The sequence below is a fragment of the Streptomyces sp. NPDC002577 genome (assembly GCF_053594815.1).
Genome location: NZ_JBSFWK010000011.1, coordinates 1 through 113527 on the forward strand (window position 1 = coordinate 1; position 113527 = coordinate 113527).

At 70.6% G+C, this 113527-nt stretch carries 99 protein-coding genes and 6 pseudogenes (1 of these 105 cut by a window edge); 47 read left to right on the forward strand and 58 right to left on the reverse strand.

The genetic code is table 11. The features are described from left to right. Window positions 1-170: 170 nt before the first annotated feature. Window positions 171-545, reverse strand: coding sequence for a hypothetical protein (locus ACWD4J_RS17130; protein ID WP_451396198.1), 375 nt, complete (start codon window positions 543-545; stop codon window positions 171-173). Between the two features lie 639 nt (window positions 546-1184). On the opposite strand from ACWD4J_RS17130, the gene ACWD4J_RS17135 reads away from it, so the two are divergent. The 4 genes and pseudogenes from ACWD4J_RS17135 (at window position 1185) to ACWD4J_RS17150 (ending at window position 3246) form a co-directional block, all read left to right on the forward strand. Beyond that, a complete protein-coding gene (locus ACWD4J_RS17135; protein WP_067004705.1) occupies window positions 1185-1535 on the forward strand; it encodes a MerR family transcriptional regulator in 351 nt (116 codons plus the stop codon). Window positions 1536-2219: 684 nt separating this feature from the next. Continuing rightward, window positions 2220-2678 (forward strand): helix-turn-helix domain-containing protein, encoded by a 459-nt coding sequence (locus ACWD4J_RS17140; RefSeq protein WP_451396199.1) that lies wholly within the window; start codon window positions 2220-2222, stop codon window positions 2676-2678. A gap of 3 nt (window positions 2679-2681) precedes the next feature. After that, a pseudogene (locus ACWD4J_RS17145) lies at window positions 2682-2954 on the forward strand (PIN domain-containing protein); the annotation flags it as partial. Window positions 2955-3030: 76 nt separating this feature from the next. Beyond that, complete coding sequence (locus ACWD4J_RS17150; protein ID WP_451396381.1) at window positions 3031-3246, forward strand: hypothetical protein; 216 nt, start codon at window positions 3031-3033, stop codon at window positions 3244-3246. A gap of 206 nt (window positions 3247-3452) precedes the next feature. On the opposite strand, the gene ACWD4J_RS17155 is transcribed toward ACWD4J_RS17150, so the two are convergent. From ACWD4J_RS17155 to sigJ, 7 genes are all read right to left on the reverse strand, one after another. Further along, the gene (locus tag ACWD4J_RS17155) at window positions 3453-3575 is read right to left on the reverse strand and encodes a hypothetical protein (RefSeq protein ID WP_451396382.1); all 123 of its coding nucleotides are present in this window, start codon (window positions 3573-3575) and stop codon (window positions 3453-3455) included. Continuing rightward, on the reverse strand, window positions 3572-4504 hold the full coding sequence (locus ACWD4J_RS17160; protein WP_451396364.1) for an SGNH/GDSL hydrolase family protein: 933 nt from the start codon (window positions 4502-4504) through the stop codon (window positions 3572-3574). Before ACWD4J_RS17160 ends, ACWD4J_RS17155 begins: the two co-directional genes overlap by 4 nt. Before the next feature lie 194 nt (window positions 4505-4698). After that, window positions 4699-4833, reverse strand: coding sequence for a hypothetical protein (locus tag ACWD4J_RS17165; protein WP_451396200.1), 135 nt, complete (start codon window positions 4831-4833; stop codon window positions 4699-4701). Window positions 4834-4892: 59 nt separating this feature from the next. Beyond that, window positions 4893-5627 (reverse strand): DUF4232 domain-containing protein, encoded by a 735-nt coding sequence (locus ACWD4J_RS17170; RefSeq protein WP_451396201.1) that lies wholly within the window; start codon window positions 5625-5627, stop codon window positions 4893-4895. Between the two features lie 190 nt (window positions 5628-5817). Then, window positions 5818-6006, reverse strand: coding sequence for a hypothetical protein (locus ACWD4J_RS17175; RefSeq protein ID WP_451396202.1), 189 nt, complete (start codon window positions 6004-6006; stop codon window positions 5818-5820). Between the two features lie 540 nt (window positions 6007-6546). Further along, the gene (locus ACWD4J_RS17180; protein ID WP_451396203.1) at window positions 6547-7743 is read right to left on the reverse strand and encodes an NAD(P)/FAD-dependent oxidoreductase; all 1197 of its coding nucleotides are present in this window, start codon (window positions 7741-7743) and stop codon (window positions 6547-6549) included. Window positions 7744-7836: 93 nt separating this feature from the next. After that, complete coding sequence (gene sigJ / locus ACWD4J_RS17185) at window positions 7837-8781, reverse strand: RNA polymerase sigma factor SigJ (protein WP_451396204.1); 945 nt, start codon at window positions 8779-8781, stop codon at window positions 7837-7839. Here sigJ and ACWD4J_RS17190 point away from each other — a divergent pair. Continuing rightward, the gene (locus ACWD4J_RS17190; protein WP_451396205.1) at window positions 8780-8956 is read left to right on the forward strand and encodes a hypothetical protein; all 177 of its coding nucleotides are present in this window, start codon (window positions 8780-8782) and stop codon (window positions 8954-8956) included. The two genes, sigJ and ACWD4J_RS17190, sit on opposite strands and share 2 nt — an antisense overlap. A gap of 52 nt (window positions 8957-9008) precedes the next feature. On the opposite strand, the gene ACWD4J_RS17195 is transcribed toward ACWD4J_RS17190, so the two are convergent. Both ACWD4J_RS17195 and ACWD4J_RS17200 read right to left on the reverse strand, forming a co-directional pair. Next, window positions 9009-10376: a cryptochrome/photolyase family protein gene (locus ACWD4J_RS17195; protein WP_451396206.1), complete on the reverse strand. Its 1368-nt coding sequence runs from the start codon at window positions 10374-10376 to the stop codon at window positions 9009-9011. 16 nt (window positions 10377-10392) lie between these two features. Then, window positions 10393-11904 carry an SDR family oxidoreductase gene (locus ACWD4J_RS17200; protein ID WP_451396207.1) on the reverse strand — a complete coding sequence of 504 codons (1512 nt, stop codon included), beginning with the start codon at window positions 11902-11904 and terminating at the stop codon, window positions 10393-10395. 210 nt (window positions 11905-12114) lie between these two features. On the opposite strand from ACWD4J_RS17200, the pseudogene ACWD4J_RS17205 reads away from it, so the two are divergent. Continuing rightward, window positions 12115-12686 (forward strand): annotated as a pseudogene (locus ACWD4J_RS17205) (hypothetical protein); the annotation flags it as partial. Between the two features lie 373 nt (window positions 12687-13059). Next, a complete protein-coding gene (locus ACWD4J_RS17210) occupies window positions 13060-13833 on the forward strand; it encodes a polysaccharide deacetylase family protein (RefSeq protein ID WP_451396208.1) in 774 nt (257 codons plus the stop codon). A gap of 66 nt (window positions 13834-13899) precedes the next feature. On the opposite strand, the gene ACWD4J_RS17215 is transcribed toward ACWD4J_RS17210, so the two are convergent. Continuing rightward, window positions 13900-15300 carry a phosphatase PAP2 family protein gene (locus ACWD4J_RS17215; RefSeq protein ID WP_451396209.1) on the reverse strand — a complete coding sequence of 467 codons (1401 nt, stop codon included), beginning with the start codon at window positions 15298-15300 and terminating at the stop codon, window positions 13900-13902. Between the two features lie 226 nt (window positions 15301-15526). Continuing rightward, entirely contained in the window at window positions 15527-16234 is a 708-nt protein-coding gene (locus ACWD4J_RS17220; RefSeq protein ID WP_451396210.1) for a DUF4232 domain-containing protein, read from the reverse strand. 174 nt (window positions 16235-16408) lie between these two features. Here ACWD4J_RS17220 and ACWD4J_RS17225 point away from each other — a divergent pair, with 174 nt between their 5' ends. Next, complete coding sequence (locus ACWD4J_RS17225) at window positions 16409-17794, forward strand: helix-turn-helix domain-containing protein (protein ID WP_451396211.1); 1386 nt, start codon at window positions 16409-16411, stop codon at window positions 17792-17794. A 154-nt stretch (window positions 17795-17948) separates the two neighbouring features. On the opposite strand, the gene ACWD4J_RS17230 is transcribed toward ACWD4J_RS17225, so the two are convergent. After that, complete coding sequence (locus ACWD4J_RS17230; protein ID WP_451396212.1) at window positions 17949-19376, reverse strand: FAD-binding oxidoreductase; 1428 nt, start codon at window positions 19374-19376, stop codon at window positions 17949-17951. Window positions 19377-19462: 86 nt separating this feature from the next. Here ACWD4J_RS17230 and ACWD4J_RS17235 point away from each other — a divergent pair, with 86 nt between their 5' ends. Further along, on the forward strand, window positions 19463-20128 hold the full coding sequence (locus tag ACWD4J_RS17235; RefSeq protein WP_451396213.1) for a TetR/AcrR family transcriptional regulator: 666 nt from the start codon (window positions 19463-19465) through the stop codon (window positions 20126-20128). A gap of 73 nt (window positions 20129-20201) precedes the next feature. Here ACWD4J_RS17235 and ACWD4J_RS17240 read toward each other — a convergent pair whose 3' ends face one another. Then, the gene (locus ACWD4J_RS17240) at window positions 20202-20663 is read right to left on the reverse strand and encodes a MarR family winged helix-turn-helix transcriptional regulator (protein WP_451396214.1); all 462 of its coding nucleotides are present in this window, start codon (window positions 20661-20663) and stop codon (window positions 20202-20204) included. Between the two features lie 81 nt (window positions 20664-20744). On the opposite strand from ACWD4J_RS17240, the gene ACWD4J_RS17245 reads away from it, so the two are divergent. Next, on the forward strand, window positions 20745-21116 hold the full coding sequence (locus ACWD4J_RS17245; protein ID WP_451396215.1) for a VOC family protein: 372 nt from the start codon (window positions 20745-20747) through the stop codon (window positions 21114-21116). 244 nt (window positions 21117-21360) lie between these two features. Here the strand turns inward: ACWD4J_RS17245 and ACWD4J_RS17250 are convergent. Continuing rightward, window positions 21361-22416: pseudogene (locus ACWD4J_RS17250) on the reverse strand (chitinase); the annotation flags it as partial. Between the two features lie 585 nt (window positions 22417-23001). Here ACWD4J_RS17250 and ACWD4J_RS17255 point away from each other — a divergent pair. Together ACWD4J_RS17255 and ACWD4J_RS17260 are read left to right on the forward strand one after the other, a co-directional pair. Continuing rightward, the gene (locus ACWD4J_RS17255) at window positions 23002-25131 is read left to right on the forward strand and encodes an RICIN domain-containing protein (RefSeq protein WP_451396216.1); all 2130 of its coding nucleotides are present in this window, start codon (window positions 23002-23004) and stop codon (window positions 25129-25131) included. Between the two features lie 119 nt (window positions 25132-25250). Next, the gene (locus ACWD4J_RS17260; protein ID WP_451396217.1) at window positions 25251-26285 is read left to right on the forward strand and encodes a LacI family DNA-binding transcriptional regulator; all 1035 of its coding nucleotides are present in this window, start codon (window positions 25251-25253) and stop codon (window positions 26283-26285) included. A gap of 61 nt (window positions 26286-26346) precedes the next feature. Here the strand turns inward: ACWD4J_RS17260 and ACWD4J_RS17265 are convergent, their stop codons facing one another. From ACWD4J_RS17265 to ACWD4J_RS17280, 4 genes are all read right to left on the reverse strand, one after another. Next, window positions 26347-28701: a glycoside hydrolase family 3 N-terminal domain-containing protein gene (locus ACWD4J_RS17265; protein WP_451396218.1), complete on the reverse strand. Its 2355-nt coding sequence runs from the start codon at window positions 28699-28701 to the stop codon at window positions 26347-26349. An 86-nt stretch (window positions 28702-28787) separates the two neighbouring features. Continuing rightward, window positions 28788-29702 carry a carbohydrate ABC transporter permease gene (locus ACWD4J_RS17270; protein WP_451396219.1) on the reverse strand — a complete coding sequence of 305 codons (915 nt, stop codon included), beginning with the start codon at window positions 29700-29702 and terminating at the stop codon, window positions 28788-28790. Continuing rightward, window positions 29699-30550: a carbohydrate ABC transporter permease gene (locus ACWD4J_RS17275; RefSeq protein ID WP_451396365.1), complete on the reverse strand. Its 852-nt coding sequence runs from the start codon at window positions 30548-30550 to the stop codon at window positions 29699-29701. Before ACWD4J_RS17275 ends, ACWD4J_RS17270 begins: the two co-directional genes overlap by 4 nt. 95 nt (window positions 30551-30645) lie before the next feature. After that, the gene (locus ACWD4J_RS17280) at window positions 30646-31902 is read right to left on the reverse strand and encodes an extracellular solute-binding protein (protein WP_451396220.1); all 1257 of its coding nucleotides are present in this window, start codon (window positions 31900-31902) and stop codon (window positions 30646-30648) included. A 512-nt stretch (window positions 31903-32414) separates the two neighbouring features. Between ACWD4J_RS17280 and ACWD4J_RS17285 the strand changes: the two genes are divergently transcribed. Continuing rightward, window positions 32415-33626, forward strand: coding sequence for an SLC13 family permease (locus ACWD4J_RS17285; protein WP_451396221.1), 1212 nt, complete (start codon window positions 32415-32417; stop codon window positions 33624-33626). A gap of 37 nt (window positions 33627-33663) precedes the next feature. Continuing rightward, window positions 33664-34176 (forward strand): universal stress protein, encoded by a 513-nt coding sequence (locus ACWD4J_RS17290; RefSeq protein ID WP_451396222.1) that lies wholly within the window; start codon window positions 33664-33666, stop codon window positions 34174-34176. Between the two features lie 31 nt (window positions 34177-34207). Here ACWD4J_RS17290 and ACWD4J_RS17295 read toward each other — a convergent pair whose 3' ends face one another. Beyond that, window positions 34208-35881: a glycoside hydrolase family 13 protein gene (locus ACWD4J_RS17295; RefSeq protein ID WP_451396223.1), complete on the reverse strand. Its 1674-nt coding sequence runs from the start codon at window positions 35879-35881 to the stop codon at window positions 34208-34210. Between the two features lie 196 nt (window positions 35882-36077). On the opposite strand from ACWD4J_RS17295, the gene ACWD4J_RS17300 reads away from it, so the two are divergent. Next, window positions 36078-37199: a substrate-binding domain-containing protein gene (locus ACWD4J_RS17300; RefSeq protein WP_451396224.1), complete on the forward strand. Its 1122-nt coding sequence runs from the start codon at window positions 36078-36080 to the stop codon at window positions 37197-37199. Here ACWD4J_RS17300 and ACWD4J_RS17305 read toward each other — a convergent pair. Then, window positions 37156-37632: a MarR family winged helix-turn-helix transcriptional regulator gene (locus ACWD4J_RS17305; protein WP_451396225.1), complete on the reverse strand. Its 477-nt coding sequence runs from the start codon at window positions 37630-37632 to the stop codon at window positions 37156-37158. The two genes, ACWD4J_RS17300 and ACWD4J_RS17305, sit on opposite strands and share 44 nt — an antisense overlap. A 416-nt stretch (window positions 37633-38048) precedes the next feature. Between ACWD4J_RS17305 and urtA the strand changes: the two genes are divergently transcribed. From urtA to ACWD4J_RS17380, 15 genes are all read left to right on the forward strand, one after another. Continuing rightward, window positions 38049-39305, forward strand: coding sequence for an urea ABC transporter substrate-binding protein (urtA, locus tag ACWD4J_RS17310; RefSeq protein ID WP_451396226.1), 1257 nt, complete (start codon window positions 38049-38051; stop codon window positions 39303-39305). A 124-nt stretch (window positions 39306-39429) separates the two neighbouring features. Next, window positions 39430-40317, forward strand: a complete 888-nt coding sequence (urtB, locus tag ACWD4J_RS17315) for an urea ABC transporter permease subunit UrtB (RefSeq protein ID WP_451396227.1) — start codon at window positions 39430-39432, stop codon at window positions 40315-40317. After that, complete coding sequence (gene urtC, locus ACWD4J_RS17320) at window positions 40314-41438, forward strand: urea ABC transporter permease subunit UrtC (RefSeq protein WP_451396228.1); 1125 nt, start codon at window positions 40314-40316, stop codon at window positions 41436-41438. The genes urtB and urtC overlap by 4 nt, the downstream gene beginning before the upstream one ends. Beyond that, window positions 41435-42262, forward strand: a complete 828-nt coding sequence (urtD, locus tag ACWD4J_RS17325) for an urea ABC transporter ATP-binding protein UrtD (protein WP_451396229.1) — start codon at window positions 41435-41437, stop codon at window positions 42260-42262. Before urtC ends, urtD begins: the two co-directional genes overlap by 4 nt. After that, window positions 42262-42954, forward strand: coding sequence for an urea ABC transporter ATP-binding subunit UrtE (urtE, locus tag ACWD4J_RS17330; protein ID WP_451396230.1), 693 nt, complete (start codon window positions 42262-42264; stop codon window positions 42952-42954). The genes urtD and urtE overlap by 1 nt, the downstream gene beginning before the upstream one ends. A gap of 34 nt (window positions 42955-42988) precedes the next feature. Continuing rightward, window positions 42989-43783 carry an SDR family NAD(P)-dependent oxidoreductase gene (locus ACWD4J_RS17335; RefSeq protein WP_451396231.1) on the forward strand — a complete coding sequence of 265 codons (795 nt, stop codon included), beginning with the start codon at window positions 42989-42991 and terminating at the stop codon, window positions 43781-43783. 44 nt (window positions 43784-43827) lie between these two features. Further along, window positions 43828-44547, forward strand: a complete 720-nt coding sequence (locus ACWD4J_RS17340; protein WP_451396232.1) for an IclR family transcriptional regulator — start codon at window positions 43828-43830, stop codon at window positions 44545-44547. Between the two features lie 303 nt (window positions 44548-44850). Continuing rightward, a complete protein-coding gene (locus ACWD4J_RS17345; protein ID WP_451396233.1) occupies window positions 44851-46557 on the forward strand; it encodes a bifunctional 3-(3-hydroxy-phenyl)propionate/3-hydroxycinnamic acid hydroxylase in 1707 nt (568 codons plus the stop codon). Next, complete coding sequence (locus tag ACWD4J_RS17350; protein ID WP_451396234.1) at window positions 46493-47440, forward strand: 3-carboxyethylcatechol 2,3-dioxygenase; 948 nt, start codon at window positions 46493-46495, stop codon at window positions 47438-47440. Before ACWD4J_RS17345 ends, ACWD4J_RS17350 begins: the two co-directional genes overlap by 65 nt. A gap of 32 nt (window positions 47441-47472) precedes the next feature. Continuing rightward, window positions 47473-48345, forward strand: a complete 873-nt coding sequence (locus ACWD4J_RS17355) for an alpha/beta fold hydrolase (RefSeq protein WP_451396235.1) — start codon at window positions 47473-47475, stop codon at window positions 48343-48345. A 508-nt stretch (window positions 48346-48853) separates the two neighbouring features. Then, the gene (locus ACWD4J_RS17360) at window positions 48854-50233 is read left to right on the forward strand and encodes an MFS transporter (RefSeq protein WP_451396236.1); all 1380 of its coding nucleotides are present in this window, start codon (window positions 48854-48856) and stop codon (window positions 50231-50233) included. Window positions 50234-50481: 248 nt separating this feature from the next. Next, a complete protein-coding gene (locus tag ACWD4J_RS17365) occupies window positions 50482-50913 on the forward strand; it encodes an SRPBCC family protein (protein WP_451396237.1) in 432 nt (143 codons plus the stop codon). A 549-nt stretch (window positions 50914-51462) separates the two neighbouring features. Beyond that, window positions 51463-52044, forward strand: a complete 582-nt coding sequence (locus ACWD4J_RS17370; protein ID WP_451396238.1) for a chaplin — start codon at window positions 51463-51465, stop codon at window positions 52042-52044. Next, window positions 52031-52654 carry a chaplin gene (locus tag ACWD4J_RS17375; RefSeq protein WP_451396239.1) on the forward strand — a complete coding sequence of 208 codons (624 nt, stop codon included), beginning with the start codon at window positions 52031-52033 and terminating at the stop codon, window positions 52652-52654. The genes ACWD4J_RS17370 and ACWD4J_RS17375 overlap by 14 nt, the downstream gene beginning before the upstream one ends. Before the next feature lie 353 nt (window positions 52655-53007). Then, complete coding sequence (locus tag ACWD4J_RS17380; RefSeq protein ID WP_451396240.1) at window positions 53008-53247, forward strand: chaplin; 240 nt, start codon at window positions 53008-53010, stop codon at window positions 53245-53247. Between the two features lie 243 nt (window positions 53248-53490). On the opposite strand, the gene ACWD4J_RS17385 is transcribed toward ACWD4J_RS17380, so the two are convergent. The 5 genes from ACWD4J_RS17385 to ACWD4J_RS17405 form a co-directional block, all read right to left on the reverse strand. Continuing rightward, window positions 53491-54801 (reverse strand): SpoIIE family protein phosphatase, encoded by a 1311-nt coding sequence (locus tag ACWD4J_RS17385; protein ID WP_451396241.1) that lies wholly within the window; start codon window positions 54799-54801, stop codon window positions 53491-53493. A 24-nt stretch (window positions 54802-54825) separates the two neighbouring features. After that, on the reverse strand, window positions 54826-55461 hold the full coding sequence (locus ACWD4J_RS17390) for an NAD(P)-dependent oxidoreductase (protein ID WP_451396242.1): 636 nt from the start codon (window positions 55459-55461) through the stop codon (window positions 54826-54828). Between the two features lie 114 nt (window positions 55462-55575). Continuing rightward, the gene (gene crcB, locus ACWD4J_RS17395) at window positions 55576-55938 is read right to left on the reverse strand and encodes a fluoride efflux transporter CrcB (protein WP_451396243.1); all 363 of its coding nucleotides are present in this window, start codon (window positions 55936-55938) and stop codon (window positions 55576-55578) included. Next, window positions 55935-56294, reverse strand: a complete 360-nt coding sequence (locus ACWD4J_RS17400; RefSeq protein ID WP_451396244.1) for a DUF190 domain-containing protein — start codon at window positions 56292-56294, stop codon at window positions 55935-55937. The genes crcB and ACWD4J_RS17400 overlap by 4 nt, the downstream gene beginning before the upstream one ends. Beyond that, window positions 56291-56782 carry a fluoride efflux transporter FluC gene (locus ACWD4J_RS17405; protein WP_451396245.1) on the reverse strand — a complete coding sequence of 164 codons (492 nt, stop codon included), beginning with the start codon at window positions 56780-56782 and terminating at the stop codon, window positions 56291-56293. Before ACWD4J_RS17405 ends, ACWD4J_RS17400 begins: the two co-directional genes overlap by 4 nt. A 189-nt stretch (window positions 56783-56971) precedes the next feature. Here ACWD4J_RS17405 and ACWD4J_RS17410 point away from each other — a divergent pair, with 189 nt between their 5' ends. Beyond that, window positions 56972-57484, forward strand: coding sequence for a hypothetical protein (locus ACWD4J_RS17410; RefSeq protein WP_451396246.1), 513 nt, complete (start codon window positions 56972-56974; stop codon window positions 57482-57484). A 140-nt stretch (window positions 57485-57624) separates the two neighbouring features. On the opposite strand, the gene ACWD4J_RS17415 is transcribed toward ACWD4J_RS17410, so the two are convergent. Continuing rightward, window positions 57625-58092, reverse strand: coding sequence for an SH3 domain-containing protein (locus ACWD4J_RS17415; protein ID WP_451396247.1), 468 nt, complete (start codon window positions 58090-58092; stop codon window positions 57625-57627). 206 nt (window positions 58093-58298) lie between these two features. Here ACWD4J_RS17415 and ACWD4J_RS17420 point away from each other — a divergent pair, with 206 nt between their 5' ends. Both ACWD4J_RS17420 and ACWD4J_RS17425 read left to right on the forward strand, forming a co-directional pair. After that, entirely contained in the window at window positions 58299-59348 is a 1050-nt protein-coding gene (locus tag ACWD4J_RS17420) for a hypothetical protein (protein ID WP_451396248.1), read from the forward strand. A gap of 280 nt (window positions 59349-59628) precedes the next feature. After that, a complete protein-coding gene (locus ACWD4J_RS17425; RefSeq protein ID WP_451396366.1) occupies window positions 59629-60612 on the forward strand; it encodes an endonuclease/exonuclease/phosphatase family protein in 984 nt (327 codons plus the stop codon). A gap of 82 nt (window positions 60613-60694) precedes the next feature. On the opposite strand, the gene ACWD4J_RS17430 is transcribed toward ACWD4J_RS17425, so the two are convergent. Next, window positions 60695-62773: a PhoX family protein gene (locus tag ACWD4J_RS17430; RefSeq protein ID WP_451396249.1), complete on the reverse strand. Its 2079-nt coding sequence runs from the start codon at window positions 62771-62773 to the stop codon at window positions 60695-60697. Window positions 62774-63162: 389 nt separating this feature from the next. Here ACWD4J_RS17430 and ACWD4J_RS17435 point away from each other — a divergent pair, with 389 nt between their 5' ends. Both ACWD4J_RS17435 and metG read left to right on the forward strand, forming a co-directional pair. Continuing rightward, window positions 63163-64872 carry a VWA domain-containing protein gene (locus ACWD4J_RS17435; RefSeq protein ID WP_451396250.1) on the forward strand — a complete coding sequence of 570 codons (1710 nt, stop codon included), beginning with the start codon at window positions 63163-63165 and terminating at the stop codon, window positions 64870-64872. A gap of 130 nt (window positions 64873-65002) precedes the next feature. Beyond that, complete coding sequence (metG, locus tag ACWD4J_RS17440; RefSeq protein WP_451396251.1) at window positions 65003-66619, forward strand: methionine--tRNA ligase; 1617 nt, start codon at window positions 65003-65005, stop codon at window positions 66617-66619. Window positions 66620-66684: 65 nt separating this feature from the next. On the opposite strand, the gene ACWD4J_RS17445 is transcribed toward metG, so the two are convergent. The 5 genes and pseudogenes from ACWD4J_RS17445 to ACWD4J_RS17465 form a co-directional block, all read right to left on the reverse strand. Further along, a complete protein-coding gene (locus ACWD4J_RS17445; protein WP_451396252.1) occupies window positions 66685-67077 on the reverse strand; it encodes a type II toxin-antitoxin system VapC family toxin in 393 nt (130 codons plus the stop codon). Further along, a complete protein-coding gene (locus ACWD4J_RS17450; protein ID WP_451396253.1) occupies window positions 67064-67300 on the reverse strand; it encodes a FitA-like ribbon-helix-helix domain-containing protein in 237 nt (78 codons plus the stop codon). Before ACWD4J_RS17450 ends, ACWD4J_RS17445 begins: the two co-directional genes overlap by 14 nt. An 87-nt stretch (window positions 67301-67387) precedes the next feature. After that, a complete protein-coding gene (locus ACWD4J_RS17455) occupies window positions 67388-67783 on the reverse strand; it encodes a nitroreductase/quinone reductase family protein (protein ID WP_451396367.1) in 396 nt (131 codons plus the stop codon). 98 nt (window positions 67784-67881) lie between these two features. After that, window positions 67882-68070, reverse strand: a complete 189-nt coding sequence (locus tag ACWD4J_RS17460; protein WP_451396254.1) for a DUF397 domain-containing protein — start codon at window positions 68068-68070, stop codon at window positions 67882-67884. Between the two features lie 3 nt (window positions 68071-68073). Continuing rightward, a pseudogene (locus ACWD4J_RS17465) lies at window positions 68074-68163 on the reverse strand (transcriptional regulator); the annotation flags it as partial. 14 nt (window positions 68164-68177) lie between these two features. Between ACWD4J_RS17465 and ACWD4J_RS17470 the strand changes: the two are divergent. Further along, window positions 68178-68477, forward strand: a pseudogene (locus ACWD4J_RS17470) (cytochrome P450); the annotation flags it as partial. Window positions 68478-68510: 33 nt separating this feature from the next. On the opposite strand, the gene ACWD4J_RS17475 reads toward ACWD4J_RS17470, so the two are convergent. Together ACWD4J_RS17475 and ACWD4J_RS17480 are read right to left on the reverse strand one after the other, a co-directional pair. Beyond that, a complete protein-coding gene (locus ACWD4J_RS17475) occupies window positions 68511-69203 on the reverse strand; it encodes a hypothetical protein (RefSeq protein ID WP_451396255.1) in 693 nt (230 codons plus the stop codon). A gap of 184 nt (window positions 69204-69387) precedes the next feature. Then, window positions 69388-70110 (reverse strand): transketolase, encoded by a 723-nt coding sequence (locus tag ACWD4J_RS17480; RefSeq protein WP_451396256.1) that lies wholly within the window; start codon window positions 70108-70110, stop codon window positions 69388-69390. A gap of 771 nt (window positions 70111-70881) precedes the next feature. Between ACWD4J_RS17480 and ACWD4J_RS17485 the strand changes: the two are divergent. Then, window positions 70882-71046, forward strand: a pseudogene (locus tag ACWD4J_RS17485) (FAD-binding protein); the annotation flags it as partial. Window positions 71047-71317: 271 nt separating this feature from the next. Further along, entirely contained in the window at window positions 71318-72208 is an 891-nt protein-coding gene (locus tag ACWD4J_RS17490) for a hypothetical protein (RefSeq protein ID WP_451396257.1), read from the forward strand. 81 nt (window positions 72209-72289) lie between these two features. On the opposite strand, the gene ACWD4J_RS17495 is transcribed toward ACWD4J_RS17490, so the two are convergent. Then, window positions 72290-73255, reverse strand: coding sequence for an intradiol ring-cleavage dioxygenase (locus tag ACWD4J_RS17495; RefSeq protein ID WP_451396258.1), 966 nt, complete (start codon window positions 73253-73255; stop codon window positions 72290-72292). A gap of 131 nt (window positions 73256-73386) precedes the next feature. Continuing rightward, window positions 73387-75156: an aspartate--tRNA ligase gene (aspS, locus tag ACWD4J_RS17500; protein WP_451396259.1), complete on the reverse strand. Its 1770-nt coding sequence runs from the start codon at window positions 75154-75156 to the stop codon at window positions 73387-73389. A 258-nt stretch (window positions 75157-75414) separates the two neighbouring features. Between aspS and ACWD4J_RS17505 the strand changes: the two genes are divergently transcribed. Further along, window positions 75415-77625 carry a SpoIIE family protein phosphatase gene (locus ACWD4J_RS17505; RefSeq protein ID WP_451396260.1) on the forward strand — a complete coding sequence of 737 codons (2211 nt, stop codon included), beginning with the start codon at window positions 75415-75417 and terminating at the stop codon, window positions 77623-77625. Here ACWD4J_RS17505 and ACWD4J_RS17510 read toward each other — a convergent pair. The 5 genes from ACWD4J_RS17510 to ACWD4J_RS17530 form a co-directional block, all read right to left on the reverse strand. Further along, entirely contained in the window at window positions 77547-78662 is a 1116-nt protein-coding gene (locus tag ACWD4J_RS17510) for an AI-2E family transporter (protein ID WP_451396261.1), read from the reverse strand. The genes ACWD4J_RS17505 and ACWD4J_RS17510 overlap by 79 nt on opposite strands. Window positions 78663-78754: 92 nt before the next feature. Next, window positions 78755-80995 carry a serine/threonine-protein kinase gene (locus tag ACWD4J_RS17515; protein ID WP_451396262.1) on the reverse strand — a complete coding sequence of 747 codons (2241 nt, stop codon included), beginning with the start codon at window positions 80993-80995 and terminating at the stop codon, window positions 78755-78757. 184 nt (window positions 80996-81179) lie between these two features. Beyond that, a complete protein-coding gene (locus ACWD4J_RS17520; protein ID WP_451396263.1) occupies window positions 81180-82151 on the reverse strand; it encodes a pirin family protein in 972 nt (323 codons plus the stop codon). Between the two features lie 105 nt (window positions 82152-82256). Further along, window positions 82257-84953, reverse strand: coding sequence for a SpoIIE family protein phosphatase (locus ACWD4J_RS17525; RefSeq protein WP_451396264.1), 2697 nt, complete (start codon window positions 84951-84953; stop codon window positions 82257-82259). Window positions 84954-85046: 93 nt separating this feature from the next. Next, a complete protein-coding gene (locus tag ACWD4J_RS17530; RefSeq protein WP_067274313.1) occupies window positions 85047-85502 on the reverse strand; it encodes an SseB family protein in 456 nt (151 codons plus the stop codon). A gap of 206 nt (window positions 85503-85708) precedes the next feature. Here ACWD4J_RS17530 and ACWD4J_RS17535 point away from each other — a divergent pair, with 206 nt between their 5' ends. The 4 genes from ACWD4J_RS17535 (at window position 85709) to ACWD4J_RS17550 (ending at window position 91021) form a co-directional block, all read left to right on the forward strand. Continuing rightward, window positions 85709-87535, forward strand: coding sequence for an acyl-CoA dehydrogenase (locus ACWD4J_RS17535; protein ID WP_451396265.1), 1827 nt, complete (start codon window positions 85709-85711; stop codon window positions 87533-87535). Between the two features lie 85 nt (window positions 87536-87620). Continuing rightward, window positions 87621-88925, forward strand: coding sequence for a M18 family aminopeptidase (locus ACWD4J_RS17540; protein WP_451396266.1), 1305 nt, complete (start codon window positions 87621-87623; stop codon window positions 88923-88925). Window positions 88926-89070: 145 nt separating this feature from the next. Beyond that, window positions 89071-90696, forward strand: coding sequence for a hypothetical protein (locus ACWD4J_RS17545; protein WP_451396267.1), 1626 nt, complete (start codon window positions 89071-89073; stop codon window positions 90694-90696). Between the two features lie 103 nt (window positions 90697-90799). Next, entirely contained in the window at window positions 90800-91021 is a 222-nt protein-coding gene (locus ACWD4J_RS17550) for a DUF6458 family protein (protein WP_451396268.1), read from the forward strand. 136 nt (window positions 91022-91157) lie between these two features. On the opposite strand, the gene ACWD4J_RS17555 is transcribed toward ACWD4J_RS17550, so the two are convergent. Then, entirely contained in the window at window positions 91158-93002 is a 1845-nt protein-coding gene (locus ACWD4J_RS17555) for a thioredoxin-like domain-containing protein (protein ID WP_451396269.1), read from the reverse strand. A 121-nt stretch (window positions 93003-93123) separates the two neighbouring features. On the opposite strand from ACWD4J_RS17555, the gene ACWD4J_RS17560 reads away from it, so the two are divergent. Then, window positions 93124-93618 (forward strand): LURP-one-related/scramblase family protein, encoded by a 495-nt coding sequence (locus tag ACWD4J_RS17560; RefSeq protein ID WP_451396270.1) that lies wholly within the window; start codon window positions 93124-93126, stop codon window positions 93616-93618. A 45-nt stretch (window positions 93619-93663) separates the two neighbouring features. On the opposite strand, the gene ACWD4J_RS17565 is transcribed toward ACWD4J_RS17560, so the two are convergent. Continuing rightward, on the reverse strand, window positions 93664-94458 hold the full coding sequence (locus ACWD4J_RS17565; RefSeq protein ID WP_451396271.1) for a carbon-nitrogen family hydrolase: 795 nt from the start codon (window positions 94456-94458) through the stop codon (window positions 93664-93666). A 150-nt stretch (window positions 94459-94608) separates the two neighbouring features. Between ACWD4J_RS17565 and ACWD4J_RS17570 the strand changes: the two genes are divergently transcribed. Next, complete coding sequence (locus ACWD4J_RS17570; protein WP_451396272.1) at window positions 94609-95433, forward strand: maleylpyruvate isomerase family mycothiol-dependent enzyme; 825 nt, start codon at window positions 94609-94611, stop codon at window positions 95431-95433. A 35-nt stretch (window positions 95434-95468) separates the two neighbouring features. On the opposite strand, the gene ACWD4J_RS17575 is transcribed toward ACWD4J_RS17570, so the two are convergent. Then, window positions 95469-96794, reverse strand: a complete 1326-nt coding sequence (locus ACWD4J_RS17575; protein WP_451396273.1) for an MFS transporter — start codon at window positions 96792-96794, stop codon at window positions 95469-95471. After that, window positions 96791-97480 (reverse strand): GntR family transcriptional regulator, encoded by a 690-nt coding sequence (locus ACWD4J_RS17580; RefSeq protein ID WP_451396274.1) that lies wholly within the window; start codon window positions 97478-97480, stop codon window positions 96791-96793. The genes ACWD4J_RS17575 and ACWD4J_RS17580 overlap by 4 nt, the downstream gene beginning before the upstream one ends. A gap of 206 nt (window positions 97481-97686) precedes the next feature. On the opposite strand from ACWD4J_RS17580, the gene ACWD4J_RS17585 reads away from it, so the two are divergent. Then, window positions 97687-98625 carry a D-alanyl-D-alanine carboxypeptidase family protein gene (locus ACWD4J_RS17585; RefSeq protein ID WP_451396275.1) on the forward strand — a complete coding sequence of 313 codons (939 nt, stop codon included), beginning with the start codon at window positions 97687-97689 and terminating at the stop codon, window positions 98623-98625. A gap of 73 nt (window positions 98626-98698) precedes the next feature. On the opposite strand, the gene ACWD4J_RS17590 is transcribed toward ACWD4J_RS17585, so the two are convergent. Genes ACWD4J_RS17590 through pdhA form a run of 3 tightly spaced genes read right to left on the reverse strand, consistent with a single transcriptional unit; the run spans window position 98699 to window position 102394 of the window. Next, window positions 98699-100225, reverse strand: a complete 1527-nt coding sequence (locus ACWD4J_RS17590) for a dihydrolipoamide acetyltransferase family protein (RefSeq protein ID WP_451396276.1) — start codon at window positions 100223-100225, stop codon at window positions 98699-98701. Window positions 100226-100235: 10 nt separating this feature from the next. After that, window positions 100236-101216: an alpha-ketoacid dehydrogenase subunit beta gene (locus ACWD4J_RS17595; RefSeq protein WP_451396277.1), complete on the reverse strand. Its 981-nt coding sequence runs from the start codon at window positions 101214-101216 to the stop codon at window positions 100236-100238. A gap of 2 nt (window positions 101217-101218) precedes the next feature. Then, a complete protein-coding gene (gene pdhA / locus ACWD4J_RS17600) occupies window positions 101219-102394 on the reverse strand; it encodes a pyruvate dehydrogenase (acetyl-transferring) E1 component subunit alpha (RefSeq protein ID WP_451396278.1) in 1176 nt (391 codons plus the stop codon). 365 nt (window positions 102395-102759) lie between these two features. On the opposite strand from pdhA, the gene ACWD4J_RS17605 reads away from it, so the two are divergent. After that, the gene (locus tag ACWD4J_RS17605) at window positions 102760-103440 is read left to right on the forward strand and encodes a response regulator (RefSeq protein WP_451396368.1); all 681 of its coding nucleotides are present in this window, start codon (window positions 102760-102762) and stop codon (window positions 103438-103440) included. Window positions 103441-103491: 51 nt separating this feature from the next. Here ACWD4J_RS17605 and ACWD4J_RS17610 read toward each other — a convergent pair whose 3' ends face one another. From ACWD4J_RS17610 to ACWD4J_RS17650, 9 genes are all read right to left on the reverse strand, one after another. Beyond that, complete coding sequence (locus ACWD4J_RS17610; RefSeq protein ID WP_451396279.1) at window positions 103492-105054, reverse strand: protein kinase domain-containing protein; 1563 nt, start codon at window positions 105052-105054, stop codon at window positions 103492-103494. Window positions 105055-105553: 499 nt separating this feature from the next. Further along, the gene (locus ACWD4J_RS17615; protein ID WP_451396280.1) at window positions 105554-106096 is read right to left on the reverse strand and encodes a bacterial proteasome activator family protein; all 543 of its coding nucleotides are present in this window, start codon (window positions 106094-106096) and stop codon (window positions 105554-105556) included. Window positions 106097-106326: 230 nt separating this feature from the next. Further along, complete coding sequence (locus ACWD4J_RS17620; protein WP_451396281.1) at window positions 106327-106899, reverse strand: hypothetical protein; 573 nt, start codon at window positions 106897-106899, stop codon at window positions 106327-106329. Window positions 106900-107065: 166 nt separating this feature from the next. Next, complete coding sequence (locus ACWD4J_RS17625) at window positions 107066-108043, reverse strand: NAD(P)H-quinone oxidoreductase (RefSeq protein ID WP_451396282.1); 978 nt, start codon at window positions 108041-108043, stop codon at window positions 107066-107068. A gap of 82 nt (window positions 108044-108125) precedes the next feature. Beyond that, complete coding sequence (locus ACWD4J_RS17630; RefSeq protein WP_451396283.1) at window positions 108126-109223, reverse strand: potassium channel family protein; 1098 nt, start codon at window positions 109221-109223, stop codon at window positions 108126-108128. Continuing rightward, entirely contained in the window at window positions 109220-110614 is a 1395-nt protein-coding gene (locus ACWD4J_RS17635; RefSeq protein ID WP_451396284.1) for a molybdopterin molybdotransferase MoeA, read from the reverse strand. The genes ACWD4J_RS17630 and ACWD4J_RS17635 overlap by 4 nt, the downstream gene beginning before the upstream one ends. Window positions 110615-110784: 170 nt before the next feature. After that, window positions 110785-111711 (reverse strand): NTP transferase domain-containing protein, encoded by a 927-nt coding sequence (locus ACWD4J_RS17640; protein WP_451396285.1) that lies wholly within the window; start codon window positions 111709-111711, stop codon window positions 110785-110787. A 91-nt stretch (window positions 111712-111802) separates the two neighbouring features. Next, complete coding sequence (locus ACWD4J_RS17645; protein ID WP_451396286.1) at window positions 111803-113368, reverse strand: dihydrolipoamide acetyltransferase family protein; 1566 nt, start codon at window positions 113366-113368, stop codon at window positions 111803-111805. Beyond that, a protein-coding gene (locus tag ACWD4J_RS17650) for an alpha-ketoacid dehydrogenase subunit beta (RefSeq protein WP_451396287.1) crosses the window boundary here: on the reverse strand, window positions 113368-113527 show its end. The gene runs 866 nt beyond the window's last position; 160 of the gene's 1026 nt are visible here — the last part of the coding sequence; its start codon lies beyond the right edge, outside the window — the gene reads right to left on this strand; its stop codon occupies window positions 113368-113370. Before ACWD4J_RS17650 ends, ACWD4J_RS17645 begins: the two co-directional genes overlap by 1 nt.

The following is a 113527-nucleotide window of genomic DNA, read 5'->3' on the forward strand; positions in this document are numbered from 1 at the left end:
ACCCTCCCCCCCACACACAGAGTCTAGGTTTTGTACTTGGCGGTCTGATTATGGTTCGAGCTGCTTGGGGGCGCCTTCTGGGCCCTGCCGACGCGCGTCGGCAGGGCCCCCACCGCTGTGTCGCCGACCGCTCGGAAAGCGCCGGCCAGGCAACGGGCGGAGGCAGCGTCTCACCGGTCGAAGCGGATGAGATCTCCTACGGTCCATGCGCTGACGTCCTTGATCGCGACTCGGTACATGCCGCCCGTCTCCGGGATGCCGAGGCTGCCCTGCAGGATCCGAGCGAGATGAAAGTGCAGATGCGTGGGCGCCTCGCCGCGACCGGGCCGGTTCCCTCGCGGACCGCGCGCAAAGACGTCCGAGAACGGGCCGAGACGGTCCGAGTCCTTCAGGACCTCCGCCACCCGCTCCCTCCACACGGCCTCCGGAGCCAGCCGGCCGGTGATGACGGCGCCGCCGACGACCACGGTCAGCGACATCTGATTGCTTCGCTCGGACTCCACCGCGGCGGAGATGGCGACGAGCAGCTCATCAGGGTTCGACATGACAGCACAGCTTATTCGGCCCACCTGTATCAGGAACCGCCCGTGGGGCCGCAGCAGTTGCGCGCTCGGCAGGAGGCGGCTTCCGCCAACCGGTGAGGCCCGATCGCGGCAGGCTTCTTCCTTCACCAGAAGGGTGAAATCTGCTTTTGCATGAGTAGATTTTCGTTCCTGACATGGGTATGCTTCTTCTCGTAGACACGGTCGACGAGACCCGCCAGACACGAACTGGCGGGTGGCTGAGTACGAAGTACGCAGGTCAGTGCGGCTCTCGAGCCTCGAAGCCAGAGCGTTCTCAGAACGGGTGACGGGACTGGGAGCCGCACTGGGCGGCTCGCACGTCGAGGAGCTGCCAACAGCAGTACCGGTTCACTCAGTGGTTGATTCAGAGAGGAACGGAGGAGCAGACGCCATCAGGATCGCCCGGCCCGAGAAGCACTCGGCCCGGGTACCGCAAGACCCCGGAATGGATGGTGGTCCCCGGTCAAGCAGCTGCGATCCCCCCGCACCCCCCTCTACGGGTCGGCTAGCGGAAACAGAAGGTCGGCACAGCAGTAGGGCCGACAGATGGTGTTCAATTTCCTCCGGGGCCCTGGTGCCGTACGCACCAGGGCCCCTCGACGCGTTGCACAACGAGGTGACATGACATCGGACAACCCCCTGAATGATCGTCTGGACGACGACGACTACCCCGCGTACACGATGGGCCGGGCAGCCGAGATGCTCGGCGCCACCCCGGCCTTCCTCCGGGCCATCGGTGAGGCTCGTCTGATCACTCCGCTCCGCTCGGAGGGAGGACATCGCCGGTACTCCCGCTACCAACTGCGGATCGCCGCGCGCGCCCGGGAGCTCGTCGACAAGGGGACTCCGATCGAGGCCGCGTGCCGCATCGTCATCCTCGAGGACCAGCTCGAAGAAGCGCAGCGGATCAACGCCGAGTACCGTCGTGCCGCCAGCGAATCGGCGGGCCGTGCCGGCTCCGACTCCGCCTGAACACGCGGGCGCGTGCCGTATCCGGAACGCCGTCTTGCGGCCGGAGGAGAGCACGGCTCGGAAAGTCGCCGGTCCGCTGCTGCCGGACCGACGCCGCCCTCGCCTCCGGGAGGAGCACCCCGCCGGAAGGGCTGTGCACTCGCCAAGGGTCCCCGGGCATGTCGACGGAGACAGCGGCGCCAAGCGCAGAACCCGTTCGCGCAAGCGCTTCGGCTGGCGTCCTTCGACGCCGTGCCCACCGCGTGCCCATAAGAGCGGACGACCAGGGTCACCAGCGGTACCAACCGGCCCGTGCAACGGCGCAGGCGTATCCCATCCCCGCAGGTCAGCCGCCATGCGACTGTCCAAGCGCCGTCGCTTCCCAAGCTGAGAGCGCGAGTTCGATTCTCGTCACCCGCTCTTCTTGAAGCCCCAGGCCAGCGGCCTGGGGCTTACTTGTTGTCCAGACCTTTTGTCGCCCCTAGCGCCCCCGACACGGCTTGAGAGTAGGGCACGCAGAGGGCGCGGGGTCCCCCTCGGCACATTGGGCCACCGCCTTCCCCCTCCTCAACTGCGTGGCCCGGCACGCCTCTTGGCGCACCGGGCCACGTCCCATGTTTCACTTGTTGCGTTTATTTCGATTATTTCGAATAATGGGGCACAGGCAGACTCGACGCCTGCCTCCCGCACCGACAGGGGCGCACCATGACCAAGACAGACATCCGACCCGTGAAGCTGCCACCTGAGAAGACCGCGGCCGCAGCTCACGCGCTCGCACAGGTCCGCAGCTACCTGGCGGCACACCAGGACCTCGCAGAGATCACCGTGACGGTCGAGGACGGAGAGCGCGAGCCCCTCGCCCTACCCCGCGAGGCCGTGGAACTGCTCGCCGGCATGCTGGCCCACCTGGGGGCCGGCCGCGCCGTCTCGGTCGTCCCGTCCGACGCCGAGCTCACCACACAGCAGGCAGCGGACATGCTCAACGTGTCGCGGCCATTCCTGATCGGCCTGCTCGAGGCCGGAGAGATCGAATACCGAACCGTCGGCACGCATCGGCGGATCACCGCGTCATCGCTCCTTCAGTACAAGCGCATGGACGACCAGCGTCGCCGCGAAGCCGCCGACGAGCTCACCCAGCTCGGCCAGGAAATGGGAATGATCTAGCACATGGCCTTCGTCGCCATCTACGACGCCAACGTCCTCTACCCCAGTACCCTGCGCGACGTCCTCATCCGAATCGCGCAGGGCGGCCTCGTCCAAGCCAAGTGGACCGATCAGATCCTCGACGAGACATTCCGCAACATCCTCAAGAACCGGCCGGACATCCCGCCCGAGAAGCTCGACCGTGTCCGCGCCTTGATGAACGCTGCCATCCGGGACTGCCTGGTCAAGGGACACGAACCACTGATCGATGCCGTGGAGCTACCGGACCCGGACGACCGGCATGTCCTGGCCGCGGCAATCCGGGCCAAGGCACAGGTCGTCGTCACCTTCAATCTGAAGGACTTCCCTACCGATGCCCTGGCCCCCTGGGACGTCGAAGCTGTATCCGGACGCCTTCCTGGAGGCACAGATCGATCTGGCCCCGCAGGTCGTCTACGGCGCGGTGCAGAGGATCGCGGACAGCTGGCGAAAGCCGCCAGGCACAGTGGACGACGTGATCGCAAGGCTGGAGCGGCAGGGCCTGGTGGCTTCGGCGGCAGCCCTGCGAACGCTTGCGGTCACTCCTTGACGGGCCCTTCCCGTGCGTGCCTCGGCTACGCCGCTCACCCGCCGGAGGCGGCTGGTCGGGCGTGCGCCCAGGCCAGAGGCCAGATTGTGACTCTGAGCTGCGACGTTGCAACGAGCGGGCTTGGTCTTCCCAAGCTGAGAGCGCGAGTTCGATTCTCGTCACCCGCTCCATTTGAAACCCCAGGTCAGCGGCCTGGGGTTTGCGTTTTAGGTGTACGATCCGGCGCCGTAGGCCACCGCGCGGGTGCCGGTGAAGGTGCAGGTGCCGCCCTCGCTCGCGCACCGGGTGAAGCCCGGGCGCAGGGTGTCGGTCCCCGGCGCGAACTTCACCCCAGCGCGGACTCCACCAGGGAGGCCGCGGTCTTCATGCCGGCCTCGTTCGGGTGGTATGTGGTCCGTCCCGAGGCCGGCTTGTACTTCTCCACCCACGGGTCGGCCGCGCAGGCGTCGTGGCCGTGGCTGGCGGTGGCGAAGCGGACCAGGGTCGCCCCGGTGTCGTTCGCCGCGTCGATGTACGCCTGCGCCAGGCGGACGGCTACGGTGCGCTCGAACACCCGCTGGTCGGCGGTGAGCGGTACACCGGTGCAACCACCGGTGTCGGGCAGGAGGGTGGAGTAGCTCACCAGGAGGACGCGGGCCTGCGGGGCCCTGGCGTGGACGGAGTTCACGACGTTCTCGATCCGCCGGCCCACCACGCCGAGGGCGGTGTTGATCGCGGCCTGGTCCACGGTGCCGCAGTTCGTGCCGCCGCTGTTCTGGCAGGAGTACGTGACCATGCTCCCCAGGTAGTTGACGTCGTTGCCGCCGATGGTGATCGTGACCAGGTCGGTCCCGCTGTTCACGGCGTTGATCTGCGGCGGCTGCGAACCCTGGTTGGTGGTGAGGATGTTCGCCGTCGTGGCGCCACTGCAGGTGACGTCCGTCAGGTTCGCCCCGATGTCGCGGGCCACGATGCTCGCGTAGTTGTTGCCCGACCGCGCGCACGCCGCCGCCCCACTGCTCGTCTGCAGCGGCGGGATGCTCGGTCCGGCGGCGAACGAACTGCCCATCGCGACGTAGTCGAGACCGGCCGCCGTGGTCGAGGCGGTCCCCGCCTGAGCGGTCTTCGTGGTGACCGAGTCGGCGGTCAGGGTCAGTTGGGCCTTCGACTGCCGGCTGGAGCCGTCCGCTGTGGCGCCGCCGCCGCAGGCCGTGAGGGTGAGCGCACCGATGACCAGGGCCGCACAGGCCATCAGGGCGTTTCGTCGGGGTGTGTCCATTGCCACGAGGTGCTCCTGTCTGATGGTTCATGGGGTGTGGTCCGCTCCGGTGCTGTCAGAGGAGAGCACGCAGTGCCGCATGTGGTTACTGGTGAGACCACGTGATGGCTGTCGCGTGACAGAACCAGGACATCCGGAGGGCCGGCGGTCGCCCGCTGTGACGCGTGCGCAACTCACCGTCGGCGATGGAGAGTTCAGACCGCGTGGCCGCGGCGGAGGACCCCCGCCTCCGCCGCCGCGTGGCCCGTGGTGCCCAGGACGATGACCTGGAAGGCCGCACCGAAGTAGGCGGTTACGAAGCGGGAGATCCTGCGGATGCTGCTGCGCATGGTGGGTTGCCTGCCTTCCGGGTCCGTGAGGTGCTGTTCGTCGAACGGGCGGTCAGGCGTCACCAGTTGGTGGCGTCGCTCATCGACTGCTGCCAGTACGTGACCTTGATCGAGTCGTCGATGTAGGCGCCCTTGGCGGGCAGCGACGGGTGGGCGGCGGCGCCGACGCTCCCGCTCATGGAGCGACCGTAGAAGTAGACGGTCAGGGACTTCGCGGTGCGGCCGTTCGTGCCACTGCCGTCGGCGGCGGACAGGCTGATGGCCGCGTATCCGGACTGGCCCGGCTCGAGCGTGACGACTGCCTGCGGCTGCGAGTCCTCGATGACCGGAGGCTCGGACTGGGCGTCGGTGAACTGGACGCTCGGGTAGCCGTAGAGGAAGCAGGCTTTGCTGCCGGTGTTGGTCACCGTGAGCAGCATGTGGTTCACGGGGCGGTTCAGCGGGGCCGCCACTGTCTTGGTGTTGGACCCCTCACAGGTGACCGGCTTGCCTGACGAGCCGGGCGCCTTCGGCGCGGAGGCACCGGCGGCGGGCTTCGAACCGGCGGTGGTGGACCCGGCGGTGGACTTGCCGCCGGAGGAGCCCGTCGAGCCCGTGGAGCCGGTCGAAGCCGTGGAGTTGGAGTCCGCGTCCGACGAGGCCGCACCGGACGAAGGGCTCGTGGAGGTGGTCGCCGCTGCGCCCCCGTCGTGGGCGCCCGTTCCGTCGTTGCAGGCGGTCAGGGAGAGCGCGGCGAGAACGGCGGTCACGGCGGCGGCTGCGAGACGGGTGCGGGAGGTACGGAGATCGGACATGTTGCTGTGCCCCTTCGGTGCTCGGGTGGCGGTGGTGATCGGATGACCGAAGCTTGTGAGGTGATCCGTCCCAACCGCCACGCACAACGGGGTATTGGGGACGCTGGAACGCCGAAATGCACTCTGACCAGCGAGAACACAGTCACCCTGGAACGGGCGAATGGGATGCAGGGACTGCGGGGAACGGGTGTCAGAGGCAACAGGTCTCGTCATCGCCTTCGGTCTCGGGGAAGGCGAAGAGCAGCAGTCGGCCGTCGGGAGGCAGGGGCAGGTCCGTTGCGTCGGCGGGCAGGGCCGCGAGGTCGATGGAGGCGACGAAGGGGTGGGCGGGGTCCGGGGTATCGGCCGGAAGCAGGAGCCGACCACCGAATCGGCCCACGACCGGCCCGTCCCCGCCCCGCGTCAGCGTCGCACAGGGGCGGGCGGTGGCCAGCCATCGCTCTACGTCGTCGGCCGGATGTCCCGCGCAATCGCCGTGTCACGGAAGGGACCTAACCGGTCCCACATCTCAGGAGTCATGCGCACACCGTAGGGGGAGGCACTGACACAGCCACTTCGAAGCCGCGGCGGGCAGCCGAGGAGCCGCCTGGTTCCCTGTCCTGGCGAACCCGGCGTGGCGTGAACCACGCTCAACAACGGTGCGATCCTGCGCTCCCGGGCGCCACACCAGAGCACGTACGCCCAGGTCAGAAGGCATCCGCCCCTGCAAGCGCCGTCGCTTCCCAAGCTGAGAGCGCGAGTTCGATTCTCGTCACCCGCTCCATGGAGAAGGCCCAGGTCAGAGACCGGGGCCTTTTTGCTGTTCATGGTGATCAGTCGCCGCGTACGTGGTGAACACGTCGGCCCGGCGGTCGTCGCCGCGAAGACCCACAGCGGAGCGGGCGCCCTCTCATCGAGGGCGCCCGCTCCGGTGTGCGAGTCAGGCCGATGCCTTGACCGCCGAGCCCGCCTGGGCCGGCTCCCGCACCACGCGGCGGCGCCGGGTCGGCATCCCGGCCGTCGGGTTGGCGACGCCCCAGGCCGCGCTCTTGCAGATCAGCTCCTTGTAGACGGCGGCGAGCCGTCCTGTCAGGGCCGCCCGGACGGCGCGGTCGTCGGCGGTGACGAACTGGATCAGGCCTTCCCTGCGTCCCAGCGAGATGCACTGCTGGAAGTAGCGGAGCGGCGCGTTCGGGAGCTTCCCGCCGGTCAGGCGCGCAGCGATGGCGTCGGCGGCCTGCCACGCGGTGGGCACGCCCGAGGCGCACGACATGCGCAACGGCTTGTCGCCGGGGCCCATCACCATGGCCGCGTCGCCGATGGCGTACACGTCCGGGTGCGAGACCGAGCGCATGGTCCCGTCGACCACGATCTGGCCGGTGTCGGTGACCTCCAGGGTGGTGGCGTTCGCGATCGGGTGGACGGCGAAGCCGGTGGTCCACACAGTGACCGCGGCCGGGATGGACGTGCCGTCGGCGGTGGCGATGCGGTCGGCCTCGACGCCGGTGACGGCGGCGTGCTCGTGGACAGTGATGCCGAGCTTGTCGAAGACCTCCCGCAGGTGCCGGCGGCCCTTGGGCGAGAGCCAGTCGCCGAGACCGCCGCGGGCGGCGAGGGCGACGTCGAGGTCCGGGCGGGCCTCGGCGATCTCGGTCGCGGCCTCCAGGCCGGTGAGGCCGCCGCCGACCACGACCACGGGCTGTCCGGCGTCCAGGCGGGCCAGGCGCTCGCTCAGCCGGAGCGCTCCGGGGCGACTGGCGATCTCGTGGGCATGCTCGGCGGTGCCGGGGACGCCCTGGTCGTTCCAACCGCTGCCGAGGGCGTACACGAGGGTGTCGTACTCCAGCTCCTCGGCGCCGTTCGCGTCGATGACGGCGACGGTCTTGCGGTCGACGTCGACACCGGTGGCCTTCGCGAGCTTCAGTTCGACGCCGGTGCCCGCGAACATCTCACTGAAGGGACGGGGCTTGAGGTCCTGGCCGACCGCGAGCTGGTGCATCCGGACGCGCTCGACGAAGTCGGACTCGGCGTTGACGAGGGTGATGGCGACGTCTTCCCGGTGCAGCCGCTTGGCGAGGCGCCCGGCGGCGATGGCTCCGGTGTAGCCGGCTCCGAGGACGATGATGCGGTGCTGCATTTCTCGCTCCTGTCTTCAGCGGATTCCGGCCCTTGAACCGGGCAGCCCGCCGTTTCCTGACAGGAACGCACTGTGAAGCACGTCACATCAGAGTCAGAAGGCGTTGAGCAGGGGTTCGTCGTGGTCGGTGGCCGCCCATCGCCGGGTCGCGCGTTCGAGCTTGTCGGGGTTGACCTGGTTGCGGAACGCAGCGATGCCCTCGGCGGTGACCTCCAGGCACATGACGCCGACGACCCGGCCGTCGACGACCGCCACGATGGCGAGGTCGCCGTTGGCGGTCGTGACGTAGACCTCGGGCGAGCCGCCGACCAGGTCGCGCTTGGCCTTGCTGGGCTTGAACAGGCCCCGCATGAACTTCGCGACGGCGAGGGCGCCTTCGAACGCCTTGGCGCGGGCCGGGACCTTCCCGCCTCCGTCGCCGATCGAGATGGCGTCCTGGGTGAGCAGCCGCACGAGTGGCTCGGTCCGGCCGCTGGTGGCGGCCGCGAGGAACTCGTCGACGATCCGCCGGGCGGCGGCCTCGTCGATCTCGGTGCGGGCCTTGCCGTCCGCGACGTGCTTCTTGGCGCGGTGGAAGATCTGCTGGCTGGCGGCCTCGGTGATGTCGAGGATCTCGGCGATCTCCCGGTGCGGGTAGTCGAAGGCCTCCCGCAGCACGTACGCCGCCCGCTCGTTCGGGGAGAGGCGCTCCAGTAGGGCGAGTACCGCGTACGAGACCGATTCGCGCTGTTCGGCGGTGTCGGCCGGGCCGAGCATCGGGTCCCCGGCGAGCAGCGGCTCGGGCAGCCACTGGCCCACATAGGTCTCGCGCCGCGCGCGGGCCGAAGTGAGCTGGTTGAGGCACAGGTTGGTGAGAACCTTCGTCAGCCAGGCCTCGGGGACCTCGATGTGGTCGACGTCGGCGGCCTGCCAGCGCAGGAACGTCTCCTGCGCGGCGTCCTCGGCCTCGCTCGCGGAGCCGAGAAGGCGGTAGGCGATGGCCTCCAGGCGGGGCCTTGATGCCTCGAACCGGTCCACGTCGCTCATGGTCATGGCCATGGCCCGGATCCTAGCTCTCGCGGCGCGCGGCGGGAGGGGAGTCGGTACAGACCCCGGTACGGACCTGACGGCCCGGCCCAACGGCGGCCGCGTCCAGTCCGAGGACGGACTTCTGCAGACCACTCTGGCCATCCCGAAGGAGCTGGGCGGCGCCGGCAACGCCACCGCTGTTTGATGGGATCTGCCGGCTCGTGGAGTTCAGCGACCCAGGGTCGGTTCTCGTCCGGTCAGTCGGCCCCCCGCCCCTTCTTGAAGCGGGCTGCGGCCTCCGTGAGATCCACGATCGGGGCGGGGTAGTCCAGGCCCGCACGGGTGGCTTCGTCGAGGTGTGGGACACGGTGGATCGTCCTGGCGTCGAGGTTCCGGAGCTCGGGGAGCCAGCGGCGTACGTACTCCCCGTCGGGATCGAACCGGCGTGCCTGGACGAGGGGGTTGAGGATCCGGTTCGGGCGGGTGTCGGTGCCGGTCCCGGCCACCCACTGCCAGTTGAGCTGGTTGTTCGCTATGTCACCGTCCACGAGGAGGTCCAGGAAGTGGCGGGCTCCCACCCGCCAGTCCACGTACAGCGTCTTGGCGAGAAAGCTTGCCGCGAGCAGGCGCGCCCGGCCCGGCATCCAGCCCTCGTGGCGGAGCTGCCGCAGGGCCGCGTCGACGATGGGGTAGCCCGTGCGGCCGTCCTGCCAGGCTTCGATCTCCTTCGTGGCGCGGCGCCAGCGGTCGCGCCGGGGGCGGTAGTCGTGGTCGGCCGCGTCGGGGCGGGCCGCCAGGACCTGGTGGTGGAAGTCCCGCCAGGCGAGTTGGCGGACGAAGGCATGCGCCCCGGGGTTGTCCTGTGCACGGGCCCGGTGCAGCAGTTCGGTGGGTGAGAGACAGCCGAAGTGCAGGTAGGGGGAGAGCCGGGAGGTCGCGTCGGCGGCCAGGTCGTCGTGCTGGTCGTCGTATGCGGACAGCGGGCCGGACAGCCATGACCGCAGCCTGCGGCGGGCCTCGGATTCACCGCCGGCGGGCAGGCCCGGCGACGTGGGGCCCGACGCGAGGGACTCCGTGCGAGGAAGGCCGGCCGAGCCTACGTCCGGTACCTGTACGGCGTCCGGTGCCGGCAGGACGCCGCGTACGGAGAAGCTCTCCCATCGGCGGAAGTACGGGGTGAAGACCGCGAAGTGGTCCTTGTCCGCCGGTGTCAGCGCCCCCGGCGGTACGGCCGTCAACGAGGCGCCGTGGACGCGTAGTTCGCGTCGGCCGCCGGCCAGCTCCGCGCGCAGCCGGTCCTCGCGCCGTGCCGCGTAGCGGCTCACCCCGCCCGCGATGTGCACCGCAGCAGCCCCGGTCTCCGCCGCCACCCGGCAGGTCTCCTCGACCACGTCGCCGACGCGCACCACCAGTCGGCCGCCCCGAGCCCGCAGGGCCGCATCGAGGTCGGCCAGGCTGTCGGCGAGGAACGCCGCGCGGTTGGGTACGACGAAGCCGGTGCGGCGGATGCCGGTGTCGACGACGAAGAGCGGGACCACGCGTTCCGCGTCTCCCAGGGCGGCCTGCAGGACCGGGTTGTCGTGCACCCGCAGGTCCGCGGTGAACAGGGCGACGGAGACGCGCACGGATCCTTGAGCCCCCTCAGTGGGTACGGGCTGGTTCCTGGGCGGCCGATTCAGCCGTGGTGGCGATGTTGCGGGCCATGCCGCCGAAGACCGCGGCGTGGAAGGGGGCCACGCCCCACCAGTAGGCGTGCCCGGCCAGGCCGTGCGGATGGAACAGGGCCCGCTGCCGGTACACCGTGCGCCCCTGTGGATCCCGGTCGACGGCCATCTCCAGCCACGCCAGGCCCGGCAGCCGCATCTCCGCCCGCAGACGGAGCAGCCGGCCCGGCTCGATCTCCTCCACGCGCCAGAAGTCCAGGCTGTCGCCGACCCTCAGCCGGGTCGCGTCCCGGCGGCCCCGGCGCAGACCGACACCGCCCACCAGGGTGTCCAGCCAGCCCCGCAGGGACCAGGCCAGCGGCGAGGAGTACCAGCCGTTCTCGCCGCCGATCGCCTCCACCACCCGCCACAGTGCCTGCGGCGATGCCGCGACCGTGCGCTCGCGGTGATCCGTGTAGAGGCTTCCGCCCGCCCAGTCGGGGTCGGTCGGCAGCGGGTCGCTGGGGGCGCGGGGAGTCGACGCCGAGGACCACCTGGTGGCCACGTCCGCGTCCTGTACGCGCCTCAGAGCCAGCCGGATCGCCCGGTCGAGGGTGACCGGTCCCTCCGGCGGGTCCGGCACGTAGCGGACGATGTCCCGCTCGGCGCAGACCACCTCGTGCTTCAGCGACTCGACCAGCGGGCGCGCGAGAGCGCCCGGCACGGGGGTGACCAGACCGACCCAGAGGCTGGACAACCGGGGGGTGAGCAGCGGAACGGGCAGGATGACCCGCTTCGGCAGCTCCGCGATGGCTGCGTACCGCCGCATCATCTCCTGGTACGTGACGACATCCGGCCCGCCGATGTCGAAGGCTCGGTTCACGTCGTACGGCAGCCGCGCGCACCCCACGAGGAGGCGGAGCACGTCACGGACGGCGATCGGCTGGATGCGGGTGCGCACCCAGCTCGGAGTCACCATGACGGGCAGTCGCTCGGTCAGATACCGCAGCATCTCGAACGAGGCCGAACCCGAACCGATGATCACCGCTGCCCGCAGTACGGCGGTCGGCACCCCCGAGGCCAGGAGGATGCGGCCCACTTCGGTGCGGGACCGCAGGTGGGGCGACAGCTCGTACTCGGGCACTCCGGACGGGGTCAGCCCGCCGAGGTAGACGATCCGCCGGACCCCGGCGGCGCGCGCCTGCTCGGCGAAGATCCTGGCCGCGCGCCGGTCTCTCTCTTCGAAACCCCGCCCCGTGCCCAGCGCGTGCACCAGGTAGTACGCGACGTCCATTCCCTCCATCGCCGAGCGCACGGACACCTCGTCCGTCACGTCCCCGCGCACGGCCTCCGCCTGCCCGGCCCACGGATGGTCCCGCAGCTTGCCGGGCGAGCGGGCCAGACAACGCACGGAATGCCCGGAGGCCAGCAACTCCGGCACCAGCCTGCCGCCCAGGTAACCGGTGGCACCGGTGACCAGACAGCGCAGCGGCCTGTCCTCGTCGGTCATGTCGATCGCACGTACGCCGGTCGCGTGCGCCTGGTCCGGCGACGGGCGGCGGACCTGACCGCAAGAAACGTCATGGCTCTCATGTCTCCCCGGGACGTGCCCCTCCCAAGGGCTCTGTCGCGCTCCACCTGAGCCCATGGTTGGATCCGGGGACGATTACCGCAACCTCACCTGTTCCGGCCGGGGGCGGACACCGGCGTCGACCCGCGGGCCGGGCGGCTCACCACGCGCAACGAGTACCTGACGGTCGTCGGCCGCTTCCACGACATCCCGGCCACCCTGCGCGACTTCACCCACCACATCCTCAGCGGCGCCCCCGACAACTGGCCCGCCCACATCGCCGGTCACCCCCGGCCGCCACCCTCACCTTCGTCCTCCTGAACCGGGCCGGGCTGCGGGGCGGCGGCTGGGCGGGCGCCTGGTGCATCACCGTCGGCGCGACGGCCTGCGTGGCTGCACTGGTCGCGGTGCGGGCGCTGGCCGACGAGAGCCTGGCGCGGCGGGCGGCACCCTTTCTGGCGCTTGCCCCCGCCGCCGTGTGGATGGGTACCTCCGCCGACGGGTACTTCACGGCGGTCGCCGCCTGGTCCGTGGCACTGCCGGCGCTCGCGGTGACCGGACGGTCTGTGTGGTGGGCGGCGCTTTCCGGACTGCTGTACGGCCTGACCTGCTACCTCTCGTACGGCCTGACGCTCTTCGCGCTGATCGGGGCGGCGGTGCTGGTGCTGGGACGGCACGGGGTCCGCGAGCGCCCGGTGGTCCTCGTCCTGCTGGCCGCTGGGGACGACCGCCGCCCCGCCCGAGCGCGTGGCGGCGTACGCCCCCGGCCTGGCGCCACGACGCTGAATTGATCCAGAACTCAGGGCATCCGTACGGCCGAGCCGGCCGGCGAGGCGCCCGGCACGGGCTTCGGAGTCGAGGCTGAGGGGCGTCACTCCGGCGGGCCACCGCGGTGGGCACGCGCCGGTGCCGGTGAGACGCGGGATCGGGCCAACCGGCCCGGTTCCGGCCGCTGCTCGCCGAGTTGTCCGCGAACTCCCCCGAGATTGTCCGTGATCGGTAACGGACGCATCCCGGGGCCGCCGTCCCTCGTCCTGCCAGGTGGTCACAAGGTGATCGAGGATCAGCGAGGAACTGCGCGAAAGCGGGGCGGACATGGCACGGCACAACGGCGGGCGGGGCTGGTACGGCAAGGTGCTCGGGGCGGCGCTCGGGGTGACGCTGCTCGCGGCCGGTGCCTCGATGTGGACGGCGCAGGCCGGTGCCGTGGGCGGCTCGTCGCCGAAGGCGACCGCGTCGGCCACGCCGGGCAGTGACGTCAAGCCGGTCGCGGTGACCATCGCGCACGCCTCGGACAAGGGGGCGCGCGGCGTCAACATCACCATCGACGACGGCCCCGACCCCGTGTGGACGCCTCAAGTGCTCGACGTGCTGCGGGAGTACGGGGTGAAGGCCACGTTCTGCATGGTGGGAACGCAGGCGCAGGCCCACCCGGACCTCGTGAAGCAGGTGGTCGCGGCCGGGCACCGACTGTGCGACCACTCGGTGTCGCACGACACCACCATGGACAAGAAGTCCGAGGCCTACCAGTCGCAGGAGATACTCGGCGCCGAACGCATGATCACCGAGGCGTCCGGGGGCGTACGGCCGATGTACTACCGGGCGCCCGGCGGGGCCTTCACCCCCTACAGCCGCAAGCTCGCCGCCTCCCGGGGCATGCGCCCGCTGGGCTGGAACGTGGACTCCAAAGACTTCGAGCGGCCGGGCACGGACGCCATCGTCGCCACCGTCGAGCGGGAGCTGTCCAACGGGCCGACGCTCCTCTTCCACGACGCGGGAGGCGACCGCTCCCAGACCGTCGAGGCCCTGCGCCGGATCCTCCCCTGGCTCAAGGAGCAGGGCTACTCCTTCGGCTTCCCGGTGCGCTGAGCCCCGGCCCTGGCCGGTCCGGGCGTTCGAGGTCCCGGCCTCGGCGCGCCGGGTACACCAGCAGCTTCAGATCAGTTCGGGTCGCGGTTCCGGTTGCAGTGCTGGTGCGGCCTTCGGTTCCCACAGCGCGGTGGTCCGCACGTAGCCGTAGACCACTGAGGCCGTCGCCAGTAGCAGAAGTGGTCCGGACACATACGGATGCTTGGCCATCTCCAACGGCAGATAGCGATAGGACACCAAGAACGCGGCGAAGACCGTTGCGCCATAAGCGACCAGCTGGATCCCCGAACGATCCCAGCCTCGGTCGAACGAGCGCAGAGCTGCCTCGATCGTGAGCGTGAACACCACGCCGGCAATGAGATCCGCGCCGTAGTGGTAGCCGAATCCCAGCGTCGCGGCGAGCGTGGCAATCAGCCAGAACGTGCCTGCCCAGCGCAGAATCCGTGGGCCCTTCCGGGAATGGATGAAGATCGCGGTGGCCCACGCCGTGTGCAGGCTGGGCATGCAGTTCCGTGGGGTGATGTCGTCGAACGGCATGGGGTGCGGGATGGCGATCGGTGGCGGTGTGTCCGGCCACAGGTCGGCCACCGCCCAGTGCCCGCTGGGCGGCGTTTCCGCCGACCACAGGCTGACCGCCGCCCAGTGGTCGGTGCCGGTGCCGTAGGCGAAGACCGGTCCGACCACCGGGAAGATCATGTAGACGGCCGGCCCGAGGAGGCCTATCACCAGAAAGGTGCGCACCAGGTGGTGGCGCGGGAAGCGGCGCTCTGCCGCCACATTGCGCAGTTGGTACAGCGCGACGACGACCGCGGCCACCGCGAGCTGACCGTAGACGATGTCGAGAAAATTGAAGCCGATCCGGCCGGTGGCCGTGACAATCCGGCCTACCAGCCACGACGGGTCGCCCAGCGCGTGATCGGCGGTTGCCACGTACTGGTCGAGCACCGTTGGGCGGGTCGTCGAGGTGATGAGGAGCCAGATGTCGCCGGTCTTGCGGCCGGCCACCAGCAGCAGGCCCAGTCCGACGCCCTTCAGCAGCAGGACACGTTCCCGGCCGGTACGACGAGTGACGGCGATGACCGCATGGCCCAGAATCACCCACAACGCGCCGTTGCCGAAGGGGTGGCCGTCGTTCACCTCGGCGTCGAACGCCCACCGGACCACAAAGAAGGCGACGTCGATACCGATCGCGGCGCCAAGCGCGATGAACCGTTGCCGCCAGGTGAGCACCACCATCATCAACGCCATACCGGCGTACAGCAGGAATCCAGATTTGGGAGGGAATACCACCTCTCGCACCTGGTTGGTGATCGGCCCTGGCAGGCCGTAGCGACGCGCGGCGAACTCCAGCGCAATGAGGAGTCCGAGGGCCGCGACACCCGCTACGGCCCAGAGTCTCGCCCGTGGTTGACGCCATACGGAGAACGTGACTCTGCTGGTTATTCGCGAAAAAAACCGCGATGGCATATGTCTCAATTTTTAGTCGATTTTCTAGATGTCGGTCAAAGGTCGGGGTGGGTTTCGCTCGTCACCTTCCAGTCGCACCGCTTTCTCCCTCACGAAAGCCACGCGACCAAGTTTGGCCGTAAGCGCTGTCTCTACGACGCGCACCCCCAGGGGAGCAGACGGAGGAGCGACGGCGCCGGGTCGCCGCGGCGTCGATGCCGCGGCGACCCGGCCGCGCGCTCAGGCGTCACCAGCTGACGGCGTCGTCCATCGACTGCTGCCAGTACGTGACCTTGAGCGAGTCGTCGACGTAGACGCCCTCCGCGGGCAGCGCCGGCTGAGCGCCCGTGCCGACGCTCTCGTTGCCGGAGCGGCCGTGGAAGTAGACGGTCAGGGACTTCACGGTGTGGCCGTTCGCGCCGCTGCCGTCGGCGGCGGCCAGGTTCACGGAGGCGTAGCCGGACTCGCCCGGCTTGAGCGTGACGACCGCCTGCGGCTGCGAATCCTCGATGACCGGAGGCACGGCCTGGGCCTCGCCGAAGCGGACGGCCGGGTAGCCGTAGAGGTAGCAGCTCCTGCTCCCCGTGTTGGTCACCGTGAGCAGCATGTGGTTCACGGGACGGTTCAGCGGGGCCGCGACCGTCTTGGTGTTGGACCCCTCGCAGGTGACCGGCTTGCCGGAGGAGACGGGCGCCTTCGACGTGGAGGCGCCGGTGGCGGGCTCCGTGGTGGCGGTGCCGGACTTGGCGCCCGAGGAGGAGCCGGAGCCGGAAGAAGCAGCGCCGGAAGAGGAAGCGCCGGCGGAAGAGGGGGGCGTGGTCCGGGTGGTGGCCGTCGAGGCACCCTCGTCGTCGATGCCTGTTCCGTCCTTGCACGCGGTCAGGGAGAGCGCGGCGAGAACGACGGTCGCGGCGGCGCCGACGAGACGGGTGCGGGAGGCGCGGAGGTTGGACATGTGGCTGTGCCCCTTCGGTGTTCGGGTGACGCTGGTGCTTGGATGACCGAAGCTTGTGAGGTGATCCGTCCCAACCGCCACGCACAGCGGGCAGTTGGGGACGCTGGAACACCGAAACGCGTCTGACCAGGCAGAACGCAGTAACCCTGGAATGCGCGGCTGGAACACGGAGGGATGGGGGAACGGGTGTCAGGGGCGACGGAAGCCGGGCGGGCGGAGGCGTTCGCGCAGCTGCTGCGGGAGCTCAAGGACCGCTCGGGACTGAGTTACGGGGCGCTTGCCAAGCGGCTGCACATGAGTACGTCGACGCTGCACCGCTACTGCAACGGCACCGCGGTGCCGGTCGAGTACGCACCGGTGGAGCGCCTCGCAAGGGTCTGCCGGGCAACGCCACAGGAGCTGGTGGAGTTGCACCGGCGCTGGATCCTGGCGGACGCGGCACGGGGAAGCAGGGCGGATCAGGTCGCGGCGACAGGGGCGGCCCAGGAAGCCGGTTCGGCGAGTCCGGCCGGTCCGGCTGATGCGCCGGAAGCGGAAGCGGTGGGGTCGGTGGATCCCGGCTCAGCGGCACCGCCCGGACAGGGCGCGGGTGAAGGCGAGAACGGTGAGCCGGTCGTCGTCGACGTGCCGCGCGAGCTCACACCGCAACATCGCCCCCTTCGTCCCCTTCGCCGCCGTACCGTGCTGATCGCCTCCGTCGCGGTGGCGGCCGTGCTGGGGGGCGTCGTGCTCGCCGTGCGCCCGTTCGGCGGCGGGAACGACACCGGCGACCAGCAGGCGGTCGGCGCCCCCGCCACCATCGGCCGCACGGCAGGCACCGGGAAGCCGTCCGATTCCCCGTCCCCGAGCGCGAAGGGACACGAGCCGTCCCCATCGGTCTCTGCCACCACCGAGTCCGAGGGGGCCAAGGCCGGTGCCTCGACGGGCGGCGAGCAGGGCGGGGCCCGGCGCACCGATGGCAACACCGTCCCGCTCACTGTCGGCACCCGCCCCTACGTCTACGACAACCCGTGCAGCCAGCACTTCCTCGTCGACAGCGAACCGGCACAGGTGGGCCCGCCCGCCAGCGAGCAGGACGCGCCGCGCTGGGCCGCCGCGTACGGGGCGGTGTCCTCGGGCTCACAGGAGATCGCCCTCACCGTCCAGGGCACCGGCGAGGACACCGTCGTCCTGGAGGCACTGCACGTGCGCGTCCTCACCAAGGGCGCGCCACTCGCCTGGAACGACTACGCCATGGGAGTCGGCTGCGGCGGCGGCGTCGAGACCAAGTCCTTCGACATCGCTCTCGACAACGGCAGCCCCACGGTCACCGTCAAGGGCGGCCAGCGCGACTTCCCGTACAAGGTCAGCGAGTCCGACCCGGAGGTCTTCTACGTCACGGCCCACACCACGGCGCACGACGTCCGCTGGGACCTCGCCCTGGACTGGTCCAGCGGCAGCCGCCACGGCACCGTCCGCATCGACAACGACGGCACCCCGTTCCGCACCAGCGCCGATGTGGGTCGTCCCGGCTACGACTACCCGCTGGGCGGCAGCGAGTGGATCGAACGGGACAGCTGACGGATCCCGGCGGGCGCGCCGTACATGTCCCGGCCTCCGTCCCTCCGCAGGCGGGGAGCCGGCATGCGCCGCTGCAGCCGTCCCCCCTCCCGTCGGAGAAGGGGGGACGGCGGGAAGCTTCCTCTCGCATCATGAACTCGCCGATGCGGTCGGCTCATTCGGCGGTCGAAGACTCCGGTTCCGCGGGAGCGATGTTCTTGTTGAAGCGCAGCAGGTTGTCCGGGTCCCAGGCGGCCTTGACCGCCCGCAGCCGCCGGTGCTTGGCCTCGCCGCCGTGCACTCCGCGGCACCACGCCTCGCCCAGGTCGTCGGTGAGGTTCGTGTAGCCGCTGGTCAGCGAGTGAGGCCGCATCGCTTCGGTGAGGGTCGTCGCCCACTGTGCGTACTGCGTGTCGTGCTCGGGGGTGTCCCACATGCTGACGGCCTCCCACAGCCAGGCGGCGCCCGCGCGGGAGAAGGCCATGGCGTCCTCGGCGGTGTCCTCTGAGATCGCGCCGCCCATGCACCAGAGGTTGATCGTGCTGGCGGCGCCGGGGGTGCGCGGCGCGGCGGCGGCGTTCGCCAGGAGGGCGCCGACGGCGTCGGCGGACAGGGCCGGCAGGTAGCCGCCGCGCAGGTTCATGCGCTTGCCGTAGGGGGCTACGGCGTCCAGCATGCTGTTGGCCTGCAGCCACGGCATCTTCGTGACCAGGTCGGCCAGGGGCCGGCCGAGCGCGGTGAGCGGCTCTACGACCTCATCGGCACCTGCCGGCTCGCCGCTGTAGACCGGGACGAGGACCAGCACCGGCTTGCCGTGCGCCTCCTCGGGCAGCGTGGGCAGCGCGGGGGCGGGGGCGACGGCGGCCAGTAGGCCCAGCTCGCGCGGGGCTGTGGCCATGTACGCCGGGAGCCTTCCGAGGACGTCGGCGGCCTGGTCGAACGGGAAGATCAGCTGCCCGGCCACGACGTCCGGGCCGACCGGGTGCGCGCGGTACTCGAAGGCGGTGACGACCCCGAAGTTGCCGCCACCGCCGCGCAGCGCCCAGAACAGCTCGGGGTTCTCGGCCTCGTCGGCGCGGACCTTGCGGCCGTCCACGGTGACCATCTCGCAGGCCAGCAGGTTGTCGACGGTCGCGCCGAAGCGGCGCATCAGGTGGCCGATGCCCCCGCCCAGGGTCAGGCCGGCGACCCCGGTGCTGCTGACCGTGCCGGCGGGTACGGCCAGGCCGTGCCGCTGGGCGGCGGCGTCCAACTCGCCCAGCAGGACGCCCGGCTGGGCCCGTACCACCCGGGTCTCCGGGTCGACGGTGATCGCCTTCATCGCCGAGAGGTCGACGACCAGCGCGCCGCCGGGCATCGCGTACCCGTCGGAGCCATGTCCACCGCCGCGCACGGCGACCGGGACAGCGCGGGCGGAGGCATAGCGCAGGACGGTCGCGACGTCGTGCTCGTCGGTGCACTGCGCGATCAGCGCGGGGCCTTCGTCGGCGGCGCGGCCCTGGTAGAGGGCGCGTGCGGCGTCGTACCGGGCGTCGCCGGGGCGCAGCACCCGGCCGCGGAAGCCGGCGGGGAAATCGGTGTGGGGGTCTGCCGGGACGGTCATTTGGGGCCTCCTCGAGGGTGCGGCACAGCTTCGCTAACCGGAAATTGAATTTCCGGTTACCTCGTCGGAGGTTAGCATCGGGGCTGATGAGCCCGACCACGCCCCCAGCAGACCGGCCCCTTCGCGCCGACGCCCGCCAGAACGTCGAGCAGATCCTCGACGTCGCCCAGGAGGTCTTCGCCGACCTCGGCTACCAGGCGTCGATCGCGGAGGTCGCCAAGCGCTCCGGCCTGGGCATGGGCACGATCTACCGGCACTTCCCGAACAAGGCCGTCCTGGTCGAGCACATCGCGATCAAGGTGATGCGGGAGAGCCTGGCCGAGGTGCGGCACGCGCTCGCCGAGGAACCGGTCACCTGGGCCGCCTTCACCCGGGTCGTACGCCATATGACCGGCCTGCGCAGCAGCCAGCTCTTCCCGGTGTCGCGCAGGCGGGCCACCGAGGCCGGGCCCGAACTGGCCGCCGTCCGCACCCAGCTCCTCGCCGCCCTGGACGATCTGGTGACCCGGACCCAGCAGGCGGGAGTTCTGCGCGACGACGTCAACGCCTACGACATCGTCCTGATGCTCAACTCCATCCCGCCGCGGCACACGGCCGACGCGGCGGACGACGAACCCGTCTCCGACCTGGCCGACCGGTACACGGGCGTCCTCCTGGACGGGCTGCGAGCCCCCGGCTCCGAGCCGCTGTCCCAACCCGCTCCCGGCCGCCGGGAGATCGACCGGTTCTTCCGCACCACGCACGGCTTGTGAGGCGGATCCGTCACCGTGGCGGGACGCCCCGCAGCGGTACGGTGCGCGCCGGGTTCGGCGGCGGGCAGGCGGGTCATCCGCCGAGGGCCGCCGACATACGGTCGAGGTCGGCGAGGAGAGCGGCCAGGCGCCGCTGCGGGATCGCGTCGATCATCTGCCGTTCGATGGCGTAGACGACGGACCGGGCCGCGTCGAGACGGCGGCGGCCGTCCGCTGTGAGGTGGGCGGGAAGGGCGCGGCCGTGGTCGGTGGTGGCGGGCCGTGAGATCAGGTCCGCGTCCTGGAGACCGCGGAGTACGACGTTCATGGACTGCCGTGTGACGAACGCGCCACGGGCGAGTTCGGCGTTGGACAGGCCCGGCTGCTGGTCGAGGAGTTCGAGGCATGCGTACTGCGGCACCGTGAGGCCGTGCTCGCGCAGCGCTCTGTCCATGGCGCCGCGCAGCGCCGCGGCGGAGCGTTTGAGGCGGTATCCCACGTGCTCGGTGACGTCCTGAGCGGGATGGGGCGGTTCCACGAGCTTCCGGTCTTCCATGTCAGGATTTTGACATATCCAGCGGCCGTGCATACGGTCACGCATGTCAAAGTCCTGACATCAAGGAATCGAGGACCAGCTATGACTGCCACCGTGGACGGCCCTGACTTCATCGCTCTGCAGGTACGTGACGTCGAGGCGGCCGCCGCCTTCTGCGAGAAGCACCTCGGACTGCGCCGGGCACCGGCGTCGCCTCCCGGAGCGGTGGTGTTCGCCACCGAACCGATCCCGTTCGCCGTCCGCGAGCCGCTGCCCGGCGTGGACCTCGACGCCGCCGCCCGGCCCGGTCTCGGGGTGGCCCTGTGGTTCCGCACCACCGACGCCCAGGAGCTGCACGATCAGCTCGTCGCCGCCGGAGTGCCCGTCATCAGCCCGCTCAAGGACAGTCCCTTCGGGCGCACGTTCACCTTCGCCGGTCCCGAGGGCTACGCCATCACGGCGCACGGGGGCTGACGGCCGTACCGTCGAGGCCTCCCCGCCTGGAAAGGGCGGGGAGGCCGTGGGCGCTGGTGCCGGCAGGCGGACGGCGGACGCGGGGCTGACCAACGGCGCCTTCTACGCGCACTTCGGATCCAAGAAGGAGCTCGTCGCGACCGCGGTCGCCGACCAGCTGGGCGCACAGAACGCGACCTTCGACGCCCTGGAACCCGGCCGCGCCGGAGTCCAGCAGTTCGCGTCAGCGGGCGGCGATGCTCTGCGTAAAGGGCTCGAAGGTGTGGCTGAAGTACCAGGTGTCCTGGGCGATCCCGGAACAGGAGTCGGAGCCCCCGGTGCCGACGCAGCCGCCGTTGTCGCGCTGGAGCGCCCAGAAGGAGAGGGTGTCGATCCCCTTGGCGGCCGCCCACTTCTCGACCGTAATCGCGTCCTGCGTGGTGAAGGTCTCCTCGGGGCCGTAGTCGTCGATGCCCGGCATCTCGATGATGCCGATCGTGCCCCACAGCTTCGCCGGGCTCTTCTTCGGGTAGAGGGCGGCCAGTTGGCCGTACAGGCCGGTGGCGGCGGTCTTGGTGTCGGCCGCCATGTCGTGGGTGGCGCCGTCGTAGTAGTCGAAGGTCATGAGGTTGACGACGTCCACCCGGGCGCCGTTGTCGACGGCGTTCTGCAGCACCGCCAGACCGTTGGCCTCCAGACCGGTGGTGCTGGTCGGCAGGGTGTAGGAGAACTGCAGGCTGTGGCCCGTGCGTTCGGCCCAGCGCTCGGCCTTGGCGATGGCCTTGTTGCGGCGGTCGATCCCGGCGGTGTTGTTGATGGAGTCGCCCTCCACGTCGAGGTCGATGCGCGTGATGCCGTAGGTCTTGACGAGGCTTTCGTACACCGAGGCGATGGCGTCGACGTCGGTGCAGCTGTCGGCCAGCTCGGTGCCCGTGGTGTCGGCGCTCCAACCCCCGAAGGACGGGATGACGTTGCCGCCGCGGGCCTGGATCGCGGCGATGTCGCTGCCGAAGCTCGCCTTGGCGATCGGCTGGGTCGAGTCGCCGTTCCAGTACGTGGCGCACGAGCCCGCCTCGGGCGTCTGCAGAAAGGCCATCGTGAGGTACTTGTTGCCCGACTCGGCGGCGAGCGCGGCCGGGCTCTCCCCGGTCCACGCCTCGAAGTACGGCGCCGCCACGTGTGCGGGCATCGGCTTGGCTTCGTACGAGGGCAGCTGCGACGAGGCGTGCGCGCCGCCTCCCCCGAGGGCAATCAGTGCGGCTGACACGGCGGTTACGGTCACGCCGGACAGCAGTGTGTGCAGGGATCCAGTTCGTCTCATTGACGCTCCCGTGGCGAAATGAGCAGGTGGGAACAGCGGGCAGAGCGAAAAGACAGACGTGCGCGAGGTTCGCCGGGGCCCGGTCGGCAGCGGTGCGTCCGCCGCCGACCGGAGGCGAACAGCGACCATATTTGGACTAGACCAATTATCTGTCAAGTTTCTTTACAATTAACTGACCAGAAGTTACGCGGCGCCGAACGGAGCGACCGCGCGCTCGCGTTGCAGACCCTGCCGGGTTGCCTCGGCACCGGGGTGCCACCGGGGGGGGCACCACCCTCGTCCGGAGCACCGTCCACTTCTCGGGCCACTCTCGACGGCTGCAGCCGCGTCAACACTCGATGGCGGTCGGCCTACGAAACTCTTTCGGAAACGCGCCGGTGACATAGCGGTGCCGCGTCCTAATACTGTCCTCCATCCGGATCACGTCCCATTGAGCGGAATTCACATCCCTGAGTAACCGGGGCGCCGCCGGTCTCGTATTTCGTCCCACGGCAATTCGCGCTGACGAACTCAGAGGAACCCGCGTTGAAAAGACAGACATTGATACGGAAGGCTCTCGCGGCAGCGACAGCCACAGGCATCGCCATGGCATTCACCATCGCGGCTGCGGCGAGTGCGTCGGCGTATCAGCCGAGCCCGGCCAACCTCTACGTGGCGCAGAATTCCGCCGCGTGCAACAAGAGCCCCTGCGTGCTCTACCCGAAATCGGCCCAGCTGCCGAGCGGCCGGATCGTGGCAGCGTTCGAGGACAGTGAGAGCGCTCCGGTGGGGCAGACGATGCCCCTGTACAAGAGCGACGACGACGGAACGACCTGGGCGAAGCTCGCCGATGTCAAAGCTCCCGCCTATCTGTCCAGTGACTCCGCGTACGCGAAGTACACGAGCAACTGGACGAACCCGTATCTCTACGTGCTCCCGCAGGCCGTCGGAAACCTGAGCGCCGGCACGCTGCTGCTCGCGAGCATCGTCTCGGGCGACGACTACTACTACGAGGAGCAGAAAGCCGCGAACTCCTCCTGGACGCCGACGAGTGACGGCGACCGCAAGGACGTGGCGCTCGCCCTGTACGCCAGCACGGACGACGGCGCGACCTGGAGCTTCGAGAACATCATCGCCGCCGGCAGCTGGCAGGGCGGCAGCGCGGGCAGCATCGGCCGCACCTCGACCGCCAACACCAACAAGCAGGTCGATCCCGTCTGGGAACCGCACCTGCTCGCCCACGACGGGCAGCTCATCGCGTACTACTCCGACGAGAACGACTACACCGGCTACACCACCACCACCGGCGCCCCGACCCTCGACCCGGACAACGACACCGCGACCGACTCCGGCGGCCAGGTCCTGATGCACCGGACCTGGGACGGCACCAGCGCGTCCTGGAGCAGCCCGGTCGTCGACGTCCCCGGCTCCACGGTGAACATGGGCAACGGCAAGACGGAGATCGGCGGCGGCCGCCCCGGCATGACGACGGTCGCCCCGACGACCGACGGCAAGTGGATGATGACGTACGAGTACTGGGGCGGCGGCACCAACGTCCGGTACCGCATCGCCGACGACCCGCTGAAGTTCTTCTCCGGCACGGACGCGGCGATCACCTCGCTGCCCGTGCCCTCGGGCGGGAACACGCTGTCCACGGGCGGCAGCCCGGTGCTCCTGCCGATGCCGGACGGGCGGATCGTGTACAACGCGTCCGGCAGCGGTGACGTCTGGGTCAACGAGTCCGGGCTGAGCACCGGCACCTGGAAGCAGTACAAGACGCCGGTCGCCGCCGGCTACAGCCGCGACCTCCAGTACGTCGACGGCACCGGACGCGTCCTCATCCTCCAGGCCTCCTGGAGCGGCGGCAGCGTCGGACCGGTGAAGTACGGCGAGGTCGACCTCGGGCACTCCGACGCCGCCTACTACAAGCTCGTCAACCGGCTGACCGGCCAGGTCCTCAGTACCGCGGCCGGGAAGACGCAGGACGCGAGCCTCACCGGCGACACCCCCGACGTCGTCCTCGGCGCGGACTCCACCGCCGGCACCCAGCGCTGGCACCTGACGGCCAAGGGCTCCGACGTGACCCTGCTGGGCAAGGCCGGCGGCCGCGCGGTCGCCATCTGGACCGGCAGCGCGACGGCCGGGCAGAAGCTGGCCCAGTGGGTCGACGACGACGCCACCGACAAGCGGTGGACCCTGGTCTCCTCCTCGACCAGCGGGTACTACAACCTCCGCTCGGTCCGGAACACCAGCCTCTACATGACGGGCGCGACCGCGGGCGGCGCCGTCACCCTGGCGGCATCGGCCACCGACGGCTCGCAGGACTGGCAGCTGGTCCAGGACCCGCTCCCGACGGACTCGGCCTTCAGCCTGAAAGGCAGCTACTCCGGCCGCTGCCTCGACGTGCCGAACGGCCAGACAGGTGTGCAGGTGCAGATCTGGGACTGCGTCGGGAACGCGAACCAGACCATCACGCAGACCAGCGCGGGCGAGCTCCGGGTCTCCGGAAAGTGCCTCGCCGCGGACGGTGACGGCACCACCGCCGGGACCAGGCTCATCCTCTGGGCCTGCAACGGGAAGTCCAGCCAGAAGTGGTCGTTCCGCGTGGACGGAACGATCGTCAACCGCTCCAACGGCCTCGTCATCGACGTGACGAACTGGGGCACTTCCAACGGTTCGAAGGTCCAGCTGTGGACGGGCCTCGGCAACGCCACCCAGCAGTGGAGCAGGGTGTAGGAGGCACACCAGCGGGCGCCGGACTCTTGTCTGCCGGCGCCCGCTGCTGTTGGCTTGCGACGGTATGTCCGGTGGCTTACGGCGGAGGTCCGGTCGAGGACCGGCGAGAAGGCAAGGCAGTGACCGTTCAGGACAAGGGACAGCTGGACGCGCAGTACGGCCTGCTGACGAGCATCGCCCAGGAGGCGGGTGTGTCGCTCAGTACCGTGTCCAAGGTGGTGCACCGGCGCCGCGACGTGGGCGCTACGACCCGGGCCCGGGTCGAGGAGCTGCTGGCGCGGCACGGGTACGTCCGCCCGTGGGACCGGGAGGCGCCGGTGCCGCGGCAGATCATCGCGGTGTTCCGGGACCTGTCGGGCCCGTACACGCTGGAGGTCGTCCGCGGGATCGTGGACGCGGCGGGCGAACTCGGCGTCGACGTGGTGACCGGGACGACCAGCAGGCGTTCGATCTCCCAGTGGCTTCAGGAGTGCGCGGCGCTCGGCGCCGCCGGGCTGATCATCGTGATCTCGATGCTGTCGGAGGACGACCAGCGACGCATCGTCGAGGAGCAGCTGCCGGTGGTGCTGGTGGATCCGCTGAGCGCGCCGTCGTCGGACATACCGAGCATCGGGGTGACGAACTGGAGCGGGGCCAGGGACGCGGTGCAGCACCTCCTCGGCCTCGGCCACACCCGGATCGGCATGGTCGCGGGCCGCTCACACTCGCTGGCCGGCTCGGCGCGCCTGCATGGTTACCGGGCCGCGCTGGAGGAGGCGGGCGTCGGCTACGACCCGGCGATCGTGCGCTCGACCGACTTCGACTACGACGAGGCGCTCGCCGCCAGCCTGCAGATCCTGCGTACCGAGCAGCCGCCCACGGCGCTCTTCGCGGCCAGCGACGCGCAGGCGCTCGGCGTTCTGGAGGCCGCCCGGCAGCTGGGGCTGCGCGTTCCGGACGATCTGGCGGTCATGTCCTTCGACGACACCCTGGTGGCGGCCATGGCCAGCCCGCCGCTGAGCGCGGTGCGCCAGCCGTTCGAGGAGCTGGGGCGCGAGGCCACGCGGGTGCTGCTGCAGGTCGCCGAGGGCCGCCCGCCCGCCTCCCCGCGCATGGAACTGGCCACGGAACTCGTACTGCGGACCTCGACGTCCGCGCCCCGCACCCGAGTCTGAGCAGCACGACAGGGCGGACGATCCCCTGGAAGGGGGCCGCCCGCCCTGTCCGCTACGCCGCTCAGCCCCTGACGACGCTCACCGGCACACCGTGCTGCCGTACGACCTCCAGGTCCCGCTGCTCACCCACCAGTTGCACCTTCGTCTCGGCCGGTGTGTCACCGCTGGAGGAACCGGCGTACAGCAGGATCTCGCCGGGCTCGACGATCCGGTGGCCGTCCAGACCGGTGAAGGCCAGGCGGTCGGTGTGGACGTCGAAGCGGACCGTCGCCTCCTCACCGGGTTCAAGGCCGACCTTGGCGAACGCCAGCAGCGCCCGCACCGGCCGGGTGACCTGGGCGACCGGGTCGGTGAAGTACAGCTGGACCGTCTCGGCGCCGGCTACGGACCCGGTATTCCGCACGCGCGCCGAGACCGTGAACTGTCCCTCGGTCGGCACCGGTTGGTGGCCGACCGTCAGTCCGTCGATCGCGAACGTCGTGTACGACAGCCCGTGCCCGAAGCGGAACGCGGGCGTGGGATCCAGGTTGGACAGCCAGTTCTGCCGGTCGCCCAGCGGCGGGTGGAGGTACGTGTACGGCTGCCCGGCGGGCGCGTTCGGGATCTGTACCGGCAGCTTGCCGCTGAAGTTCGCCCTACCTGAGAGGAGTTCGGCGACCGCGCGGCCGCCCTCCTCCCCCGGCAGGAAGACCTGCACCATGGCCGCCGCGGCGGACGCGAACCGCCCCACGGCGTACGGGCGCCCGCTGTTGACGACGATCACGACCGGCTTGCCGGTCGCGAGCACCGCCTCGATCAGCTCCTCCTGCACGCCCGGCAGGCGCAGGTCCTCGACGTCGCAGCCCTCGCCGGACGTGCCGATGCCGAACATGCCGGCCTTGTCGCCGACGACCAGGACGGTGAGGTCGGCTGCGGCGCTCGCCTCCACGGCGGCCGGAATGCCGTCGCGCTCCTCGTCCCGGATCGGGCAGCCCTTCACGTACTCCCACTCCACGCCCGGGAGTTCGGCCTCCAGCGCGGCACGCAGCGACACGGCCTCGACCCCGTTGCCGAGGTCGTCGCGCTCGGAGAGGACGTGGTTGGGGAAGCTGTAGCAGCCGAACATCGTGCGCACGTCGTCGGCGCACGGGCCGATCAGGGCGATCCGGGCGGCGGACGGGAGGGGCAGGCCCCCGTCGTTCGACAGCAGGACGGCGCTCGACTGCGCCACCGCGTGGGCGAGTTCGCGGTTCCCGGGCTTGTCCAGGTCGAGTCCGCCCGCGCGCAGGGCGGGCGGCTCCGGGTCCCAGTCGGGGTCGAGAAGCCCGAGCTCGGCCTTCTGCCGCAGCACCCGGCGCACCGCCCGGTCGACGTCGGCCTCGGTCGCGTCTCCGCGTCGTACGGCGTCGACCAGCGCCTCGCCGAAGCCGCGCTGGTCCGGCAGTTCGACGTCCAGGCCCGCCTTGAGGGCGAGCGCCCCGGCGCCGGGCAGATCGGCCGCCACCCGGTGGGCGTTCACCAGGAACGGCAGCGACCAGTAGTCGGAGACGACGGTGCCCTCGAAGCCCCACTGCTCGCGCAGTACGCCGGTCAGCAGCCACCAGCTCGCGGCGGGGGCCTCGCCGTCGATCTCGGCGTACGAGTTCATGACGGACCCCACTCCGGCGGCTACCGCCCGTTCGAAGGGCGGCAGGATCACGTCGAAGAGCTCGCGGCGGCCGATGCGGGCCGGGGCGTGGTTGCGGCCGCCCATGGAGACGGAGTAGCCGGCGAAGTGCTTGAGCGTGGCGTACACCCCGGCGCTCTGCACGCCCAGGACGTACGCCTCGCCCATCTCGCCGACCAGGTACGGGTCCTCGCCGTAGGTCTCCTCGCAGCGGCCCCAGCGGTAGTCGCGGATGACGTCGACGACCGGGGCGAGGCCCTGGTGGACCCCGGCCGCGGCCATGTCGGCGCCGATGGCCGCGCCGACCCGGCGGATCAGGGCCGGGTCGAAGGTGGCCGCCATGCCGAGGGATGTGGGGTAGATCGTGGCCCCGTAGGCGGTGAAGCCGGTCAGGCACTCGTCGTGCGCCATGGCCGGGATGCCGAACCTGCTCTGCGCCGTGATCTGCCGCTGGCGCTCGGCCAGCAGGCCGGCGTGCTCGAGGGCGGGCCGGGGCACGGTGCCGTAGGGGCGGGTGAGCTGGCCGAGGCCGTACCGCGCGACCTGGTCCAGATCGCCGACCCTGCCGAAGTGGTTGCTACCCGGAGCCACCTCGGGGCCGTCGGGCTCGATGTCGTCCCAGGTGCTGCTCAGCTGCGCGACCTTCTCTTCCAGGGTGAGCCTGGCGAGCAGCGCCTCGGCACGCTCGGCGGCCGGAAGGGCCGGGTCGGCCCAGGGGCGGTCGTCGTCCGCCGGGGAGAGATCGGAGTGGTCCGGCGTGGTGGTCGTCATTCACGACTCCTCGTGGGGTGTGCTCGGGCATGCCGAGGGAGGCCGGCGCCCCCGTGGCGCGTCGGCCGACTCCCTTGCGGCGTGTACTACTTGGAGAATCCGGCGGTCAGTCCGGCGACCAACTGCCGCCTGGCCAGGACGAACACCACCAGCATCGGAAGGGTGGAGAGCACCACCGCGGCCATCGTCGCGGGGACGTCGATGCCGAACTGGCCGCGGTAGAGCGTCAGGGCGAGGGGCAGTACGGCCTTGTCGCCGCTCTGGGTGAGGATCAGGGGGAAGAGGAAACCGTTCCAGACCTGGAGGCCGTCGTACACCGCGACCGTCACCAGGGCGGGGCGGGCCATCGGCGCGGCCAGCGAGAACAGCATGCGCCAGTCGCCGGCGCCGTCGACGACCATCGCCTCGAACAGCGAACGGGGTACGTCGCGCAGGAAGCTGACCAGGATCATCACCGTGACCGGCAGCGCGAACGCCGCCGAGGGCAGCACGATCGCGAGCAGGCTGTCGTACATGTGCATGCGGATGATCAGCAGGTACACCGGGATGATCACCGCCTGCAGCGGGATGGCGAGGCCCAGCAGGTACAGCCGGAAGGACAGGCGGGACCAGGGATTGCTGTACCGGACGATCGAGAACGCGGCCATCAGGGCGGCGACCACGGTGAGCGCGACCGCCACCACGGTGACCGCGGCGCTGTTGAGCAGGTAGGTCGCGAAGCCGCCGTCCAGGACGGTCTTGTAGTTGTCCAGGGTCGGGTGGCCGGGCGGCACCAGCGGGCTGGCGGTGGTGAAGTCCGTACGGCCGCGGAGGCTGGTCACGACCAGCCAGTACACGGGTACGACGACGAGCGCGGTCCACACGATCGCGGCGCCGCCGGTGACGGCGCGGCGCAGGGCCCTGGCGGCCGCGCGCGGCCAGGCGGGCGGCACCGGCGCCGGTGCCCGCACGGCGGCTTCCGGTCCGGGATCCGTCCGTACCTCGGTCACGACGGTGCTCACATGCCCTCCTGCTGGCTGTCCATCCGGGTGAAGCCGGACAGGCGGGTGGTGATCAGCGACAGCCCGAGGCCGAACACCACAAGGAGCGTGGCGATCGCGCTGGCCCGGCCCATGTCGTGGGCCTGGAAACCCGTGATGTACATGGCGAGCGGCAGCACGCGGGTCGCGGTGCCGGGACCGCCCGTGCCGCCCGACAGGACGAAGATCAGGTCGAAGTAGGTCAGCGAGCCCACCAGCATGAGCGTGCTCGACGTGACGAACGTGTACTTCAGCTGCGGCAGGGTGATCCGCAGGAAGCGGGTCACGGGCCCGGCGCCGTCGATGGCGGCGGCCTCGTACAGCGATACGGGGATCTGCCGCATCCCGGCCTGGTAGAGCAGCGCATGGAACGGCACGAACTGCCAGGCGATCACGGAGATCACCGTGTAGAGGGCGAGCTCGGGCGAGCCGAGCAGCGGCCGGGCCAGCCAGTGCAGTCCGGGCGTCGCGCCGATACCGAAGGACGGGTCGAGCAGGGCCTGCCAGGTCAGGCCGATCGCCACGGCGGAGAGCAGCAGGGGCAGGAACCACAGCACGGCGAAGAACGCGCGCAGGCGTCCCCGCGGAGCCTGGAAGACACCGAGCGCCAGGGCGAGGGGGGTCTGGACCAGCCAGCTGACCACCATCACCTTGAGGGTGAGCCACAGCGCCTGCCAGGTGGCGCCGTCGGTCAGGACGCCGCTCCAGTTGGCGAACCCGGCCCAGCCGAGGGAGCCCAGGCCGTCCCAGCGCGCGAGGCTGAGCACCACCACGCCGACCAGGGGAACGAGGCCGAACAGGCCGAACAGGACCAGCGCGGGCGCGGCCATGAGCAGGCCGCTGTAGCGGCGGCGGCCCCGGCGCGCCGCGCCCGGCCGCGCCTTGCGGGGCGCGACCGGACCCGGCGTAGGAACCAGGGCGGTCATTACTGCGCCGCCTCGCTCATGTTCGTGCCGAACTGCTCGGGCTTGATCTCCCGCAGGAACGATTTGTCAACGTTCGTCAGCAGCGGATCGGCCTGGTCCGACGGCAGGGCCTGGTCCCAGGAGAGCTGGAAGCCCGGGGAGTTCTGCACCAGGCCGTAGACGAACGTCAGCCACTCCTTGTCGGACGACTTGGTCGCCGCCAGCTTCGCGTCGAGGCCGTTGACCGGCGGCACGCTGCCGGCCGCGAGATAGGCGTCGACCTGCGAGTCGTTCAGGACGTAGTCCTTCAGGTACGTGAGCGCCGCGGACTTGTGCGAGCTCGCCGCGTTCAGCGACAGGAAGTTCGAGGGGTTGCCGACGATGCTCTTCGCGTCGCCCTTCCCGTCGGGCAGTGCCGGGAAGGCCACGTAGCCCAGGTCCTTCTTCACGAAGTCCGGCGCGGCCTTGACCAGGTTCGCGTACTCCCAGGTGCCCATCAGCTCCATGCCCGCCTTGCCGGTGTAGAGCAGGGCCGTGGAGGCGCCCTGGTCGTAGTTCACCGACGAGGCGTTGTCGCCGAAGGCACCGGCCTTGGCGAGGTCCTGGAGGTCCTGGTCGGCCTTGGTGACGGCCGGGTCCTTCCACGCCGAGGCGTCACCGGCGGCGATCTTGGTGAACACCTGCGAACCGCCCTCGCGGTCGAGCAGGTACTCCAAGTACATCAGCGTCGGCCACTTCGAGTTCGCCGCGAGGGAGAGCGGGGTGACGCCGTCGCCCTTCAGCTTCTTCACGGCCGTCAGCAGCTCGTCGTACGTCTTCGGCGGCTTGACGCCCGCGTCCTTCAGGACCTTCTTGTTGTAGTAGAGGACGACCGGGGCGAGGCCGTTGGCGGGGACGCCGTAGACCTTGCCGTCGAAGGTGGCGCTCTGCATCACGCTGGGCGTGAACCGGTCCGTCTTCACCTGGGCGTCGGTGAGGGCGTCGACCTTGCCCGCCTTGACGTAGTCGTTCAGTGCGCCGCCGCCCCAGCTGAAGAAGAGGTCCGGGGCCTGGTTCGCGCCGAACGCCACGCGCAGCTTCTGCTTGTAGTCGTCGTTGGCGAACAGCCGCAGGGTGATCTTCTCGTCCGGGTGGTCCTTGTTGTAGGCGTCCACGGACTCCTTGAGGATCGTCTGGTCCGTCAGCGCCCACATCGTCAGGCCCTTCGACGACGAGCCCGCGGACGATCCGGACGGCCCCGAAGTCCCGCACGCGGCGAGGCTCAGGGCCGCCGCCACGGTGACCGCGGACGCTATCCCGCGTCGAATTCTCGGAGTTGGGCCGCTGTGATTTCCGAGTACCGGGAATCCGTGCATGCTCTGCCTCTCTTCTCTTCGGCATGCCGTATTCATGCGCCAGGCAGATGGGTGGTTCGCACGAAAGGCTTTCGGATGCCTTCACCGCGGACGAGCTGCCTGCTGGACCGGGACACTGACACGGGATTCACAGCCGGGACAAGGAGGTGAAATTCCTCGGTTACGAAACACTTTCGCACGCCCGTCAGCAGAGCGGGCCGGAATGCGATCCAGGTCACGGTGCTGCCCGAGCCAGCTCGTCATGTTCGGGACAAAGTCACGCGCCGCTTCTCCCGGCGCTGCGGTCTCGCCGGCCCCGCGAGCCGGACCCCGGGGCCGGTGAGACCCTTGAGCGTTGCTGCTCGCAGGGTGCCGGCCGGGTTCCCCGCCGCTGGAGGGATGTTCTGAGTACCGCGGTCGTCTCCGAGATCGTCTCGGTCGCTCTGCTGCTGGGTGTGCTGGCCTTCGCCGTCGTACGTCCGCGGGGCTGGCCGGAGGCCGCGGCCGCCGTGCCCGCGGCCGGGCTGGCCGTGGCCGTGGGGGCGGTGTCGCCGCACGGGGCCTGGGAGCAGACGCGGAGCCTGCTCCCGGTCGTCGGGTTCCTCGCCCTGGTGCTCGTGCTGGCACAGCTGTGCGCGGACGAAGGACTGTTCGATGCCGCCGGGGCCGCGGTCGCCCGGTGGTGCGGGGACAGTTCCGGAAAGCTGCTGGGCGGGGTCTTCGTGCTGGCCTCGGCGATCACGGCGGTGCTCAGCCTCGACGCGACCGTGGTGCTGCTCACGCCCGTCGTCTTCGCCACCGCGGCCCGCGCGGGCGCCCGGGCCCGGCCGCACGTGTACGCCACCGCGCACCTGGCGAACTCCGCGTCGCTGCTGCTGCCGGTCTCGAATCTGACCAACCTGCTGGCGTTCACCGCGAGCGGCCTGACCTTCACCCGGTTCGCGGCGCTGATGGCGCTGCCCTGGCTGGCCGCGATCGCCGTGGAGTACGCGGCCTTCCGCCGGTTCTTCCGCGCCGATCTGGGCGCGGGCATCACCGCATCCGGCACGCCTCAGCAGGGGCCGGGGGTTCCCCTCTTCACGCTCGTGGTGCTGGCGCTGACGCTGGGCGGCTTCGTCGTGACCTCCTTCGCCGGTCTCGAACCCGCGTGGGCGGCGCTCGGCGGGGTGCTCGTGCTGGCCGGGCGGGCGCTGAGCCGGCGCCGTATGGGTGTACGGGATCTCGTCGGCGCGGCGTCCCCGCTGTTCTGCCTGTTCGTACTGGCCCTGGGCGTCGTGGTGAAGGCCGTCGTGGACAACGGCCTGGGCGCCGGACTCGGACGTCTGCTGCCGGACGGGGACTCGCTGCCGGTGCTGCTGGTCCTGGCCACCGTGGCCGCGGTGCTCGCCAACGTGATCAACAACCTGCCCGCGGTCCTGGCCCTGCTGCCGCTGGTCGCGCCGGGCGGTCCGGGGCCGGTGCTGGCCGTGCTGATCGGCGTGAACCTCGGCCCCAACCTCACCTACGTGGGCTCGCTTGCCACGCTGCTGTGGCGGCGCATCCTGCACGAACACGACACCCAGGCGGACCTCGGCCACTTCACACGGCTCGGCCTGGTGACCGTACCGGCCACGCTTCTTGCCTCGACCGTGGCGTTGTGGGGAATGCTGCACACCATCGGCACCTGACCGAGCAGGGACCTCAGCCGGACCCAGGAGGCGTCCCATGAGCGTCATCGTCTGGATCACCGAGGGCACGTGGCCCGCCTGTGTCGGCGCCGCGCTCGCCCGGGCGGCCGCGGACGAGGAGATCGTGCTGCTCCACGTCCGCGACGACGCGGTCGCCGAGACGGCCCACGGCGCGTTCGCCGGACTTCTCGGCCGCGGCCACCTCCGGGGACACCACCCGGCCGAGGGCTGGGGCAGCGACCCCGGGGAGCGGATCGAGGAGCTCTCCGAGTCCGCCGCGCGACAGCTCCTCGACGCGGCCGAGGAGTCGCTCGGCCGCCCCGCCCGCCGGCTCCTCGTCCACGGCCGCACCGAGCGGGAGGTCGTCCGCGCCGCCACGGGCGCGGGCCTGCTGATCTGCGCGCGCGACGGCGACCGCACCCGGCTCGGCCCGCACAGCCTCGGGCCCACCACCCGCTTCGTGGTGGACCACGCGCCCTGCCCGGTCCTGCTCGTCTGGCCCGGCGAGGCCCCGGCGACGGAACTGCCGCCGCCGCCCCCAGCCCATTAGGCCGAGGGCTGCCGGCTGTCGATCGTTCCCGTCAGAGCTTCGAGCCGAGCCAGGCCGTGGTGTCCGGCCCGAGGCGCCCGTCCTCGAGCGGCGCGCTGGTCAGGAGCAGCTCTCCCGGGGGCAGGGCGACCGGCTCGCCGGACAGGTTGGTGACGCAGCCCCAGCCGCCGGAGCGGGCGAAGTGCAGCACGCCGGGGGCGCTCTCAGCCCAGGTCAGCGACTCGTCGCCGGGCACAAGCAGCTTGCGGCGCAGGCGCAGGGCCGCGCGGTAAAGCTCCAGCGTGGAGCCCTCGGCCTCGTCCTGGGTCTCGACGGAGTACGCGGCGAAGCTCTCCGGCTGCGGCAGCCAGGCCCCAGCCGGGCCGAAGCCGTACGACGGACCGGTGCGGGTCCACGGGAGCGGGACGCGGCAGCCGTCGCGGCCCTTGCGGACGTGGCCGGTCTGCTCCCAGATCGGGTCCTGGAGGACTTCGGCGGGCAGATCCGCGACCTCCGGCAGGCCCAGTTCCTCACCCTGGTAGACGTACGAGGAGCCGGGCAGGGCCAGCATCAGCAGGGTCGCCGCGCGGGCCCGGCGCAGTCCTCGGACGTGGTCGATCGCTGGGGCGCGGCCGCCGGAGAGCAGCCAGGCGTCCGGGTCGGTGCCCTCGGGGAGTACGAGCCGCGAGGCGTGGCGCACCACGTCGTGGTTGGACAGCACCCAGGTGGCGGAGGCACCCGCGGCGCGTGCGGTGTCGAGCGAGACGGTGATGACCTCGCGCAGTTCGCCCGCCGACCAGCCCGTCTTCAGGTACTCGAAGTTGAACGCCTGCCCGAGTTCGTCCGGGCGTGCGTACAGCACCCGCCGGTGGTTGGGCACCCAGGCCTCGGCCACCGCCATCCGCGGCGGTGTGTAGGCGTCGAGGACCTTGCGCCAGTCGCGGTAGATCTCGTGGACCTCGTCGCGGTCGTAGAACGGATGGGTGCCGTCCGCTATCGTGACCAGGGCTTCCTCGCCCGGCAGACGGTGGCCGAGGTCCCGCAGCGGCTCGGTGAGGTCCTTGGCCAGACCGTGCGCGACGTCGATGCGGAATCCGTCGACACCCCGGTCGGACCAGAAACGCAGTGTGGTGCGGAAGTCGGCGCGGACCTCTTCGTTGTCCCAGTTGAGGTCGGGCTGCTCGGGGGCGAACAGGTGCAGATACCACTGCCCGTCCGGTACCCGCCGCCACGCGCTGCCACCGAAGACCGACTGCCAGTCGGAGGGCGGGAGTTCGCCGTGCGCGCCGCGGCCGTCGCGGAACACGTAGCGGTCGCGGGCGGCCGAGCCGCGCCCGGAGCGCAGCGCCTCGCGGAACCAGACGTGCTGGTCGGAGGTGTGGTTCGGGACGATGTCGACCAGCACTTTCAGGCCCAGGCGGTGGGCCTCGGCGACCATCGCGCCGAAGTCGTCGAGCGTGCCGAGGCGCGGGTCGACGTCCCGGGGGTCGGCGACGTCGTAACCGCCGTCGGCCAGTTCGGACGGATAGAAGGGGCTGAGCCACAGGGCGTCGACACCCAGAGTGCTCAGATGCGTCAGCCGCTGCGTGATGCCCCGGATGTCGCCCAGGCCGTCACCGTCGGCATCGGCGAAGCTGCGCGGATAGATCTGGTAGATGACGGCCTGGCGCCACCAGTCGGGGTCCTTGGGCGACAGGTCGGGCGCGGACGGGGAGAGTTCGGTCACGCGGTCTCCTTGCGAGTGCGGGTGCGGGTGCGCTCAGATGCCTTCCCTCCGCGGCACGCAATCAAGGGCGCCGCCCGCCGCACACGGCCGAGTTCACCCGTACGCACGGGTGTCGATCCCGTACGCATCCCCTACGAACAGGTCTCGATCCCGGCCGTCTCTTGGACGGCGGCGGCCGCCCGGCAATCATGTGGCCATGCACCGGCCGCCGCCCCGCCTCGAGACCCCTGAGTGGTTCACGGGCGACGACTCGACCCTGAATGTCGCGCTCGTGTACCCCATGCAGGGGCCCGCAGGGATCTTCGGCCCCACCTGTGTCTCGTGCGCGCGGCTCGCCGCCGAGGAGGTCAACAGGGCGGGCGGGGTCCTCGGCAGGGAGCTGCGGCTCCTCGAGGTGGACGGCGGCGCGGAACCGCGGCGGGTCGCGCGGGACGTGGAGGCCCTGGTGGCGACGGGCGCGGTGCAGGGCGTCACGGGCTGGCACATCTCGTCGGTCCGGCGGGCGGTGGCGCCGCGGGTCGCGCACCGGGTCCCGTACGTCTACACGGCCCTGTACGAGGGCGGCGAGCGCACCGAGGGCGTCTTCATGACCAGTGAGACGCCGGCATGGCAGCTGCTGCCCGCCATGCGGCTGATGGCCGAGGCCCGGGGCGTCCGGAGCTGGTTCGTCGTCGGCAACAACTATGTGTGGCCGCGGCACACGGCGCGGGCCGCACGGCGGTATGCGCGCCGGTGCCATGACGGTGCGGTCTGCGGCGAGGCGTATCTTCCGCTGGGCACCGAGGACTTCGGGGCCGTGCTGCGGCGGATCGAGCGGGCCGACGCCGACGCCGTGCTGATGCTCCTGGTCGGCAGTGACGCGGTGCGCTTCAACCGGGCCTTCGCCGCGTCCGGGCTCGACCAGCGGTGTCTGCGGCTGAGCACGCTGATGGACGAGAACATGCTGATGGCGAGCGGTCCTGAGGCCACCGCGGATCTGTTCAGCACGGCGGGCTTCTTCGCGTCACTGGCGAACCAGGACACCCTGGACTTCCACGGCCGGTACGCCGGCCGGTTCGGCATCGAGGCCCCGGCCCCGGGGAGCCTCGGCGAGTCCTGCTACGAGGGCGTCCTGCTCCTTGCGGCGCTCGTCGAACGGGCCCGGAGCCTGGACGTCCTGGCGATCGGGGCGGCCGCGGACACGGTCTCGTACGAGGGCCCGCGCGGGCTGCTGGGGCTGCGCGACCGGCATGTGCGCCAGCGCATCTATCTGGCGGAGGCGGACGGCCTGGACTTCAACGTGCTCGCCCAGCTGTCCGCTCCGTACGACCTTTCGTGACCGCGGCGTCGGTGTCGTCGAGCGCGTCGACGAGCCGCTCCAAGAGGGTGCCAAGCTGTTCCCCGCCGTCTTCGGCCAGCGGTTCCACATCCCCGAGCGCGCCCCGTATCCGACGGTCCATCTGCTGTCTGCGCTGCAGTCCGCGCGGGGTGAGCTGAGCCAGTACGCGGCGCCGGTCGGCGGGGTCGATCCGGCGGTACACCAGGTTCTGGTCGACGAGTTGGTCGACGGTCTTGGTGAGGCTGGACATCGGCAGGAAGACGCATTCGGCGATGGCGGACATGCTGTGGCCGCGACCGTCCGAGAGCAGGTCCAGCACCCTCCAGGCCTCGATGGAGCAGTCGAACTCGTCCAGTACGGACTGCACTCGGCGCACCGAGAGGCGTTCGGCCCGGGTCAGCAGTCGGAGCAGTTCGTGGAGCCGGCCGGCCATCGGCACTCCTCAACTCGGTTCCTCAGCCCGCCAGTCCGCGGGAGCGCAGCTCAGCCTACCTCCGGCAACCACACTCTTGACAGCATTCAATCGAAACCCAATACTTCCCACAGGAAGCATTAATTGCCGTTACTGAAGCCGTTACCGAGATGCCGATGAACCACGCATCTCCGGTGGCGGCATTTCTTTTTTCACTCCACGGTTCTCCGCGTCAGGCGATACGGCTCCTTAAGTCCGCGGAAACGTAACCGAAACAGCATCACCCCAGGCTGTGGACCGGACTTCAGTGGATCCAGCCCGGACACCACCATCGGACGGCTGGGAATTCGCGCGCCAACACCGCCGCTTCTGAAGCGCCTTGCCGCTCTGTTTTCACTCGCTTTCCACACCGCCCTTCTCGGGCAAGGAGGTATTGCATGTCCGGGCTCAGCTTCAGCAGACGGGGTCTGCTCACGGCCGCTTCGGCCGTCGGCGCGTCCGCCGCCCTCAGCGCCTGCGGCGCAAAGACCGGCAGCGGCCCGTCATCGGACGCGGCCGGGGCCACGGCGGACACCTCCGGCAGCACGGTGAAGATCGGCCTGCTCAACTCGCTGTCGGGCACCATGGCCATCAGCGAGGTGACGGTGCACAACTCGCTGCTGCTGGCCGTGAAGGAGATCAACGCCGCCGGCGGCGTGCTCGGCAAGAAGCTCAAGGCCGTCAGCCAGGACGGCGCGTCCGACTGGCCGACCTTCGCGGAGAAGGCGGAGAGCCTGATCAAGGAGGACAAGGTCGCGGCCACCTTCGGCTGCTGGACCTCGGCCAGCCGCAAGGCCGTCAAGCCGGTCTTCGAGAAGTACAAGTCGCTGCTGTTCTACCCCGTGCAGTACGAGGGCCTTGAGCAGTCGCCATACATCTTCTACATCGGCGCCACGACGAACCAGCAGATCGTGCCCGCCCTCGACTACCTCAAGAAGCAGGGCCTGACCCGCCTCTACCTCGTCGGCAGCGACTACGTCTTCCCGCGCACCGCCAACAAGATCATCAAGGCGTACGCGAAGGCCAACGGCATGAAGGTGGTCGGCGAGGACTACGCGCCCCTGGGCTCCACGGAGTTCAGCACGATCGTCAACGAGGTCAAGGGCTCCGGCGCGGACGCCGTGTTCAACACCCTCAACGGCGACAGCAACGTGGCCTTCTTCAAGGAGTACAAGTCCGCGGGGCTCACCGCGAAGAGCATGCCGGTGCTGTCGGTCTCCATCGCCGAGGAGGAGGTCAAGTCCATCGGCACCCAGTACCTCGAGGGCCAGTTGACCGCCTGGAACTACTACGAGACCACGCCCGGCGCGGCGAACGAGAAGTTCGTCAAGGCGTACCAGGCCGAGTACGGGGCGACGAAGCCGACCAGCGACCCCATGGAGGCCGCCTACATCTCGGTCTATCTGTGGAAGGCGATGGTCGAGAAGGCAGGCTCGTTCGACGTGGCCAAGGTGAAGGCGGCCGCCGACGGCATCACGTTCGACGCCCCCGAGGGCAAGGTCACGGTCGACGGCGCCACGCAGCACGTCTACAAGACGGCCCGGATCGGCAAGGTCGGCTCCGACGGACTGATCACCGAGGTGTGGAACTCGGGCAAGCCGATCAAGCCGGACCCGTATCTGAAGGGCTACGACTGGGCCTCGGGCCTCTCCTGAGTCCGGCTCCTGTCCCGACTCCTGTCCCGATTCCAGTCGCTGTCACGCGGACCCGGCCCGCATCTGCATCGCAGGGCCGGGTCCCGCCCCGCGCCCGCACCCCGTCCCGACCCGGAGCCGCTCCATGACGGTCGTCCTCAACCAGTCCTTCACCGGCATCAGCATCGGTGCCGTCCTGCTGCTCATCGCGCTCGGTCTGACCCTGACCTTCGGGCAGATGGGCGTGATCAACATGGCACACGGCGAGTTCATCATGGCCGGCGCCTACACCACGTACGTCCTGCAGAAGTCCATCAGCAGCGCAGGAGTCTCGCTGCTCGTGGCCCTGCCCGTGGCCTTCCTCGTGGCCGGCGCGATGGGGGCGCTGCTCGAGTGGCTGCTCATCCGGCGGCTCTACACGCGGCCGCTTGACACCCTCCTCGTCACCTGGGGCGTCTCGCTGATGCTCCAGCAGCTCGCGCGTGACATCTTCGGCGCCCCCAATGTGCAGACCCGCGCCCCCGACATCCTCACCGGCAACATCGCGGTGACGAACGGCATCAGCCTCGCCAACAGCAGGCTGTTCATCCTCGGGCTCGCCCTGCTCTCCGTGCTCGCCCTGACCCTCGTACTGCGGTTCACCCCGCTCGGCCGTCGCATCAGGGCCGTCGTGCAGAACCGGGACCTCGCCGAGGTGTCCGGCATCGCGACCGGCACGGTCGACCGGGTGACCTTCTTCATCGGCTCGGGTCTCGCGGGCGTGGCGGGCGTCGCGATCACCCTGGTCGGCCCGATCGGCCCGACGACCGGCACCAACTACATCGTCGACGCCTTCCTCGTGGTGGTCGTCGGCGGCATCGGGCAGCTCAAGGGCAGCGTGATCACGGCCTTCGTCCTCGGTGTCCTGCAGGCGGTCCTCGAATACTCGACCACGGTCAGCGTCGCCAAGGTGATCGTGCTGGTGGCGATCGTCGCCTTCCTCCAGTGGCGTCCCCAGGGCCTGTACACACTGCGCACCCGGAGCCTGGCATGACGACGACATCCGCACCCACGGCGACACCGGCACCCGAGAAGGCCCCGGAACGCCCGTTCACCCGGTTCCGCGTGCCCGGCGGCTTCGCACTCGGCGCGGTCCTGCTCCTCGCCGTCGCACCCCTCGCACTCTCCGACTTCCGCCTCGCGCTGCTCGCCAAGTACCTGTGCTGGGCGATGGTGGCCGTCGGCGTGAGCCTCGCCTGGGGCCGGGGCGGGCTGATGGTCCTCGGCCAGGGCGTCTTCTTCGGCCTCGGCGGCTACGCCATGGCCATGCATCTCAAGCTCGCCGACGCCGCCGACACCGGAGGGCCGGGCGCGCTGCCGGACTTCATGCAGCTGTACGGCAGCGGAGGGGACCTGCCCTGGTGGTGGCAGCCCTTCGCCAACCCGGTCTTCGCCCTGGCCGCGACCGTCCTGCTGCCGATGGCGGTCGCCGCCGTGCTCGGCTTCTTCGTCTTCCGGCGCCGGGTGCGCGGGGCGTACTTCGCGATCCTCAGCCAGGCGCTCGCCGCGGCCCTCGCGATCTGGCTGGTAGGCCAGCAGGCCACCACCGGCGGCACCAACGGGCTCACCGACTTCCAGGGCTTCTTCGGATACGACCTCGACGACCCGGCCAACCAGCGGACGGTCTACTTCATCATCGCCGTCAGCCTGCTCCTGCTGATGGCCGCCGCCCGCCAGCTGTTCGTCAGCCGCTACGGCGAACTCCTCGTCGCCGTACGGGACTCCGAGGAACGCGTCCGCTTCCTCGGCTACGACCCGGCCAACGTCAAGCTCGTGGCGTACGTCGTGGCAGCGGGCATGGCAGGGCTGGCCGGGGCGCTGTTCGTGCCGGCGGTCGGGATCATCTCGCCCGCGCTGATCGGTGTCGTGCCGTCCATCGGCTTCGTCATCGGCGCGGCGGTCGGCGGACGGGCGTCCCTGGTGGGCGCGGTGCTCGGCGCGATCGCGGTGGCCTGGGCGCAGAGCACGCTCTCCGACGCCTTCCCCGCCGCGTGGACGTACCTCCAGGGGCTGCTGTTCGTCCTCGCGGTCGGCTTCCTCCCCGGGGGACTGGCGTCCCTGGGGGCGGTCGTCCGGCGCAACCGTACTCGTACTCGTTCGGGAGAGGCAGCATGAGCGGCGAGGGGCTGACCATCCGCGGGCTGCGGGTGTCGTTCGACGGCTACACGGCGGTCGACGGCGTCGATCTCGACGTGCACCCCGGCGACCTGCGGTTCCTCATCGGCCCGAACGGGGCGGGGAAGACCACGCTGGTCGACGCGGTCACCGGCCTGGTGAAGGCCACCGGATCGGTGCGCTTCGGCACGGACGAGGACGCGACGGAGCTCGTCGGCCGGCCCGTGCACAAGATCGCGCGGCTCGGCATCGGCCGTACGTTCCAGACGGCCACGGTGTTCGAGGAGCTGACCGTGCTGCAGAACCTCGACATCGCCGCCGGGGCCGGCCGCGGACCGCTGACGATGCTGCGCCGCCGCAAGGGCGTACCGGACGCGGTGGCGAAGGCCCTGGAGACCACCGGCCTGACCGAGCTGCGCGACAAGCCCGCCGGCGTGCTCGCGCACGGCCAGAAGCAGTGGCTGGAGATCGGCATGCTGCTGGTCCAGGACGTACGGCTGCTGCTGCTCGACGAGCCGGTCGCGGGCATGAGCCACGAGGAGCGCGAGGCGACGGGTGAGCTGCTCCAGCGGGTGAGCGGGGACCGTACGGTCGTCGTGATCGAGCACGACATGGACTTCATGCGCGCCTTCGCCCGCAGCGTCACGGTGCTGCACGCGGGCAAGGTGCTCAGCGAGGGCACGGTGGCCGAGGTCCAGGCGGACCCGAAGGTGCAGGAGGTGTACCTGGGGCGCGCCCGTGACGAGGAGCCCCCGGCACCGGTGGTCGACCCGCCGGGCGAAACGCCCACCCCCACCCCGACGGCCTCGGCGCAGGAGGCGTGATGCTCGAGATCGACGACATCCGGGTCGGCTACGACCGCAGCCCGGTCCTGCACGGCGTCACCGTCGCCGTCCCGAAGGACGGTGTGGCGGCGGTACTCGGCCACAACGGCGCGGGGAAGAGCACGCTGCTGCGCGCCGCCATGGGGCTGCTGAGGCCCGGCACAGGCATCGTGCGCCTCGACGGCGAGGACATCACCCGCCTCGCCCCGCACCAGCGGGTGGCCCGTGGCATGGCGTACGTACCGCAGGGCCAGCAGTCCTTCCCGCACCTGACCACGGCCGAGAACCTCCAACTCGTCGCGGACGGCAGGCCGGACGGCAAGGAGGCGATCGCGGAGGCCCTCGACCTCTTCCCGGCCCTGCGCGACCTCTCCGGCCGCCGCGCCGGACTGCTCTCCGGCGGCCAGCGCCAGCAACTGGCCATCGCCCGCGCGCTGATCACCCGCCCGAGGCTGCTTCTGCTCGACGAGCCGACCGAGGGCATCCAGCCCTCCGTCGTCGCCGAGATCGAGGAGACGATCCTCGCCCTGACCCGCCGCGGCGGCCTCTCCGTGCTCCTGGTCGAGCAGCACGTCGGCTTCGCCATGCGCGCCGCCCAGCGGTACTACGTACTTCAGGCGGGCCGTGTGACGTCCTCGGGCGAGGGCGGGACGGAGGCCGAGCAGACGGTACGGGCGGCGCTCAGCGTCTGAAACGCGACGCCACCACCGCGCCGCCGGCGGCACGATGGGACCGAGCGGTTCGACGCTCGTACCCACCACTCGCGGGAGGCAGCGCGTGTCACATCGTCCGGTCACCATCGTCACGGGAGGCAGCAGGGGCATCGGGGCGGCGACCTGCGTCCGGCTTGCGGACGAAGGGCACGACCTGGTCCTCGGCTACGTCAGGAACGAGGCGGCCGCCGAGAAGACCGCGGCCGCGGTCCGGGCTGCGGGAGCGCGCTGCCTCGTCGTACGTGTCGACACCTCCGACGAGGCCGACGTCGAGCGACTGTTCGACATTGCGGCGGAGGAACTCGGCCCGGTCACCGGGCTGGTGAACAACGCCGGGGTGACCGGGCCGCTCGGCAGGTTCACCGACGTGCGCACGGACGTCCTGCGGCAGGTCGTGGAGGTCAACCTGCTCGGCTATCTGCTCTGTTGCAGAAGGGCGGCCCGTGACATGGCGGCGCTCGGCTCCGGATCCATCGTGAACGTCTCGTCGGCGGCGGCCACCCTCGGCAGCCCCGGCGAGTACGTCCACTACGCGGCGACCAAGGCGGCCACCGACGCCCTGACCGTCGGCCTCGCCAAGGAGCTCGGCCCGGACGGCATCAGGGTCAACGCGGTCGCCCCCGGCACGATCAACACGGAGATGCACGCCGCCATGGGCGACCCCGGCCGCCCGGCGCGGATCGCCGCCGACACTCCGCTGCGCCGTCCCGGCGAGCCCGAGGAGATCGCGGCCGCCATCGCCTGGCTCCTCTCGCCGGACGCCTCCTACACCACCGGCACGGTCCTGAGGGTCGCCGGCGGCCGGTGATACAAGCCGCGTCCAGGGACCGGTCACCGGCATAGGATGCACGGATGAGCGAGAAGGCCACACAGCAGAACGGCGCCGCGACGAGCTCCAGGGTCACCGGATCCCAGACGCTCGCGCGCGGACTGTCGGCGCTGGAGCTCATCGCCGCTCATCCCCAGGGCCTCGCCATCCAGGAGGTGGCCGAGCGGCTCGGGGTGCACCGGACCATCGCGTACCGGATCCTGGCCACGCTCTCCGACTTCCACCTCGCCGTCCGCGGCCCGGACGGGCGCTACCGGGCGGGCTCCGGGACGGTGACCCTTGCGCGCGGCTACGCGGCCGGGGTGCGCGAGGCGGCACTGCCGGTGCTGCGGCGCGCCGCCGACGACCTGGGCGCGACCGTCGCCCTGATCTCGGCCGAGGGCGACGAGGCGGTGGCCGTGGCGGTCGTGGAGCCGCGCTCCGTCGACTACCACATCTCGTACCGGGTGGGCAGCCGCCACCCGATCGGCGCGGGCGCGGCCGGGCTCGCGCTGGCGGCCATGCGGTCGCCGTCGCCCGGCGAGCCGGATGAGGTGCGCGCGGTGCGCTCGGCGGGGTACGCGCGCACGTTCGGGCAGGTCGAGCCGGGGGCGTACGGGGTGGCTGTGCCGCTTCGTACCGCGGATCCGGCGCTGCACATGTGTGTCAACGTGATCACGTCCCGGGAGGACGTGGCGCGGGACGCGGTGCCGGTGATCCGGGCCGTGGCCGACGAGATCGCGGGGCTCGCCGCGGGGGGCTGAGCCCCGTCGCCTGAGGGCCCTCAGACCCGGTACAGGTACGACGCGACGCACCGTACGTCGTGGGTTGTGCCCACCCTCCCCATTGCCACCACCGGCCGTAGGCGCACAAGCCGACGACGCGCCCCGCAGACGCGCACCCAAAAGCACCCCACACCACCCAAAGCGCGGTGTGGGTCACGTCTCCGCTTCCCCGTCACCCCTTGACAGCGCTGCACGTGCGCCACACGATGCATATATCGCACTGTTGTGAGCGATAAATGAACAGCCTGCGTCAGCCTCGTTACCTCGACGGAGAGTCCGCGAATGACTGAGAACCCATCGCCAGCGGCCCTGGCTCCCGTAGACGTCGTGATCGTGGGCGCCGGCCCCACGGGGCTGACGCTGGCCAACCTGCTGGGGATGTACGGCGTCCGGACGCTGCTCGTCGAGGCGGGCGAGAAGCTCATCGACTACCCGCGCGGCGTCGGCATGGACGACGAGAGCCTGCGCGCGTTCCAGCAGATCGGCCTCGTCGACGAGATCCGCAACCACACGACGCCGCACCAGATCATGCGGTTCGTCAACGGCAAGGGCGCGCTGCTCGCGGAACTCGACCCGCAGACGGACGAGTTCGGCTGGCCCCGCCGCAACGCGTTCATCCAGCCCTTGGTCGACGCGGAGCTGCACCGCGGCACCGACCGCTTCGACCATGTCGAGGTCGTGTTCGGCCACCAGATGACGTCCTTCGCCGAGACCCGCGACGGCGTCACCGTGGACCTGATCGGCCCGGACGGCGCCCCGCTGACCGTCACCGCGCAGTACATGGTCGGCGCCGACGGCGGCCGCAGCTCGACACGCAAGGCCCTCGGCCTGACCTTCGAAGGCAGGACCGAGCCGTCCAGCTGGCTGGTCGTGGACCTCCGCAACGACCCGCTGGGCACCCCCAACGCGTACATGGGCTGCGACCCGGCCCGCCCGTATGTCTCCATCGGCCTGCCGCACGGCATCCGCCGCTTCGAGTTCATGCTGATGCCCGGCGAGGACCAGGCGTTCGCCGACGACGACGCGAACCTGAACAGGCTGCTCGGCCAGCTCATCCCCGACCCGGACCGCGCCGACATCATCCGCCGCCGCGTCTACACCCACCACTCGCGCGTCGCGGGCTCCTTCCGCAAGGGCCGCGTCATGGTGGCGGGCGACGCCGCGCACCTGATGCCCGTATGGCAGGGACAGGGCTTCAACAGCGGCATCCGCGACGCCGTGAACCTCGGCTGGAAGCTGGCCTGTGTCGTGCGCGGCACGGCGAGCGAGCGGCTGCTCGACTCGTACGACAGCGAGCGGCGCCCGCACGCGGCCGCGATGGTCGACCTGTCCGACAAGGTCGGCAAGGTCATCTCACCGACCAGCCGGGTGCTGGCCTCGGCCCGTGACCTGGTCTTCCGCGGCCTGGGCGTGGTGCCCGCCGCCAAGGACTACGTCGCGCAGATGAAGTTCAAACCGATGCCGTTCTACGAGCAGGGCGCCGTCGTCCACCGCGAGGCGGAGACGACCGGTACCCCCTGCGCCGGACGCCTGTTCATCCAGCCGCGGGTCTCGACCCGCGAGACCCGCGACCAGCCGGACGTGCTGTTCGACGAGGTCACCGGCCCCTGGTTCACGGTCGTCGCCTGGAACAACAACCCTCTGGCGCTGCTCGACGACAAGGCCCGCGCCGTCTGGGAGCAGCTCGGCGCCCGCTTCGTCGAGGTCCGGCCCGCGTCCGGGCTCCACTACGGCGAGCAGCCCGACGGAGTGACCCTCGTCGGCGACCCGACCGGCCGCCTGAAGTCCTGGTTCGACCAGCGCCCGGAGTCGTTCGTCGTGGTCCGCCCCGACCGTTTCGTCGCCGGTGCCTGCCTGGCCCAGAACGCCTCGTCCCTCACCCACCGCATCGCCGAGTCCCTGCACCTGATCCCCGGAGGCAACGATGCCCCTCGCCCTGTGCTGCCTGTCGCACTCCCCGCTGATGGAGTACGTGCAGCCGCAAGCTGACGTCCGCGGCCGGGTGGACGAGGCGCTCGCCTCAGCCCGGGCGTTCGTGGCGGACTTCGACCCCGAGCTGGTCGTGATCTTCGCCCCGGACCACTACAACGGCTTCTTCTACGACATGATGCCGCCGTTCTGCATCGGCGGCCGCGCCCAGGCCATCGGCGACTTCAGGACGCCCGAGGGCCCGCTGTCCGTCGACCACGACGCGGCGCTCGCGATCACCCGGAGCGTGCTCGAGGCCGGGATCGACACCGCGCTGTCCGAGGACATGGTCGTCGACCACGGCTTCTCGCAGCCGCTGGACATCCTGCTCGGCGGCATCGACGTCAAGCCCGTCGTGCCGGTGTTCATCAACTCCGTGGCCGAGCCGCTCGCGCCCGTGTCGCGCATCCGGCAGCTCGGCGAGGCGGTCGGCCGGGCCGCCGCGGCCCTGGACAGGCGCGTCCTGATGATCGGCTCCGGCGGCCTCTCCCACGACCCGCCGGTGCCGCGCATGGCCCAGGCGGACACCGAGGAGAAGGTCCGCAAGCTGATCAACAACCGGAACCCCTCGGACGAGGCGCGCGCCGCCCGCCAGGCCCGCACCATCGCCGCCGCCGAGGCGTTCGCCAAGGGCGAGTCGGACATGCACCCCCTCAACCCCGAGTGGGACAACCTCGTCCTGGACACCCTGGGCGACCCGACGCACCGCGGCGACGTGGACGGCTGGACCACGGACTGGTTCGCCGAGCAGGCCGGCAACTCCGCGCACGAGGTGCGCACCTGGATCGCCGCCTACTCCGCACTGGCCGCAGCCGGGGACTACCAGGTCACCAGCCGCTTCTACGAGGCCATCGAGGCGTGGATCGCGGGCTTCGCGGTCACCACCGCCGTCACCACAGCCTGACAACCGCCCGCCCCCTACGGCAGGAGACACACATGTCCGCCATCTACCCGTCCGTCTGGCTCGGCTTCTCCCAGACGTCGTTCACCCTGGAGCAGGTCCAGGTCGGCAAGTGGAGCACCCGCGTGCTGACCGCGGGCCCCGCCGACGGCGAGGCACTGGTGCTGATGCACGGCACCGGCGGCCACCTGGAGACGTACGCGCACAACGTGAAGGCGCTCACCGACGCCGGCTACCGCGTGATCGCGTACGACTTCCCGGGCCACGCGGGCACCACGCACGCCGCCGAGGACCTGGAGCTCCCGCACTACATCGAGCACCTGCGCGAGCTCCTCGACGCCCTCGGCATCGAGAAGGCGCACCTGAGCGGTGAGTCGCTGGGCGGCTGGGTCGCGATCAAGTTCGCCGCCCAGTACCCGGACCGCACCCTGAAGATCATCCCGAACACCCCGGGCGGCACCATGGCGCGCCCCGAGGTGATGCACAAGATCCAGTCGCTGAGCCAGGCCGCCGCCGACGACCCGTCGTACGAGCGTGTGAAGGCCCGTCTGGAGTGGCTGATGGCCGACCCGGCCACGGTCACCGAGGAGCTCATCGCGACCCGCCGTGCGCACTACTCCCGCCCCGGATACGCCGACTCGGCCCGCCACATCCTGTGCCTGCAGGTCCCGGAGATCCGCAGCCGCAACCTGATCAGCGACGAGGAGCTGGCCGCCGTGCAGGCCCCGGCCCTGGTGATCTGGTCGTCGGACGACCCGTCGGGGCCGGCCAAGGCGGGCCTGGACATGGCCGAGAAGATGCCGCAGGGCCGCTTCGCGCTGGTCGAGAACGCGGGCCACTGGCCGCAGTGGGAGCAGGCCGAGTTCTTCAACAAGCTCGTCATCGACTTCCTGACCGAGGCCAACTGACACCCCCTGGACAGCTGACGACCCCCGTACAGCTGACGCCCTCAGACAGCTGACCACCCCCGGACAGCTGACGCCCCCTGGTGCGCCCGCCCTCACCCGGGCCGGGCTCACCGAACCGCTGGGCACGCCGTAACCGTTCGGCGCGCCTGAGCAGCCGGGCCGGTGCACCGTCACCGCGGAGCCGTGCCCGGCGGCCTGAGTCTGCGGTCGCTCGCTTCTGCCCTGACCGAGCGGCCGCCTGCGCAGAGGCGGTGTGGATCTTTCCCCCGGGATCCGCACCGCCTCTTCGGCATGCCCGGAAGCCCGGTGGCCCCGCACCAGCCGACCGGACACCCCACCGCCACCGCCCTCTCACCCCGGTGATCGATCATCCCGACAACCCTTGACACGGCAGAACAGGGCCCGCACTGTGTTCGCTATCTACACGCGATCGTGCGGAGTATGCACAGGCGCCCAGAGGGGTCCCGGCAGCACGCACCCGCGCGTCCCACCCCATCCGGAGCCGCAGATGCCCACCAACGACGCTGCCCGTCGCCGCCAGTCGCGACGGATCGCCATGTCCAGCTTTGTCGGCAGCGCCATCGAGTTCTACGACTTCCTGCTCTACGGAGCCGCCGCCTCGCTCGTCTTCAACGAGCTCTTCTTCACCAGCCTCAACCCGCTCACCGGCACCATCGCCGCGTTCGGCACCCTCGCCGTCGGCTATGTGGCCCGGCCGCTCGGCGGCATCGTCTTCGGCCACTTCGGCGACCGGGTCGGCCGCAAGTCGATGCTGGTGCTGACCATGACGCTGATGGCGCTGGCCAGCTTCGCCATCGGCCTGCTGCCCACGTACGACCAGATCGGGGTCTGGGCGCCGGTCCTGCTCATCGTGGCCCGGCTGGTCCAGGGCATCGCGGTCGGCGGCGAGTGGGGCGGCGCGGCCCTGATGGCCATGGAGCACGCATCGACGGAGCGACGCGGCCTCGCGGCCAGCTTCGCGAACATGGGCGGCCCCGCGGGCGCCGTGATCGCCACCGCCGTGTTCGCCGGCTTCTCGTCCCTGCCCGAGGACCAGTTCCTGTCCTGGGGCTGGCGGATGCCGTTCCTGCTCAGCGTGGTGCTGCTGGCGATCGGCCTGTTCATCCGGCTGCGGGTCACCGAGAGCCCGCTGTTCACCGAGGCCCAGCGCCGGGCCCAGGAGTCGGCGGTCAAGCAGGAGGCTCCGCTGCTCACGGTGTTCCGCCGGTACCGGAAGAACATCGTGCTGTCGTGCCTCGGCGGCTGCGGCGCCCTGGTCCTGCAGTCCCTGCTGGCCACGTTCATGCTCACGTACGCGACCGGGCTCGGCTACGAGCGCTCCACCGTGCTGCTCGCGCAGACCGTGTCGTCGGCGCTGCACATCTTCACGATCCCCGCGTTCGCGGCGCTGTCCGACCGCGTGGGCCGCAAGCCCGTCATGATCACCGGCGCGCTCGCCGCCGCTGTGGCCGCGTTCCCGCTGTTCTGGCTGGTCAACAGCGGCTCTGTGGCACTGCTGTTCGCGGCGTACATCCTGGGCAACCCGATCCTGCAGGCGTCGATGTACGGGCCGATGGCGGCGTTCGTGAGCGAGATGTTCGGCACCCGCGCCCGCTACACCGGTGCGTCGCTCGGCTACCAGCTCGCCACCACCCTGGGCGCGGGCACCGCCCCGCTGATCGCCAGCAGCCTGCTGTCCCGCGCGGGCGGCGGCTCGCACTCGGCGACGGTGAGCCTCTTCATCGCCGTCGTCTGCCTGATCAGCGCGGCGGCCATCGCCCTGACCCACGAGTCCCACCGCACCGCTCTGAGCGACACCGAAGGGACCGGCACGGCACTGAACACGGCGGACCGCACGGCAGCGGCCACCGCCGCCGCCACTCGCTGACGCGACCGCCACGCCACGCGCTGACGCCGGCTCCGACGACGGCGGACGGCGGGCCCCGCCCGGACGAACCGGCGGCCCGCCGTCCGCCGCGTCCCGTTCCAGAGCCCGTCGCACCGTGCGTCCTCGGCGCCGGCTGCGGCAGGCCCGGAACCCGGCCGCGGCACGCCCGACGCAGGGGCGCCCCGTCCAGCGGAGGGCCACACTGGAGGCATGACCCCGTAAACCGCGAGCCGAGCTGGGGTGATCCGATGAGCACTCTCGAAGAACATGTCGACATCGGTGTTCCGGCCGATGTGGCCTGGGACTCCCTCCACCGCGTGGAGACCTACCCGCGGTTCCTCCAAGGAGTACGCGAAGCCCGTACGGAGGGAGCGGACAGAGCGCACCTCGACGTCGAAGCGGGCGGCCGGGCTCAGGCGTTCGACACCCAGATAACCGACCGTGCCGACCAGCGCACGATGGAGTGGAAGACCACCAGCGGCCCCGACCTGTCCGGATCCTTCTCGTTGCTGTCCATCGACCAGCAGCACACCCGGGTCCAGGCCCGGATCGAGTACGACCCGGGCGCGGTCAGGGAGGCATTCGGCGGACCCAAGGGCTTCGCCCAGGCCACCGCGATCGAGCGGCTGGTACGGAGCGACCTCGAGCAGTTCAAGGGCCTGGTCGAGCAGGGGCGCTGAGCCCACGGTGGGGGTACCTCCCGGGCCCTCAAGGCACTGGGGGAGCCTTCCGAGGGGCGGCCATGCGGCCGCCCCTCGGGGTCTGTCCGGATGAACCGGCGGATGAACCGGATAGGCCGGTTGCCGGGTCGCCGAGGCCGCGACCCGATGCGCCCCGCCCCGCCGGCCGTGAGCCGCCGCGGGGCGCTGAACTGCCCTGACCCGCCAACAATTCCGGTTTCCCGGGCGAGGGGAAAAGCCGAGGGACGGGCCCGGGAATTTCTCTTTTGCGTGAACCCCGAAGCGGACGTCCGCGCGTCGGGTTAACGCCCCGCGCCGTCGTGCCACTCTGACGTACGCAATTTCTGTTCGCAGAAATATGCAGAAACGACCGCCCCGCTCATGCCGGTACGGCAAACGAGTGAATCCGACTTCGACTTGACTAGGCGAAACGTTTCCTCACCCCGCATCGCATCGTTCACGGGTTGCAGGTCATGGTGCGAGTCGAGTCGTTCAAGGTCCGGCTCACTCGATCCGTGACATTGGCATGACCGCAGAAAGGGAAAATCCGTGCAGTTCAAGAAGACCGGGACACTGGTCGCGGGAGTGCTCATGGCCGTGGGCATGGCCTCGCCAGCCCTCGCCGACTCCAACGCCGGAGGCTTCACCGCCGGCTCCGGTGGCATCCTCTCCGGCAACGTCGTTCAGGCACCCATCGATGTGCCGATCAACGTGTGCGGGAACACCATCAACGTCATCGGGCTGTTCAACCCGGCGGTCGGCAACCGCTGCGTGAACGGGTCGGACGACGACGGGCCGTCCTTCTTCAACGACGACAGGCCGCCCTACTACGCGGGATACCACAACGGCCGCCACCACTACCGCGACACCTACGGCCGCTACCCGTACGGCGGTAACTGTCACAGCTGCCGCTGCGACGACGACTGCGACTACCCGCGGCCGTGCACGACCAGCTGCAACTCGTGCGAGGACAACTGCCACCACCCGCAGCCGTGCCCGACCAACTGCAACACGTGCGAGGACAACTGCCACCACCCGCGGCCGTGCACGACCAGCTGCACGCCGTGCGACGACGACTGCAAGCCCTGCCACACCCCCTGCAACCCCTGCGAGGACGATGACGACGACTGAGTTGCGTCAGGTAATCGGTAAGGGAATCCTCGCGGCCGCGGCCGCGACGGGCTTCCTGGCACTGCCTGGCACATACGCCCTGGCGGACGCGGGCGCGTCCGGCGCGGCGTCGGATTCACCCGGCGTGCTGTCGGGGAACGACATCCAGGCACCGGTCGACGTACCGGTCAACGTCTGCGGCATCGCCGTGGACGTGGTGGCCGCCGCCAACCCCACCGTCGGCAACACCTGCGACAGCGATGACGCTGGCGCGAGCCGTTGCTGCAGTAACGATCCTGCTGGGTCGGGCCACTGCTGCGGCAGCAGGCCGAACGGTTCGGGGAACGGCGACGGTTCACCAACGGCTCCGCACGCCCAAGCGGAGCCGGGCACGGGCCAAGGTCCCCGTGCCAACCCGGCTGGCCCCCTCGAGGGACAGGATCAAGGAACCGAGCTCGGCGCCTCCCCGCGGAGCGGCTCCCCGATCCCTGCCCAACGGGTGTACAGCCACGGCGAGCTGGCCACGACGGGCACACCCGCCGATGCGATCGGCGTTGCCGCTACCGGAGCGGGGCTGCTTACCGGTGGCGCGATGCTGTATCGGCGCGTCGGAGCCACAGCTCGCCTCTGACGGTCGCTGCAGGCGGTCCGCTGGCGTTCCGCCGCCGGCAGCACCGACAGGCCCGTTCCCGTTCCGGAGCCCAGATCCGGAACGGGAACGGGGCCTTTTCATGAGCGAAATAATTCGCCCCGGCCACCATAACAACGGAATTACCGCCACCGAATTGGCGGAGCGAATAGGAGGCATCTGTGCGCTGCTTCCGGATAACGCCACCGAGCCGCCCCCTGAACCGGCCCCATTTCCGGTTCGCACACAGACCCATCACCCATTCGGCGGCACAACCCGGGTGAAAGGGAACCGTTGTGCATAGGGTCGGGCACCCGTTCCGGCCACGCAACCGAATCACCAAGGAGCATTTCGCCATGTGGCGTACCGCGAAGGTTCTTGTTCTGTCCAGTGTTGCCGCCGCGAGCGTGGCAGCCACCGCGGGCGTTGCCGCCGCCGACGCTGACGCGACGGGCGGCACCGTCAACTCCGGGGGTATCGGCTCGGGCAACGTCGTCCAGGTCCCTGTGCACATCCCGGTGAACGTCTGCGGCAACACCATCAGCGTCATCGGCGTGCTGAACCCGGCGTTCAACAACACCTGCATCAACAGCTGAACAACCGGGTCGGCTCCTCATCCACGGCCGGTCCCCTTCCGTGGCCGCTCTCCGTATCAAGGGGGGCGGCCACTTCTGTCACTACGGGGCCCTTCACACGGGGCGCAGCACCTGTGGCGAAGCAGCCGCTGCCGCCTCCACGTCGTGCCGGTCCCCCCGGGGCCGGCACGACGCATGCCCGGCGCCCCCGTCATCTCGCTGCTGCCGGACGGGCCGCCGCCCCGTCCCGCAGCGGCCCGTGGCTCAGCCTGTTGCCGATGGAGTGGTGAGGCGCACCGCGAACACCGTGGTGTCGTCGGTGACATGACCGCCGCTGTGCCGCAGAGCCGCGTCGCGTACCAGCAGGACCAGCCGTGCCGGCTCGGCCACGCTCGGGTCCTCGGCGAGCATGGCGGCGACCGCCTCGCGCAGCGGGAAGAAGGTGCCGTTCGCGTCCCGTGCCTCCGTCACCCCGTCGGTGACCAGCAGCAGGGTCTCGTCCTGCGCGAAGGGGACTCGCTGCAGGGACGGCTGCCCGCCTGCCAGATCGCCGAGTCCGATGGGCAGCCCGTCACCGGCCGGCAGTTCGCGTACGCCGCCGGGGCCGACGACGAGCGGCGGTTCGTGCCCGAAGTTGACGATCTCGATGTGCCGGCCACCCTGCTTGTCCCGGTCCCGGTCCTGGTCCTGGTCCTGGTCCTGGTCCGGTGGTCGGAAGCCGATCAGGACCGCGGTCGCGAAACGCTCGCTGTCGAGTGCGGCGCCGAACTCGTCCGCCGAGCCGCCCGTGAACGCGCTTCCGTACGTGCCGTCGTACGCGGTGTCGTACGCGCGGCCGAGTGTGCGGTGGTGCCCGTCGCCAGGTGCGCGCGCCGGGCCGCGGACAGCCTCTATCAGGGCCATGTGGCCGCGATGGCGGCGCATACGGATCTCCAGCCGCTCGGCGACGGTCGTGAGCTCCGGCTCGTGGTAGCCGGACTCGCGGAAGCTGCCGAGCAGCGCCGCCGCCACCGCCACCGCGCCGAGGCCCTTGCCCTGCACGTCGCCGACCAGGATGCGTGGACCGTACGGACTGGGCTGGATGTCGTAGAAGTCGCCGCCGACCCGGGCCTCGCTGTCCGCCGTGAGGTAGACGGCGGCGTGGTCGAGGCCGACCCAGCGCGCCGGCAGGGGCCGCAGCACGGTGCGCCGGGTCGTCTCGACGACGTCCAGCATGTGGCGCATGCGCCGCTCCTCGCCGACCCGGACCCAGCAAGCGGCGACGCTGAGCACGCCGCCCATCGCGACGAGGATGAAGTCCGGCAGACCGGCGCGGTACTCGCGTACCTCGACGTTGTCGAGCAGGAAGTACGTGACCGTGGCGATGACGACGAAGGCCCCGGTCGTCCACACCCCGCACACCGCCGCGGCCGTGCCCGGCACGACGACGAGCCAGGAGATGGTCCGGAACTCACCGGAGGTCTCCACATCGACGAGGACGACCCCGAGGAGCACGACGAGCGGCAGGAGCCAGGCGATGCTGTGGCCGCGGATACGCAGGAAGGCCGCAGGGTGCCGGAATTCCAACCTGTCCATCGCCTCGCTCGCCTGCCCGCCGGTTCAGTACGCGACCGAGATCCGGGTACGCGGATGGGCGTTGCTCTCGAGTTCCTCGACGAAGGCGGCCGCGTAGTCCTCGGCGCTGATGCGGCTGTGGCCCTCGGCGTCGGTGAGCAGCAGGTCGCCGCCGACGCGGAAGGTGCCGGTGCGCTCGCCCGGGCCGATCTCCGCGGCCGGGGAGACGTACGTCCAGTCGAGGTCGCCGACCGTGCGGTAGAAGTCGAGGACGTCGCGGTGCGCGAGCGCCTCGTCGAGGACGTCGGCGGGGAAGCCGGGCTGGTCGACCAGCGCCGCACCGGGCGTGACCTCCAGGCTGCCCGCGCCGCCCACGACGACCAGCCGGGAGACGCCGGCCGCCCGTACGGCATCGACCAGGGCCCGGTTCAGGGCGAGGAAGGGCTCCCGCGGCTCGCTGCCGTCGCGCGGCGGCACGAGCGCGGAGGCGACCGCGTCGTGGTCGGCGGCGAGTGCAGCGATACGAGGGGTGTCGGCGGCGTCCGCAGCGGTCGAGGCCACGCCCGGTACGGGGGCCTGTCCGGAGCGGCTGACGCAGGTGACGTGGTGGCCTCGGGCGTGGGCCTCGGCGGCGATGCGGCTGCCGACCATGCCGGTGGCGCCCAGCAACACGATCTTCATGTACGGCTCCTGTGTGTGCGCCGCCGCGGACTGCGTCCAGCCAAGCATGGTGGGGTGTGGGACGCATCCGGACGGTTCAGGGCGCCGTGCGGCGTGGGTTGTGCCCACCCACGGTCATGACCACATGGCCGTGCCCGCGTACGCCGCGGCCAGGCCCGCCGTGATGCTTCCCACGACGTTGGCCGCGGCCAGGAGGCCGGTGCCTGTTTCGGCCAGGCGCAGGGTTTCGTACGAGAACGTCGAGTATGTCGTCAGCGCGCCGCACAGGCCCGTGCCGAGCAGGAGTTGGAGGTGTGACGACGCGGCGCCGGCCGCGACCGCGCCGGTCAGCAGGCCGAGGATCAGGGAACCGGCGATGTTGACCGTGAAGGTGCCCCAGGGGAAGACGGTGCCGTGCCGGGACTGGACGGCGCGGTCGGTGAGGTAGCGCAGGGGGGCGCCCACGGCGGCGCCGATGAGGACGAGCAGCCAGTTCACGCGTTCGGCTCCCGCCCGGTGTATGTGACGACCTCGCAGTCGTCGAGCATGACCAGCCCCTCGGCGACGAGCTCGTCGAGCTCGGGCAGGAACGCGCGTACCCGCTCCTCGGTGTCGACGATGACGACCGCGACGGGCAGGTCCTCGCTGAGCGACAGCAGCCGCTGGGTGTGGACGAGCGAGGACGCGCCGAACCCCTCGATGCCCTTGAACACGCTTGCGCCCGCGAGTCCCGCCCGGTGCGCGCGGTGCACGATCTCGGTGTACAGCGGCCTGTGGTGGTGCTGGTCGCTCTCACCGACGAAGACGGTCAGGCGCAGTGCGCGTCCCGTGAGCCGCCGACTGGACTTCGTCATCGTCTCCTCCTGAAGGCTGCCAGGGCCGCCGGCGCACGGCGGGTGGCCGCGGATCCGGCCCAGACCGCGGCCAGCGCGACCACCGGGGTCAGTGCGAGATACCCGAGGGCGGTGCCTGCCTCGCGCAGATCGGTCAGGCGCGCGATGTCCACGGTGTACGTGGAGAAGGTGGTGAAGCCGCCGAGGACACCGGTGCCGAGGAAGGGCCGCACCAGGCGGTGCGTCTGCCTGCCCTCCGTGATCACCACCATGAGTACCCCCATGAGCGCGCAGCCCACGGCGTTCACCGCGAAGATCGTCCACGGGAACGCACCGGGTGCGGTCGGCCAGAGCAGCGTGGCGCCGTAGCGGGCGGCGGCGCCCGCCGCGCCGCCCAGCGCGACGACGGCGACCACCGGGCCCTGCCCGCGCAGCAGCACCGGTACTCGCGTGCCCCCCGCGCCGCCACCCGCCGTGCTCTCGGCCGCCCCGGCCCGACGCGCTTCCATGAGAAGTCAGGCTACGGCGCGCCTCGAACCGCGCTCGAACCCGCCTCGAAAATCCGTCGCGGACCGCGCCTCGAAAATCTGTCGCCGGTCCCGCGAATCCGCTGTGCGTACGACTTGCCACCGGCCGCTCCCAGGTGTGCCCTGGAAGTCGGGGCGAAGACGGAGGCCAGGAGAGAGAGGAGCCTCGTCATGGCTCACGTGGCACGCGCATCCGGCAGCACCGGCACCTCGGGCATACAACGACTTTTCGACAAGCTGCCTCCCGGCATACGGCCGGCCAGCACCGCGGCATGGGCGGTACCCGTCGTACTCGGTCTCGTGTACGGCGTCTGGGCCTCCGGCATCCAGCGCGACGCCGGCCCCTTCACCGTGGGCAACGTGTTCTTCGGCATCCTGACCGGAGTCCTCGTCGCGGCGATCACGTATGCCCTGCACCTCGCCGGGCCCCGGATGCGGCGCGATACACGTGCGCTCGCCTGGACGGTCTTCGCGGGCATCGCGATCGGCTATCTGTTCAGTCTGACCGGGGCCAGCGTGCTGTGGTCCACGATCCTCGCGCTGTGCGTGGCGGCCGGTGTCTTCGCGGCGGCCTTCTACCACTACTACTCGACCGAGGGTGAGACGGACATCCACCAGATGAGGCGGACGCCCGCAGGGCCCGCACAGCCCCCCGCGGCAGGCGACCGAACCCACCCGGCCTGAGACCCAAGCGGGGATCGCGCAGACGCGCCAGACCCGCCAGACCCGCCAGACCCGCCAGACCCGCGACGACGGTCCGGCCGGATTCCGCTCCGGCCGGACCGTCGTCGTTCAGCACCGCTTCAGCGAGGTGTTCCGGCGCCCTATACGCGTCCGGACCTCAGCGTCGTGTCGGGCGTCCGCACCGTCAGCAGCGGCCTGCGCAGCAACGGCTGGTCCGTTCCGCCGTACGACAGCGGGTCCGTGCACCTCATGTACGGGCACGGATCCGTGCAGTCGGGCACGGACCGGCCGTGGGTGTCCATGTACACGGCGTTCGCCCAGCCGTGGGCGCCTTCGAGCCAGTACCAGTACGAGTTCCCGGCGACGGCCGGGCCCGTCGTGCGGCACTCGACGCGGTCATGGGTGCCCGGGGCCAGTACCGCCGCGACATCCGCCGCGTTGCCCGGGTCCTTGCGGACGTTCAGGTTGAAGGGGGACACCACGGTGCCCTGGATGTCCTGCTCCACTGCCGGGTCGTCCGCGGACGCGGGAGCCGTGGCGGTGAAGGTGAGGGCGCCGCCCGCGAACAGTGCGGCGGCAAGGGTTCGGACAGCCCTGGAACTGCGCATGATCGCCTCCTTTGCCCCTCGTCCAGGAAACACCCGTTCAGGTGAACGCTCCACCCGAGCTATCACGCTGCGTGACCGTAACCGCGTCCCGTCCCACCTGCCGGATCCTCCGGATGGGCGTCTTCGCGCGGCCGGATGCAGTCGCACCGGTCGTGGAGCGGGCGGCCGGGGTGGGTCATGGAAGGGTGCGGAGAGTCCTTTCAGCGGTGCTGATCATCCTTGCGTCCGCCCTTGTCGTACCGGGCACGCTGTCCGCCTGGGCGAAATACGAGATCGGGGACGCGGACGCGTATGTCGCCGCGCTGGCACCGCTCGCCAACGACGCCGACGTGCACACCGCCGTCGCCGACGCGGTCGCCGCCGCGGTGGCGAGGCAGACCGACACGGGCGAGTTCGGCTCCCCCGACGCCGTCGAGACCTTCGTGCACGAGGCGGTGCAGTCCTTCGCCGGCACCAGCGCGTTCAGAACCGCGTGGAACGCGGCGAACCGGGCCGCCCACGGCCCGGCGATGCAGGCGCTGGGCTACGGCGGCCGCGGCACCGGCGACGACGACAGCCGCACGGGCACCCGCGGCAGCGGCGTCGGCGTGACGATCGACCTCGCGCCCATCACCGAACAGGTCAAACGCCAGCTGATGGCCGACCACGTGCCCTACGCCGACCGCATCCCGGTGCGGCACACCGAGGTCACCGTGCTCGATTCGACGTCGACAGGGGCCCTGCCCCAGCTGCGTAAGGGGTTCCGGATGCTTCAGATCACCGGCTTCTGGCTGCCCGCCGCGGTGCTGGTGCTCGCGGTGACAGGGATCGGCCTGGCCGCCCGCAGGCGCCGCGCGGTCATGGCGACGGCGCTCGGCATGGCGCTGGGCGCGGCGCTCCTGCACGCCGGCATCGCCGTGGGCCGACGCCTCACCCTGGACGATCTGCCGCCGGACGTGTCCCGCGCGGCCGCGGGTGCGGTGTACGACGCGCTGACCGGATCGCTGCGCACGGTGGCCTGGATCATCCTCGCGGGGGGTGTGGCGGTGACGCTGGTGGGCTGGGTGGGCGGGCGGTTCGGGGGGATCGAGCCCGTCCGGCGGCTTCGCGAGCTGCGGATGATCCGGTCGCCCCTGCTCAACCGGTTCGTGCGAGCCCGGCGGGTGTCCGCGGAACCGGCGCAGCCGGAGCCTGTCGGAGACCAGACGCAGGTCGGGGACCAGACGCAGGTCGGGGACCAGACGCAGGTCGGGGACGAGACACAGGTCGGGGCCTGAGGGGGCGGCACCGCGGTATCCGGAGCGGCGGCACCGACGTGTCCGCAGCGGCGCAACCGTGCTCCCCACAGACCCGTCTATGAGGGAGGATTCGGGCATCGCACGGGAACCTCTACGGATCGCACCGGAACCCCTACGGATCGCGCGAGAACCTCTACGGAAGGCGGGCCTTGGACGCCTGGGAGAGCACGACGGCCACGGGGGTGCCCCGGTGCCCTTGACGCAGTGGGCGAGAGCCGGGGACGAGCCGGGTGCCGGAGCGGACGAAGCCGACGAACCGCTGTCCGAACGGAGCGGCGGCCGCGGCGGGCGGCGACTCGGCGCGTGGCTGTCCGGGCTGCTGCTGCTCGGCGTGAGCGTGGTCGTCGGGTGCCGGGCCGCCGGCATCGACGGCATGACGCCCGTGCCGCAACTGCTGGCCTTCCTGCCCTGGCTGCTCGCCCCCACCGGCGCCGCACTGCTGTTCGCGGCGCTCGGGCGCTGGCGCACCGGACTGGTGTGGGGCGTCGTCGTGCTCGGCGCGCTCGCCTGGTTCATCGAGCCGTACGGCAAGGCCACGCAGGCCCGCGGCACACCCGTCGCGGAGCTGCGCGTCATGGCGTCGAACGTCGAGTTCGGCCGGGCGACGCCGTCGCTGATCGCGGCGGTGAAGCGCGAACGCCCGGACGTCCTCTTCGTCGAGGAGTGCGAGGTCCACTGCGCGGCCGCTCTCACCGAGGAGTTCGGCGACGGCCCCTACCCGTACCGCCAGGCCGTCGACGGATACGGGTCCGACGGGTCGGTCATCCTCAGCCGGTACCCGCTCCGGTCCGCCGAGGGCGTCACCGGCACCATGGGCATGCCCGGCGCGGTCGCCGACGTGAAGGGCCACCCGGTACGGCTGCAGCTCGCGCACCCGATGCCGCCGCTGCCCCGCCAGGTGGACCTGTGGCGCCGCGAACTCGGCGCCCTGCGCGACTTCGCCGCCCGCTCCAGCGGCCAGGCGACCATCCTGGCCGGCGACTTCAACGCCTCCCAGGACCACGCCGCCTTCCGCCGCATCCTCGACACCGGCCTCCACGACAGCGCCCGTCTCGCCGGCGCCGCCCGCACCCCGACCTGGCCCGCCCGGACGTCACCGCGCTTCGGCGCGCAGATCGACCACGTGCTCGTATCGCAGGACTTCTCCGCGCGCTCCGTACGGTTCCTGGACCTCGCCGACACCGATCACCGGGCCGTGCTGGCGGATCTCACGCTGCACGACCGGGAGGGAACGCAGGACTGACGGCGCCCCCGTCTGCAGGACTGCGGGCGGAACGCGGAAGGGGCGTCCCCGGCCGGGGACGCCCCATGGGACTGCTCGGTCGTCAGACGCCGATGTCGCAGCCGTCCTCGCGCCAGACCGACACCACCGACGGGCGGACGATCTTGCCCGGGCCGTCGGGCCAGACACTCGCGGGCTTCTCGACGGAGGCGCCGTCGATCTCGCCCGGGTGCTGGACCGCGACCAGGACCCGGCGGTCCTGGACGATCGGGCCGCAGGTCTCCGCGCCCGTCGGCATCGTCAGGAACTGCTTGAGCTCACCGCGCCGCTCGCCGCGCGTCGCGACGCCGAACAGGCCGTCGTGCGAGCCGAGCGCGTTGCCGTCGGTGGAGATCCACAGGTTGCCGTACGGGTCGAAGGCCACGTTGTCCGGGCACGAGATCGGCGACACCTGGTCCTTCGGGAAGCCCGCGAAGTACGTAGCCGGGTCGTTCGGGTCGCCCGCGACGAGGAACAGCGACCAGCCGAACGCCGTCGACTCGGCGCGGCCCTCGGACTCGGTGAGCTCCAGGATCTGACCGTGCTTGTTGAGGTTGCGCGGGTTGGCCTCGTCGGCCGGGGCCTTGCCGGTCTTGCCGCGGTCGGAGTTGTTCGTGAGCACGACGTACACCTTGCCGCTGTACGCGGACGGCTCGATGTCCTCCGGGCGGTCCATCTTGGTGGCGCCCACCTTGTCGGCGGCGAACCGCGTGAAGACGTACACCTCCTCGGCGGTCATACCCTCGACGTGCGAGACGGCACCGTCAGGACCGGCCGTGGCCAGCGGAATCCACACACCGCTGCCGTCGAACTCGCCGTCGGACGGCAGCTTGCCCGTGCCGTCGATCTCGGCCGCCGGGGAGTCGCCGGTGAGCTTGGCGACGTACAGCGTGCCCTCGTCGAGCAGGGTCAGGTTGTGCTCGTGCGCGGCGCGCGAGCCGCCCTTCTTCATCCGCTTGCTGGAGACGAACTTGTAGAAGTAGTCGAACCGCTCGTCGTCGCCCATGTAGACGACCGGGCGGCCGTCGTCGGTCAGGCGCGGCTGCGCGGCCTCGTGCTTGAAGCGGCCAAGCGCGGTGCGCTTGCGCGGGGTCGACTCCGGGTCGTACGGGTCGAGTTCGACGACCCAGCCGAAGCGGTTGACCTCGTTCGGCTCCTTGGCGAGGTCGAAACGGTCATCGAACCGCTCCCACTTGCGCTCGGACGCGGAACTCGTGACGCCGTACCGCTTGAGGCGGGCCGCCGTCGTCGGGTCGGTCACCTTGTCGGCGTTGCCGAAGTACTGGTTGAAGTTCTCCTCGCCGTGCAGCGTCGTGCCCCACGGGGTCGTGCCGCCCGAGCAGTTGTTGAGCGTGCCGAGGACGGTGGTGCCCTTGGGGTCGGCCGTCGTACGGACGAGGGCGCTGCCGGCCACCGGCCCGGCGAGACGGAACTCGCTGGTGGCGGTGAGGCGGCGGTTGAGGCGGTGGCGCGTGACGGCCGTCAGCTCGCCGTTGCCGCGCTCCTCCTGCACGACCACGACGGACAGGCCGTGCGCGGCCCACGCCACCTCGACCTGCTCGCGGGTCGGGTTGGCGGCGTCGTAACCCTTGAACATCAGGATCTCGTCCGTGTACTCGTGGTTGGCGACGAGTACCTGACGGCCGGACTCGCCGCGCAGCGGGAGCAGGCTGAGGAAGTCGTTGTTGTAGCCGAACTGGGCCGCCTGGGCCGCGGCGGTCTGCTTGTCCGGGTCGAAGGCGGGGGCACCGCGCAGGATGGGCTCGCCCCAGCGGATCACGACATTCTGCCCGTAGCCGTCCGGGACGGTGACGGCGTCGGTGGTGTTGGGCGCGACCGGCGTGAAGCGCAGGCCCCGGGCCCCCCTCGCGGTCGTGCCGTTCGTGCCTGCGGTTGTCGCCGCCGCGGCCTGCGGGGCACCCGCGCCGACGACCGCTCCCCCGGCGGCCGCGGCGACGGTGACGACGGCGGCGGCCCGCATCATGGACCTCCGGCTGAGCGCACCGGCTATCACGTCGCCGACGTACTCGTTCCCGCTGGTGTTGGGCACCTCGTGAAAACAGGCGTCACCACAGCGGAAGCGGCAGGTCATCGCGGAACGCCCACCCGCGTGCGAAGCGATGATCGGCAGCAGTTTGCGCACTTTCCCCTCCGTATGTGCACATGAACATGCGCCGGCGCTCCCTGCGCCGACGTAGGCCGGAGCCCCCCGGGGCCGGCGTTGCTGCAAGCGGCGGACGTCCGCCGACGCTACGCGCGCCCATCTGGCTGATTCCGGCTGGTTCGCGCGAGACGTTAGGGGCGGAGGCCAGCAGGGTGACGGATTCCGAATGAACACGGGGTGAACCCACGGCACACGCACGGGAGTTGAGGAATTGCAGGTTGCCCGCCGTCCGCCTCCCGGAAGCCGCCGGTCCGGGGGGCGGTGCGCGGAAGCCGCCCCTCCCCAAGATCGTCGAATACGGCGGCTACCCTTACGTGTCTTTCCTGGCCAGGAATTACGGGTACCAACTCATGCGAAGGGTTGCGCACATGGGCATTCTGAGTCTCCTGCGGAACGCGTTCGGACGGTCGCGCAAGGGGCGTGACGGGGACGCCGTCGGGGAGCAGGGGCCCTCGTCGGCGGCCGCCTCGGCCTCCTCGACGTCTCCGTCGGCCGCCGAGTCCTCCACCGCGACGGAGGTGAAGGTCCCCGCACCGGCGACGGAGCCCGAGCCGTCGGTCGTGGACGAGTTGGTGTCGCAGGCGTTCGACCATGTGACGGTGCCGGGGGCGCGGAGCGCTTCCTCGGCGACGTCCGGCTCTGGGGCGGCCGGATCGCCCGCGGCCGCATCGCCGGCCGCCGAGCCCGAGACCGCCGCGGAGCCCGAGGCCCCGGCTGCCGAGCGGGCGCCGGAGCCCGAGCCTGTCGTTGCCGAGTCGGACCCGGAGGCCGAGCCGGTTGCAGTGGCTGTGACTCCGGAGCCGGAGCCGGAGCCGGAGGCCGAGCCGGTGGCTGTTGCTGCTGAGCCGGAGCCGGAGCCGGAGGCCGAGCCGGTGGCTGTTGCTGCTGAGCCGGAGCCGGAGCCGGAGGTCGTATCGGCGGCTGTGGCTTCTGAGCCGGTGGCCGAGCCGGTTGCAGAGACTGTGACTGCCGAGCCGGAGCCGAAGGCCGAGGTTTCGGCCCCCGAGGCCGAGCCTGTGGCTGCCGAGCCGGCGGCCGTGGCCGCGACTCCGGAGCCCGAGGCCGCGACTGCCGAGCCCGAGGCTGAGCCGGTGGCCGCTGCTCCCACCGTTGCCGAGGCGCCCACTCCGGAACCGGAGCCCGTGGCCGCCGAGCCCGAGCAGCCCGTTGTCGCCCAGCCGGGGGCCGTGACCGGGGCTCCCGAGGCGGAGCCCGTGGTCGAGGTTCCGGCCCCCGCGGAGGCCGTGGCCGACGAGCCCGAGGCCGTTGCCGAGGCGCCCGAGGTCGCCCCCCAGGCGGTGCCCGCCACCCCGGCCCCCGAGCCGGAGGCTCCGGCCGAGCCGAAGGCCGCGGCCGACACGGAGACCACCACCGACGCGGCCGAGGTCGCCCCCGAAGCCGCTCCCGCAACCCCCGCCGCCAAGCCCGCCCTCTCCCTCGCCCGCCTCAAGGCGCAGGCCCCCGGGCTCGTACCCGCGTACAAGGCCGCGGGTGCCGAGCTCAAGCAGCGGGGCCTGGCCGGCAGCCGGGCCCGCGTGTACCTCGTCCTTGACCGGTCGGGATCCATGCGCGGGTACTACAAGGACGGCTCGGCGCAGAGCCTCGGCGAGCAGGTGCTGGCCCTGGCCGCGCACCTGGACGCGGACGCCACCGTGCACGTCGTCTTCTTCTCGACGGAGATCGACGGAACGGGCGAGCTCACGCCGGCCGCGTACGAGGGCCGCGTCGACGAGCTGCACGAATCCCTCGCGCGGATGGGCCGCACCAGCTACCACCGCGCCGTGGAAGAGGTGATCGCGGACTACGAGAAGGCGGGCGCCGAGGGCCCGGCCCTGGTGATCTTCCAGACGGACGGCGCTCCCGACGCCAAGGGAGTGGCCACCCAGGCGCTCACGGACGCGGCGAAGCACCCGGTCTTCTTCCAGTTCGTCGCCTTCGGTGAGCACGACAACAAGGCGTTCGACTACCTGCGCAAGCTGAAGGCCGACAACGCCGCGTTCTTCCACGCGGGCCCCACGCCCCGCGAGCTCACGGACGAGGAGCTGTACGAGGGCCTGCTGGCGTCCTGGCGCCCGTAGCCCGGCGAAGGTTCGCAGAACGCTCGTGGACACCCGACGGGGCCCGGCTTTACCCCGGGCCCCGTCCCCGTAATCCCACCGCCCGTAATGGGTGTGAGTAGATCTTCACGGGACCAGTAGGATTTCGACCATGGCGGCCACTGGATCAGAGAAGCAGGGGGAGAAGGCGTTCTACGTCTCGACTCCCATCTACTACGTCAACGACGCTCCTCACCTGGGCCACGCCTACACGACCGTCGCAGGCGACGTGCTCTCCCGCTGGCACCGTCAGCGCGGCGAGAAGGTGTGGTACCTCACCGGCACGGACGAGCACGGTCAGAAGATCATGCGCACCGCGGACGCGAACGGCGTCAGCCCGCAGGAGTGGTGCGACAAGCTCGTCGAGGAGGCTTGGAAGCCCCTCTGGGAGCACCTGGACATCGCGAACGACGACTTCATCCGCACGACGGAGAAGCGCCACACCGATCGCGTCCAGGAATTCGTCCAGGATCTCTACGACAAGGGCGAGATCTACAAGGGCGGGTACGAAGGCCCGTACTGCGTGGGCTGCGAGGAGTACAAGCTCCCCGGCGAGCTGCTCGACGGCGAGGGCGACTTCGCAGGTCAGAAGCTCTGCCCGGTCCACAAGAAGCCGGTGGAGATCCTCAAGGAGGAGAACTACTTCTTCAAGCTGAGCGAGTACGGCGACAAGCTGCTCGCCCACTACGAGGCCAACCCGGACTTCATCCAGCCGGAGTCCGCACGCAACGAGGTCCTGAACTTCGTGCGTCAGGGCCTGCAGGACCTGTCCATCTCCCGGTCCACCTTCGACTGGGGCATCCCGATCCCCTGGGACGAGAAGCACGTCATCTACGTGTGGGTCGACGCCCTGCTGAACTACGCCTCGGCGGTCGGCTACAACGAGAACCCGGCGAAGTTCGAGTCGACCTTCCCGGCGAACGTGCACATGGTGGGCAAGGACATCCTCCGCTTCCACGCGGTCATCTGGCCCGCGATGCTGATGGCGCAGGGCCTGCCGCTGCCGGGCAAGGTCGCGGCCAACGGCTGGCTGATGGTCGGCGGCGAGAAGATGTCGAAGTCGAACCTGACCGGCATCAAGCCGCAGGACCTGACCTCGCACTTCGGCGTGGACGCGTACCGCTGGTACTTCCTGCGTGCGATCGCCTTCGGTCAGGACGGCTCGTTCTCCTGGGAGGACTTCTCCGCCCGCTACACGAGCGAGCTGGCCAACGACTACGGCAACCTGGCGTCGCGCGTGGCCGCGATGGTCGGCAAGTACTTCGGCGGTGAGCTGCCGGCCTCGACGGCCGACGGCGAGGCCGAGCAGGCCGTCCACGAGGGTCTGGCCAAGGCCGTCGCCGAGGCGGACCGCAAGATCGGCGAGGAGCTGGACTTCCAGGGCGGCATCCTGGCGGTCTTCGACTTCGTGAAGCAGGTCAACGGCTACATCACGGAGCAGGAGCCGTGGAAGGTCGCCAAGGACCAGTCCGAGGAGGGCCAGGCCCGCCTCGCGACGATCCTCTACACGGCTGCGGAGTCCCTCCGCGCGGTGGCGGTGCTCCTCAACCCGATCATGCCGGACACCTCCCAGAAGCTCTGGGACTCCCTCGGCGCGGAGGCATCCCTCGGCGCGCTCGCCGACCAGCGGGTCCAGGACGCGGGCACGTGGGGCCGCCTCCCGGCGGGCACGACGGTGACGAAGGGCGCGGTGCTGTTCCCGCGCCTGGAGGAGAAGCCGACGGCGTAGCGCGTACGCATGTCGAAGGGCCCGGAACCTCAGCAGGTTCCGGGCCCTTGTCGCGTGAGCTTCGCTCAGCTGATGACTTCGACGACACAGCGCGTCTTGGGCACGCCCTTCAGCTTGCTGTCGGCCGTCACCAGAGGGACGTCGAGCGCTTCGGCCAGCGCGATGTACGAAGCGTCATAAGGCGTGCAGTTGTCGCGTAGTTCCCAGGCGCGTACTAGCAACGCCGTGAGCGGCGCGCGCCGTATCGGCATACGAGCGACAGCCCGTACCGCCCTGTCCGCCTCCGCCTCCGTGATCTTCCTGCCGCGCAACAGGCCCCTGATCGCGCTGATCGCTTCGAGCCCGATGACATCCGGAGCCGCGAGAGTCTCCACCCGCAACCGGTCGGCACACGCCTTGCCCCCCGGACCGGCATCCGTCAGAGCCGCGACCAGGAAGGAGCTATCAATGACGATCAAGATCGCGGTCCTCCCGAACGAGGGCGACGATCGTGTCGAGGGGTACTTCGCTGGTCAGCTCGGAACGGACCTCGGCCAGCACCTCGTCGACGGTCGGCTCAGCGGCGTCTGCTTCCAGCCGGACACGCAGGTACTCCTGGAGAGAGCGGCCCGATTCGGCCGCGCGCCGACGCAGTATCGCGTACGCGTCGTCGTTCAGATTCCTGATCTGCACGGTAGCCATGCATTCAAATTAGCGCTACTTTCGCGCTACTGCAATGCGCGGGTGAGGCGAGGGCGCGCCGTGCGCTCGCGCTCACGGTCAGGCAGCTCAGTCGGCGAGGTCGACCCGCACCGTCAGCAGGTTCGTCCCGACCGCCCGGACCGCGGCGCTGTTCATCCGCGGCAGGCTCTTGAGCCGCGCCCGCGCGTCGTCCTCGGGGACCAGGTGCGCGGTGCCCGCGTGCCACTTGCCCCTGATCCGGACCCGGACCCTCGGGTCGGCCTGGATGTTCCGCACATACTGCGACTTCTCGCCGTACTCCGACACGAGCCAGAACTCAACGCCGATACGACGCCCGCCGAGCGGTGTCCGCCGGGGCAGACCGGACTTCCGCCCCGTGGTCTCCAGGACCGTCTGGAACGGCAGCCGCCTGGTCAGCGGGTTGGCGATGTGCCTCTGGACCCATGTGACGGCACGGAACTTGCTCTCGTCGAAGCGCGACACCGGTGGCTCTCCCGTTCGTCCGAAGTCCTGTGGTTCGGTCTCTTCCACGCCAGTGTCCGCGATGCTGCGGACCGCCCGCCGACTGGGCTAATCGTCCGTCATCGGCACGTGCCGATACCGAAGCGGATCTGGCGCAGCAGGGCGGCCAGTCCGCCACGGGTGACGGGGAGTATTCGAGTGGGGTCGTCGCTCTCGCGGAGCAGCAACCCGTCCTCTCCGAGGGCGAGTTCCACGCACGACGCCCCGTCCGAGCCGCTGGAGAAGGACGACTTCTGCCAGTGGGTCACGTCTCACAACTCCTTCGAGAGGCGATGGATAAAGTCCCGCGACTGAGCGGGCTCGAGCGATGCCGACTCCACCTTACGGAAAAGTGTTCGCACTGCTCGGCGGGACCGTCGTCCCCAAGGGCGCCTCGCTGTGGCTGGTCCTCGCGTCCGGCAACCGGGATCCGCAGCGCTTCCCCGACGCCGACCGGTTCATCCCCACCCGGCACGACAACCAGCACCTGGGCTTCGGCAGCGGCACCCACAACTGTTTCGGCGCCCCTCTCGCCCGGCTCGAGGCACAACTCGCCCAGACCGAGCTCGCTCGCCGGCTCGACAAGCCCCGTCTGCTGCAGGACCCGCCCGAGTACCGCCAGAACGCGGTCCTCAGGGGGCCACGGCATCTGAAGGTCGCCTTCGACGGAATCAAGCAGCCGTTACGGACTCACGTCGCCGTGAGGGACTCAAGTAGCCGTTGCGGTGCGGGAGGTGCGGCGGGGGGTGCGGCGCGTGGACGACCAGAGCACGTAACCGCTCAGGGCCAGCACCCAGGCGGGGAAGACGAGTTCCGACCAGGGGATGTTGCTGACGAGGAACATCATGACCAGCCCGGCGGCGGCCCCCAGCCAGTTGAGCCAGCGCGGGAAGGCTCGGAGATGGCTCCCGATCACCGTGGTGCACACGGTGAACACCGCCGCCATCCGCATCGCGTAGTCCGCCAGCAGGCTGAGGCTCAGGTAACGCCCCAGCTCCCACGACTGCTGCCCGTCCGCCGGAGGGGAGATCCCGCCCCCTCCGGTGAGGCCGTCGACGCCGACGCCGAATGCGAACAGCATGGCCGCGAACAGCAACCCGCTGCCCAGGAAGAGCGTGTCGAAGAACCTGTCCTCCCCGCCGTGCGCGACGTAGTCCCGTACCGCGCCCATGAACCACAGGAAGAAGACCCCGGCGAAGGGCACCAGGCCGAGTGCGGTTTTCAGCGCGTCACGGTGGCCGGAATCGGCGAGCCAGGCGGCCGCGGTGTCCGGATCCTCGGGGATCGCGATACGGATCAGCACCAGAGCGGCGGCCAGCATCAGCGCGAACAGGACACCTGCGATGCCCGCTGCGCGCGGCGTCCGCAGCGCTTTCGCCGGATCCGTGCTCGCGCTCTGCATAGGCTCTCCTCCGGGGCGGCGACGGGGACGGCCCGCCGCGCGACCACAGCGCGGCCGACAGAGCGCGGCCACCGCGAGTGCGCCGCCGGGTCCCATCGTGCCGACCGGCGACGGGATCGGCGGACCGGGCACACTCGCTCCCGGGACGATCACCCCCATGGCCGAGCGCGCGGCCGACCGGCCGTCACCGCATGAAGTCCCGCACGGCCGCCGCGATGCTCTCTTCGTCCAGGCCGTCTCCTGGGTCGTCCCTGTCCCGGCCGTCGATGTTCAGGCCGTCCCCGTCCGGGCCGCCGCCGACCGGCCCGTCATCCCTGCTGGTGCCGAGCGCGAGCAAGCGGTGCGGCACGTGAATCAACGTTTCTGCAACGTGGTGGGCGGAGGTGCCGCGCGCGCAGGGCTCGACCAGGATCACGTCCGGGTGGTCGGCGGCCAGGACCGCCGCACGCATGCCGACCGAGTCGAAGGGGCGGATGGTGGCCGTATAGAGAACGGCCAGGTCGAGGCCGGCCGTGGCGCGCAGGACCGGATCGAGGAGAGGGCCGACCGCGACCACCACGCCGGAGCGGCCCTCACGGACCGTCTCGAAGCCGTTGCCGCCGCCGACGTCGCGCGGCTCCGCGTTGGACTGCGGTGACACATGGATGTAGGCGCGGTCGCCGCGGGCGACGGAGTCCATGACGACGCGGCGCACCTCCTCCGGGTGCCCGGGGACGTGAACGGTCCAGCCGGGCCGGGAGCCGAACAGCGTCAGGACGCTCGAATCTCCGTAGCCGAAGAGAACGGTGCCCTCGCCGGTGTCCTCCGTGTCCTGGCCCGTACGGGCGGCGGCCACGGCAGACGCGGCGGCGGCGTCCATCAGATCCGGGACCGTTCCGGTTAAGGCGAGCAGCATGTCGGAGTGCACGGGGCATCCTCCTCGGAAGTGGGGGGGTTGGGAGTGAAGGTTCGGCGGGGTTCCATTCGACGCGTCAAGAATGCGTTAAGGAATGGGCACGTAAGAATGGCGTTTTCGATTCCGGCGCGGCGCCTTCGGCACCCGCTCACCCAATCTGCCCCGTAGCCATGACCCCGGCCAGGCTCCCCTCGCACCAAGAGTTGAAACTTTTACGAAGCGAAAGAATGGTTGACGGATCTTTACCCTGTCAAGGCATTCCGGAGGTGTTTCCCGTATGCCGGTCACGAGTACGTTGTGGTCGTTTCGTCAACGGCACCCACCAGCGGTACTCGCTGCTTGCCACGTGGGCCCCGGAGCCCGGTGGCGGCTGACCGCGCACCTGCTCCCGGCCCCCGCCCGCTGCGAGTACGTCGCCGCGCTGACGCGCCGTGCGTTTCGAAGCGTTCTCGAATACTGCGCCAAGTATTCACTCGACGTGGCGACCGTCCACAAGCAGGAACTCCCGGAGTGCTTCCTGGCCGGCATGGCGTCGCTCATCGCCGAGCGCCGTGCCGAGCGCAGAATTCTCCGGCACCAAGTCTGCTCTGAAATTTTCGAATGGCATATTCAAGCCGATTCGACTTCGAAGTCCTGGAGCGCGTGGCGCGAACAGGGCCGTCGCGCTCCTCCCCTGGTTCCGCGGAAATCTGAACACGGACGGCAAGGAATTGGCCCGGGCACGCGAATGATTTCGGCCATATCATCGCCGCCTGCCCGTTGGGCGTCCTCAACCCTCGTTCCGTGGCCGACATCCGGGACGCCGTCGTCTTCGCCGGGCCGCGCAGGCGGCCGGTGGCCGCCTGCTGTGGCGGATACTCCGGCTACGGGCAGGGGCAGGTGCCCGGCGGACTCGTCATCGGCATGGGCACGCCCAACCGGGTGCGGTCCGCACCGGGCGAGCGGACGCTGGTGGCCGAAGCAGGCGTCTTGTGGACCGACGTCGTACGGGCCGCCCCTCGCCGAGGGCCTCGCACCACCCGACAGTGCACGAGTCCGGCGCCCTGTCGTAGAGCCCGGGCGCGCGGAGTCGCGGCGGACGCCCTCGGGGATGCGACGGCGGCATGCTGGTACCGGGCCGGCAACTCACCGGTCGGCCTGAACCTTTCTTCCCTTCCCGAAAGAGTGACCGCGTTCCGTCCCCCGGAGAGCAGACCCTTGATCCACCTAGCGTGGACACATGGTCACATCAGCTCACGAGGGCCTGCACCGCATCTTCCAGGAGCGGCCGGAGATCCTTGCCCCGGTCTTCGCGGTGCTGGGTATCGCGTTACCCGAGAAGGCGACCGTGCACGCGATCACCGTCGACGTGACAGAAACCCGGCCGATGGAGCGCCGCATCGACACCCTGCTGCGCGTCGGCCCGTCCGACGGGGAGGACTTCCTGCTCGCAGTCGAAGCCCAGGAGCGGCGAGACGCGAAGAAGGCGTCGAGTTGGGCGTACTACGTCGCGTACCTCCAGGCGAGGTACGACCTGCCGGTACTGCTGCTCGTGGTCTGCCGCGACCGGGCCACGGCCAAGTGGGCGACGGGCCCCTTCGACTGCGGAACCCGCGGCTGGACCGCCCAACGGACGTACCCCCTCGTCGTAGGGCCGGACAACCTGCCGGTGATCACCGACGAGCGAACCGCGGCAGAGAAGCCCGCGATGGCCGCGTTCTCTGCCCTCGCGCACACCCACAGTCCTGACATCGACGCCATACTGGACGCACTGGGCCGAGCTCTTCAGGGCATGAACTGGGAGGCCTCCAGCTACGTCTATCAGTTCCTGGACGTCACCCTGGGGAAGACCCCCGCCGGAGACAAATGGAGGGAAATCTTGAGTTTCGTCAACTACTTCCCCGGCCGTGGCACGGTTCTCGAGAAGGCCTTCCTCGAAGGCGAGGCGAAGGGTGAGGCGAAGGGCATCCTTCGCGTCCTGGAGGTCCGCGGCCTTTCCATCTCCGACGAAGTCCGCGAGCGCATCACCACCTGCACCGATCTCGACCACCTGAGCGACTGGCTGGACCGGGCCGGCACGGTCACACACGCAGAAGACCTGTTCACCGAAGCACCAGGCAGCGGTGGGTAGACGCAGGCAACGCAGGGCGGGGCGCCCGGGCCGTCAGGTCCCGGGCGCCCCGCCTTCGTGCGTCAGAGGTGCGACGTCACGTCATGAGGCCGAAGCCGAAGCCCCCGGCTGGACCGAGTCGTCCGTGCCGTCGTGCGTCGCGTCCGCGTCGACGCCCATCGTGATGGAGGCGACGACGCCGCTCGCGATGTCGTTCTTCTTGTACTTCAGCTTGAGCAGGCCGCCCGTGGTGCCGCTCTGGTCGTAGATGGTGTCCTCGGTGAGCGTGGTGCGCTCGGTCGTGCTGGTGGAGTACGGCGCGACCTCGGCGGAGGCGAGGACGGCCTCCTCTTCGAAGAAGAACTGGCCGGTGTGGCAGGTGTGGCCACCCTCGTAGCCGGCGTCGGTCCACTCGCCGTCCACGTGGACCTTGGTGTGGATGTGGACGCAGCGGCCCCGGTACCAGCCGGGGAAGATCGTCGTGAACTCGACCTTGCCGGCGTTGTCCGTCTTCCACGTGCCGCGCAGGTAGCGCTTGTCGTCGGTGGGCTCCTCGTGGATACCGCCACCCGTGCCGCCGCCGGGGGCGCCGGACGGCGGCTCACCCGTGGGCATGTCGGACGGGGTGCCCGAGGGGGCGTCGGTCGGGGCGCCGCTCGGCGGGGTGCCGCCGCCACCGCCGCCGGTGGAGAGGCTCTCGTAGCCGGAGTAGATGCCGAGCGCGTCGCAGTGCCAGATGTCGACGGCCGCGTTCTTCAGCGGCTTGCAGGTCTCGGAGTCGACCACCTTGAGGCGGAGGGTCAGCGGGATGCCCTCCTTGTCCTCGGTGATGTCCGTGCGGAGCTTGTCCGCGTCGATGTAGTACGGACCCTCAGTGGTCTCCGAGGTCAGCTTGTAGCACGCCTCCGCGCTCTCCGTGCTGTCCGTGCTGTCCGTGGTCTCGTCCGCGAAGGCGTTGAAGGCGAGTCCGCCGCCGACACCGACCGCCGCCACAGCGGCTCCACCTGCAATGACGACCTTACGGCGCGTCATGTCCCTTTTGTGCGCTGGTCCCTGGGGTTCAGTCATGGCGGGGACGCTAGGGCTCAGCCCTGTCAGGGACATGGGAACAACCTGTGGACGCACACAGGAATCTCAGAAATGCGCAGAGGGCGCCGCGCAGCCAGCCTCCACCGCGCGGCGCCCCCAGCAGCTACCGCCTACTTCTTCTCGCCCGCCGGCTTGCGCAGCGAGATGTTCAGCTCCCGCAGGCGCGCCTCGTCCAGCTCCGTCGGGGCGCCCATCATCAGGTCCTGTGCGTTGCCGTTCAGCGGGAACGCGATCGTCTCACGGATGTTCGGCTCGTCCGCGAGGAGCATGACCATGCGGTCGACGCCCGGGGCGATGCCGCCGTGCGGCGGGGCGCCGAAGCGGAACGCGCGCAGCATGCCGGCGAACTCGCGCTCGACCGTCTCCTCGTCGTAGCCCGCGATACCGAAGGCCTTCAGCATGATGTCCGGCTCGTGGTTACGGATGGCGCCGGAGGACAGCTCGACGCCGTTGCACACGATGTCGTACTGCCAGGCCAGGATGTCCAGCGGGTCCTGGTTCTCCAGGGCCTCCATGCCGCCCTGCGGCATGGAGAACGGGTTGTGCGAGAAGTCGATCTTGCCGGTGTCCTCGTCCTTCTCGAACATCGGGAAGTCGACGATCCAGCAGAAGCGGAAGACGCCCTCCTCGAAGTGGCCCGCGCGCTTGGCGGCCTCGACGCGGACCGCGCCCATGATCTTCGAGACCTCGTCGAACTCGCCCGCGCCGAAGAACACGGCGTGGCCGGCCTCCAGGCCGAGGCGCTCGGTGAGGACCTTGACGTTCTCCTCGGTGAGGAACTTGGCGATCGGGCCGGTCAGCGAGCCGTCCTCGGCGACGCGCACCCAGGCCAGGCCCTTGGCGCCCTGCTCGACCGCGTAGTCACCGAGCTGGTCGAAGAACTTGCGGGGCTGCGACGCCGTGTCCGGCACCGGCAGGGCGCGCACGTGCTTGCCCGCGAACGCCTTGAACTCCGAGCCCTCGAAGACGTCGGTGATGTCGACGAGCTCCAGCTGGGCGCGCAGGTCCGGCTTGTCCGAGCCGTACTTGAGCATCGCCTCGCGGAACGGGATCCGCGGGAACGGCGAGGTGACGTGCCGGCCGCCGCCGAACTCCTCGAAGATCTCCGTCATCAGCCGCTCGATCGGCTGGAAGATGTCCTCCTGCTCGACGAAGGACATCTCCACATCGAGCTGGTAGAACTCGCCGGGCGAGCGGTCGGCGCGGGCGTCCTCGTCGCGGAAGCAGGGCGCGATCTGGAAGTAGCGGTCGAAGCCCGAGATCATCAGCAGCTGCTTGAACTGCTGCGGCGCCTGCGGCAGGGCGTAGAACTTGCCCGGGTTCAGACGGGACGGGACGACGAAGTCGCGGGCGCCCTCGGGGGACGTCGCCGTGAGGATCGGCGTCGCCATCTCGTTGAAGCCCATCGCGGCCATCTTGTGACGGATGGCGGAGATGACGGCGGTGCGCAGCATGATGTTGCGGTGCATGCGCTCGCGGCGCAGGTCCAGGAAGCGGTACTCCAGGCGCCGCTCCTCACCCACACCGTCGTCCGCGTTGATCGTGAAGGGGATCTGCTGGGCCCCGCCCAGGATCTCGATCTCGGCGGCCTCGATCTCGATCTCGCCGGTCGGCAGGTCCGTGTTCACGTTCTCGGCGCCACGCGAGACGACCTTGCCGTCGACGCGGACCACCGTCTCCTTGTGCAGCTTGTCCAGGACCTCGGCGGCCGCGGTGCCGGGACGGGCGACGAGCTGCGTGATGCCGTAGTGGTCGCGCAGATCGATGAAGAGGATGCCGCCCAGGTCTCGGCGATTGTGCAGCCAGCCGCTCAGCCGGACGTCGGTGCCGACGTCAGAGGCGCGGAGCTCGCCGCAGGTGTGGGACCTGTACCGATGCATCGTCGTTCATCCAGTCTTCGCGTCAGTGATCTGTACGATCCGTGCGATGGTCTTTGCGTTCGGGTGGACCGGCCCATCTGGATGGACCAGCCTTCCCAGGGTACCGGCCACGCCACCCTCGCCTTCCGATTAATACGGACGACGGCGGCTTCCCTCGAATGCCGAACCTCTCACGCCGAACCTCTCACGCCGAACACAGTCGGTAGTCGTGTATACGGTCGGTGGCGGTGCGTGGCCGGTCCTTCTTAGAGTGGGGCAATGCGTACCGAAGATCCCCTTCCGTCGGTGGGGGACGTCCTGGCCGCCCTCGAGACCGGCCTGTGGCGCTGGGACAACACGGCCGGCGAGGTCACCCTCGACGCCGAGGCCGCCCGGCTCCTCGGGCTGCCCGCCGAACAGGTCACCCTGACCGAGGCGGCCGTGCGGTCCCGCTTCCACCCCGCCGACTGGAACGAGATCTCCGGCATCATCCAGCTCGCCGCCGCCGAGGGGACCCTCGCCGAGGCCCGGCTGCGGATCATGGACGACCGGGGCCGGGTGATCCGTACGGTGCGCAGCCGCTCCAAGCCCGTCATACAGGGGCGCCCGGGCGCGTACGAGCTGATCGGCAGCATCCAGGAGGTCAGTGAGCCGGCGCCGGGTGCCGCCGCGCGCACCCCCGTGACCGGCGACTGGCGCCGCTCGCGCGAGGCGTTCCTGCTGGACGCGGGGCGGGCGCTGGCCGAGGCGCGGTCGACGGAGGAGGTGCTGCGGGTCGCTGCGGGCCTGTCGATGCCGGGTTTCTCGCCGGACGGGCTCGCCGTCTTCGGCTCGGAGGGCGACCGGCTCACGATCATCGGCCACCACGGGCACCAGCCCGGCGACGAGGGTCCCTTCTCCGCGATGTCGCTGGACACCGACTATCCGGCCGCCGAGGTGGTGCGCACCGGCCGCGCCGTCTACCTCTCCTCACCGGAGGAGTACCGGCGCCGCTATCCGGTGTCCTGGCCGCTCGCCGAGCGCTTCGCCCGCCAGTCGTGGGCCTTCCTCCCGCTGATCGTGGCGGGCCGCACGATCGGCGCCTGGCTGGCGGCCTTCGCGTATCCGGTCTCGTTCACGCCGGACGAGCGCTCGGTGCTGACGACCGTGGCCCGGATGCTGGCGCAGGCCCTGTCGCGGGCCGGGACCGCCGAGTCGGAGCGCGAGCTGACGGATGGGCTGCAGCGCTCGATGATGCCGACGCTGGGCCCGGAGATCCCGGGGATGAACGTGGCCGCGCGGTACGTCCCGACGGGCGGCGGCCTCCAGGTCGGCGGCGACTGGTACGACATGATCCCGCTGCCGTCCGGCCGGATCGCGCTGGTCATCGGCGATGTGCAGGGGCATGACGTACGGGCCGCCGGGCTGATGGGGCAGCTGCGGATCGCCCTGCGCGCCTACGCCTCCGAGGGCCACCGCCCGGACGCGGTCCTCTCTCGCGCCAGCCGCTTCCTGTACGGCATCACGGACGCCCTCACCTACGGCTCCACCGCCGGCCCCGCCCCGGCCGACGACCCCGACCCGCGGTTCGCGACCTGCCTGTACGTGGAGGCGGACCCCAGGACCGGCGTCCTGGAGATCGCGCGGGCCGGCCACCCCGACCCGGTGATACGCATGGGCGACGGCACCGTGCTGATACGGCCCACCGCGGGCGGCCCGCCGCTCGGCGTCGACCCGGACGTGGACTATCCGACGACGCAGCTCGCCCTCGAACCGGGCGAGACCATGCTGATCTGCACGGACGGACTGATCGAGACCGGCGGCCACGACCTGGAGACCGGCTGGGCGCGGATCCGCTCCGTCCTCGAGGAGCACCGGCCCGCGCCCCCCGAGGGGCTCGAGAGCACCAAGGGCCTCGAGGAGCTCGCCGACGTACTGGTGCAGGCCGTGCACGGCCCGTCGTCGCACCACATGACCGGACCGCTGGCGGACCGCCGCGAGGACGACATCGCGGTGCTGCTGCTGCACAGGAGCAGCGAGCCGGGGCGGGTCGTCACCTCACGGCGCACCGTGCTGACGATCGCGCAGGCGGAACCGGAGCGGGTCGCGGGAGCCCGTCAGCAGCTGCGCGAGATGCTGCACGACTGGGCGGACGCCGACCAGACCGACTCCGCCGTCCTGCTGGTGTCCGAGCTGCTCACGAACGTCCTCGTCCACACCGACAGCCACGCGCTGCTGGTCGCCGAGGTGATCGGCGAGGAGGGCGCGCGGCGCCTGCGTATCGAGGTGACGGACGCCAGCGACGACCTCCCCCACCGGCGCAGCCCCGGCGAACTGGCGTCTTCGGGCCGCGGTCTGCTGCTGATGGAGGTCCTCGCGGGCAGCTGGGGCGTCGATCCGCGGGGCGAGGGCAAGAGCATCTGGTTCGAGTTCTACGAGTCGGCCGCGCCGGACGGCGGGGGCCCGGACGGCGGCGGGGTCTCGGTGGACGGCGGCCGGCCCGTGGCGTAACGCGCGCGCAGTGCGCCGAGGATGCCGAACACGGCGGCGGTCAGCGGGACGGCCAGCAGCATGCCGAGGATGCCCGCGACGGAAGCACCCGAGGTGATCGCCAGCAGCACGGCCGCCGGGTGCATCTGCACGGTCCGGCTCTGGACGATCGGCTGCAGCACATGCCCTTCGAGCACCTGCACGGCGAGGACGACGCCGAGCGCCCACAGCGCGATCACGAAGCCGCGGTCCGCGAGCGCCACGAGGATCGCGACCGCCCCGGAGATGAACGCCCCGAGATACGGGATGTAGGCGCCGACGAAGACGAGCGCACCGAGCCCCACGGCCCCCGGCACGCGCAGGACCAGCAGTCCGATGGTGATGAGCGTGGCGTCGATGAGCGCGATGAACGTGGTCCCGCGCATGAAGCCCTCGACCGCCCGGAAGCCGAGGCGCGCCATCGACTCGATGGTTTCGCCCGCACGGCCCGGCGCCACGGACCGCAGCGCCGACGACATACGGTCGGAGTCGCGCAGAAAGAAGAAGACGAGCAGCAGCGCGAGCACGGCAGAGGCCATGGCCTGGGCCACCACGCTGATTCCGCTGACCACTCCGGTCGCCGCGGTCCCGCCGAACTTGGCGAGCAGGTCCTTTGCGTTGGCCGCGATGTCCGCGATCGAGGTCCCCGCCGCACCGAAGTGCCTGGTCAGATCGGCAGCGGCCTTGCGTACGGATGCGATGATCTCGTCACCCGTCTCGATCAGCGAGCGGACCACGATGTACGTCGCCCCGCCGACGACGGCGAGGACCGCGGCGCAGGTGATCCCGGCCGCGAGCGAGCGGTTCACCCGCACCTGCACCAGACGCCGGTACAGCGGCCTCAGCAGCGCGGTCCCGAGCACGGCCAGCAGCACCGGGACGACGGCCGTCCGGAACACGGCGCACAGCCAGATCCCGACAGCGGCCACAGCCACGACGAGCAGCACGACGACGCACCACGCGGCTGTGCGGCGCGCGGCCTCGGGCAGAAAAGCGTGCGGCGGTACGGGGTTCTGCACACCGTCCACCCGACCACGAGCCGGGACGGGCGGCGCGCCTGCGGCCTCCGGCCGGGTGACGGTCAGTCAGCTGGGCGGTGCCCGGGACGGGCTCAGTCGTACGCCTTCAGGCACAGCAGCGTCGCGCCGTCGTCGACCTTCGTGGACCAGTAGGTGTTGGCGTCGTACTGCCCGTGGCGGCAGACCTCGGCGCCGGCACCCGCCGTCGCCCGGTAGATGTCCGTGACGACCAGGATCTCGTTGTACGCGGCGGGAACCATCCGGTCCGTGCAGTTCGGGGACGACAGCATCGCGACGGCACTGACCTCGTTGCCCTCGTGCTTGGCGAGCAGGCAGTCACCCTGGTGGTACTGGCCGGTGAGGCAGAGCGCGGTCCGCTCGCCGCTGCTGGGGGAGTAGTACGACCAGGTGGCCTTGCCCACGCCGGACGCGCAGTCGCCCGTGGTGCCGGTGACTTTCACGCGTGTCCCGTCGTAGCCGCAGGGCGTCGTGTTCGGCTCCTCTTCGCTCCAGTCGTACTTGGTGAGGCCTCCGTAACCGGTGTCGACGACGTCCAGGCAGTCCCCGTACGAGACGGCCTTGAAGGCGTCTTCGGTGGGGTCGGGCTCGGGGGAGCTGGTCTCCGGTGAGGGTTCGGGCTCAGGCTCGGTGTCGGTGTCGGTGCCGGTGCCAGTGCCGGTGCCGTCGGAGCCGCCGCTCGACGAACTGGAGGAAGTGTCGGTGTCTGTGTCGCTGCCGCTGTCGCCGAGGCCGCTGGTGCCGCCACTGCCGGAGAGGGTGTATCCCGAGGTGGGGCTGCTCTCCGGGGTGTCGTCGTCCTTCTTGTCCCAGGGCTGCCAGATCAGGGCCACGACGATGAGCGCTGCCACGAGCAGGCCGCCCCAACCGTCCGAGGAACCCGATTTCTTCGCGGTGGGTTTCCTGGCCGCTGCGGGCTTCGGCGGGGCCTTGGACGGCGATGCCGGGCCGGTGCTCCTGTTCTTGGCGGAGGTCCCGGTCTTCTCGCGCGCCATGCGCTCGCGCTCCTTGGCCTGCCGCTCCTTCCGCTCGCGCTCCCTGCGCTGCGCCTCCCTCCGCTCGCGTTCCTTCTGCTGCTTCTCCTTCCTCTCCTGTTCCTTGCGCTCCCGCTCCCTGCGTTCTGCCTCTTCCTTCCGCGCTCGTTCCCTGCGCCTGCGCTCCTCCTCTTCCTGGCGCGCCAACTCCCGCGCCTGCGCCTCGGCCTGCTCCTCGGCCTGCGCCCGCACCAAGGCGTCCCGCTGCTTGCGCAGGGCCTCCAGTTGCTCGCGCATCTCGCTGATCGCCTCGTCCGAACCCCCCGGGGCGCCATCGGACTTCATCTGCGTCGGCGCCTCTGCCGCGTCGAAGTCCACTGAGCCGTCGTGAAGTTGGTGCCCCTGTTCCGCGTACTCCCCGATCAGCGCGGTCCACGCCTCCGGCAGCCACCGCTCGGCGCCCCGGTCCGCCGTCACCTGGTCGAGCCCGGCGAGGACGTCCCGCAGCACATCGGACGGAGCGGGACGACTCCCGGGGTCGACCTCCAGTAACGGAAGGATCAGCGGTTCCAGTTCCGGCGGCAGCCCGCTCGTGTCGACCTCGCCGCGCTGGACGAGGCCGAGAACCCCAATGGAGTGGTCGGTCTGCTCGTACGGCGGGCGGCCGACCGCGAGGAAGAAGAGCGTGGCCCCCAGGGAGTACATGTCGGACGCGGCGGTGGACTTCTTGCCGCACGCCTGTTCCGGCGACGTGAACGCGAAGGTACCGATGGTCGTCGTCGAACTGGTGTGGTCGTGGGCGTGCGAGATGCCGAAGTCGATGAGGCGGGGGCCGTCGTGGGGCAGCAGGATGTTCAAAGGTTTGACGTCCCGGTGGACGACCCCCCGGCCGTGCAGCTCGGCCAGCGCCCGCGCGGCCCCGGCCGCGACCCAGCGAACGGCGTCGACGGGCAACGTCCCGGCGCTGACGACGAGTTCGGCCAGGCTGGGCGCCGGAATGAACTCGATGGCGAGCCACGGACGCTCCGCCGTCGCGTCGGCGTCGAGCACCCTGGCGGTGTACGCGCTGTCGACCAGCCCCGCCAGCTCCACCTCGCGGGCGAACCGCTCCCGTTCCGGCCTGCTCACGATCCCCTCGGCGAGGAGCGTCTTGACCGCGACGAGCCCGTGGTCCACCACGGTTCCGGTGGGCCCGGCGGCGCTGGCGGGGGTCCCGGGCGCCTCCTGCCGGGCGAGATAGATACGGCCCATGCCGCCCGTGGCGATCCGCCGCAGCAGCCGGTAGGGCCCGAGACGCCGCGGATCGCCGGATCCGAGTGGATAGAGCTTCATTCCGGCCATGCGGCGTCACTCCCCACGTACGTCCCCCGTCCGTGCCGCTGTCCGCTCCGTGCACGCTACTTGCGCCCGTGCGACTGCGGGGTGCCCTACCGGCTGCTGCGGCAAGCCGGTACCGACAGCAAAACGCGGACGAGCCCCGTCCATATCCAGACGTGGCTCGTCCGCGCGTGGTTCCGGCGACCCCTTACAGTCCGCCCTCAGACATTCCGTGCACCGCCGGGACGGTACCGAGGCGGCCCTTCTGGAAGTCCTCGAAGGCCTGCTGGAGCTCCTCGCGGGTGTTCATCACGAACGGCCCGTAGTGCGCCATCGGCTCGCGGATCGGCTGCCCGCCGAGCAGCACGACCTCGAGGTCCGGCGTGTGCGAGTCCTGCTTCTCGTCCGCGCGGATCGTCAGCGACGAACCCGCACCGAAGACCGCGGTCTGCCCGGTGTGCACGGGACGCCGGTCCGTGCCGACCGTGCCGCGCCCGGCGAGGACGTACGCCAGGCCGTTGTAGTCCTCGCGCCACGGCAGGTTCGCCTCGGCGCCCGGCCTGATCGTGGCGTGAATCATCGTGATCGGGGTGTGCGTGATGCCGGGGCCCTCGTGCCCGTCGAGCGCACCCGCGATGATGCGCAGCAGCGCGCCGCCGTCCTCCGTGGTCAGCAGCTTGACCTGGCCACCGCGGATGTCCTGGTAGCGCGGGTCCTTCATCTTGTCCTTGGCGGGCAGGTTCACCCACAGCTGGAGGCCGTGGAAGAGGCCGCCGGACATGACCAGGGACTCGGGCGGAGACTCGATGTGGAGCAGACCGCTGCCGGCCGTCATCCACTGCGTGTCACCGTTGGTGATGGTGCCGCCACCGCCGTTGGAGTCCTGGTGGACGAAGGTGCCGTCGATGATGTACGTGACGGTTTCGAAGCCCCGGTGCGGGTGCCACGGCGTGCCCTTCGGCTCGCCCGGCGCGTACTCCACCTCACCCATCTGGTCCATCATGATGAACGGGTCCAGGTACTTGTAGTTGATCCCGGCGAACGCACGGCGCACCGGGAAGCCCTCGCCCTCGAAACCGCTCGGTGCCGTCGTCACCGCGAGCACGGGACGGGCCACGGCGTCCGCCGGCGCCACCACACGGGGCAGGGTCAGCGGGTTCTCGATCGTCACTGCAGGCATGTCGGGACCTCCTTTACCCACACATTAGTTGAACGTAGAACTTTCTGCCACCCCACAACGGCGCCGGCCCGGAGGTAATTCCCTCCGGGCCGCGCGTGCCGCCGTTCAACTCACGGGGAGATCCTGTTCGGCCCAGATGATCTTGCCGGAGCGTATGTGGCGGGTGCCCCATCGCTGGGTGAGCTGGGCCACCAGGAGCAGGCCGCGCCCGCCCTCGTCGAAGACGCGTGCCCGGCGCAGGTGCGGGGTGGTGTCGCTGCCGTCGGAGACCTCGCAGCTGAGGCTGCGGCCGTGGATCAGCCGGAGCTTGACCGGGGGACGGCCGTAGCGGATGGCGTTCGTGACGAGCTCGCTGACCACGAGCTCGGTGGTGAAGACCGCTTCGTCGAGCCCCCACGCGGTCAGCTGGGCGGCGGCCTTCTGCCGCGCCTGAGCGACCATCGCCGGGTCCGACGGAACGTCCCACGAGGCGACCTGATCGGCCCCCAGGGCCCGGGTGCGGGCGATGAGCAGCGCGACGTCGTCATCGGTACGGGCAGCCGGCAGCAACGCCTCGAGCACGTTGCCGCAGACGCCGTCCAGAGATTCGGCGGGCCTGGCGAGGGCACGGCGGAGCGACGCGGTGCCCTCGTCGGTGTCGTGCCCCCGCCTCTGCAGCAGGCCGTCGGTGTAGAGGGCCAGCAGGCTGCCCTCGGGCAGTTCGACCTCGGCGACCTCGAAGGGCAGGCCGCCCACGCCGAGGGGCGGGCCGGCGGGGAGTTCGAGCATGTCTGCGCGCCCGTCCGGAGTGACCACGACGGGCAGGGGGTGACCCGCGCGCGCCAGGGTGCAGCGGCGGGACACCGGGTCGTAGACGGCGTAGAGGCAGGTGGCAGCGGTGCTCTCGGATCCGTCCGGGTCTGCGGCACCGTCCATGGGCGCGCGCAGGACGACGTCGTCGAGGTGCGTGAGCAGCTCGTCGGGCGGGAGGTCCATGTCGGCCAGCGTCCGCATCGCGGCACGCATCCGGCCCATCCTGGCTGACGCCTGCATCCCATGGCCCACGACGTCGCCGACGACCAGGGCGACGCGGGCACCGGACAGCGGGATGACGTCGAACCAGTCGCCGCCCACGTCTGCCTGCGCGGGCAGATAGCGGTAGACGGCCTCCACGGCGTCCTGCTCGGGCAGCTCGCGGGGCAGCAGGCTGCGCTGCAGGGTGACGGCCATGCGGTGTTCGCGGGTGTAGCGGCGGGCGTTGTCGATGCTGACGGCGGCGCGGGCTGCCAGCTCCTCCGCGATGGCGAGGTCCTCGTCCTCGAAGGGCTCGGGCTTCTCGGAGCGCCAGAAGCCGGCCACTCCGATGACGGTGTCGCGGGCGCACAACGGGGCGGCGATGAAGGAGTGGATACCGAACGCGGTGATCCGCGCGGCACGTTCGGCGTCCCGTGCCAGGAACCCGGGAGCATTGCGCAGGTCCGGCTCGATGAAGGCACGTACGGCGTCCTGCCCTGCTGTCCGCGGCATGACGGAATCGAAGGGGCCGAGACGGCCCACCGGGTAGAGGGGGTGGTCGTCCCGGATGCCGGCGACGGCGGTGCGCCGCAGCTCCTCGGTGCCCGTCGGCTCCTCACCGCGCAGCACAGGCTCCGCCAGATCGACGGTGACGAAGTCGGCGAACCGCGCCACCACGGCCTCGGCCAGCTCCTCGGCGGTCCGGGTCACCTCCAGAGTGGTGCCGATGCGCACTCCGGCGTCGTAGAGGAGCTTGAGGCGGGCCCGTGCCGCCTCCGCCCTGCCGGACAACGCCTGCAGCTCGGTGGAGTCCCGCAGTGTCGTGACGCTGCCGGCGGGCTCCCCGTACCGTTCGATGGGCCGCTGGTTGATCGCGAGCAGCCGGTCACCCGTCAGATGCACCGCGTCCGTGACCTCGCAGCCCGATGTCAGGAGCCGGGCGGTCTCCGGGTCGAGGCCGAGCTCCTCGACGCGCCGGCCCTCGGCGTCGGGAGGAAGGGCCAGGAGCCGCTCGGCCTCGTCGTTGGCGAGCATCAGGCAACGGTTCTCGTCGAGGATGAGGACGCCTTCGCGTACGGAGTGCAGGACCGCGTCGTGGTGCTCGTACATCCGGGTTATCTCGGCCGGGCCGAGACCGTGGGTCTGGCGCCACAGGCGTCGGCTGAGCAGCGCCGCCCCTCCCGCGGTGACCACCACCGCGGCGGCCGCGATGCCCAGCACCTCGGGTATCCGCCGGGCGGCCGTGCCGTTGACGGTCTGGAAGGTGACCCCGGCGATCACCACGCCGATCACCGTGCCCCGGGCGTCCTTGACCGGCGTGTTGGCCCTGATCTGCGGGCCCAGTGTCCCGCTGCCCTCGTCTATGAACGTCCGCCCGCTTGCCACCACGGCCGCGATGTCGCCGGTGGAGGGCTGCCCGATCTCATGCGGGTTCGGGTGGGTGTAGCGGATTCCGCGCCGGTCGGTGATGACGACGAAGTCGACTCCGGAGGCCTTTCTGATCGCTTCGGCCCGCGGCTGGAGCACCGCGGTGGGATCCGGGGACGACAGAGCCTGCTCGATGCCGGGCGCGTGGGCGAGGCTCTCGGCCACGGCGACCGAGCGCCTGACGGCCTCGCGCCGGCTGTCGTGCTGGGCTTCGAGCAGGAGCAGGGCGGAGGCGCCGACAGCGAGCAGCAGGACGACCACCAGCTGGAACACGAGCATCTGGCCCACGACGCTGCGTACGCCCAACGCCGAGAGGTGACCCTTCCGGCGAGCGCGCCCGGCCCTGTCGAGCGACGGACACCCCACCCGAGAATGGGGCATTGCACCCATATATCCGTTCTACCCCTGTGAAGGGTGTGGCGACAGGCGTGCGCGCCCTCGCAGTCGACCAGGGCGCCGAGCCGTACCTCGCGACTAGCCGTACATCCGGCGCATCGCGAAGTCCACCATCTGCTCGACCGCCTTGGCGTCGAAGACCATCCGGTGCTCACCCTCCATGTCGAGGACGAAGCCGTAGCCGGTGGGCAGCAGATCGATCACCTCGGCGCCGGTGATCACGAAGTACTTGGACTCCTTGCCGGCGTACCTGCGCAGCTGCTTGAGCGAGGTGAACATCGGGATCACGGGCTGCTGCGTGTTGTGCAGCGCGAGGAAGCCCGGGTTGTCACCGCGCGGGCAGTAGACCTTCGAGGTCGCGAAGATCTGCTGGAAGTCCTCGGCGGACATCGACCCCGTGGTGAAGGCCCGCACCGCGTCCGCGAGGGAGGGTGGCGACGGCTCGGGGTAGAGCGGCGGCTGCTGGCCGTACCCCTGCTGGGGCGGCGGGGCGTACTGCTGCTGGGCGCCCTGGTTCTGCTCGTACCCGTACATGGCCCACAGCGTACCGAGAGCACCGGGGCGGGCGGGCGGATCGGTGCGGGCCCGGCCGGGAGCCGGCGGTACCGGGGTGCGGCACGCGTAACGCGTCACAGATGCCCGTTAGGGGTTGCTTCTTATTACCGGCGGGTAGCATCATCGTAGCTACTTGCTGGTACGTGTATGAGGAACCCTCCCGAACTGCTAACGGAGCCGTCGCCATGGGGCACTACAAGTCGAATCTCCGCGACATCGAGTTCAACCTCTTCGAGGTGCTCGGCCGCGACAAGCTGTACGGCACCGGCCCGTTCGCGGAGATGGACACCGACACCGCCAAGAGCATCCTCGAGGAGCTGACCCGGCTCGCCGAGAACGAGCTGGCCGAGTCCTTCGCGGACGCCGACCGCAACCCGCCGGTGTTCGACCCGGAGACGAACACCGCGCCGGTCCCGGCGTCCTTCAAGAAGAGCTACAAGGCCTTCATGGACTCCGAGTACTGGCGGCTCGGCCTGCCCGAGGAGATCGGCGGTACGACTGCTCCCCCGTCCCTGATCTGGGCGTATGCGGAGCTGATCCTCGGCTCGAACCCGGCCGTGTGGATGTACTCCTCCGGCCCGGCGTTCGCCGGCATCCTCCACAGCGAGGGCAACGAGGTCCAGAAGAAGATCGCGCAGATAGCGGTCGAGCGCACCTGGGGCTCCACGATGGTGCTCACCGAGCCGGACGCCGGTTCGGACGTGGGCGCGGGCCGCACCAAGGCGATCCAGCAGGAGGACGGCTCCTGGCACATCGAGGGCGTGAAGCGCTTCATCACATCCGGTGAGCACGACATGGAGGAGAACATCCTCCACTACGTCCTCGCCCGTCCCGAGGGCCACGGCCCCGGCACCAAGGGCCTGTCCCTCTTCCTCGTCCCGAAGTACCTCTTCGACTTCGAGACCGGCGAGCTGGGCGAGCGCAACGGCGTCTACGCCACGAACGTCGAGCACAAGATGGGCCTGAAGGCCTCCAACACCTGCGAGATGACCTTCGGCGACCGTCACCCCGCCAAGGGCTGGCTGATCGGCGACAAGCACGACGGCATCCGCCAGATGTTCCGCATCATCGAGTTCGCCCGCATGATGGTCGGCACGAAGGCGATCTCCACGCTCTCGACGGGCTACCTCAACGCCCTCGAGTACGCCAAGGAGCGCGTCCAGGGCCCCGACCTGGCGAACTTCATGGACAAGACCGCGCCCAAGGTCACCATCACGCACCACCCGGACGTGCGCCGCTCGCTGATGACGCAGAAGGCGTACGCGGAGGGCATGCGCGCCCTCGTCCTCCACACCGCCTCCGTGCAGGACGCGATCGCCGTCAAGGAGGCCGCGGGCGAGGACGCGAAGGACCTGCACGCCCTCAACGACCTGCTCCTGCCGATCGTGAAGGGCTACGGCTCCGAGAAGGGCTACGAGCAGCTCGCCCAGTCCCTGCAGACCTTCGGCGGCTCCGGCTTCCTGCAGGAGTACCCGATCGAGCAGTACATCCGCGACGCCAAGATCGACACCCTCTACGAGGGCACGACCGCGATCCAGGGCCAGGACTACTTCTTCCGGAAGATCGTCCGTAACCAGGGCGCCGCGCTGAACTCGCTCGCCGAGGACATCAAGAAGTTCCTCGCGGTCGGCACCGGCGGCGACGAGCTGGCCGCGGCCCGCGACTCGCTCGCCAAGGCGGCCGTCGAGCTGGAGGCGATCGTCGGCGTCATGCTGACCGACCTCGCCGCCACCGAGCAGGACGTCAAGAACATCTACAAGGTCGGCCTCAACACCACCCGCCTGCTGCTGGCCTCGGGTGACGTGGTCGTCGGCTACCTGCTGCTGCGCGGGGCGGCCGTCGCCGCCGAGAAGCTGGAGACCGCCTCCGCGAAGGACAAGGCGTTCTACACCGGCAAGATCGCGGCCGCGAAGTTCTTCGCCGCCAACATCCTGCCGGGCGTCGCCGTACAGCGTCAGCTGGCCGAGGCCGTCGAGCTGGACCTGATGGACCTCGACGAGGCAGCCTTCTAGTCGACCCGGCTACAGACGCCCCCCATGACGAGGGCCCGCTTCCCACCCCCGGGAGCGGGCCCTCGTACGTCGTTAAGGTGAACTCATGACCTCTCCCGCCCGCTTCGACCGCGGCCACACCGACGACCTCATGTCCTTCCTGGCGGCGAGCCCGTCGCCGTACCACGCCGTGGCGAGCGCCGCCGAGCGGCTGGAGAAGGCCGGCTTCCGGCAGGTCTCGGAGACCGACGCCTGGGACGGGTCGACCGGCGGGAAGTACGTGCTGCGGGGCGGCGCGATCATCGCCTGGTACGTGCCGGAGGGCGCCGCACCGCACACGCCGTTCCGGATCGTCGGCGCGCACACCGACTCCCCGAACCTGCGGGTCAAGCCCCTGCCCGACACCGGAGCGCACGGCTGGCGGCAGGTCGCGGTCGAGATCTACGGCGGACCGCTGCTCAACTCCTGGCTGGACCGCGACCTGGGCCTCGCCGGCCGGCTCTCGCTGCGCGACGGCTCGAGCGTGCTGGTCAACGTCGACCGGGCGCTGCTGCGCGTACCGCAGCTGGCCATCCACCTCGACCGGTCGGTGCACACCGAGGGCCTCAAGCTCGACAAGCAGAGACACCTCCAGCCGATCTGGGGCCTCGGCGACCCGGACGAGGGCGACCTGATCCGCTTCCTGGAGGAGGAGAACGGGCTCGCGGCGGGCGACGTCACCGGCTGGGACCTCATGGTCCACTCGATCGAGCGCCCCGCCTACCTGGGCCGCGACCGCGAGCTGATGGCCGGCCCGCGCCTGGACAACCTGCTGTCCGTACACGCGTGCACCGCGGCGCTCGCGGCGGTGGCGGGCGCCTCCGGGTCGGGCACCGACCTCCCGTACATCCCGGTGTTCGCCGCCTTCGACCACGAGGAGAACGGCTCGCAGTCCGACACTGGGGCCGACGGCCCGCTGCTCGGCTCGGTCCTGGAGCGGTCGGTCTTCGCGCGCGGCGGCTCCTTCGAAGACCGGGCGCGCGCCTTCGCCGGGACGGTGTGCCTGTCCTCCGACACCGGCCACGCCGTCCACCCCAACTACGCGGAGCGGCACGACCCGACGCACCACCCGCGCGCGAACGGCGGACCGATCCTCAAGGTCAACGTCAACAACCGCTACGCGACGGACGGTTCCGGCCGCGCCGTGTTCGCCGCGGCGTGCGACAAGGCGGGCGTTCCCTTCCAGTCCTTCGTCTCGAACAACTCGATGCCGTGCGGCACGACGATCGGCCCGATCACCGCCGCCCGGCACGGCATCAAGACCGTCGACATCGGCGTGGCGATCCTGTCGATGCACAGCGCCCGCGAACTGTGCGGGGCGGACGACCCGTACCTGCTGGCGAACGCGCTGGTGGCGTTCCTGGAGGGGTAGCCACCCGCACGCGCCCGTCCCCCCACGAAACAGTTGCTCATTACAGCTGTTCTGGACGTTCGCACGAGCGTACGATGCGCTGCGATCTTCAATGATCTACGGTCTCGTGGGGGGACTTCGCGTGAGAAGCGTCAGAAGAAAATCCTTGGTGCTCGCCTGTGCGTCGGTCGCGGCGGGCCTGCTGCTCGGGCCCGCTCCGGCGGCGCATGCGGCGGTGGCACCGGAACTGGTGTGGGCGGGAGGCGACGGCCCGGCCAGCGGTCTGGTGACACTGTCCGCGCAGTCCGACAGCGCGATCACCTCGATCACCGCGCATCTGTACGCGCCGGATGCCCCCGAGGGGGCCGAGGAGACCGCCCGGGTCAGCGACTTCACCCTCACGTCGGGCACCGACAAGCAGGGCGTCTGGAAGGCCACCAGCCCGCTGCGCCTCGCCGACCTCGGCACCTACCGCGTCGTGGTCGACCTGACGGACGCGGACGGGGACACCTCCACGACCGAAGGCAGCTACGGCTTCCCATACGTGCTCTCGGCCAACCTGACGGACTTCCAGGTCACGCCCGAGAACCCCGACTACGAGCACCAGGTCGTCTCCGTCTCCGGGCACTACACGATCACCGACCCGCGTACGGGCGAGACGACCCCGGCCGACGGCCAGGTGGATGTTTCCACGTCCAACTTGGGCGAGGTCAAGACGGCGCCGACCGACGCCGACGGCCAGTTCGCCGTCTCGTACACGCACACCGACGAGTACGGCGGCGTCGTCAGCCCCTGGCTGCGGCTCACGACCCCGGAGCCCATGTACCAGTACGGCGACAGCGTGTACCTGACGCCCGTCAAGTCGGACACGCGTGTGACCCTCGATGACACCGAACTGGACGTCAAGGAGGGGCAGGCGGCGACGATCTCCGGCCGGGCCGAGGTGTTCGCTGACGGGGCGTGGAAGCCGCTGACCGACGCCACGGTCGACGAGGTGTGGTCCAGCGACATGGGCGGCGCGGCGGCCCACCCCGTCACGGACTCCGACGGCCGCTTCTCCGGCTCACTGCTCATGTCGCGCACGGGCACGGTCGAGGTCCGGGTCCGCACCGGCACGTACCTCGGGACGAGCTCGCCGGGGACCGTCAAGGTCTACGTGGCCAGGAAGACGGCCATCAGCGGCTTCACCGTCAGCCTGAACAAGTACTCCGAGCTGACCGCCAAGGGCTCGCTGGTGACGGGCTCGAGCATCCCGACGGACGAGTACAACAAGGTCCAGCTGCAGTACTCGGCCGACGGGAAGACCGGCTGGAAGACCATGAAGACGGTCACGCCCGGCAACGCCGACGACCCGAAGACCGGCGCGCCGTTCAAGGGCACGTTCGACGCGCCCTACAAGGGCTACTACCGCGCGCACTTCGCGGGCAGCCGCACCTGGCAGGAGTCGTACAGCTCCGTCGTGTACGCCAAGCGCACCCGCACCAGGATCATCGACGGCAACGCGTCGCCCGAGCCTGTCCGCAAGGGGCGCACCATCACGGTGAAGGGCACGCTGCAGCACTACACCTCGTCCGCCTGGCGGGCCTATGCCGACCAGAAGGTCAAGATCCTCTTCCGCCCGAAGGGCTCCAGCACCTGGTACGACATGGGCAACACCACGACCCGCTCGAGCGGTTCCTTCAGCAAGGCCTTCACGGCCTCCAAGGACGGCACCTGGGTCGCGGTGCTCCTCTACCCGAACAGCACCCATCTGGTGAGCTCCGGACGGGAGGACTACGTCGACGTGATCTGAACTGCGCCGACTTGAGGTGAGCGAGCGCCTCCCGCATGGCCAACGAGGTCCCGGGTACCCGGAGTCGACCGGTACGACCAGACCTCACAGGGAGGCGACACTCATGGGCCTCGGCGGGTGCATCATCCTCATCGCCGTGGGAGCCATCCTCACGTTCGCGACCGACTGGGACATGAAGGGCGTCAACCTCGACGTCGTCGGGGTGATCCTCATGGCGGTCGGCTTCATCGGCGTGGCCACATTCAGCAGCATCGCAAGGCGCCGTCGGGTGCTGATGCCACCGGGTTCACCGATGGTGGAGGAAGAGCGGCACCACTACGAGTGACAGACCGCTGTACACCGCTGTGGGCAGGCGTTCCGCAGGGCTGGGGGCACCTCCCAGCGGTAGCTGGGGGAGGGTGGGCACAGCCCACGACGGCGGGCAACCCCTCAAGTGAGGGTGCCCACCCGTGGGCGTACGGTCAGCCCTCGTCCATGCCCGCCAGCACAAGCGGCAACCGCCCCACCCCGCCCGCCGCCAGGCGAACCGGCACACCCCAGTCCTGCTGGTGCACATGGCACGCCGGGTACTCATTGGCGGGATCGTCATCGCACGAGGCCGCCATCGCGGACACGTGCAGCACCCCCTCCGGCACTGAGGGGTTCAGCTCGAGCACACGGTCGAGATCCGTACCGGCCCCCTCGCCGGCGAGCAGCAGCTCGGCCGGCGTGGAGGAGACGAGCAGCCTCGTCGACGGCCCGTACCGGGTGTCCAGCTTCTGCCCGGCCGGCGCCTGGAAGATCACGTCCAGCTGGAGCTTCCCGGGAGCGACCTCGGTCGCGGCCCGCTGCGTCCGGTGGGCGACCGACTCGACACGCACGGCCTCCTCCGGCAGCCGCAGCCGCGTCAGCCGGTGCCGGGCCGACTCCACGACCACGATGTCCCCGGACTCGGCGAGCAGCACGGCGTCGCTCGGCTCCCGCAGATCGGTGGCGAGCGTGGTCACCTCGCCCGTCGCCGGGTCGTAGCGCCGCAGCGCGTGGTTGTACGTGTCGCTGACGGCGACGGAGCCGTCGGGGAGGGCGGTGACGCCGAGCGGGTGCTGGAAAAGGGCCTGGCCGGCGGCCCCGTCGCGGTGCCCGAAGTCGAACAGACCGGTACCGACGGCGGTGTGCACAGCACCGTCGAGGTCCACCCAGCGCAGGGCCGACGTCTCGGAGTCGGCGAGCCACAGCCGCTCCCCGTCCGCCGACACGGCAAGCCCGGACGGCTGCGCGAACCACGCCTCGGCGCCCGGCCCGTCGACCAGGCCCTCGTTGGTCGTGCCCGCCGCGACGGCCACGCTCGCGTCCTTCGGGTCGTACGTCCACAGCTGGTGGACACCGGCCATGGCGATCCACACCTTGCCGCCGAAGACGGCCACGTCCCAGGGGGACGAGAGGTCGACCTCGCGGGCCGGGCCGCTGGTCGGCGAGCCCTGCCACCACTGGCGGCCGGTCCCGGCGAGCGTCGTGACCGCGCCCGTCGTGAGGTCGAGACGGCGCAGCGCGTGGTTCACGGTGTCGGCGACGACGACCGCCGCCCCGTCGTCGATGAGGGCGAGTCCCTGCGGCTCGCTGAAGGCCGCCGCGTCCGCCGGCCCGTCGGCGAAACCGCGCTCGCCCGAGCCGATGCGCCGTACGACGCTCTCACCGTCGGCGGCCAGCTCCACCAGCTGGTGCCGGGTCGTGTCGCTGACCAGGAAGTTCCCGGACGGCAGGAGCAGCGCCTTGCCGGGGAAGCGCAGATCGGTCGCGACGGGCTCCGGCGGTACGTAGGGCCCGTCGCCGCGGCGCAGCGTGCCCTTCGCCTCGTGCTCGGCCTCCAGCTCCTCGACGAGCTTCTCGATCGCGTGCGCATGGCCCTCGCCGGCGTGCTGCGCGACGACGTACCCCTCGGGGTCGATGACGACGAGGGTCGGCCAGGCACGGACCGCGTACTGCTTCCAGGTGGCGAGCTCGGGGTCGTCGAGGACCGGGTGCTCCACGCCGTACCGCTCGACGGCGTCCACGACGGCCTGGTGCTCGGCCTCGTGCACGAACTTCGGCGAGTGCACACCGATGATCACGACGGTGTCGCGGTGCTTCTCCTCGAGCTCACGCAGCTCGTCCAGAACATGCAGGCAGTTGATGCAGCAAAAGGTCCAAAAATCCAAAACGACGATGCGTCCCCGCAGGTCAGCGAGGGTGTACTGCTGGTCGCCCGTGTTGAGCCAGCCGCCCTTGCCGATCAGCTCGGGGGCACGGACACGGGCGCGGCGCGGCTGCGCGGAGGAGACGTCGTTCATCCTTCAAGGGTGCCATCACCCGAGAGCGTGCCCGGTCGTGGCGTCCCCATGGGCGGGAATCTCGTCGTCCGTCGGCGTACCTGCGGCGTTTCACGTCAGCCGGTGGGGAACCCCTGAGCGCATGAGATACCTCGTACGCGACCGGATCCTGGGCATCGGTGACGACTACTGGATCGAGGACGACCAGGGCGGCAGGGCGTTCCTCGTCGACGGCAAGGCGTTGCGGCTGCGGGACACCTTCGAACTGAAGGACCCGGTGGGCCGGGTGCTGATCGTCATCCGGAAGAAGCTGATCGCGCTGCGCGACACGATGGTGATCGAGCGGGACGGCGAACCCCTGGCCACGGTGAAGCGCAAACGGCTGTCGCTCCTGCGCGACCACTACCGCGTGGTCCTGGCGGACGGCACCGAAATGGACGTCAGCGGCAAGATCCTGGACCGCGAGTTCACTGTCGAAGGCGACGGCCGGACCCTCGCCCGCATCTCGCGCCGCTGGCTGCACGTGCGCGAGACGTACGGCGTCGAGGTGCTGGACGAGCAGGCGGACGCACCCCTGCTGATCGCGATCACGGTGTGCGTGATCCAGCTGGCGGGCAGGGAACGGGGCGCGGGGTGACGGAGCGCCGTCACTCGGTCCCCTCGCACCACCGCTTCGGCGACGTCAGCGGCGTGGCACGTCCATTCCCAGCACCCGGTCCTTCAGCGCCGGGAACTGCTCACGGGTCGTGGACACGCGGCCCGGGTCGAACTCCACGGTGAGGACCTCCTCGCCGGCCCCGGCCTCGGCCAGCACCTCGCCCCAGGGGTCGACGACGATGCTGTGGCCCGCCTGGGGCACCCCCGCGTGCGTACCGGCAGTCCCGCACGCGAGCACGAACGCCTGGTTCTCCACGGCTCGCGCCTGGGCGAGCAGCGTCCAGTGGGACCGCCGCCGCTCCGGCCAGCCCGCGGAGATCACCAGCAGCTCGGCGCCCGCGTCGACCAGCCCCCGGAACAGTTCGGGGAAGCGGAGGTCGTAGCAGGTGGCGAGGCCGGCCGTGGTGCCCGGCAGCCGCACCGTCGTAAGGCTGCTGCCCGCGCCCATCAGCACGGCCTCGCCCTTGTCGAAGCCGAAACGGTGGATCTTGCGGTAGGCGGCGGCGAGCTGCCCGTCGGGGGAGAAGACGAGCGAGGTGTTGTAAAGGGGGCCGTCAGGGGCCCTCTCCGGGATCGATCCGGCGTGCAGCCACACACCCGCATCGCTCGCGGCCTTGGCCATCACCTCGTACGTCGGGCCCTCCAGGGGCTCCGCCTCAGCGGCGAACGACTCGTACGCGAAGGCGCCCGTGGTCCACAGCTCGGGCAGCACGACGAGGTCGGCGCCCGCCTGTTCGCTCACCAGAGAGGCAACACGCCGCCGTCGCGAATCGACCGATTCGTTGTCGTCTACGCCGATCTGGATGAGCGAAGCGCGCACACTACCACCGTCCTGGCATTCGACCCGTCCACGCGGGCCTACGATCGTCACCCGAAAGCACTGCCGGGGTGCCTTCAGGCAGCGTAACTTAGCTGCCGAGCCTCCCACCCAGTTCCGTTCCGCCCGCGCACCAACCGCCCGAGGGGTCCCGTGAGTCTCCATCCCAGCCTTCAGACCTATGCCGACGCCTGGACCCACTCCGTGGAAGCGATAACCGAGCTGGTGCAGCCACTCGTGGAGGGGGAGTGGAACCGGGCGACCCCCTGCCCTGGCTGGTCGGTCCGGGACATCGTCTCCCACGTCATCGGCCTGGACTGCGAGATGCTCGGCGATCCGCGGCCGATCCACACGCTGCCGCGCGATCTGTACCACGTGAAGACCGAGCACCAGCGCTATATGGAGATGCAGGTCGATGTGCGGCGGCACCACACCGCACCCGAGATGACCTCCGAACTCGAGTACACGGTCATCCGCCGCGCGCGGCAGCTGCGCAACGAGGGCCGGCACCCGGAGGCCACGGTCCGCGGGCCGCTGGGCACCGAGCAGACCCTGGAGCACGCCATGCGGATGCGGGCGTTCGACATCTGGGTGCACGAGCAGGATCTGCGCGCGGCTCTCGGGCAGCCGGGCAACCTGGACTCCCCCGGCGCCTACGTCACCCGTGACCTGCTGCTGGCGGCCCTGCCCAAGGTGGTCGCCAAGGACGCGGGGGCGCCGGCGAGTTCGGCCGTCGTCTTCGACGTGCACGGTCCGGTGGACTTCCTGCGTACCGTCCGCGTGGACGCCGAGGGCCACGGCACGATCGACGGTGCCCCGTCTCTCGGGCCCGCCGTGACGCTCAGCATGGACTGGGAGACGTACTACCGCCTGGCCTGCGGCCGCGTACAGCCGCTGGACGTCGCGGACGACGTGAAGTCGGAGGGGGATCAGGACCTGGCGGCGGCGATCCTGCGGCACTTCGCGGTGACGCCGTAGTCATCGCGTAGTCACCGCTGTGAGGGTGCACGGGCCTACGCAGGCACGTGCACAGCCTCCACCCGGGAAGCCACCAACCGCTCCCGCTCCCGCCGAACCGCCCGTCTCCGCAACCGCAGCACCTGGCTCAGCCCCAGCGCCTGCAGAACGAAGAGCACCGAGAACGCCACGCGATAGTCGTCGCCGGTGGCGTCCAGCAGCACGCCCACCGCGAACAGCGTCGTCATGGAGGCGGTGAAGCCGCCCATGTTGACGATGCCGGACGCCGTGCCCTGCCGCTCCGGCGGGTTCGCCGGCCGCGCGAAGTCGAAACCGATCATCGAGGCCGGGCCGCACGCGCCGAGCACCATGCACAGGACGATCAGCAGCCACATGGGCGCGTGGTCGCCGGGGTATGCGAGCGTGACCGCCCAGGCCACCGCCGTCGCCACGACCGTGCCGAGCGCCAGCGGGGTGCGCGCCGCATGGTGCCGCGCGATGATCTGCCCGAACACGAGGCCGACCGCCAGGTTGGACACGACGACCAGGGTGAGCAGTTCGCCCGCCGTCGCACGGGACAGACCCTGCGCCTCGACGAGGAACGGCAGGCCCCACAGCAGCAGGAAGACCATCGCCGGGAACTGCGTCGTGAAGTGCACCCACATGCCGAGCCGGGTGCCGGGTTCGCGCCAGGCCGCGGCTATCTGGCGGCGCACGTACGCGGCGCCCTGGTGCGGCAGCGGCTCCGGTTCGTGTCCCTCGGGGTGGTCCTTGAGGAAGAGCGCCACCAGGACGAACACGACGACTCCGGCGAGCGCGCTGCCGCCGAACGCCGCGGTCCAGCCGACGCCCTGCAGCAGCTGGGCCAGCACCATCGTCGAGACGAGGTTGCCGGCCACACCGGCGAGGCCCGCGAGCTGCCCGACCAGCGGCCCCCGGCGGGCCGGGAACCAGCGGGTGCCAAGACGCAGGACGCTGATGAACGTCATCGCGTCGCCGCAGCCCAGCAGCGCCCGCGCGGCGAGCGCCGTCCCGTACGACGGGGCGAGCGCGAAGCCGAGCTGGCCGGCCGTGAAGAGGACGGAGCCCAGGGTCAGCACCTTCTTGGTGCCGAGCCGGTCGACCAGCAGGCCCACGGGTATCTGCATGCCCGCGTAGACGAGCAGCTGGAGGATCGAGAAGGTCGACAGCGCGGAGGCGTTGATGTGGAAGCGGTCGGCGGCGTCGAGGCCCGCGACGCCGAGGGACGTGCGGAAGATGACGGCGACGAAGTAGACGGAGACGCCGACCGACCAGACGGCGACGGCGCGCCTGCCGCCGGGCGGGTCGCCGGGCAGAAAACCCGCGGAGGACCCGGACGCAGAGGAGGCGGAGGAGCTCATCGGACCTCGCCCCGCGCCAGGTGGGAGAACCAGTCGACGTGCCGGTGGACGACGGCGACGGCCGCCTCGCCGTCGCCCGAGCGCAGGGCGTCGAGGATCTCCTGGTGCTCGACGAGGGTCTTGGCGACCCGGTCGGGGTGCGAGTGCAGCACGGCGACTCCCATCCTGAGCTGACGGTCACGCAGTTGGTCGTAGAGACGCGAGAGGATCTCGTTGCCGCCGCTGCGCACGATCTCGGCATGGAAGCAGCGGTCGGTGACCGCCGCCTCGGCCAGGTCTCCGGCCGCGGCCTGGGCCTTCTGCCGCTCCAGCAACTCCTCCAGGCGCGCGATGAGCTGGGGGGACGCGGGTACCGCCTTGCGCGCGGCGTGCTCCTCGACGAGCAGCCGGGTCTCGACGACGTCCGCGATCTCCTGGGCGGAGACGGGCAGGACCAGCGCGCCCTTCTTCGGATAGAGCTTGATGAGCCCTTCGACCTCCAGCCGGAGCAGCGCCTCGCGTACGGGCGTACGGGAGACGCCGACGGCCTCGGCGAGCTCGCCCTCGGTGAGCAGCGTCCCGCCTTCGTAACGCCGTTCCAGAACAGAGCTTTTGACGTGGTGGTAGACGCGGTCGGCGGCAGGCGGCTGCTTGATGGGTGCAGGTACGGGTGCGGAGGCGGCGGGCGATGACGGGCCTGAAGGCATGCGCACATCATAGATACAACACGTACGCAAGGTCGCGCCTCGTCCACGATGCGGACTGAAAAGCCCTCATCGTCCGATGTGTTGCGCACATCACAGACTTATGTCGATTTCCGTACATCCTTTTTGACCCGTCGATCGTCTGTGCGTGCGACGGCATTCTCATGTGCCGTTTCCTCAGAGGATTTCGCGCAACCGGAGCGTTCACTTTGATAACCGGCTTTAAAGGCAGGCGTATCCGCAGAGCCGCCGCCGTCGTCCTCACCATCGGCGCCGTGCTGGCGGGCGGCGCCCTTGCGGCGCCCGCGCAGGCCGCCACCGCGCCCACCAACAGTGCCAAGGGGGCCTACCTGCTGGACAGCGCGTCCGGCTCCCAGCTCTACAGCAAGTACGGCAACACCCGGCGGCCGATGGCCAGCACGACGAAGATCATGACGGCCCGTGTCGTCCTCAGCCAGACGAATCTGGACCTGGACCGCAAGGTCACCATTCGGCAGGCCTACCGCGACTACGTCACCGCGAAGGGCGCGAGCACCGCCGATCTCAAGACCGGTGACAAGGTCACCGTCCGCCAGCTGCTCTACGCGATGCTGCTGCCGTCCGGCTGCGACGCCGCCTACGCCCTCGCCGACACCTTCGGCAGCGGCGACACCCGCGCGGCGCGCGTGAAGTCGTTCATCGGCAAGATGAACAAGAAGGCCGAGTACCTGGGCCTGACCAACACCAAGTTCGACTCGTTCGACGGCATCTCCACGACCGGGAACAACTACACGACGCCGAAGGACCTCGCGAAGCTCGCACGCAGCGCGATGAACTACTCGACGTTCCGCACCGTCGTGAAGACCCAGAAGACCGTCCGGTACGCGACGACCAGCACCGGCGGCACCCGCACCTACACCTGGTACAACACCAACAAGCTGCTCGGCTCCTACACCGGAGCCGTCGGCGTGAAGACCGGCACCAGCTCGTCGGCCGGCCCGTGCCTGGTCTTCGCGGCCACGCGCGGCGACAGGACGCTCATCGGGGTCATGCTCAACGACGCCAACCGCTTCACGGACGCGGCGAAGCTGCTGGACTACGGCTTCGGAACGAACACCGCGTCGACGATGCAGCTGCGGACGCTGCCGAGCGGCGCACAGCAGGACTGACGTGTACGGCTCGAGGGGTGCCCAGCACCTCCGGACACCCCTCGAGCCGATCGGCCCTGCCTGATCTGGGCGGCTACGCCCAGGTGATCAGCCGCTTCGGCTGCTCCAGGATCGCCGCGACATCGGCCAGCACCTTCGAGCCGAGCTCGCCGTCGACCAGACGGTGGTCGAAGGACAGCGCGAGCGTGGTGACCTGCCGGGGCTTGACCTTGCCCTTGTGCACCCACGGCTGGAGCTTGATCGCACCGACCGCGAGGATCGCGGACTCGCCGGGGTTCAGGATGGGCGTACCGGTGTCGATGCCGAAGACACCGACGTTGGTGATGGTGACCGTGCCGCCCTGCATCGCGGCCGGGGAGGTCTTGCCATCCCGGGCCGTCGACACCAGCTCACCCAGCGCCCCGGCCAGCTCCGGCAGCGTCTTGGCGTGCGCGTCCTTGATGTTCGGCACGATCAGACCGCGGGGCGTTGCGGCGGCGATGCCCAGGTTGACGTAGTGCTTGAGCACGATCTCCTGGTTCGCCTCGTCCCAGGAGGCGTTGATCTCCGGGTTGCGGCGGATCGCGACGAGGAGGGCCTTGGCGATGAGCAGCAGCGGGTTGACCCGCAGACCGTCCAGCTCCTTGTCCTGCTTCAGCTCCTCGACCAGCTTCATCGTGCGCGTCACGTCGACCGTGACGAACTCCGTGACGTGCGGCGCGGTGAAGGCCGAGCCGACCATCGCCTGGGCGATGGCCTTGCGGACGCCCTTGACGGGGATACGGGTCTCGCGCGGGCCGTCGAACGAGACCGCGGGCGCCGGCACAGCGGCCGGGACGCGGGCCGGTACCGGAGCCGCGGGCGCGACCGGAACCTCGGTCACCGCCGGCTGCGGGGCCGGAGCGGCCGCCGCGTGCACGTCCTCGCGCGTGACGATCCCGCCGGGTCCGGTGGGCGTCACGGTCGCCAGGTCCACACCGAGGTCCTTGGCGAGCTTGCGGACGGGGGGCTTGGCGAGGGGCCGGGACTCGGTGATCTCAGCGCCGTGGCCGTTGAGCTCCGACTGCAGCGCGGCGGCGGCCTCCGCGGGCGCCGGCGGGTAGTACGGCTCCGCCGGTGCCGGCTGCTCGGACTGCCGTTCCGGCTGCTGCGCCGGAACACCCGCGGCCGGAACGCCGCCGGCGGGGACGCTCGCGCCCGGAACGCTCGTGCCCTTGCGGGGCCGCCGCTTCGTCGAGGACTGCGCGACCCCGTATCCGACGAGGACCGGCTGCCGTCCCTCCGGCTCGGCCTCATCGGCGGGCTCGGCGGGCGCCTCGGGCGCGGCCGCACCGGCGTCGGGTGCTCCCCCGCCCGCCACGTCCACGGAGATGATCACCTGTCCGACGTCCACCGTCGTGCCCTCCGGGAACCGCAGCTCCCGGACCACCCCGTCGTAGGGGATGGGCAGTTCCACGGCGGCCTTGGCGGTCTCGACCTCGCAGACCACCTGCCCGTCGGTGACCGTGTCACCCGGGCTTACGTACCACTTGAGGATCTCCGCCTCCGTGAGCCCCTCGCCCACGTCGGGCATCTTGAACTCGCGGACAGCGGTCGGCGAAGCGTCTGTCATCGTCGTCACGACCCTCTCCTCAGTACGCCAGCGAGCGGTCGACGGCGTCGAGCACCCGGTCCAGGCCCGGCAGGTACTCCTCCTCCAGGCGCGCCGGCGGATACGGGACGTGGTAGCCGCCGACCCGCAGCACGGGAGCCTCGAGGTGGTAGAAGCACCGCTCGGTGATGCGCGCGGCGATCTCCGCGCCCGTCCCCAGGAACACCGGGGCCTCGTGGACCACGACCAGGCGTCCGGTCTTCTCCACGGAGGTCTGCACGGAGTCGAAGTCGAGCGGCGACATGGAGCGCAGGTCCAGGACCTCCAGGGACTTGCCCTCCTCCTGCGCGGCGGCCGCGGCCTCCACGCAGACCTTCACCATCGGGCCGTACGCGACGAGCGTCAGATCCGTTCCCTGGCGCACGACGCGGGCCTTGTGGAGCTGGCCGGGGATCGCCTCGGTGTCGACCTCGCCCTTGTCCCAGTAGCGCCGCTTCGGCTCGAAGAAGATCACCGGGTCGTCACTCTGGATGGCCTGCTGCATCATCCAGTAGGCATCGGACGAGTTCGAAGGGGAGACCACCTTCAGGCCCGCCACGTGCGCGAACAGCGCCTCGGGGGACTCGGAGTGGTGCTCGACGGCGCCGATGCCGCCGCCGTACGGAATCCGGATGACGACCGGCAGCTTGACCTTGCCGAGCGAACGGGCGTGCATCTTCGCGAGCTGGGTGACGATCTGGTCGTACGCCGGGAAGACGAAGCCGTCGAACTGGATCTCCACCACCGGGCGGTAGCCGCGCAGGGCGAGGCCGATCGCCGTGCCGACGATGCCCGACTCGGCGAGCGGGGTGTCGATCACCCGGTCCTCACCGAAGTCCTTCTGCAGACCGTCCGTGACGCGGAAGACGCCGCCGAGCTTGCCGACGTCCTCGCCCATGATCAGGACCTTCGGGTCCGTCTCCAGCGCCGTGCGCAGCGATTCGTTGATCGCCTTGGCCAGGGCCATCTTCTCTGCGGGCATGATCAGGCACCTTCCCCGTCGGCGAACGACGCCTGGTAGGCGGCGAACTGGGCGCGCTCCTCGTCGACGAGCGCGTGCCCGTCCGCGTACGCGTTCTCGAAGATGGCGAAGTGGTCCGGATCCGGCATGGCCCGCACCCTTTCACGCACCTGCTTGCCCAACGCCTCGCTCTCCACCTCGAGTTCCGCGAAGAATCCCTCGTCCGCGTGGTTTTCGGCCTCCAGGTAGGTGCGCAGCCGCAGGATCGGGTCCTTGGCCTCCCATGCGAGGCGCTCGTCGTCGAGGCGGTAGCGGGTGGGGTCGTCGGAGGTCGTGTGGGCGCCCATGCGGTAGGTGAAGGCCTCGACGAGCGTGGGGCCCTCGCCGCGCCGGGCGCGCTCCAGGGCCCACTTGGTCACGGCGAGGCAGGCGAGTACGTCGTTGCCGTCGACGCGGACGCCCGGGAAGCCGTAGCCCTGGGCGCGCTGGTAGAGCGGCACGCGGGTCTGCTTCTCGGTGGGCTCGGAGATCGCCCACTGATTGTTCTGGCAGAAGAACACCACAGGCGCGTTGTAGACCGCGGAGAACGTGAACGACTCGGCGACGTCGCCCTGACTGGACGCGCCGTCGCCGAAGTACGCGATCACGGCCGCGTCGGCGCCGTCCTTGGCCAGGCCCATCGCGTAGCCGGTGGCGTGCAGCGTCTGCGAACCGATGACGATCGTGTACAGGTGGAAGTTGTTGCTGTTCGGGTCCCAGCCGCCGTGGTTGACGCCCCGGAACATGCCCAGCAGGTTCGTCGGGTCGACGCCGCGGCACCAGGCGACGCCGTGCTCGCGGTAGGTCGGGAAGACGTAGTCGTCGGGGCGGGTCGCGCGTCCTGAGCCGATCTGGGCGGCCTCCTGGCCGAGGAGCGAGGCCCACAGGCCCAGCTCGCCCTGGCGCTGCAGGGATGTCGCCTCCGCGTCGAAGCGGCGGGTCAGGACCATGTCGCGGTACAGCCCGCGCAGTTCCTCGGGGGTGATGCCGGCGACGTACTCGTCGTACTCCGGGTGCGCGACCCGCTTGCCCTCGGGGGTCAGCAGCTGTACGAGTTCAGGCTCCGATTGCGGCGCGCCCGGCGATGCCTTCCCCGGCGACGCCTTGCGGGCGCCGGTGCGCTTGCGCGGTTTACGCGCGGCAGTGCTCTCCACGGTCACGTGTGCTCCTCCGTCGGTCCGGCCCCCCGGGTTCGCCGGGTGGCTGGGGATCCCCCTGCTCCTGGAGGAGCTCGGGAGAACGGTTCGCCTGATCCGTACGTTGCACGGGGTGGGTGCGACTCGGCCGGGAACAGGCGTGACAGGTTGCCCCGGCGAGCGCCCTGCAGTACGCACGTTACCCAGTGCTCCGCTCATCTGCGAAACCCCTCTGACCTGCGATTTTGCTTGGATTTCCAAGTAAATCGAGAATCCGGGGAGCAGCTGCTGGTCACAGCACTGGCAGGGCCCTGCAGGGGGGCCGGAACACCGGCACGTTATCCCGGCGACACCGGGCGCGGGAAGAGTACATGTGTGACACTTATCTGGTGCAGGAAAGCGGAAATATCAGGGTATTTCTACTCGACGACCATGAGGTCGTCCGGCGCGGCGTCCATGATCTCCTCTCCATGGAGGACGACATCGAGGTCGTCGGCGAGGCCGGCACGGCCGCCGAGGCGCTGGTACGGATTCCGGCCACCCGCCCTGACGTGGCCGTGCTCGACGTGCGACTGCCGGACGGCAGCGGCGTCGAGGTCTGCCGGGAGATCCGCTCCGCGGACGAGCACATCAAGTGCCTGATGCTGACCTCGTACGCCGATGACGAGGCCCTCTTCGACGCAATCATGGCCGGTGCCTCCGGATACGTCCTGAAGGTCATCCGCGGCAACGAGCTGCTCACCGCCGTACGCGACGTGGCCGCCGGAAAGTCCCTGCTCGACCCGGTGGCGACCGCCCGGGTCCTGGAGCGCCTGCGCGCCGGCCAGGCGGACAAGGGCGACGACCGGCTGGCGAACCTGACCGAGCAGGAGCGGAAGATCCTCGACCTGATCGGCGAGGGCATGACCAACCGGGCCATCGGCGAGCGGCTGCACCTCGCCGAGAAGACAATCAAGAACTATGTCTCCGGGCTGCTGTCGAAGCTCGGCATGGAACGCCGGTCGCAGGCGGCGGCGTTCGTGGCGCGGATGCAGGCGGAGAAGCCGGGCTCAAGCCCGTCCGGCGTGTGAGGACGAGCCCGAAAGGCCATCCGGGGCTCTGAGGCCGGAGCCCCCGGGGGATCACCCCCCGGTGCTCCCGGTGGTGCCGGCGTCACCCGTCGGGTCGAAGCTGATCCCGCCGGTCGGCTCGTCGGTCTCGGTCGGAGTCGTCTGCGTCGGCTCGTCCGTCTCCGTAGGAGTCGTCTCCGTCGGCTTCTCCGTCGGCTGGGTCGCGCTCGGCGACGGGGTCTCCTCACCCGTGGTCTCCGACGGCGACGGCGTGTAGTCGGTCTCCCCGCCCGTGCTGTCGTCCGGGAAGGACGTGTCCTCGGTCGTCTCGTCGTCGGTCGCCGTCTCGCTCGGCGTCTTCTCCTTGTCGGACTGGGTGGCCGTCGGCGACTGCGTGGTGTCCGTGCCGCCGCCGTCCCCACCGCCGCCGTTGAGGGCCAGCGCCACACCCGCCGCGATGGCGATCACCGCGAGCACGGCGAGGATCCACAGCTTGCCGCGGCCGCTGCCGCCGCCTTCGCGGTAGCCGCCGTCGAAACCGCCGTCGTCGCCGCCCGGCGGCCGCAGCATCGGCTGCGGGATCTGCGCGGTGCCGTAGTCCCCGGGGTGCGGCAGGGCGGTCGTGCCCGCGACTCCCATGGCCGGCGTCGAACCGCCCTCGTGCATCTCCACGGGGCCGGTGTTCCACGTACCGGTGTGGCCGCCCTTCTCGTAGAGCATCTGCAGCGCGTACTGGACGAGCCCGCGCATCTCCTCGGCCGTCTGGAACCGGTCGTCCGGCTCCTTCGCGAGCGAGCGCATGACGAGGCCGTCGAGCTCCGGCGGCACCCCGTCCGAGGCCTCGGACGGCGGCACGGGAATGTCCTGGACGTGCTGGTAGACGACGGACAGCGGCGTCTCGCCGGTGAACGGCGGGCGCAGCGCGAGGAGTTCGTAGAGCAGACAGCCGGTCGCATACAGGTCGCTGCGGTGGTCGACCGCCTTGCCCAGGGCCTGTTCCGGCGAGAGGTACTGCGGGGTGCCCATGACCATGCCGGTCTGCGTCATCGTCGACTGCGCGCCGTGCAGGGCGCGCGCGATGCCGAAGTCCATCACCTTCACCGCGCCGGTGTTGGTGATGATCACGTTCGCGGGCTTGATGTCGCGGTGCACGATGCCGTGCTGGTGCGAGTAGGCGAGCGCCTCGAGGACGCCGGAGACGATGATCAGGGCCTGCTCGGGGCCCGGCGCCTCCGCGTTGATCAGCAGATCGCGGATCGTCCGGCCCTCGACGAGCTCCATGACGATGTACGGCACGACGCTGCCGCCGACCTCGTCCTCGCCGGAGTCGTAGACCGCCACCACCGCATGGTGGTTGAGGCCCGCGACCGACTGCGCCTCGCGCGTGAAGCGCGCCTTGGAGACCGGGTCCTCGGCGAGGTCGGAGCGGAGCAGCTTCACGGCGACCGTGCGGCCGAGCCGCACGTCCTCCGCCGCGAACACCTCGGCCATGCCGCCCCGGCCGAGTCTGCGGGTCAGCCGGTATCTTCCGTCTCCGACAAGCCCGCCTTTACCCCACATGTCCGGCGCATCTGACATACCGCCGCCAGTCGCCTCGGGGTCGGACGGGCCCTGAGCGCGCTGCGTCTGTGCCATCAGTCCTCGCCGTCGTTTCTGCCCCGCGTCCGCGCGGTGGTTCTTACGGTCTTCCGTCGGGCCACGCTACAGCCTTCGCGCAACACACCGGTCCGAGATGGACCGGCCATGAAACCTCCGCGGGCCGTCACCGCGCAAGTCGGAAGCCCCGGCGACGCCTCCCATGTGAATCGCCCGTGCGCACGCTGTAACGCTTCCGCGAACGCTTCTTGCCCGTACGGTCACGGAACGGGCACCGAGCTTGACGTGTCCGCGCCCTCGGGCAGACTTCGGCCGGCGCATTCGGTGAGCGATTCCGGCACGAGCCGAGGCCGTGGCCAAAGTCACGCGCGCGGATATCGTCCCGATCTTCGCGAGAAAGGCCCGGCACGCGCGCTGTGCGCATGCCGGGCCTTTCCTGGTCCGTGCACTTCTTCTGTGTGGCGCGGTTCCGTACCGCGAAGGCGATCAAGGAGGACGGACGGGCCCTCCGGAGCGCCGAGGCTCGTCTACGAGGCTTCTACAGGTACGGGCCTCCCGCGCGGCCGCCCGCGCGCGGGTCCTGGCCGTCGTCCATGCCGCCGACTCCCGGGGGCAACGCGCGGCGCATCTGCTCCAGTTGAGCCCGCGCCGCCATCTGCTGGGCGAACAGCGTCGTCTGGATCCCGTGGAAGAGGCCCTCCAGCCAGCCCACCAACTGGGCCTGCGCAATGCGCAGTTCGGCGTCCGAGGGGATCGCGTCGTCCGTGAAGGGGAGGGAGAGCCGCTCCAGCTCCTCGACGAGTTCGGGCGCGAGTCCGTCCTCGAGCTCCTTCACGGAACTCGAGTGGATCTCCTTGAGCCGCTGCCTGCTCGCCTCGTCCAGAGGCGCGGCCCTCACTTCCTCCAGCAGCTGCTTGATCATGCTGCCGATCCGCATGACCTTGGCGGGCTGCTCCACCATCTCCGTCACCGGGACCTCGCGGGAGTCGTCGTCTCCTACGCCGCCGAGCGCCATTCCGTCCTGGCCCACGACCAGGACCTGGGGGCTCTCCGGCGACCTTTCGTTCCTCGGCATCTCCATGCCGCCCATTCTCTCGCACACGTACGTCTCTTCTCGGTGGTGCCCCCGCGCGCCCGTGATCCACCGTGTACGCGCGTGTACGTTCTGTCGAATCCGCGCCGGTCAGAGGTCGAGCGCGGGGTGATCGCGGCCGTCATGAGAAATGTCGGGGGACATGCGGTCAGCGGCGCGGCGCGGTGGTCCCGCCCGCGGGAACAGTCCTGCACCCGCTCCGGGTGGACGCGGGACGGTCAGTCGCGACGCAACCGCAGGGCCAGGAACGCGAGGCCGAGGCCTACAAGGACCAGACCGGTGCCCAGTGGCAGGACGCCCATGACGGGCCCGGTGGGACCGGCGGCCTGCCCGGCCGGGTCAGGCGTGGCTTCGGGTGTCCCGGTCGGCGTCGAGGTGGGTCCCACGGCCTCGTCGCGGTGCACCGGCGGATCCGGCGGCCGCTGCTGAGCCGCGGAGCCCTGCGGCCGGACGCCCTGGGACGGGGGATCTGTGCCGCTCGACGCAGAACCGGAGGCCGTGCCTATCGACTCGGCGGTGTCGTCCGGCGGCGGCGGATCCGCGCGTCCCGGCCTCGGCCGCCCTTCGCCGGCGCGGCTGCCCGCCCGCGACTCCTCGGGGGCGGGAACCGCACGGCTGGGGCTCGGCTCGGGGACCTGCGTGTATCCGTGTGCACGGACAGCCGAGGGCGGGCCGGGGGACGGCGGCGACTGATGCCATGCCGGGGTGAGCAGGGCCCAGCCGGGGGAGAGAAGCAGCCCGGCGAGCAACAAGAGCCCGGCAGGGCAATGCGTACGGAGACGTGGAGTCACATCGGTGACCCCCTCCCGGTGCCAGGAAGGCAAGATCGGTGGTGCGGGCGATACACGATTGCCGTGAGCCGCGATACGGAGCAATCGTCACATCACACGCCCATTCAGGCATTGCGCCTGAGCCGTTCGGCCCCCTGATACGCCCGGGAGGGTGTAACCGCTGCTGCTAGCGGGTGAGCACGACCTTCCCGGTGTGTGTGCTCTCCTCCAGTACGCGATGGGCGGCGGCGGCCTCGCTCATCGGTACCGTACGGTCGACGACCGGACGGACATGGCCGCCGCTGATCAGCGGCCACACATGCTCACGCACCGCCGCGACGATCGCGGCCTTCTCCTGTACCGGCCGCCCGCGCAGCGAGGTTGCGGTGACGGCGGCGCGCTTGTTCAGCAGGGTCGCGATGTTCAGCTCGGCCTTGATGCCGCCCTGCATCCCGATGATCGCCAGCCGGCCGTTGACCGCCAGGGCCTGCACATTGCGGTCCAGGTACTTGGCACCGATGATGTCGAGGATGACGTCGGCTCCCGCACCGCCCGTGGCGGCACGCACCTCCTCGACGAAGTCCTGCTCGCGGTAGTCGATGAGGACGTCCGCGCCGAGTTCCGCGCAGCGCTGCAGCTTCTCCTTGCCGCCCGCCGTGACCGCGACCTTGGCGCCGACCGCCTTCGCCAGCTGGATCGCCATGGTGCCGATACCGCTCGCTCCGCCGTGCACGAGCAGCGTCTCGCCGGGCCGCAGGTGGGCGATCATGAAGACGTTCGACCAGACGGTGCACGTCACCTCGGGCAGAGCGGCCGCCGTGACGAGGTCGACGCCTTCGGGTACGGGCAGCAGCTGCCCCACGGGAACGGCCACCTTCTCGGCGTAACCGCCGCCCGAGAGCAGCGCGCACACCTCGTCGCCGACCGCCCAGCCCGTGACTCCGGGGCCCAGCGCGGCGATGCGGCCGGAGCACTCGAGCCCGGGGTAGGGGGACGCGCCGGGCGGCGGGTCGTAGAAGCCCTGCCGCTGCAGCAGGTCCGCGCGGTTGACCGCGCTGGCCGCCACCTCGACCAGAACCTCGCCCTCGCCGGGCACGGGATCGGGGACCTCCGCCCACACAAGTGCTTCGGGACCGCCGGGTTCAGGGATCGTGATCGCATGCATGGCCGCGAGGCTACTCCTGGCCGTGTCTCCGGCCTCCGGCCCGGCCGTGTGCCGGGCCGCGCTTGGCCACGCCTGGCCGCGTTCAGTCCTGCGGCAACGGGCGCATGTCCGGCGTGATCCGGGTGCCCGGAGTGGCACGGACGATCGTGATCAGACGGTCCGTCAGCTTCAGCGTCCCGATGGACGGATCGTCGTAGCCGAGCAGGCGATGGCCGCGCACCACGCTCACCACCAGGTCCTCCACCTCCCGCGGCCCGCGCCCCACCTCGGCCTTTATGACCGGCCGCTCGACGAGGTCGAGACCGCTGCCCTGCTGGATGAGATCCTCGAGCACCATCCCCGCGCTCGGGCTCAGGACGGACAGGCCGAGCAGCCGCCCGGCGGCACTGGCGCTGGTGATCACCGCGTCGGCCCCGGACTGGCGCAGCAGCGGGGCGTTCTCCTCCTCACGGACCGCGGCCACGATCTTCGCCGCGCGATTGAGCTGCCGGGCCGTGAGGGTGACCAGGACCGCCGTGTCGTCGCGCTGGGTGGCGATGATGATCTGGCGTGCCTTCTGCGCCTCGGCACGCACCAGCACATCGCTGCGGGTCGCATCGCCGACGATGCCCGCGTATCCGTTGGCCGTCGCGGACTCGATGGCCTTCTCACTCGGGTCGACGACCACGACCTGATCCTTCTTCAGCCCCGTCGCGCACACGGTCTGGATCGCCGACCGGCCTTTGGTCCCGAAGCCGATGACGACGGTGTGGTCGCGCAAGGTGGACCTCCAGCGGTTCAACCGCCATTCCTCCCTGGTCCGTTCGGTGAGGACCTCGAGAGTCGTGCCGACCAGAATGATCAGAAACAGCACGCGCAGCGGAGTGATGACGAAGATGTTGGTGAGCCGGGCGCTGTCGCTCACCGGCGTGATGTCGCCGTATCCGGTGGTGGAGAGCGTGACCGTCGCGTAGTAGAAGGAATCGAGCAGGTCGACCCGGCCGTCTGCGTTGTCGCCGTAGCCGCCACTGTCCGCGTACACGATGAAGGCGGTCCCGACCAGCACTGCCAACGCCATCGCGAGCCGCTTGGTGACCTGGCGCAGGGGCCGTTCGACGACCCGGCGGGGGAGCTTCACCGGGTGGGTGACGAGATGTTCGTCCGCCTGGCGGGCGATCGCGTCCTGGCCCGGAAGTTTCACGTGAAACACACCCCGCTTCCGGACAACGCCCACGGAAGATCGAGGATTTCGAGGTTCTGCCGCGGCTGCGCCCCGCCCGGCGGTACGACGGCAAGTCCGTCGGCGCCGGCGATACCGCGCAACATCGCCGGGCCGTAGTAGTGGAGCGGCACCGCCCGGTCGTCCCGGATCACGACGGGCACCAGTCGCGTGTCATACGGGTGCCCGTGCACGGCGTCACGCACCGGCACCGTGTACGGCTCCGTGGGCGTCTGGCCGGCGAGCACGCGCAGCAGGGGCTCGGCAAGTGTCAGCAGTCCGGAGACGGCGGCCAGGGGATTGCCGGGCAGGCCTACGAGGTGCTGGTTCCCCTTGGTGCGGGCCAGCAGCATCGGATGGCCGGGGCGGACCTTGACCCCGTTCACGAGGAGCTCGGCGCCGAGGCGGCTGAGGGTGGGGTGGACATGATCGACGGGGCCGGCGGCCGTTCCACCCGTCGTGAGGATCAGGTCGGCGTCGGACGTCGTGATCGCTGTGTGCAGCGCCTCGGCGTCGTCGCCCAGCCGGCGGGTGGACACGACGTCCGCGCCGAGCGCGCGTAGCCAGGGTGGCAGCATCGGGCCGAGCGCATCCCGGATCAGCCCGTCGCGCGGCCGGCCCTCGGTGAGCAACTCATCGCCCAGGACGAGCACGTCGACGCGGGGCCGCGGTACGGCGGACAGCTCGTCGTACCCGGCGGCCGCGGCGAGCCCCAGCACCGCCGGGGTCACGAGGGTGCCCGGCGGCAGCAGTTGGTCGCCGGTGCGGCATTCCTGTCCGCGGGGACGGATGTCCTGGCCCGGGACGACCTCGCGCTGGGCATACAGACGGCCCTTGTGGTCGGTACGGCCGTGCTCGCTGCGGACGACGGCGGTCGCGTCCTGCGGCACCCGGGCGCCGGTGGCGATGCGGACCGCCTCCCCGTCGGCGAGCTGCTCCGGCTCCTCGTGGCCCGCGAGAATGCCGTCCGCGCGTACGTCCCACGGGCCGGGCCCGGCCACGGCCCAGCCGTCCATGGCAGAGGAGTCGAAGGACGGCAGGTCGGTGAGCGCCGTGAGGGGCGCGGCGAGAACGAGTCCGAGCGCGGCGTCGAGCGGTACGAGGACCGCGGCCGGGGGCGGCATGGAGCGGGCCGCCCGAGCGGCGACGGCGCGCGCCTCGGGCCAAGGGGTGGCGGAGTGGCGGTCGCGCCGCTGCTTGGTGCTGTGGCCCGGTGGCGGGTCGTTGGGCGGCTGACCTGTGTGGCGGGCGGACGCGCCCGGGTGGTCGGCGCGCGGGCAGTCGGCGCCCGGGTGGTCGGCATGCGGGTCTTGGCGAGCCCGGTGGGCCTGCTCGGCGTGGCCCTCTCTGGCCAGGGCGATGGCCTCGTCCATGTGGAGATCGTCTACGTCGCCGTCAGGGACACCTGTACCTGTACCTGTGCCGGTGCCGGTACCAGCACAGGCACCGGCATCCCAGGCATCGTGGCTGCCCTGGGCACCCTCGGTGCGCCGGCCAGCCTGGTCCCGCCCGGTGACCCGGGCAGGATCGGCCTTCTGCCCGGTCATCCGGCGTCCGGCCGTGCGTCGGGCCGGCCCTCGTTCGCCCAACGGTCCGCGAGAGCCGCGGCCTTGCGAGCCGCCTCGGCCACGGCTTCGGGGCCGCCCTTGCCCTGGGCGGCCGCGTAACCGACGAGGAACGTCGTCAGCGGCGCCGCGGGCCGGTCGACGCCGTGCGCCGCGTCCCGGGCCAGATCGAGCAGCAGGCGGATGTCGACGTCCAGGTCGATGCCCAGCTCGTCCTTGACTGCGGTAATCCATTCATCCAACACGTGCCCATGCTCCCTGATACGTTCCCGGGCGGCAGCGACGTCCTCCCAGGTGTCGCAGTCGAACGACGCGACGGGGTCGGAAATACGCGTGAGTTCGAGCTCGGCGGTGAGCAGCCGCAGTGGCAGACCGGTCAGCCCGCCGTGTTCGGCGGCGAGCAGCGCCAGCTCGCGACGCAGCGGCTCGCTGCGGTACGCCGCGACGAGCGGCTGGTCCCGGCCGCCGGGGTCGGTCAGCACGGCACCTTCGGCGTCGCGTTCCCGGAGGGTGGTCAGCAGGCGACGCACCGTTCCTTCGGCGAGGAACGGCAGGTCCGCGGAGAGGACGACCACGCTCTGCGCCGTCGTGCGGCGCAGGCCCGCGTCAAGTGCGGCAAGGGGGCCGGCTCCCGGCGGTTCCTCGCGCGCCCACACCACGGGCCGCACGGTGGGCCTGCGCCCGGCCACGACGACGGTGGTGGAGGCACCCGCGCAGGCCGCCAGCACCCGGTCGAGCAGGGCCCGGCCGCCTACCCGCAGCGCCGGTTTGTCCGCACCGCCGAGCCGCCGCGCGGCGCCCCCGGCGAGGATCACCGCGTCGTAGACGGCGACGGGGTCGGCTCGGGGCTTGGGGTCGGCCTCCGGACCGGGGTCGGCTTGGGGCTCGGCCTCGTACGCGCTCATGTCCCGAGTATGGGCTCCTGAAGGATCATTGCCACCCCCCGCGAACGCATCCTGAGAAGTCGCCGCAGGCAGCGCCTTCAGGGGCCCGGGCTCACAGCGTGCGCAGAAGCACCGCCGGCTGTTCCACGCAGTCCGCCACGTAGCGCAGGAAGCCTCCTGCGGTGCCGCCGTCGCAGACGCGGTGGTCGAAGGTCAGCGAGAGCTGTACGACCTTCCGCACCGCCAACTCGCCTTGGTGCACCCAGGGCTTGGGGGCTATCCGGCCCACCCCGAGCATCGCCGCCTCCGGGTGGTTGATGATCGGCGTGGAGCCGTCGACCCCGAAAACGCCGTAGTTGTTCAGCGTGAAGGTGGAGCCGGTGAGCTCCGCCGGGGTCAGGGTCCCGGCCCGGCCCGACTCGGTGAGCCGGGCGATCTCCGCGCTCAGGGACTCCGCGTTCCTCGTGTGCGCGTCCCGCACGACGGGCACGACGAGACCACGCTCGGTCTGTGCGGCGAAACCCAGGTGCACCCGGTCGAGCTGCACGATCTCGCGGGCCTCCATGTCCACCCGGGAGTTGAGCTCCGGATAGCGGGCGAGGGCCGCGGTGCAGATGCGCGCGAGCAGGGCGAGGAGCGAGATCCTCTGACCGCCCGCCTCGGGCGTCCCGGTACGCCCGCCGGGATACCCCTGCACGGCCCCACCGGGATACCCCTGCATGGCCGCGAGCGCCTGCATCAGCTCCGTGGCGTCCGCGTCCACCCAGCAGGTCGCGTCGGGAATCTCGCGGCGGCTGCGCGAGAGCTTGTCGGCGACCGCGCCGCGAACGCCGCGCAGCGGAACGCGCACACCGGATCCGTCGGCGGCCCCTGAGGCGGGTGCGCCGGCCCTCGTTGCGAGGGGTTCCGCAGCGGGGGCCTGTACTGCTCGGGGTGGCGCACCGGCTCGCCCCGCAGCCTGTACGGCGTACTCGACGTCGGCACGCGTGATCAGCCCATCGGGCCCGGAACCGGCCAACTCGTGCAGGTCCAGGCCGTGTTCCCGGGCCAGCTTCCGTACGAGAGGCGACATGACCGGCACCGGGCCCTTGTCGCGTACGGGTGGGCCGGGGGTCGTCTGCGCCTCGGCCGCCGGTACGGAATCCGCCGGTACGGAAGCCGCCGGGCGGACCCTGCGGCGTCGCGCAGGGGCGGCGCCGGTGCCGTAGCCGACGAGGACGTTGCCCGAGGGCCCGCCGGACGCATCGCCTCCGGATGAACCGGTCGAACCGGATGAGCCGGACGGCCGTGTGCCGACCGGCGTCGTTCCTCGCGATCCCACTGCCGCCCGGACGGATTCTTCCGGCTCACCCCCGGCAGGACGTCCCCCGGCCGGGCTGCTCCCGCCTGCCCCGTTCCCGGCCGAATTGCCGGCAGGCGCCCCCACCGCCACCGTCAACAGAGGGGCTCCCACGGGCAGTTCCGTGCCCTCCTCGCCGAAGCGCGCGGTCACCACGCCCCCGTACGGGCACGGGACCTCGATCATCGCCTTGGCCGTCTCCACCTCGACGACCGGCTGGTCGACGGCGACGAGATCGCCGACCTCCACCAGCCAGCGGACGATTTCCGCCTCGGTGAGCCCTTCGCCCAGGTCAGGCAGTCTGAATTCAAGGCTGTGCATCTCAGAAGCCTGCGCCATCAGCTCTCCGCCTCCCACTGCAGCCGTGCCACGGCGTCCAGGATCCGGTCGACGCCAGGCAGGTGGTGCCGCTCGAGCATAGGCGGCGGATACGGGATGTCGAACCCGGTCACGCGCAGCACCGGCGCCTCGAGGTGGTGGAAGCAGCGCTCGGTCACC

Excerpts from the sequence above, each read along its gene's own strand:
- ACWD4J_RS17130 (WP_451396198.1), bottom strand. The coding sequence starts at position 545 with ATGTCGAACCCTGATGAGCTGCTCGTCGCCATCTCCGCCGCGGTGGAG.
- ACWD4J_RS17135 (WP_067004705.1), top strand. The coding sequence starts at position 1,185 with ATGACATCGGACAACCCCCTGAATGATCGTCTGGACGACGACGACTAC.
- ACWD4J_RS17140 (WP_451396199.1), top strand. The coding sequence starts at position 2,220 with ATGACCAAGACAGACATCCGACCCGTGAAGCTGCCACCTGAGAAGACC.
- ACWD4J_RS17150 (WP_451396381.1), top strand. The coding sequence starts at position 3,031 with ATGCCCTGGCCCCCTGGGACGTCGAAGCTGTATCCGGACGCCTTCCTG.
- ACWD4J_RS17160 (WP_451396364.1), bottom strand. The coding sequence starts at position 4,504 with ATGGACACACCCCGACGAAACGCCCTGATGGCCTGTGCGGCCCTGGTC.
- ACWD4J_RS17165 (WP_451396200.1), bottom strand. The coding sequence starts at position 4,833 with ATGCGCAGCAGCATCCGCAGGATCTCCCGCTTCGTAACCGCCTACTTC.
- ACWD4J_RS17170 (WP_451396201.1), bottom strand. The coding sequence starts at position 5,627 with ATGTCCGATCTCCGTACCTCCCGCACCCGTCTCGCAGCCGCCGCCGTG.
- ACWD4J_RS17180 (WP_451396203.1), bottom strand. The coding sequence starts at position 7,743 with ATGCAGCACCGCATCATCGTCCTCGGAGCCGGCTACACCGGAGCCATC.
- ACWD4J_RS17190 (WP_451396205.1), top strand. The coding sequence starts at position 8,780 with ATGGCCCGGATCCTAGCTCTCGCGGCGCGCGGCGGGAGGGGAGTCGGT.
- sigJ (WP_451396204.1), bottom strand. The coding sequence starts at position 8,781 with ATGGCCATGACCATGAGCGACGTGGACCGGTTCGAGGCATCAAGGCCC.
- ACWD4J_RS17200 (WP_451396207.1), bottom strand. The coding sequence starts at position 11,904 with ATGACCGACGAGGACAGGCCGCTGCGCTGTCTGGTCACCGGTGCCACC.
- ACWD4J_RS17210 (WP_451396208.1), top strand. The coding sequence starts at position 13,060 with ATGGCACGGCACAACGGCGGGCGGGGCTGGTACGGCAAGGTGCTCGGG.
- ACWD4J_RS17215 (WP_451396209.1), bottom strand. The coding sequence starts at position 15,300 with ATGCCATCGCGGTTTTTTTCGCGAATAACCAGCAGAGTCACGTTCTCC.
- ACWD4J_RS17220 (WP_451396210.1), bottom strand. The coding sequence starts at position 16,234 with ATGTCCAACCTCCGCGCCTCCCGCACCCGTCTCGTCGGCGCCGCCGCG.
- ACWD4J_RS17225 (WP_451396211.1), top strand. The coding sequence starts at position 16,409 with ATGGGGGAACGGGTGTCAGGGGCGACGGAAGCCGGGCGGGCGGAGGCG.
- ACWD4J_RS17230 (WP_451396212.1), bottom strand. The coding sequence starts at position 19,376 with ATGACCGTCCCGGCAGACCCCCACACCGATTTCCCCGCCGGCTTCCGC.
- ACWD4J_RS17235 (WP_451396213.1), top strand. The coding sequence starts at position 19,463 with ATGAGCCCGACCACGCCCCCAGCAGACCGGCCCCTTCGCGCCGACGCC.
- ACWD4J_RS17240 (WP_451396214.1), bottom strand. The coding sequence starts at position 20,663 with ATGGAAGACCGGAAGCTCGTGGAACCGCCCCATCCCGCTCAGGACGTC.
- ACWD4J_RS17245 (WP_451396215.1), top strand. The coding sequence starts at position 20,745 with ATGACTGCCACCGTGGACGGCCCTGACTTCATCGCTCTGCAGGTACGT.
- ACWD4J_RS17255 (WP_451396216.1), top strand. The coding sequence starts at position 23,002 with ATGGCATTCACCATCGCGGCTGCGGCGAGTGCGTCGGCGTATCAGCCG.
- ACWD4J_RS17265 (WP_451396218.1), bottom strand. The coding sequence starts at position 28,701 with ATGACGACCACCACGCCGGACCACTCCGATCTCTCCCCGGCGGACGAC.
- ACWD4J_RS17275 (WP_451396365.1), bottom strand. The coding sequence starts at position 30,550 with ATGGCCGCGCCCGCGCTGGTCCTGTTCGGCCTGTTCGGCCTCGTTCCC.
- ACWD4J_RS17290 (WP_451396222.1), top strand. The coding sequence starts at position 33,664 with ATGAGCGTCATCGTCTGGATCACCGAGGGCACGTGGCCCGCCTGTGTC.
- ACWD4J_RS17300 (WP_451396224.1), top strand. The coding sequence starts at position 36,078 with ATGCACCGGCCGCCGCCCCGCCTCGAGACCCCTGAGTGGTTCACGGGC.
- ACWD4J_RS17305 (WP_451396225.1), bottom strand. The coding sequence starts at position 37,632 with ATGGCCGGCCGGCTCCACGAACTGCTCCGACTGCTGACCCGGGCCGAA.
- urtA (WP_451396226.1), top strand. The coding sequence starts at position 38,049 with ATGTCCGGGCTCAGCTTCAGCAGACGGGGTCTGCTCACGGCCGCTTCG.
- urtB (WP_451396227.1), top strand. The coding sequence starts at position 39,430 with ATGACGGTCGTCCTCAACCAGTCCTTCACCGGCATCAGCATCGGTGCC.
- urtC (WP_451396228.1), top strand. The coding sequence starts at position 40,314 with ATGACGACGACATCCGCACCCACGGCGACACCGGCACCCGAGAAGGCC.
- urtD (WP_451396229.1), top strand. The coding sequence starts at position 41,435 with ATGAGCGGCGAGGGGCTGACCATCCGCGGGCTGCGGGTGTCGTTCGAC.
- urtE (WP_451396230.1), top strand. The coding sequence starts at position 42,262 with ATGCTCGAGATCGACGACATCCGGGTCGGCTACGACCGCAGCCCGGTC.
- ACWD4J_RS17335 (WP_451396231.1), top strand. The coding sequence starts at position 42,989 with ATGGGACCGAGCGGTTCGACGCTCGTACCCACCACTCGCGGGAGGCAG.
- ACWD4J_RS17340 (WP_451396232.1), top strand. The coding sequence starts at position 43,828 with ATGAGCGAGAAGGCCACACAGCAGAACGGCGCCGCGACGAGCTCCAGG.
- ACWD4J_RS17345 (WP_451396233.1), top strand. The coding sequence starts at position 44,851 with ATGACTGAGAACCCATCGCCAGCGGCCCTGGCTCCCGTAGACGTCGTG.
- ACWD4J_RS17350 (WP_451396234.1), top strand. The coding sequence starts at position 46,493 with ATGCCCCTCGCCCTGTGCTGCCTGTCGCACTCCCCGCTGATGGAGTAC.
- ACWD4J_RS17355 (WP_451396235.1), top strand. The coding sequence starts at position 47,473 with ATGTCCGCCATCTACCCGTCCGTCTGGCTCGGCTTCTCCCAGACGTCG.
- ACWD4J_RS17360 (WP_451396236.1), top strand. The coding sequence starts at position 48,854 with ATGCCCACCAACGACGCTGCCCGTCGCCGCCAGTCGCGACGGATCGCC.
- ACWD4J_RS17365 (WP_451396237.1), top strand. The coding sequence starts at position 50,482 with ATGAGCACTCTCGAAGAACATGTCGACATCGGTGTTCCGGCCGATGTG.
- ACWD4J_RS17375 (WP_451396239.1), top strand. The coding sequence starts at position 52,031 with ATGACGACGACTGAGTTGCGTCAGGTAATCGGTAAGGGAATCCTCGCG.
- ACWD4J_RS17380 (WP_451396240.1), top strand. The coding sequence starts at position 53,008 with ATGTGGCGTACCGCGAAGGTTCTTGTTCTGTCCAGTGTTGCCGCCGCG.
- ACWD4J_RS17385 (WP_451396241.1), bottom strand. The coding sequence starts at position 54,801 with ATGGACAGGTTGGAATTCCGGCACCCTGCGGCCTTCCTGCGTATCCGC.
- ACWD4J_RS17390 (WP_451396242.1), bottom strand. The coding sequence starts at position 55,461 with ATGAAGATCGTGTTGCTGGGCGCCACCGGCATGGTCGGCAGCCGCATC.
- ACWD4J_RS17400 (WP_451396244.1), bottom strand. The coding sequence starts at position 56,294 with ATGACGAAGTCCAGTCGGCGGCTCACGGGACGCGCACTGCGCCTGACC.
- ACWD4J_RS17405 (WP_451396245.1), bottom strand. The coding sequence starts at position 56,782 with ATGGAAGCGCGTCGGGCCGGGGCGGCCGAGAGCACGGCGGGTGGCGGC.
- ACWD4J_RS17410 (WP_451396246.1), top strand. The coding sequence starts at position 56,972 with ATGGCTCACGTGGCACGCGCATCCGGCAGCACCGGCACCTCGGGCATA.
- ACWD4J_RS17415 (WP_451396247.1), bottom strand. The coding sequence starts at position 58,092 with ATGCGCAGTTCCAGGGCTGTCCGAACCCTTGCCGCCGCACTGTTCGCG.
- ACWD4J_RS17435 (WP_451396250.1), top strand. The coding sequence starts at position 63,163 with ATGGGCATTCTGAGTCTCCTGCGGAACGCGTTCGGACGGTCGCGCAAG.
- metG (WP_451396251.1), top strand. The coding sequence starts at position 65,003 with ATGGCGGCCACTGGATCAGAGAAGCAGGGGGAGAAGGCGTTCTACGTC.
- ACWD4J_RS17450 (WP_451396253.1), bottom strand. The coding sequence starts at position 67,300 with ATGGCTACCGTGCAGATCAGGAATCTGAACGACGACGCGTACGCGATA.
- ACWD4J_RS17475 (WP_451396255.1), bottom strand. The coding sequence starts at position 69,203 with ATGCAGAGCGCGAGCACGGATCCGGCGAAAGCGCTGCGGACGCCGCGC.
- ACWD4J_RS17490 (WP_451396257.1), top strand. The coding sequence starts at position 71,318 with ATGGTCACATCAGCTCACGAGGGCCTGCACCGCATCTTCCAGGAGCGG.
- ACWD4J_RS17495 (WP_451396258.1), bottom strand. The coding sequence starts at position 73,255 with ATGACTGAACCCCAGGGACCAGCGCACAAAAGGGACATGACGCGCCGT.
- aspS (WP_451396259.1), bottom strand. The coding sequence starts at position 75,156 with ATGCATCGGTACAGGTCCCACACCTGCGGCGAGCTCCGCGCCTCTGAC.
- ACWD4J_RS17505 (WP_451396260.1), top strand. The coding sequence starts at position 75,415 with ATGCGTACCGAAGATCCCCTTCCGTCGGTGGGGGACGTCCTGGCCGCC.
- ACWD4J_RS17515 (WP_451396262.1), bottom strand. The coding sequence starts at position 80,995 with ATGGCCGGAATGAAGCTCTATCCACTCGGATCCGGCGATCCGCGGCGT.
- ACWD4J_RS17520 (WP_451396263.1), bottom strand. The coding sequence starts at position 82,151 with ATGCCTGCAGTGACGATCGAGAACCCGCTGACCCTGCCCCGTGTGGTG.
- ACWD4J_RS17525 (WP_451396264.1), bottom strand. The coding sequence starts at position 84,953 with ATGCCCCATTCTCGGGTGGGGTGTCCGTCGCTCGACAGGGCCGGGCGC.
- ACWD4J_RS17530 (WP_067274313.1), bottom strand. The coding sequence starts at position 85,502 with ATGTACGGGTACGAGCAGAACCAGGGCGCCCAGCAGCAGTACGCCCCG.
- ACWD4J_RS17535 (WP_451396265.1), top strand. The coding sequence starts at position 85,709 with ATGGGGCACTACAAGTCGAATCTCCGCGACATCGAGTTCAACCTCTTC.
- ACWD4J_RS17540 (WP_451396266.1), top strand. The coding sequence starts at position 87,621 with ATGACCTCTCCCGCCCGCTTCGACCGCGGCCACACCGACGACCTCATG.
- ACWD4J_RS17550 (WP_451396268.1), top strand. The coding sequence starts at position 90,800 with ATGGGCCTCGGCGGGTGCATCATCCTCATCGCCGTGGGAGCCATCCTC.
- ACWD4J_RS17555 (WP_451396269.1), bottom strand. The coding sequence starts at position 93,002 with ATGAACGACGTCTCCTCCGCGCAGCCGCGCCGCGCCCGTGTCCGTGCC.
- ACWD4J_RS17560 (WP_451396270.1), top strand. The coding sequence starts at position 93,124 with ATGAGATACCTCGTACGCGACCGGATCCTGGGCATCGGTGACGACTAC.
- ACWD4J_RS17575 (WP_451396273.1), bottom strand. The coding sequence starts at position 96,794 with ATGAGCTCCTCCGCCTCCTCTGCGTCCGGGTCCTCCGCGGGTTTTCTG.
- ACWD4J_RS17580 (WP_451396274.1), bottom strand. The coding sequence starts at position 97,480 with ATGCCTTCAGGCCCGTCATCGCCCGCCGCCTCCGCACCCGTACCTGCA.
- ACWD4J_RS17595 (WP_451396277.1), bottom strand. The coding sequence starts at position 101,216 with ATGCCCGCAGAGAAGATGGCCCTGGCCAAGGCGATCAACGAATCGCTG.
- ACWD4J_RS17610 (WP_451396279.1), bottom strand. The coding sequence starts at position 105,054 with ATGGCACAGACGCAGCGCGCTCAGGGCCCGTCCGACCCCGAGGCGACT.
- ACWD4J_RS17615 (WP_451396280.1), bottom strand. The coding sequence starts at position 106,096 with ATGGAGATGCCGAGGAACGAAAGGTCGCCGGAGAGCCCCCAGGTCCTG.
- ACWD4J_RS17625 (WP_451396282.1), bottom strand. The coding sequence starts at position 108,043 with ATGCATGCGATCACGATCCCTGAACCCGGCGGTCCCGAAGCACTTGTG.
- ACWD4J_RS17635 (WP_451396284.1), bottom strand. The coding sequence starts at position 110,614 with ATGGACGAGGCCATCGCCCTGGCCAGAGAGGGCCACGCCGAGCAGGCC.
- ACWD4J_RS17640 (WP_451396285.1), bottom strand. The coding sequence starts at position 111,711 with ATGAGCGCGTACGAGGCCGAGCCCCAAGCCGACCCCGGTCCGGAGGCC.
- ACWD4J_RS17645 (WP_451396286.1), bottom strand. The coding sequence starts at position 113,368 with ATGGCGCAGGCTTCTGAGATGCACAGCCTTGAATTCAGACTGCCTGAC.